95 protein-coding genes and 4 pseudogenes (1 of these 99 only partly in view) are annotated in these 115,343 nt (G+C 37.7%); 19 read left to right on the top strand and 80 right to left on the bottom strand.

Annotation, left to right across the window (positions count from 1 at the left end):
* Nucleotides 1–39: 39 nt before the first annotated feature.
* Together pdxT and pdxS are read right to left on the bottom strand one after the other, a co-directional pair.
* Entirely contained in the window at nucleotides 40–639 is a 600-nt protein-coding gene (gene pdxT, locus JFU24_RS28380) for a pyridoxal 5'-phosphate synthase glutaminase subunit PdxT (RefSeq protein WP_053346360.1), read from the bottom strand.
* A gap of 1 nt (nucleotide 640) precedes the next feature.
* Nucleotides 641–1,528, bottom strand: a complete 888-nt coding sequence (gene pdxS, locus JFU24_RS28375; protein ID WP_053346361.1) for a pyridoxal 5'-phosphate synthase lyase subunit PdxS — start codon at nucleotides 1,526–1,528, stop codon at nucleotides 641–643.
* A gap of 372 nt (nucleotides 1,529–1,900) precedes the next feature.
* Between pdxS and pdxR the strand changes: the two genes are divergently transcribed.
* Complete coding sequence (gene pdxR, locus JFU24_RS28370; protein ID WP_201185153.1) at nucleotides 1,901–3,298, top strand: MocR-like pyridoxine biosynthesis transcription factor PdxR; 1,398 nt, start codon at nucleotides 1,901–1,903, stop codon at nucleotides 3,296–3,298.
* 43 nt (nucleotides 3,299–3,341) lie between these two features.
* On the opposite strand, the pseudogene JFU24_RS28365 reads toward pdxR, so the two are convergent.
* The 9 genes and pseudogenes from JFU24_RS28365 to JFU24_RS28325 all read right to left on the bottom strand — a co-directional run.
* Nucleotides 3,342–4,108: pseudogene (locus tag JFU24_RS28365) on the bottom strand (D-serine ammonia-lyase); the annotation flags it as partial.
* Nucleotides 4,095–4,241 (bottom strand): hypothetical protein, encoded by a 147-nt coding sequence (locus tag JFU24_RS28360; RefSeq protein WP_201224211.1) that lies wholly within the window; start codon nucleotides 4,239–4,241, stop codon nucleotides 4,095–4,097. The gene JFU24_RS28360 and the pseudogene JFU24_RS28365, both read right to left, overlap by 14 nt.
* Nucleotides 4,242–4,343: 102 nt before the next feature.
* Nucleotides 4,344–6,089, bottom strand: coding sequence for an aminodeoxychorismate synthase component I (gene pabB, locus JFU24_RS28355; RefSeq protein WP_201224209.1), 1,746 nt, complete (start codon nucleotides 6,087–6,089; stop codon nucleotides 4,344–4,346).
* A gap of 105 nt (nucleotides 6,090–6,194) precedes the next feature.
* Nucleotides 6,195–7,217: an LLM class flavin-dependent oxidoreductase gene (locus JFU24_RS28350; RefSeq protein WP_201187887.1), complete on the bottom strand. Its 1,023-nt coding sequence runs from the start codon at nucleotides 7,215–7,217 to the stop codon at nucleotides 6,195–6,197.
* A gap of 89 nt (nucleotides 7,218–7,306) precedes the next feature.
* Complete coding sequence (locus tag JFU24_RS28345; protein WP_201250811.1) at nucleotides 7,307–8,305, bottom strand: LLM class flavin-dependent oxidoreductase; 999 nt, start codon at nucleotides 8,303–8,305, stop codon at nucleotides 7,307–7,309.
* A 308-nt stretch (nucleotides 8,306–8,613) separates the two neighbouring features.
* Nucleotides 8,614–10,860 (bottom strand): AAA domain-containing protein, encoded by a 2,247-nt coding sequence (locus tag JFU24_RS28340; protein ID WP_201250810.1) that lies wholly within the window; start codon nucleotides 10,858–10,860, stop codon nucleotides 8,614–8,616.
* Nucleotides 10,861–11,105: 245 nt separating this feature from the next.
* Entirely contained in the window at nucleotides 11,106–12,902 is a 1,797-nt protein-coding gene (pepF, locus tag JFU24_RS28335; protein WP_201224205.1) for an oligoendopeptidase F, read from the bottom strand.
* Between the two features lie 137 nt (nucleotides 12,903–13,039).
* Nucleotides 13,040–13,666: pseudogene (locus JFU24_RS28330) on the bottom strand (FMN-dependent NADH-azoreductase); the annotation flags it as partial.
* Nucleotides 13,667–13,965: 299 nt separating this feature from the next.
* Nucleotides 13,966–14,697 (bottom strand): YqcI/YcgG family protein, encoded by a 732-nt coding sequence (locus JFU24_RS28325; RefSeq protein ID WP_201224203.1) that lies wholly within the window; start codon nucleotides 14,695–14,697, stop codon nucleotides 13,966–13,968.
* Between the two features lie 354 nt (nucleotides 14,698–15,051).
* Between JFU24_RS28325 and JFU24_RS28320 the strand changes: the two genes are divergently transcribed.
* Entirely contained in the window at nucleotides 15,052–15,309 is a 258-nt protein-coding gene (locus JFU24_RS28320) for an alpha/beta-type small acid-soluble spore protein (protein ID WP_053346373.1), read from the top strand.
* Nucleotides 15,310–15,775: 466 nt separating this feature from the next.
* On the opposite strand, the gene JFU24_RS28315 is transcribed toward JFU24_RS28320, so the two are convergent.
* Nucleotides 15,776–16,663 carry a R2-like ligand-binding oxidase gene (locus tag JFU24_RS28315; protein WP_201250808.1) on the bottom strand — a complete coding sequence of 296 codons (888 nt, stop codon included), beginning with the start codon at nucleotides 16,661–16,663 and terminating at the stop codon, nucleotides 15,776–15,778.
* Nucleotides 16,664–16,805: 142 nt separating this feature from the next.
* Between JFU24_RS28315 and JFU24_RS28310 the strand changes: the two genes are divergently transcribed.
* The gene (locus JFU24_RS28310; RefSeq protein ID WP_201185167.1) at nucleotides 16,806–17,492 is read left to right on the top strand and encodes a response regulator transcription factor; all 687 of its coding nucleotides are present in this window, start codon (nucleotides 16,806–16,808) and stop codon (nucleotides 17,490–17,492) included.
* A gap of 51 nt (nucleotides 17,493–17,543) precedes the next feature.
* On the opposite strand, the gene JFU24_RS28305 is transcribed toward JFU24_RS28310, so the two are convergent.
* Nucleotides 17,544–18,632 (bottom strand): branched-chain amino acid aminotransferase, encoded by a 1,089-nt coding sequence (locus tag JFU24_RS28305; protein ID WP_057218925.1) that lies wholly within the window; start codon nucleotides 18,630–18,632, stop codon nucleotides 17,544–17,546.
* A gap of 758 nt (nucleotides 18,633–19,390) precedes the next feature.
* On the opposite strand from JFU24_RS28305, the gene JFU24_RS28300 reads away from it, so the two are divergent.
* The 3 genes from JFU24_RS28300 to JFU24_RS28290 all read left to right on the top strand — a co-directional run bounded on the left by JFU24_RS28300 (nucleotide 19,391) and on the right by JFU24_RS28290 (nucleotide 23,538).
* Entirely contained in the window at nucleotides 19,391–20,659 is a 1,269-nt protein-coding gene (locus tag JFU24_RS28300; protein WP_201224200.1) for an L-lactate MFS transporter, read from the top strand.
* A gap of 604 nt (nucleotides 20,660–21,263) precedes the next feature.
* Nucleotides 21,264–22,076, top strand: coding sequence for a formate/nitrite transporter family protein (locus JFU24_RS28295; RefSeq protein WP_201185168.1), 813 nt, complete (start codon nucleotides 21,264–21,266; stop codon nucleotides 22,074–22,076).
* Nucleotides 22,077–22,752: 676 nt separating this feature from the next.
* A complete protein-coding gene (locus JFU24_RS28290; RefSeq protein WP_242485408.1) occupies nucleotides 22,753–23,538 on the top strand; it encodes an AI-2E family transporter in 786 nt (261 codons plus the stop codon).
* 176 nt (nucleotides 23,539–23,714) lie between these two features.
* On the opposite strand, the gene JFU24_RS28285 is transcribed toward JFU24_RS28290, so the two are convergent.
* Nucleotides 23,715–24,167 carry a YueI family protein gene (locus tag JFU24_RS28285; RefSeq protein WP_082527393.1) on the bottom strand — a complete coding sequence of 151 codons (453 nt, stop codon included), beginning with the start codon at nucleotides 24,165–24,167 and terminating at the stop codon, nucleotides 23,715–23,717.
* A 224-nt stretch (nucleotides 24,168–24,391) separates the two neighbouring features.
* Here JFU24_RS28285 and JFU24_RS28280 point away from each other — a divergent pair, with 224 nt between their 5' ends.
* Nucleotides 24,392–25,138 carry a L,D-transpeptidase family protein gene (locus tag JFU24_RS28280; RefSeq protein WP_201185172.1) on the top strand — a complete coding sequence of 249 codons (747 nt, stop codon included), beginning with the start codon at nucleotides 24,392–24,394 and terminating at the stop codon, nucleotides 25,136–25,138.
* A gap of 418 nt (nucleotides 25,139–25,556) precedes the next feature.
* On the opposite strand, the gene JFU24_RS30905 is transcribed toward JFU24_RS28280, so the two are convergent.
* The 4 genes from JFU24_RS30905 to JFU24_RS28265 form a co-directional block, all read right to left on the bottom strand.
* Nucleotides 25,557–25,679, bottom strand: coding sequence for a hypothetical protein (locus JFU24_RS30905; protein ID WP_255264044.1), 123 nt, complete (start codon nucleotides 25,677–25,679; stop codon nucleotides 25,557–25,559).
* 117 nt (nucleotides 25,680–25,796) lie between these two features.
* Nucleotides 25,797–26,222: a nucleoside 2-deoxyribosyltransferase gene (locus JFU24_RS28275; RefSeq protein ID WP_201185174.1), complete on the bottom strand. Its 426-nt coding sequence runs from the start codon at nucleotides 26,220–26,222 to the stop codon at nucleotides 25,797–25,799.
* Nucleotides 26,223–26,707: 485 nt separating this feature from the next.
* Nucleotides 26,708–27,028 carry a type II toxin-antitoxin system HicB family antitoxin gene (locus tag JFU24_RS28270; RefSeq protein WP_201185176.1) on the bottom strand — a complete coding sequence of 107 codons (321 nt, stop codon included), beginning with the start codon at nucleotides 27,026–27,028 and terminating at the stop codon, nucleotides 26,708–26,710.
* A gap of 131 nt (nucleotides 27,029–27,159) precedes the next feature.
* Nucleotides 27,160–27,417, bottom strand: a complete 258-nt coding sequence (locus JFU24_RS28265; protein WP_201250807.1) for a DUF4190 domain-containing protein — start codon at nucleotides 27,415–27,417, stop codon at nucleotides 27,160–27,162.
* Between the two features lie 454 nt (nucleotides 27,418–27,871).
* Here JFU24_RS28265 and JFU24_RS28260 point away from each other — a divergent pair, with 454 nt between their 5' ends.
* Nucleotides 27,872–29,230 carry an IS1182 family transposase gene (locus JFU24_RS28260; protein WP_201180978.1) on the top strand — a complete coding sequence of 453 codons (1,359 nt, stop codon included), beginning with the start codon at nucleotides 27,872–27,874 and terminating at the stop codon, nucleotides 29,228–29,230.
* Between the two features lie 136 nt (nucleotides 29,231–29,366).
* On the opposite strand, the gene JFU24_RS28255 is transcribed toward JFU24_RS28260, so the two are convergent.
* The 7 genes from JFU24_RS28255 to JFU24_RS28225 all read right to left on the bottom strand — a co-directional run bounded on the left by JFU24_RS28255 (nucleotide 29,367) and on the right by JFU24_RS28225 (nucleotide 36,530).
* On the bottom strand, nucleotides 29,367–30,017 hold the full coding sequence (locus tag JFU24_RS28255) for an amino acid ABC transporter permease (protein WP_053346383.1): 651 nt from the start codon (nucleotides 30,015–30,017) through the stop codon (nucleotides 29,367–29,369).
* A gap of 14 nt (nucleotides 30,018–30,031) precedes the next feature.
* Nucleotides 30,032–30,670 carry an amino acid ABC transporter permease gene (locus JFU24_RS28250; RefSeq protein WP_201185179.1) on the bottom strand — a complete coding sequence of 213 codons (639 nt, stop codon included), beginning with the start codon at nucleotides 30,668–30,670 and terminating at the stop codon, nucleotides 30,032–30,034.
* 126 nt (nucleotides 30,671–30,796) lie between these two features.
* A complete protein-coding gene (locus JFU24_RS28245) occupies nucleotides 30,797–31,624 on the bottom strand; it encodes a transporter substrate-binding domain-containing protein (protein ID WP_201250806.1) in 828 nt (275 codons plus the stop codon).
* A 22-nt stretch (nucleotides 31,625–31,646) separates the two neighbouring features.
* Nucleotides 31,647–32,375: an amino acid ABC transporter ATP-binding protein gene (locus tag JFU24_RS28240; protein ID WP_053346386.1), complete on the bottom strand. Its 729-nt coding sequence runs from the start codon at nucleotides 32,373–32,375 to the stop codon at nucleotides 31,647–31,649.
* Nucleotides 32,376–32,881: 506 nt separating this feature from the next.
* Nucleotides 32,882–33,292 carry a hypothetical protein gene (locus JFU24_RS28235; protein ID WP_201185182.1) on the bottom strand — a complete coding sequence of 137 codons (411 nt, stop codon included), beginning with the start codon at nucleotides 33,290–33,292 and terminating at the stop codon, nucleotides 32,882–32,884.
* Between the two features lie 305 nt (nucleotides 33,293–33,597).
* A complete protein-coding gene (locus tag JFU24_RS28230) occupies nucleotides 33,598–34,260 on the bottom strand; it encodes a DUF421 domain-containing protein (RefSeq protein WP_201250805.1) in 663 nt (220 codons plus the stop codon).
* 1,367 nt (nucleotides 34,261–35,627) lie between these two features.
* On the bottom strand, nucleotides 35,628–36,530 hold the full coding sequence (locus JFU24_RS28225; RefSeq protein ID WP_056520588.1) for an AEC family transporter: 903 nt from the start codon (nucleotides 36,528–36,530) through the stop codon (nucleotides 35,628–35,630).
* Between the two features lie 265 nt (nucleotides 36,531–36,795).
* Between JFU24_RS28225 and JFU24_RS28220 the strand changes: the two genes are divergently transcribed.
* The 3 genes from JFU24_RS28220 to JFU24_RS28210 all read left to right on the top strand — a co-directional run bounded on the left by JFU24_RS28220 (nucleotide 36,796) and on the right by JFU24_RS28210 (nucleotide 40,242).
* Nucleotides 36,796–37,248, top strand: a complete 453-nt coding sequence (locus JFU24_RS28220) for a nucleoside deaminase (RefSeq protein WP_397443434.1) — start codon at nucleotides 36,796–36,798, stop codon at nucleotides 37,246–37,248.
* 27 nt (nucleotides 37,249–37,275) lie between these two features.
* On the top strand, nucleotides 37,276–39,045 hold the full coding sequence (gene ade / locus JFU24_RS28215; protein WP_201250804.1) for an adenine deaminase: 1,770 nt from the start codon (nucleotides 37,276–37,278) through the stop codon (nucleotides 39,043–39,045).
* 132 nt (nucleotides 39,046–39,177) lie between these two features.
* A complete protein-coding gene (locus tag JFU24_RS28210; protein ID WP_201185187.1) occupies nucleotides 39,178–40,242 on the top strand; it encodes a lactonase family protein in 1,065 nt (354 codons plus the stop codon).
* A gap of 176 nt (nucleotides 40,243–40,418) precedes the next feature.
* On the opposite strand, the gene JFU24_RS28205 is transcribed toward JFU24_RS28210, so the two are convergent.
* The 6 genes from JFU24_RS28205 to JFU24_RS28180 all read right to left on the bottom strand — a co-directional run bounded on the left by JFU24_RS28205 (nucleotide 40,419) and on the right by JFU24_RS28180 (nucleotide 48,513).
* A complete protein-coding gene (locus JFU24_RS28205; protein WP_201224184.1) occupies nucleotides 40,419–41,216 on the bottom strand; it encodes an endonuclease I family protein in 798 nt (265 codons plus the stop codon).
* 93 nt (nucleotides 41,217–41,309) lie between these two features.
* Entirely contained in the window at nucleotides 41,310–41,924 is a 615-nt protein-coding gene (locus tag JFU24_RS28200; RefSeq protein ID WP_201185190.1) for an NUDIX hydrolase, read from the bottom strand.
* A 280-nt stretch (nucleotides 41,925–42,204) separates the two neighbouring features.
* Nucleotides 42,205–44,217: a bifunctional metallophosphatase/5'-nucleotidase gene (locus JFU24_RS28195; RefSeq protein ID WP_201250803.1), complete on the bottom strand. Its 2,013-nt coding sequence runs from the start codon at nucleotides 44,215–44,217 to the stop codon at nucleotides 42,205–42,207.
* 505 nt (nucleotides 44,218–44,722) lie between these two features.
* Entirely contained in the window at nucleotides 44,723–46,063 is a 1,341-nt protein-coding gene (locus JFU24_RS28190; RefSeq protein ID WP_098176458.1) for an aspartate aminotransferase family protein, read from the bottom strand.
* Between the two features lie 68 nt (nucleotides 46,064–46,131).
* Entirely contained in the window at nucleotides 46,132–47,589 is a 1,458-nt protein-coding gene (locus JFU24_RS28185; RefSeq protein WP_201250802.1) for a CoA-acylating methylmalonate-semialdehyde dehydrogenase, read from the bottom strand.
* Between the two features lie 375 nt (nucleotides 47,590–47,964).
* Nucleotides 47,965–48,513, bottom strand: a complete 549-nt coding sequence (locus tag JFU24_RS28180; protein WP_201185196.1) for a GNAT family N-acetyltransferase — start codon at nucleotides 48,511–48,513, stop codon at nucleotides 47,965–47,967.
* 122 nt (nucleotides 48,514–48,635) lie between these two features.
* Between JFU24_RS28180 and JFU24_RS28175 the strand changes: the two genes are divergently transcribed.
* Both JFU24_RS28175 and JFU24_RS28170 read left to right on the top strand, forming a co-directional pair.
* On the top strand, nucleotides 48,636–49,598 hold the full coding sequence (locus JFU24_RS28175; RefSeq protein WP_201250801.1) for a D-2-hydroxyacid dehydrogenase: 963 nt from the start codon (nucleotides 48,636–48,638) through the stop codon (nucleotides 49,596–49,598).
* A gap of 185 nt (nucleotides 49,599–49,783) precedes the next feature.
* A complete protein-coding gene (locus tag JFU24_RS28170; RefSeq protein ID WP_029714163.1) occupies nucleotides 49,784–49,984 on the top strand; it encodes a cold-shock protein in 201 nt (66 codons plus the stop codon).
* Nucleotides 49,985–50,228: 244 nt separating this feature from the next.
* On the opposite strand, the gene JFU24_RS28165 is transcribed toward JFU24_RS28170, so the two are convergent.
* From JFU24_RS28165 to JFU24_RS28120, 10 genes and pseudogenes are all read right to left on the bottom strand, one after another.
* Nucleotides 50,229–51,083: a crotonase/enoyl-CoA hydratase family protein gene (locus JFU24_RS28165; protein ID WP_201224176.1), complete on the bottom strand. Its 855-nt coding sequence runs from the start codon at nucleotides 51,081–51,083 to the stop codon at nucleotides 50,229–50,231.
* 232 nt (nucleotides 51,084–51,315) lie between these two features.
* Entirely contained in the window at nucleotides 51,316–52,308 is a 993-nt protein-coding gene (locus tag JFU24_RS28160) for an ABC transporter ATP-binding protein (protein WP_201250800.1), read from the bottom strand.
* 13 nt (nucleotides 52,309–52,321) lie between these two features.
* Nucleotides 52,322–53,335, bottom strand: a complete 1,014-nt coding sequence (locus JFU24_RS28155) for an ABC transporter ATP-binding protein (RefSeq protein WP_053346401.1) — start codon at nucleotides 53,333–53,335, stop codon at nucleotides 52,322–52,324.
* A 50-nt stretch (nucleotides 53,336–53,385) separates the two neighbouring features.
* Entirely contained in the window at nucleotides 53,386–54,315 is a 930-nt protein-coding gene (locus JFU24_RS28150; RefSeq protein ID WP_053346402.1) for an ABC transporter permease, read from the bottom strand.
* Nucleotides 54,315–55,244 (bottom strand): ABC transporter permease, encoded by a 930-nt coding sequence (locus tag JFU24_RS28145; protein ID WP_053346403.1) that lies wholly within the window; start codon nucleotides 55,242–55,244, stop codon nucleotides 54,315–54,317. Before JFU24_RS28145 ends, JFU24_RS28150 begins: the two co-directional genes overlap by 1 nt.
* 128 nt (nucleotides 55,245–55,372) lie before the next feature.
* Nucleotides 55,373–57,007, bottom strand: coding sequence for a peptide ABC transporter substrate-binding protein (locus tag JFU24_RS28140; RefSeq protein WP_242485407.1), 1,635 nt, complete (start codon nucleotides 57,005–57,007; stop codon nucleotides 55,373–55,375).
* A gap of 842 nt (nucleotides 57,008–57,849) precedes the next feature.
* Nucleotides 57,850–58,034 (bottom strand): annotated as a pseudogene (locus JFU24_RS28135) (DUF1572 family protein); the annotation flags it as partial.
* A 218-nt stretch (nucleotides 58,035–58,252) separates the two neighbouring features.
* Complete coding sequence (locus JFU24_RS28130; RefSeq protein ID WP_201185202.1) at nucleotides 58,253–58,393, bottom strand: hypothetical protein; 141 nt, start codon at nucleotides 58,391–58,393, stop codon at nucleotides 58,253–58,255.
* Between the two features lie 53 nt (nucleotides 58,394–58,446).
* Nucleotides 58,447–58,881 (bottom strand): DMT family transporter, encoded by a 435-nt coding sequence (locus JFU24_RS28125; protein WP_053346404.1) that lies wholly within the window; start codon nucleotides 58,879–58,881, stop codon nucleotides 58,447–58,449.
* 245 nt (nucleotides 58,882–59,126) lie between these two features.
* Complete coding sequence (locus JFU24_RS28120; protein ID WP_201185204.1) at nucleotides 59,127–59,663, bottom strand: GNAT family N-acetyltransferase; 537 nt, start codon at nucleotides 59,661–59,663, stop codon at nucleotides 59,127–59,129.
* 367 nt (nucleotides 59,664–60,030) lie between these two features.
* On the opposite strand from JFU24_RS28120, the gene JFU24_RS28115 reads away from it, so the two are divergent.
* Both JFU24_RS28115 and JFU24_RS28110 read left to right on the top strand, forming a co-directional pair.
* On the top strand, nucleotides 60,031–60,924 hold the full coding sequence (locus tag JFU24_RS28115; RefSeq protein ID WP_201250799.1) for a helix-turn-helix domain-containing protein: 894 nt from the start codon (nucleotides 60,031–60,033) through the stop codon (nucleotides 60,922–60,924).
* Between the two features lie 389 nt (nucleotides 60,925–61,313).
* The gene (locus tag JFU24_RS28110; protein ID WP_053346408.1) at nucleotides 61,314–61,913 is read left to right on the top strand and encodes an exonuclease domain-containing protein; all 600 of its coding nucleotides are present in this window, start codon (nucleotides 61,314–61,316) and stop codon (nucleotides 61,911–61,913) included.
* Nucleotides 61,914–61,958: 45 nt separating this feature from the next.
* Here JFU24_RS28110 and JFU24_RS28105 read toward each other — a convergent pair whose 3' ends face one another.
* The 8 genes from JFU24_RS28105 to JFU24_RS28070 all read right to left on the bottom strand — a co-directional run bounded on the left by JFU24_RS28105 (nucleotide 61,959) and on the right by JFU24_RS28070 (nucleotide 75,742).
* Complete coding sequence (locus tag JFU24_RS28105; protein ID WP_342214730.1) at nucleotides 61,959–64,343, bottom strand: YhgE/Pip domain-containing protein; 2,385 nt, start codon at nucleotides 64,341–64,343, stop codon at nucleotides 61,959–61,961.
* Between the two features lie 419 nt (nucleotides 64,344–64,762).
* Entirely contained in the window at nucleotides 64,763–65,761 is a 999-nt protein-coding gene (locus tag JFU24_RS28100; RefSeq protein ID WP_201224165.1) for an NAD(P)H-dependent flavin oxidoreductase, read from the bottom strand.
* A gap of 171 nt (nucleotides 65,762–65,932) precedes the next feature.
* On the bottom strand, nucleotides 65,933–66,676 hold the full coding sequence (locus JFU24_RS28095) for a Cof-type HAD-IIB family hydrolase (RefSeq protein ID WP_201250798.1): 744 nt from the start codon (nucleotides 66,674–66,676) through the stop codon (nucleotides 65,933–65,935).
* A gap of 296 nt (nucleotides 66,677–66,972) precedes the next feature.
* Nucleotides 66,973–67,965, bottom strand: coding sequence for a cation diffusion facilitator family transporter (locus JFU24_RS28090; RefSeq protein WP_201250797.1), 993 nt, complete (start codon nucleotides 67,963–67,965; stop codon nucleotides 66,973–66,975).
* Between the two features lie 363 nt (nucleotides 67,966–68,328).
* On the bottom strand, nucleotides 68,329–69,087 hold the full coding sequence (locus JFU24_RS28085) for a hypothetical protein (RefSeq protein WP_201224159.1): 759 nt from the start codon (nucleotides 69,085–69,087) through the stop codon (nucleotides 68,329–68,331).
* A 454-nt stretch (nucleotides 69,088–69,541) separates the two neighbouring features.
* Nucleotides 69,542–70,957, bottom strand: a complete 1,416-nt coding sequence (locus JFU24_RS28080; RefSeq protein WP_201250796.1) for an amino acid permease — start codon at nucleotides 70,955–70,957, stop codon at nucleotides 69,542–69,544.
* A 1,418-nt stretch (nucleotides 70,958–72,375) separates the two neighbouring features.
* Complete coding sequence (locus JFU24_RS28075; protein ID WP_201250795.1) at nucleotides 72,376–73,500, bottom strand: histidine kinase N-terminal domain-containing protein; 1,125 nt, start codon at nucleotides 73,498–73,500, stop codon at nucleotides 72,376–72,378.
* A 391-nt stretch (nucleotides 73,501–73,891) separates the two neighbouring features.
* On the bottom strand, nucleotides 73,892–75,742 hold the full coding sequence (locus JFU24_RS28070) for a sigma-54-dependent Fis family transcriptional regulator (RefSeq protein WP_201250794.1): 1,851 nt from the start codon (nucleotides 75,740–75,742) through the stop codon (nucleotides 73,892–73,894).
* Between the two features lie 884 nt (nucleotides 75,743–76,626).
* Here JFU24_RS28070 and JFU24_RS28065 point away from each other — a divergent pair.
* Both JFU24_RS28065 and JFU24_RS28060 read left to right on the top strand, forming a co-directional pair.
* The gene (locus JFU24_RS28065; protein ID WP_201185217.1) at nucleotides 76,627–78,108 is read left to right on the top strand and encodes an aldehyde dehydrogenase family protein; all 1,482 of its coding nucleotides are present in this window, start codon (nucleotides 76,627–76,629) and stop codon (nucleotides 78,106–78,108) included.
* Nucleotides 78,109–78,311: 203 nt separating this feature from the next.
* Nucleotides 78,312–78,872 carry a cysteine hydrolase family protein gene (locus tag JFU24_RS28060; RefSeq protein WP_201224153.1) on the top strand — a complete coding sequence of 187 codons (561 nt, stop codon included), beginning with the start codon at nucleotides 78,312–78,314 and terminating at the stop codon, nucleotides 78,870–78,872.
* 328 nt (nucleotides 78,873–79,200) lie between these two features.
* On the opposite strand, the gene JFU24_RS31075 is transcribed toward JFU24_RS28060, so the two are convergent.
* The 5 genes from JFU24_RS31075 to JFU24_RS28035 form a co-directional block, all read right to left on the bottom strand.
* Entirely contained in the window at nucleotides 79,201–80,121 is a 921-nt protein-coding gene (locus tag JFU24_RS31075; RefSeq protein WP_201250793.1) for an SRPBCC family protein, read from the bottom strand.
* 394 nt (nucleotides 80,122–80,515) lie between these two features.
* The gene (locus JFU24_RS28050) at nucleotides 80,516–81,220 is read right to left on the bottom strand and encodes a TerC family protein (RefSeq protein WP_201185222.1); all 705 of its coding nucleotides are present in this window, start codon (nucleotides 81,218–81,220) and stop codon (nucleotides 80,516–80,518) included.
* Nucleotides 81,221–81,711: 491 nt separating this feature from the next.
* Nucleotides 81,712–83,208 (bottom strand): tagaturonate reductase, encoded by a 1,497-nt coding sequence (locus JFU24_RS28045; RefSeq protein ID WP_201224149.1) that lies wholly within the window; start codon nucleotides 83,206–83,208, stop codon nucleotides 81,712–81,714.
* 100 nt (nucleotides 83,209–83,308) lie between these two features.
* Entirely contained in the window at nucleotides 83,309–84,322 is a 1,014-nt protein-coding gene (locus JFU24_RS28040) for a zinc-binding alcohol dehydrogenase family protein (protein WP_201224147.1), read from the bottom strand.
* Between the two features lie 60 nt (nucleotides 84,323–84,382).
* Entirely contained in the window at nucleotides 84,383–85,888 is a 1,506-nt protein-coding gene (locus tag JFU24_RS28035; RefSeq protein ID WP_201224145.1) for a UxaA family hydrolase, read from the bottom strand.
* Between the two features lie 199 nt (nucleotides 85,889–86,087).
* Here JFU24_RS28035 and JFU24_RS28030 point away from each other — a divergent pair, with 199 nt between their 5' ends.
* Complete coding sequence (locus JFU24_RS28030; protein WP_201224143.1) at nucleotides 86,088–86,957, top strand: AraC family transcriptional regulator; 870 nt, start codon at nucleotides 86,088–86,090, stop codon at nucleotides 86,955–86,957.
* A gap of 204 nt (nucleotides 86,958–87,161) precedes the next feature.
* Here the strand turns inward: JFU24_RS28030 and JFU24_RS28025 are convergent, their stop codons facing one another.
* The 8 genes from JFU24_RS28025 to JFU24_RS27990 all read right to left on the bottom strand — a co-directional run bounded on the left by JFU24_RS28025 (nucleotide 87,162) and on the right by JFU24_RS27990 (nucleotide 95,463).
* The gene (locus JFU24_RS28025; RefSeq protein ID WP_201185232.1) at nucleotides 87,162–88,403 is read right to left on the bottom strand and encodes an MFS transporter; all 1,242 of its coding nucleotides are present in this window, start codon (nucleotides 88,401–88,403) and stop codon (nucleotides 87,162–87,164) included.
* Between the two features lie 172 nt (nucleotides 88,404–88,575).
* Entirely contained in the window at nucleotides 88,576–89,577 is a 1,002-nt protein-coding gene (locus tag JFU24_RS28020) for a LacI family DNA-binding transcriptional regulator (protein ID WP_201250792.1), read from the bottom strand.
* A 219-nt stretch (nucleotides 89,578–89,796) separates the two neighbouring features.
* Entirely contained in the window at nucleotides 89,797–90,633 is an 837-nt protein-coding gene (locus tag JFU24_RS28015) for an SDR family oxidoreductase (RefSeq protein ID WP_201185236.1), read from the bottom strand.
* Nucleotides 90,630–91,706, bottom strand: a complete 1,077-nt coding sequence (gene uxuA / locus JFU24_RS28010) for a mannonate dehydratase (RefSeq protein ID WP_201185238.1) — start codon at nucleotides 91,704–91,706, stop codon at nucleotides 90,630–90,632. The genes JFU24_RS28015 and uxuA overlap by 4 nt, the downstream gene beginning before the upstream one ends.
* Before the next feature lie 12 nt (nucleotides 91,707–91,718).
* Nucleotides 91,719–92,339 carry a bifunctional 2-keto-4-hydroxyglutarate aldolase/2-keto-3-deoxy-6-phosphogluconate aldolase gene (locus JFU24_RS28005; RefSeq protein WP_201250791.1) on the bottom strand — a complete coding sequence of 207 codons (621 nt, stop codon included), beginning with the start codon at nucleotides 92,337–92,339 and terminating at the stop codon, nucleotides 91,719–91,721.
* A 13-nt stretch (nucleotides 92,340–92,352) separates the two neighbouring features.
* Complete coding sequence (locus JFU24_RS28000; RefSeq protein WP_201185242.1) at nucleotides 92,353–93,372, bottom strand: zinc-binding alcohol dehydrogenase family protein; 1,020 nt, start codon at nucleotides 93,370–93,372, stop codon at nucleotides 92,353–92,355.
* An 8-nt stretch (nucleotides 93,373–93,380) separates the two neighbouring features.
* Nucleotides 93,381–94,391: an ureidoglycolate dehydrogenase gene (allD, locus tag JFU24_RS27995; RefSeq protein ID WP_201185244.1), complete on the bottom strand. Its 1,011-nt coding sequence runs from the start codon at nucleotides 94,389–94,391 to the stop codon at nucleotides 93,381–93,383.
* A gap of 115 nt (nucleotides 94,392–94,506) precedes the next feature.
* Nucleotides 94,507–95,463: a sugar kinase gene (locus JFU24_RS27990; RefSeq protein WP_201185245.1), complete on the bottom strand. Its 957-nt coding sequence runs from the start codon at nucleotides 95,461–95,463 to the stop codon at nucleotides 94,507–94,509.
* 569 nt (nucleotides 95,464–96,032) lie between these two features.
* Between JFU24_RS27990 and JFU24_RS27985 the strand changes: the two genes are divergently transcribed.
* A complete protein-coding gene (locus JFU24_RS27985; RefSeq protein WP_201185246.1) occupies nucleotides 96,033–96,950 on the top strand; it encodes a DMT family transporter in 918 nt (305 codons plus the stop codon).
* Nucleotides 96,951–97,411: 461 nt separating this feature from the next.
* Here JFU24_RS27985 and JFU24_RS27980 read toward each other — a convergent pair.
* From JFU24_RS27980 to JFU24_RS27895, 18 genes and pseudogenes are all read right to left on the bottom strand, one after another.
* A pseudogene (locus JFU24_RS27980) lies at nucleotides 97,412–98,172 on the bottom strand (SDR family oxidoreductase).
* 652 nt (nucleotides 98,173–98,824) lie between these two features.
* Nucleotides 98,825–99,301, bottom strand: a complete 477-nt coding sequence (gene larC / locus JFU24_RS30900; RefSeq protein ID WP_098176427.1) for a nickel insertion protein — start codon at nucleotides 99,299–99,301, stop codon at nucleotides 98,825–98,827.
* Nucleotides 99,298–100,179 (bottom strand): LarC family nickel insertion protein, encoded by an 882-nt coding sequence (locus JFU24_RS30895; RefSeq protein ID WP_201224141.1) that lies wholly within the window; start codon nucleotides 100,177–100,179, stop codon nucleotides 99,298–99,300. The genes larC and JFU24_RS30895 overlap by 4 nt, the downstream gene beginning before the upstream one ends.
* On the bottom strand, nucleotides 100,160–100,927 hold the full coding sequence (gene larB, locus JFU24_RS27965; RefSeq protein WP_056520512.1) for a nickel pincer cofactor biosynthesis protein LarB: 768 nt from the start codon (nucleotides 100,925–100,927) through the stop codon (nucleotides 100,160–100,162). The genes JFU24_RS30895 and larB overlap by 20 nt, the downstream gene beginning before the upstream one ends.
* Entirely contained in the window at nucleotides 100,924–101,739 is an 816-nt protein-coding gene (gene larE / locus JFU24_RS27960; protein ID WP_053346436.1) for an ATP-dependent sacrificial sulfur transferase LarE, read from the bottom strand. Before larE ends, larB begins: the two co-directional genes overlap by 4 nt.
* A gap of 224 nt (nucleotides 101,740–101,963) precedes the next feature.
* Nucleotides 101,964–102,596: a bifunctional 4-hydroxy-2-oxoglutarate aldolase/2-dehydro-3-deoxy-phosphogluconate aldolase gene (locus tag JFU24_RS27955; RefSeq protein ID WP_201224137.1), complete on the bottom strand. Its 633-nt coding sequence runs from the start codon at nucleotides 102,594–102,596 to the stop codon at nucleotides 101,964–101,966.
* 14 nt (nucleotides 102,597–102,610) lie between these two features.
* Nucleotides 102,611–103,567 (bottom strand): sugar kinase, encoded by a 957-nt coding sequence (locus JFU24_RS27950; protein ID WP_201224135.1) that lies wholly within the window; start codon nucleotides 103,565–103,567, stop codon nucleotides 102,611–102,613.
* A gap of 23 nt (nucleotides 103,568–103,590) precedes the next feature.
* A complete protein-coding gene (locus JFU24_RS27945; RefSeq protein WP_201185258.1) occupies nucleotides 103,591–104,454 on the bottom strand; it encodes a fumarylacetoacetate hydrolase family protein in 864 nt (287 codons plus the stop codon).
* 14 nt (nucleotides 104,455–104,468) lie between these two features.
* Nucleotides 104,469–105,428, bottom strand: coding sequence for a C-terminal binding protein (locus JFU24_RS27940; protein WP_201185259.1), 960 nt, complete (start codon nucleotides 105,426–105,428; stop codon nucleotides 104,469–104,471).
* A 75-nt stretch (nucleotides 105,429–105,503) separates the two neighbouring features.
* On the bottom strand, nucleotides 105,504–106,451 hold the full coding sequence (locus JFU24_RS27935; RefSeq protein WP_201224131.1) for a U32 family peptidase: 948 nt from the start codon (nucleotides 106,449–106,451) through the stop codon (nucleotides 105,504–105,506).
* Nucleotides 106,451–107,359, bottom strand: a complete 909-nt coding sequence (locus JFU24_RS27930; protein WP_201185261.1) for a dihydrodipicolinate synthase family protein — start codon at nucleotides 107,357–107,359, stop codon at nucleotides 106,451–106,453. The genes JFU24_RS27935 and JFU24_RS27930 overlap by 1 nt, the downstream gene beginning before the upstream one ends.
* Nucleotides 107,360–107,378: 19 nt before the next feature.
* Nucleotides 107,379–108,527, bottom strand: coding sequence for a galactonate dehydratase (dgoD, locus tag JFU24_RS27925; RefSeq protein WP_053346443.1), 1,149 nt, complete (start codon nucleotides 108,525–108,527; stop codon nucleotides 107,379–107,381).
* 67 nt (nucleotides 108,528–108,594) lie between these two features.
* Nucleotides 108,595–110,064 carry an alpha-ketoglutaric semialdehyde dehydrogenase GucD gene (gene gucD / locus JFU24_RS27920; RefSeq protein WP_201224129.1) on the bottom strand — a complete coding sequence of 490 codons (1,470 nt, stop codon included), beginning with the start codon at nucleotides 110,062–110,064 and terminating at the stop codon, nucleotides 108,595–108,597.
* 21 nt (nucleotides 110,065–110,085) lie between these two features.
* A complete protein-coding gene (locus tag JFU24_RS27915) occupies nucleotides 110,086–111,243 on the bottom strand; it encodes a UxaA family hydrolase (RefSeq protein ID WP_056520625.1) in 1,158 nt (385 codons plus the stop codon).
* A 4-nt stretch (nucleotides 111,244–111,247) separates the two neighbouring features.
* Nucleotides 111,248–111,553, bottom strand: coding sequence for a UxaA family hydrolase (locus tag JFU24_RS27910; protein WP_053346444.1), 306 nt, complete (start codon nucleotides 111,551–111,553; stop codon nucleotides 111,248–111,250).
* An 11-nt stretch (nucleotides 111,554–111,564) separates the two neighbouring features.
* Nucleotides 111,565–112,452, bottom strand: a complete 888-nt coding sequence (locus JFU24_RS27905; protein ID WP_201224127.1) for a fumarylacetoacetate hydrolase family protein — start codon at nucleotides 112,450–112,452, stop codon at nucleotides 111,565–111,567.
* Nucleotides 112,453–112,483: 31 nt separating this feature from the next.
* Nucleotides 112,484–113,251 carry an IclR family transcriptional regulator gene (locus tag JFU24_RS27900; RefSeq protein WP_057219004.1) on the bottom strand — a complete coding sequence of 256 codons (768 nt, stop codon included), beginning with the start codon at nucleotides 113,249–113,251 and terminating at the stop codon, nucleotides 112,484–112,486.
* Nucleotides 113,252–113,312: 61 nt separating this feature from the next.
* On the bottom strand, nucleotides 113,313–115,343 hold the 3' portion of the coding sequence (locus tag JFU24_RS27895; protein WP_201224119.1) for a dihydroxy-acid dehydratase domain-containing protein. It continues 174 nt past the right edge of the window; 2,031 of the gene's 2,205 nt are visible here — the last part of the coding sequence; its start codon lies beyond the right edge, outside the window — the gene reads right to left on this strand; the stop codon is at nucleotides 113,313–113,315.

Genomic DNA, 115,343 nt, shown 5'->3' with positions numbered 1-115,343 from the left:
AAAAAGCTGCCCTATTAAAATAGGACAGCTCATTAATATTTAGCACATTTTTACTTCAACTTTACTGATAGATTCTTTCACCATTTCGATGAAGAGTTGTATAAAACGATTATCCCCTGTTAATTCTGGATGAAAAGCACTAACCAGGACATGTTCTTGTCTCGCAGCAACAACATGATCTTCATAAAGAGCTAATACCTCTACGTCTTCACCAATTTCTTCCGCGAATGGTGCCCGGATGAAGACAGTTGTAAATGGTTCTTCCATTCCTTTGATCGAGAGTTGTGCTTCAAAACTATCCCGCTGACGTCCAAATCCGTTCCTTTTCACGGAAATGTCCATTAATCCAAGATAAGCCTCTTCATCCCCAGTCAATTTCTTTGCGGCCAATACCATTCCCGCACATGTACCGAAGACAGGTTTTTTTAGTTCAAAAAAGGTTTTGATGGGTTCCATAAATCCGTAACGATCCATGAGCTTTCTCATCGTAGTGCTTTCTCCGCCTGGAATAATTAAGCCATCAATTTCTTTTAACTGTTCAGGTTTTTTAACAATTATAGCTTGTTCACCTGCAGCTTTAATTTGATTTAAATGTTCTTCAACAGCACCCTGTAAACCCAAAACACCGATGGTTATCATATTACCAGCCACGTTCCTGCATCCGTTCTGATGGAGCAAGCTTAGAAATATCAATACCTTTCATTGCACTGCCTAACTCTTTTGACAGCCGGCCAATCAATTCATAATCAGTATAATATGTAGTCGCTTGAACGATTGCAGTTGCAAATTTTTCAGGATTCTCTGATTTAAATATACCTGAACCCACAAATACGCCATCTGCGCCCAGTTCCATCATCAGTGCTGCATCTGCTGGAGTAGCAATTCCACCTGCTGCAAAGTTAACTACAGGCAATTTACCTGTCCGCTTAATTTCTCTTAGAATCTCATAAGGAGCACCTAAGATTTTTGCTTCTGTCATTAATTCATCGTCACTCATTACGCTCACTTTACGAATTTGGGACAAAACCTTTCTCATATGTCGAACAGCTTCCACAATATTTCCTGTTCCAGGTTCTCCTTTTGTACGAAGCATCGATGCTCCTTCACCAATCCTGCGTGCAGCTTCGCCTAAGTCACGGCATCCACATACAAAAGGTACTGTGAAATCGCTTTTTAACAAATGATATTCTTCATCAGCAGGCGTCAGCACTTCGCTTTCGTCAATATAATCAACACCCATTGATTCCAGAATCCTTGCTTCAACAATGTGACCAATCCTTGCTTTAGCCATGACCGGAATAGAAACAGCATTCAATACTTCCTCAACGATACGAGGATCTGCCATTCTTGCTACACCACCAGCTGCACGAATATCAGAAGGTACCCTTTCTAAAGCCATGACAGCAACAGCACCCGCTGCTTCGGCGATTTTTGCTTGTTCAGCATTAATGACGTCCATAATTACGCCACCCTTTTGCATCTGTGCCATTCCTCTTTTTACTGTGTCAGTTCCTAATAATTTTTCCATTACTTTTCCTCCTAATATTTGCATTTTTTAGATTTGTTAATTAGTATAAAAAATAGATGACCGTATTGAAAGTGTCAGTTTTCAATAATTTAATGGGGTCAGTTCCTAATAATTTTCCCTCTACTTTCCCCCTAATATTTGCATTTTTTAGATTTGTTAATTAGTATAAAAAATAGATGACCGTATTGAAAGTATCAGTTTTCAATAATTTAATGGGGTCAGTTCCTAATAATTTTCCCTCTACTTCCCCCTAATATTTGCATTTTTTAGATTTGTTAATTAGTATAAAAAATAGATGACCGTATTGAAAGTATCAGTTTTCAATAATTTAATGGGGTCAGATACGAATTATTTAAAAAAGGCGGAAGCAAAATGAATATGTTAACCTGTAACTTAAATCGTATGAGTGAAGAACCATTATACGAACAATTATATTCGCATATTAAAAAAGAGATAATTGATGGACGTCTTCTCTTTGGAACGAAGCTGCCATCGAAGCGAAAATTAGCGGAGTTTCTGCAGATTAGTCAAAATACAGTCGAGACTGCCTATGAACAATTAACTGCTGAAGGATACGTTGAAGTTATTCCCAGAAAGGGATACTACATACAAACATTTGAGGATTTAGAGTATACTCAAACTGACAATGTTCCCTTAGAACAGAATGATAATAAAGTAAGGGAATTGCTCTATCATTTTCACCCAAGCCAAATTGATACTGAGAACTTTCCATTTGAAAAATGGCGAAAGTATATTAAAAATAAAATCGATGAATCTCATCAAGACCTTCTTTTACTGGGAGATTCTCAAGGTGAATATGAATTACGTTGTGAAATTGCCCACTATCTATATCATGCTCGTGGGGTCCAATGTGTCCCTGAACAGATTATCATTGGTGCGGGACTGGAAATTTTACTACAGCAGCTTGTTCTTCTTTTTGATAAAACCACCATATACGGAGTCGAAGATCCCGGTTATCACTTGATTTATCGTATTTTACGTAGCTATCCAAATGATGTATATCCATTAGAAGTTGATGAAGAAGGGGTGAAGGTCAACCCTATTGAGCAGTCTTCAATTGATGTAGTTTATGTAACCCCTTCCCATCACTTCCCCTATGGAACAATTCTGTCTGTTAACAGACGTACACGATTGTTGAATTGGGCCCAAGGGGCAGCAAATAGATATATTATCGAAGACGATTATGATAGTGAATTTCGTTATAGTGGAAAAACGATTCCTTCTTTACAAAGTATGGATGTTGGAGAAAAAGTGATTTACTTAGGATCGTTTTCCAAATCATTGATGCCTTCGATTCGTATCAGTTATATGGTTCTTCCAGCTCCGTTATTACAGAGGTATCAAGAGGAATTATCTTTCTACCATTCAACCGTATCAAGGATTGACCAACATGTTTTAACAGAGTTTATGAGGGAGGGAGATTTTGAAAAACATTTAAATCGTATGAGGAAAGTTTACCGCCGTAAATTAGAAAAAGTGATTGATTTGATTAAACCCTATCATCAACAAATATCAATCATTGGTGAACGATCAGGACTGCATATTGTTCTCACCGTGAAAAATGGGATGGATGAACAAACACTAATTCAAAAAGCGGCTGATGACGACATTAAAATATACGGACTTTCCACTTATTCCATTGAGAAAATAGATGAACATCCTCCTAAAATTATATTAGGCTTTGCAGGGATACCTGAAGCAGAATTAGAAAAAGCTATTCATCTTTTATTGAACTCCTGGGGGTTTTAAAAAGAAAAAGGAAGTTCACAAATGTAAACTTCCTTTTTCTTTTTTAACTTTTAGTTAAATATTCTTCCATCATGACCTTTGGTACCATACTGCCACCTGTAGCCCAAATAATATGTGTGGACTGTTTCATTTTTTCTTGAAGTTTTTGATCCTTGAGATATTGTTTTCCCTCTTCGCTACTGAACAATTGAACTGGTCCATATACTCCTGCGAGGGCAGACGGCTCTAAATAATATCCTTCTGTCTCAGCCAACTCTCGAAGCAAGTCAAATAATCTTTTGTCCTGTATTGTATAGCTGCCGCTTACTATTCAGATGACCTTCCGACCGCTAGTCCATCTGCTTCCGTTTTGTTATCAATTCCAAAATCCTGTACCGAGACTTTGTCATGAAGTTCCGTTGCCAATCCAAGCAACATACACGGCGAATGTGTTGGCTCTGCAAAAAAGCAATGGACATCGTCTTCGAAGGCCAATTTTAGCCCATATGTTATACCGCCGGGGCCACCACCTACTCCGCATGGTAAGTAAACAAATAAAGGATGATCTTCGTCAACCGGGATCGACATTCCTTTTAATTGATTTTTCAGACGTGTTGCAGCTGTCGCATAGCCTAGCAACAAATCTTTTGAATTTTCATCATCAATAAAATGGCAATTTGGGTCAAGAGATGCTTCTTTTCGCCCTTCTTCGACGGCTTTACTGTAATCGTCTTCATATTCCTTTACAATGACACCAAGGTTTCTTAGTTTATCTTTTTTCCACTGCTTGGCATCTGCCGACATATGTACAGTAACCTTAAATCCAAGCGATTGAAATGCCCTGATTGCTTCCATAATTGGGATTCAACCAAAAAACTTCATCTGTCTTTATAAGTTTTTTTATTAAAGGATATTTCTCTTTCCACTCTATCAAAGATAAACCTGCGATTTTTTGTTTCTCCATAGCATTTCCCTCCTAGTCATATGTAACAATATTTATCATCTACTATAACTTAGCAAATTGCTATGTACGAATACAGTACTCTTTTACTAGGACAATTTTGGTTTAAAATGTAAGATTCACTTTTAATCCCCTTCGCACACTATTAATAAACCAAACTTCCTCAGCATTATGAAGATCAGCCTTTGTTATTAATTTTTCTTTTATTTCTTTCTTCCTTAATAGCTCCTGACGGAAAGTCCCTGCAAGCAATCCTGATTCTACTGGAGGGGTGAACAGATCTCCATTTATCTTTACTACTACATTTCCGTTCGTGAACTCTGTAATATATCCTTGTTCATTCCAAAGTAAAACGTCATAGAACTCAGGGTGCCTAGTTTGAAATTTTTCATAAACTTCCCGGTTAGTCGTCTTATGATAGAGAAATGGATTTTCAGTTGATATTGGACTTTCGGCTATGATAGCTGAAATTTCTGCTTCCATTGTCTTGATTATTTGTCCTGAAACTTCAAAATCTCCATTTTCAAAAAGCAGAACCCGTACTTTTTGCATCGAATCATAATGTGAATCTGCATATTTTTGGAGCTTATTTCTAAGTTCTGTTTCAGAAAACGGATAGTCAAAGTATCCAGCTGACTGCATCATTCTATCAATATGCTCATCCAATAAAAAATACTGGCCATCTTCAAGCTTAATCGACTCTAACAGCTGATAGGTAGGTCTTTCCTCTGACAATAATTTAGCTTTTAAAAAGGCTTCGTCATACTCCTCAAGTAAGACAGAATCCCAGGTTATTCCCCCTCCTACCCCATATTCAGCTTTTCCTGTTTCCTTTTCGATAACAACCGTCCGAATAGGTACATTGAAAACTGCTTCACATTCCGGGGTAATAAAGCCGATTGCACCGCAATACACTTCACGTGGAGAATTCTCAAGTTCAGTGATAATTTTCATCGTTTTGATTTTCGGTGCTCCTGTTATCGATCCACAGGGAAAAAGCGCCTTGAATATATCAATAATCGTTGTTTTTGGTTTCGTTTTAGCTGTGATGGTTGATGTCATTTGCCACACAGTCGGGTACTTTTCAATTTCCTTAAGTTTCGGTACCTGAACGCTCCCTTGTTCAGCAATCATTCCTAGGTCATTCCTGAGCAAATCAACAATCATTAAATTCTCAGCCTGATTTTTTTCAGAACATGCTAACCAGTCCGCATTTGCCTGATCCGTTTTCACGGTAATCCCACGCTTGACTGTCCCTTTCATTGGACGAGTAATTAGCTGACCATCCACCCAGCGGAAAAATAACTCGGGAGAAGCCGACAGAATTCGATGTGTCCCGATATTCAAAAAAGCACTATAGTTCGATCGTTGTGCTCTCTTTAGCCGATCATAGAAAGCAAAGTCGTCCCCCTCGAACATAGATTGCAATCGCATCGTATAATTCACTTGATAGGTATTGCCTTTCTCGATTTCAGCTTTTATCGTTTGAAACCCAGAATGATATGTATGGGAATCCGTTTCTGATTCCCAATCATTTAATTGAAATGAACCAGTTATTTTTCCCGGGAACTCTTCCGGTTTCTCAAAGATACCGAACCACAATAACGGCATTTTTGCTCCTTCTTTTACTTTAAAAGACTTTTCAAAAGCAGGCGCCGCTTCATAAGATACATAGCCTGCTGCATAATATCCCTGCTCGATTGCTGCCTGGACCTTTTGGAATTGAGGGAGGACATCCTGTAAAGAATGGGCGATAAAAACTTCTTTCGGTTCCGTAAAATATAACGGTTTTTTAACATCTTGTTTATCTGTGAAGTGAAATAATAGTGATAAAGGTTCTTCCTGTTTCATGCTTCTCTCCTTACTTTATTTATAAGATTCTAAGTAATTAGATATGGTATGTAATTGAAAATGAGCTTGCAGACACATAATCTGCAAGCTCATTCACATTTACACTTATTTCATTCCAGTAACTTCTGCAATGATTTCATAGGAACGAAGGCGTGCGTTATGATCATAAATGGCAGAGTTAATAATCATTTCATCCGCCTGAGTCTCATCTAAAAAGGTCTGTAATTGTTCTTCAACTTCTTTCGGGTTTCCGACAATAGAAGCGTTCAGTTGTTTCATGACAATGGCTTTTTCATATTCTGTCCAAATACCTTCCATCGTATCAACTGGCGGAGCCATTTGTCCAGGTGTATTTCGAATCAAGTTTAAAAATTGCTGCTGATAAGAGGTAGCAATTCTTTGTGCTTCTTCAGTAGTATCCGCTGCAAATACATTGACACCGACCATCACATACGGCTTATCTAAAACTTCTGATGGCTGAAAATTATTACGATAACGTGCTAAAGCCGGTTGAGTATTTTCAGGTGAAAAATGGCTTGCAAATGAGAATGGTAATCCCAGCTGTGCTGATAGTGCCGCACTGAAGCCGCTTGAACCAAGCAGCCAAATCGGGATATCTTGCCCTTCACCAGGAATAGCACGGACTCGATTATGTTTTGAATCAGCATCTAAATAGCTGCGGAGTTGCGCTAACTGCTCAGGAAAATCTTGGCCATTATTACGGACATCGCCACGGAGAGCCATTGCAGTATATTGGTCACTTCCTGGAGCACGACCTAATCCTAAATCTATTCTACCAGGATACATAGCTTCTAACGTTCCAAATTGTTCTGCGATGACGAGTGGTGCATGATTTGGAAGCATTATGCCCCCAGAACCCACACGTATTTTTTCTGTCCTTCCAGCAACATAACCGATTAACACAGAAGTCGCAGAGCTAGCGATTCCAGGCATGCTATGGTGTTCTGCTACCCAGAAACGGTTATAATTCCATTTCTCCACATGCTGAGCTAAATCTACTGTATTTTTAAAGGCTGCTGATACTGTACCACCCTCGACAATAGAAGCTAGGTCCAGTACGGAAAAAGAAATGTCTCTAAGTTTTTTTGCAGGCTGATCAGCATTCATATCTTCAACTTCTTTCAATTATGATTAATTGGACGCAAAGTCATCATATAGAAAATGCAGATAAATTGCACACAAAATGCTCTACCTGATTATTTGAGCAGAAGTTCCTTAGCAATCAAACGATACGACTTCAGACGGTCCTCCAACTTATGAGTTATAGTAATAAGCATGATTTCATCTGCTTGATATTTCTCCTGTAACTCCAAGAGCTGGTGCTTTACTTTTGAAGGTGTGCCCATAATCATTTTTTTATCCATCTTTCCCTTCAGTTCTTTTTCTTTTGCATTCCATGCATACTCCCTCGCCTCTTCTATACTTGGGACCATTTTTCTTTCCCCAAAGCCACTTTGGATTTTCCAGAGTGTATTGCTTAGTGCTATCTCTTTCGCTTGTTCCTCGGTTTCGGCACAAAGGGCCGATACCGTTAATATTGTTTTAGGCGCATTCAGGATCCCTTTTGCTTGAAAATTTTCACGATAATACTGAAGACTCTTAATCCCATCATTGTCGCTCATGAATTCACCGAATGCGTAAGAAACCCCATTTTCCGCCGCGAGTTTTGCACTTTTTTCACTTGTTCCAAGTACCCATGGTACAGGTGGAATTTTTGGGATTGGTGCAGCAGAAGTATTTTCAAAAAGGTGATCTTTTGGAAATTTCTCTCGAAGAAAATACAATAGTTCCTTTACGAGGTCAGGCATTTTGTATACATTTTGCAGATAATTATCGGATAATGCCATAGTCGCTTCTGCCGATCCTCCTGGAGCACGTCCTATGCCGATATCAATTCGGCCCGGAAAAAGTGTTGCAAGCATATTATAGGTCTCTGCAACGCGATATGGCTTGTAATGCGGAAGCAACACAGCCCCTGCTCCAATTCGAATGTTTTTTGTTTGCGCACCAATATAGCTTATCAACACCTCCGGAGCTGAACAGGCTAATCCTGGTAAATCATGATGTTCCGTAAACCAAACCCTGCTATAGCCAAGTCTATCTCCCTCTTGTGCGAGTAAAAGTGAATCGTTCAATGCCTGCTGCGCGGTTTGACCGGATGCGATTGGTGATTGATCTAAAATGCTTAGCTTCATTAGGGTTCCCTTCTTCCCATTTCTCTCTTAGTTATATAATCGTAAAACATTGAATATAAAATGTCGCCTAATACGCTTGTTGTTAGTTTAGTTTGTAACTCTTAGCTGAAATAATAAGTGGATATTCTGGATTGGTAAATAGGAGTGAATTGTAAATTCTAACGAGGTTATTTTTAAAATATACATTTTTTATTACTCTTATAGATGGAACCCGATTTGTTTTTACCATATATTCTAAAGAGATGTTTTAAGGAATATTTATTGAATAAAAAAATAGAAAGACCCTAAAATTGGGCCTTTCCTTTAAATTATTCATTTTTTTTAAACTGAGATAAGATTTCTTCTGCAATAATAGGTGAATCCAAGCGAGCCGCTACAAAGGGAGGTTGCACTCGATTATTCGATTCTACAGGCAATCCTAACCAGACAACATGACCATCGATGATAATAAAAGAGAAGGAAACTGGCATACAAATGAAATAATCTGTAAAAATTTCCGGATTTCTATTCCCTGAAATGATAGTCAATTTGACTTCAGGGTCTCTTTTCATTAGAATCAGCTTCCATTCCTCTGACAAATTTTTAAAATCTGGCACGGCCACAATAATTTCTTGTTTAGAGGAATCTATATCTGCTAATAAGTTGTCCAACTTACGGGCATGCATCCATTGCAGTCGGGGATGCTGAAGTTTCACCCATTTTCCAATATCTTTCCTTGCGACCATCTGACCGTTTTGGATTTGATGATCAACAAGCTGACGAAGTGTTTTGCTACGATAAACATGCTTATTAACAAAAGAAGTATCACAAACATGTACGAACTTCCCTTTGGTCCTTGTTATCGCCACATTTATTAGCCTTTCACTTTCTCTTCCGGTCAGCAACATTCCTGCACGATTTTGCGGATAACTATCAACCGTGTCAAAAATCATGACATCCCTTTCACTGCCTTGGAAACGATGTACAGTTGCAGCTATGATGTCTGCTGTTTGCCTTTCTTGACTATACAAGTCATCCAAAAGTTTTTCCATCAAGTTAGCCTGGGCACGATATGGAGCAACATAACCAATGGATCGAGCCCCGCCAACATACGATTCATGAATCAGCTGAAAGGACAAAAGCAACTGCCATGGATTCATTCTCGAATGGGATGTGCGTTCCGTCATGCAATATTCACCTGAAAAGCTAGTATCGACAAGTGCAGCTGCCTGATTTGCAAACGGTTCCGCTGATCTTATGCTATCTCTACTTGTCAAAACACTTTCATGGTCTCCAACAAAATTGTTATAGACCACACGATTCGTAAATGCCGAAATTTCTGGATGCATACGGCGCTGTTCTTTTAAGAGAAATAAATGAGGATGAAGTTCCCCCTCTTCTACTGATTGTGCAACCCCCGCGCGATGAAAGATGTCTTCTTTCAGCCAAAGTTTCACTAGAGAATCACGTGCAGAAGCAATTGGTGGCAATTGTTTGAAATCACCGCAAACGATAATATGTTTGGATAAGGCTGCCGCAAAAGCTACTTGCGGTACGTAAGCCATGCTGGCTTCGTCCAAAATGATTAGATCATATTCTTTTTGGTATACCGTTTCATCGCTAGCAGCTTTAGCCAAGGTCATTCCAATAATTTTAGCCTCTTTCACAAGTAGCATCTCTTTTTGACGAATTTTCTCTAATACTTTAGCTAATTTTTTTTCTAATTCAATTAAATGATTGGTATCTCTTTTGCTAAATGAACCAGCTAAATCCTGCTTTAACAACCTCTTTTCTTCTGCAAGTTGCTCTTTTTCTTTCATCAAGTCCGGTTCATGCTTCCCTAATAGTTGACCTGTAACAATATCATCATGGATAGCTAGAGAATCACCTATTTGTGAACCATAGCGAAGCACATCCCCTTCATGGAAACGGTCTTTCTTTTTAATAAATGTAGAGATTTCAGCCATCAGTACATCGACAGCTTGATTGCTATGTGACAGCACCAGGATATTTTTATCTTGGAAATAATGATTTGCAACCGTACGTGCCAATGTATAAGTCTTTCCTGTTCCTGGAGGTCCCCAGACAAAAGTGACAGGATTAAATTTTGAACGTGCATATAATTCTTTTACACTGCTTTGTTTTTCATTTACCGGATGTTTTTGGGGCATAGATGGATCCATTAGACGCTTAATCCGTAGCCTTTTCTTTTTGCTTCTCTTGATTTCATCTAGACGGGTAATCAATTGTTCTAGTAATTCCCAGGGATCATGGTATAAAAAAGCTTCCCCGATTAAATCACCTAATGATCGTTCAAAAGCGATGATTATACTTTTCCCTTCAGATGATAAGACCCTCCCATCCTGTTTTATTCCTCCCCATTCCAATCGAATAATGGAACCTATAGGAATTTTTATCGAGGAGCTTGTTTCAAAATAGTAGGTGAAAGAACCATCACTTGTAAGTAAATGGCCATTCGAAACAAGGTATTTTGTGCTTCCGTATTTTTTCAAATGCAAAATTTCAAGTTGAAGTGCCTGTTGCCATTCTTTTATATAGTTAACCGTTGAATTCATTTTTCACTTTCCTCACAAAATATGCCTTTGGATGTATAAAGAACTGGCCCATTAGCTAGGCGCTATTGCGATGAATAACCAAGGCTCTAGGCTTTTTATGCAAAACCTGTCCCGTGACAATATCTCTTCTTTAACATATAAAATAAGGCCCAATCAAAAGATTGGGCCTCTCATTTGCCAATAGTCTTACTATAGCATTTTTTATTTCATCATACCATGGGCTCTTTTGGAAGAAATGGTTTACATTAGCCCTTTGACAGCTCTGTGAATTGTTCTACTAAATCACTGAAAATCCTCATAGCATTTTCAATAGGCTCAGGTTTAGTTAAATCTACGCCTGTTTTCTTGAGCAGGTCTAACGGGAATTCAGAACTGCCGCTTTTCAAGAAGGTCAAATAACTTTCGAGGGTTTTTTGATCTCCGGAAAGAATTTTATCTGCAATTGTAATAGCTGAAACGTAACCTGTAGCATATTTATACACATAAAATGGACGATAAAAATGCGGAATGCGTGACCAGCCATACTTCACTTCTTCATCGAAAACTATTTCATCACCATTATATGTTCGGAAAATTGTTTCATAAGCTGTGTTAAACACCTCGGCATTTAGTGGTTCATCATTTTCTGCCTTCTCGTGAACGATCTTTTCAAATTCTGCGAACATCACCTGTGTGAAGAAAGTTCCCTTAAAGCTATCGATAAAATGGTTAAGTAAGTGCTTTTTCTTTTGAACGTCTTTTGTTGTATTAATTAAATGGCGAATCAGCAGAATTTCATTCACCGTAGAAGCAACTTCCGCTACAAAAATGGAATAGCCTGCTGTTATTTGCGGTTGATATTTTGAGCTATAGTATGAATGCATCCCATGGCCAGATTCATGCGCAAGTGTAAATACGCTGTCAAGATCATCACGGTGATTTAGTAAGATAAATGGATGAACACCATAAAGTCCTAAGTTGTAAGCCCCAGACCGTTTTCCAGGTGTTTCTCTGACATCAATATAGCGTTTTTCTTTAAAGGTTTTTAAGATAGAAGTATATTCTTCACCCAGCGGTTTCAACGCCTCAATCATTAAAGCAAAACTGTCATCATATGATATTTCTTCTTTTGCACCTTCGACCAATGGCACACTTAAATCGTATGCACGCAATTCATTTACACCCAAAAGCTCTTTCCGCAGCTGGATGTATTTATGCATCGGTCCTATATTTTGTTTAGTAGACATAATTAAGTTATCATATACCTCTTTTGGAACTTGATCACCGAACAATGATTTTTCTAATGCAGAAGGGTAGTTCCTTAGTTTAGAGAGATTCACGTTATTCTTGATTGCTGTTGAAAGTGTTGAAGCAATCGTATTTTTCAGTTGTACATATGGCTGATAATACGCAATGTATGCCTCTTTTCGAATATCACGATTGTCATCTTCAATCAATTTTGAATATAATCCTCGGGTCAGCTCTACTTTTTCGCCGTCTCCATTTGTCACTTCACCAAACTTAATGTCAGCATTGTTGATCATCCCGAATGTTTTTTGTGGTGCTGAAAAGGCTTCACCTATTTGGGAAAGGACCTCTTCCTGTTCTTTCGTTAACACATGGGTTTTATATCGATAAGAATCTAGTAAATCTTCTTCAAAATATTTCAAACCCTCGATTTCTTTTATGTACCCTTTTAGCGTTTTTTCTTCTAGGCTTAAAAGAAATGGCATGAAGAATGAAGAAGCATTGCTAATTTTCTGACCTAACTGACTTGCCCGATCAAGCAAAGCCTGTGATGAAGTAACCCTTGTATCCAAATCTGTTTGCAGCATCGCAAATACATAGAGTTTATTATAAATGTAACCAAGTTCCTCACTTGACCGTAAATACTCAAACAAGTCTTGAGCTGTCTGAATTTGTCCATCATAGGTTTTTAATTTTTCTGTCATCTTAAGGACTTCTTGATAATCCTTTTCCCATTTATCCTTGTTATCGTAAATATCATTTAGATTCCAAGTTTCTTCCTCTTTGATTTCGTCACGTGTTTTGTACGTTTGCATTTTATTGGCACTTCCTTTCATACTTATAGGCTTACCCTCTATTATAAGCGACTTTCAGAAAAACCTGCATAAAAAAACCAGTATGCTAAAAATACATACTGGTTATTACATAAAATATAATTAGAATTTAGTCTGCAGACTTCTACAACTTTCGTCAATCCTTCAGCAATAATGTCTTGTGTGCGGTCTGGATATTGATTGTGCCCTTCGATAACAACTGTTTCTGGGTTCGTTATCCCCCATAGGTTTAGATTCATTGTTACAAATTTCACTGCCATTTCAGCAGCATCCATTCCTGGTAAAGCATAATCTGAACCACGAGCATTAAGTACAGCCACTTTTTTCTCTGGAATAAGACCAACTGGGCCTTCCGCAGTATATTTAAATGTTGTACCTGCTTGAGCAAGATAAGAAATATATGTTACAAGAGGAGCCGGTACCGTAGCGTTCCATAACGGGAATGCAAATACTACTTTATCAGCAGCAAGAAACTGGTTCAAGTATTGTTGCACGTTATCCGCTTCTTTTGATTCTTCTTCAGTCAATTCCATACCTTGGTTGCGTTTGAATATCGCTGTAATTGCTGTGTTTCCGTAATATGGTAAGTTGAGTTTGAATAAATCCAATTCAGTAATTTCATCGTTAGGATTTGCTTCTTTATATGTGCTTAAAAACGATTCATACATTTTCACGCTGATTGCTTGCTCTGCTGGACGGTCGTTTGCTTTGATTAATAATACTTTAGACATAGTTGGTTCCCCCAATTGTAATTAATATGTGTATGTGAATAGCACAGTTTAATCCGAAATATTTAATCAAGATATCTCGAAGTAACTGCAATTCCTACATACACATTATAATTGTGTTAATAAAATAAAACAAGATATATGTTTTTGGGGTTATATACTATATTTTGTGTTTTAGATACTTTTACAGACATATAAAGAAATAAATATCGGAGTTCTCGAGTTATGGTGAACTTTCTAAATCCCCTTTTTAACAGTTACAAGCATATAATATAGAAGAAAAGAGCAAATAAATAAACGAGAGCAAATACTCTCGTTTATAACTCTTTATGATTGAAAGGACATTTTCCTTTTATCGGTTCAATATCATCACCAATAAAAAATTGTTTCCATTCATTATGATTTACATCGCCAAAGTGGCTGATATCCGGATGTTTCGGGAGATTATCCCATTTTTCTACTCGTTCACGCACCTTTTCACGTGACATGATTCCGCCTTTTTCTGTACCTTCTAATCCTTCAAAGATCATTCGGGGTTGGAAGCCTAGTACAAGACTATTTCCTAAATCACGGGTTTTACGCTGTTTATATGCAGGTGCATTACCAAAGATAAAAATTGGTTCCCCTGCAAAATGGTAATCCCATAAATAATGATCCGGATCTTTTGGCTTTTCATTTGGCCAAGGTTTCTTATCATTTATATGAAGATACTGAAGGATTTCCCAAAATCGTTTTCGATATAATTCTAAATCTCCCTCTTGCTTTTCTGGCTCCATAAAAACAAACAAACCATGTCTGACATATGGAGGTTCCTGGAATAAGTCTAGAAAGCTTTCCACAGCTTTTGGGAGATTGGACCAATCTTTCTGTGTAATATATGCATAACGAAGCTCACCTTTTTTTTCCGCGTTCATACCAAAATAACAAGGAAATGTTTTATCCATCACTGTATTGTGGAAAGTTTGATATTCCTTGATTAACCATCGAGGTACTCGATCAGGATTTTTCATATCTTCTTTCGTTAACAAACATGAATTCGCAGTCAGCATCTCTTTTCTCCTTCAAATTGATATACTATCTTATACCCAGAATTTGATAAAGTAAACGTCCATAACAGCTAATTCTCTCGTCATATTAAAAGATGCTGCAATAGATTCAAATTTTTTTGATTTCATCTGTATCAGCCTGAGCTAGTCTGCAAAAAAAAGCAGAGTGAATCCAATCTCATGAATTATTATAATGGACTGGTCTGTGGCAAAAACTCCTAGAAATCAAACTAAAGCAAATCTCCCTATAATGTTAAGGTAAATACAAAGTAGAACCTAAATAAAAGATTAAAATAAAGAGGTTAATGATCATTTTCTATACTTTAGGATAACCTAAAAACTAAGGAGTGATTATATATGACAAGAAGAAATAAAATCCTAGTAGCGGGAGCTAGAAAAGGTCTTGATGATTTAAAAGCCAAAGTAGCTGGTACGAAGAATCATGAAGATGCAAAGTTTGAAGTTGCAAAAGAAGTTGGCGTACCACTGAAAAAAGACTATAACGGTCAACTGACATCAAAGCAAGCTGGAAAAATTGGTGGAAAGTTAGGAGGAGGTATGGTCAAGGAACTTATACAGATGGCTCAGGAAAACTTAGGAAAAAACAATAACTAATTCATTGAATCACGATTGCTTAACAAATATAAACTCAAATCTGTTTAACATATAGAAGGAGACGGACATTTCCTTATACCCGCCTCCTTTTTGCTCAAATTTCAAATATATAAATGATTTTCATAAATTTTAAGTTAAAAATTTATTCATTACATCTCGGTTTAGTTGATCATTAGTACCTGCAAAAACAACGGACCTTTTATCAAAATTGATCGACTAGAAGTATTGTCGTTCCTGCTCTGCCTTTAATTGTTTTATAATTTTAATGACTTATTGAACCATAATTGGAGACACCCTGTGGTTTATGTTAATAGATTAGACTTTAATGCTAAAAATAAAAAGCGACCAGGAATGTTAAGATTCCCAAACTGCTTGAAAAATTATTGCGCCGTATATCCACCACCTATTTAAATGAATAAATTTCTTTACATCATCACGTACAGTCATATCCTATTTTTCATTCTTTTTACAAAACTCCATATTCCTTTTCGTTACTTTGATAGATTTCTTCAATTTTCTTACCCTTGGCCCGTGCCAATACTTCCATCCGAACAGCTAATTGTTTCATGGTGAAATCTAAAACAGCTTGTTTATCATTATCAAATGGATTGCCAAACCGATCATATCCTTCCATATTTAACGCGATGGCAAGTGGGGCAAGTTCTGCCATTCTTTTTTCAACTTGTCTAAAAATATGTGGATGCTCACTGATAATCCTCTGGAGCAAAAAAGTGCCATATGCAATATGGCGCGATTCATCTTTTTTCAAAAGGCCAACCCCTTTTAATAAACCAGGCATCATATTATTGTTTTCGAGTGTCTGATAAAACCCAAAATACCCGGTTTCAGCAAGTACTCCCTCGGTAAACATATTATATACAGTGGCCGCTTCCGCCAATGCTTCAGGAGACTGATCGTGTATTAGTTTCTCCATCGCCTCAGGCAGTATTTCGTAAAAAATAGATTTGTATGTTTCTGAATGATAAACTGTTAGATCACCTGTTTCACCAATTTGATCTAAAGTATAACGGAAAAATTCCATATGCTTTGCTTCCTCGAATAAGAAAGTTGTTAAGTACATTTCCTCTTCAATTCTACCTTCCTTTGCTATAGCCATAATAAGCGGAAGTAAATCCAATGTTACGGCTCCTTCTCCGCCCTGGAAAAGCGAAATAATCCGTAATAAAACTTCTCTTTCAATACTAGTAAACGACTTCCAATCTTCTATATCCTGACTGAAATTAATGTCACGCGGATTCCATACACCGAATTTTTTTGCCTTTTGATAGAGTTTAAACGGAAGGGTATCTTCTCTAAAACTTCGGCTGCTGGTCGTCAAATTCGTTCTTTTCATTTTTTATCCTCCTTAAAATAGAGAATCGTAAACTTGTAAACACATAAGCATAGATAATCAAATTTGTAAGGCCCTACCTTATATTGTAAGATATTAGTAAGTTTTTACCTATCACTGAAAAAGTAGGGAGGAATAAAGTCGAATGCTTGAGGAAACCTTGTTGAATCATGTTAAAAATATTTCCATACAAAAAGATATGAGAAATAAATCCAAAATGATTGTAAAGGGCTGTGTAGATTTTTTTTCATTTCAACGTGCCTCTTTGTTCAGTTACTCTTGTTTAAGTGGTATGGGTGAAGGTATTTACTCATGCACAAGTAAAGAAACAATTTCGTTACATCATGTCAAAGAAAATATTCATGATATATACCCCATCCACCAAGCTCTCATAAATAACAAACCAGTATATTTAACAATTAAACATACGAAATCATCCATACCTGCAAAATACGTTAAAAGATTTGCAATCTCTTCATTAGCTGTAATTCCGGTTATGGTCAATGAAATGGTTATTGGTTTTGTTTTAGTTGACCCAATACAGACCAACGAACCTGTTACAAAGCATGATTTAATGAAGCTTTCCCATTATTTAGAACTGGCAGTCAGTACAACTTTAGAATCCTCCCCCCCCTCATACCTTCTTAGTAATCGTGAAGTCGAAGTCCTACAATATTTAGCTAATGGTCTAGGGTTAAAACAAATGGCACCAAAGATGAGGGTAAGTGAATACACTGTTAGGGATTATATTTCTTCTGCCATTAGGAAATTAGGAGTCAATCATCGTACAGAGGCTGTAGCTGTCGCTATCCGGCACAAGATAATTATTTAAAAGAATATAAAACAAAAAAACCTTCATAGAAGGTTTTTTTGTTTTAAAATATTATTGAGTGACTTTTTCTTCAACTTTCGTAGTCCAGTTTAATTCATCTTCAACCTTACCTGTTTGGATACCAGTTAATGTATCATAAAGTTTTTTAGATAATTCACCAGTCTCTCCGTTTTGAACTATCATTTCTTCACCATTCCACAAGAATTCACCAATTGGAGAAATCACAGCAGCTGTACCAGTACCGAATGCCTCTTCTAATTGTCCTGATTTAAAGGCTTCATAGACTTCCTCCATAGAAATACGCCGTTCTGTTACTGGAAGATTCCAATGCTTTAACAATTCAATAATAGAATCCCGAGTAATTCCTGAAAGGATGCTACCATTTAAAGCTGGAGTAATGATTTCACCATTGATTTTGAAGAAGACATTCATGCTTCCTACTTCTTCAATATATTTTTTTTCTACTCCGTCTAGCCAAAGCACTTGAGAATATCCCATCTTTTCAGATTCCTCTTGAGCTTTAAGGCTTGATGCATAATTACCACCTGTTTTAGCTTCTCCTGTACCACCATTTACGGCACGTGTAAAAGCTGATTCCACCGCAATTTTAACAGGGTGAATTCCCTCTTTATAATAAGAACCTACCGGTGACATAATGATGATAAATTGATAGCGATCTGATGGAGAAACTCCGAGATAAGGTTCAGTAGCTATAATGAAAGGTCGAATATATAAGGACGTCCCTTCTGCTCGAGGAATCCATTCTTTATCAACGCTAATTAAGGTTTTTAAGGCCTTTAACGCGAAATCCACATCAACATCTGGTATACATAGGCGACTATTTGAATTATTTAAGCGTTCAAAATTCTTTTTCGGGCGGAATAAAATAATTTCATCATCTGATGATACATATGCTTTTAATCCTTCAAAAACAGATTGGCCATAGTGAAAAATCATAGCTGACGGCTCTAATGCGAGCGGTTGATAAGGAACAATTCTTGGATCATGCCACCCTTGCCCTCGTGTGTAATCCATAATAAACATATGATCGGTAAATTTCTTACCGAACTCAAGCTGGTCCGCTTGTGGTTTTTCTTTCTTTGTTGTACTAAGCGTGATTTGCATGTCATGTTCCTTCATTACCAAAACCCCTTGTTGAATATTTTTACAAGATTTCACTTCCATAAAATCTATCTTAACTTAGTTTACTCCTATCAGGAATCATAGTTCAAGCCCTTATGACTAAATTTTCGGAATTTTTTCAAAATAATTTGATTTTTTTTGATTACTTTACGTATGATTCCTGAAAAAAGACTCTAATATTCCTTTTTTGTAAGAAAAAAACTTTTATTATCCCTATTAAAATCCTTTAATACTAATGGCTTGATTGGAATTCTGAAGATTCTTTTATAAAGTCTTAAGTTAATTTTAACAAATATCATTGAATAATGCCAATGTGCATCTTTTCCGTTTGCCGTTGAAGATTAGCATCTTGATTACATAAGACCTACAATAGCGAAGGAAAATCATTACCGATTCAAAATAGATAGAATGGAGCGAATTAAGGGCATTTGCCACATTCAAAATGCCAATCACAATCAAGATACAAGAGATTCTTATATAACATTCTACAGCTGCTAATTTATGCCTCTCATCTAAAATTGGCTTCCTATTCCCTATGTGAGTAAGATATAAAATAAAAATTTTCCCTAAGCCGATTCGGATTTGTACAAGAATGTTATAGCAACATTTTTTTTAGTAAAATTTAATTTAGTAGTTTACTACTAAATAATAATCTTATATACTTATCCCACGAGATAGATAAAATGCATGCAACTCATATTATTATAGATAAAACGCATGCCACTCTCTTATAATTCACGAAAAGGGGTAACAATATGACAAAAAACAGGTGGTTAATTGCTTTATCAGCTATTGCTATTCACCTTTCCATTGGTGGTGCATACGCATATAGCGTATACAAGAAACCTTTAGTTGAGACTATGGGGTGGTCAGAAACTGAAGTAACTTTAGCATTTACAATTATGATGGCGCTTGCAGGAACCTCTGCAGCTTTCTTTGGGAAATTTGTTGAAAAGAATGGTCCAAGAAAATCAGCCTTAGTTGCTGCTGTATTATTCGGTTTAGGACAAGCTGGTTCTGGTTTGGCTGTCATGATCGATTCACTTCCACTTTACTTACTAACATATGGAGTATTAAGTGGTCTTGGTATGGGTATTGGATACATTTCACCAGTATCTACTCTTGTCAAATGGTTCCCTGATAGAAGAGGACTAGCAACAGGAATGGCTGTACTCGGTTTTGGTGCTGGAGCTCTTATTACAGCCCCAGTTGCAGCAAGCCTTATGGAATCCGTTGGAATTTATTCTACTTATTACATTTTAGGAGCAGGCTATTTCATTCTTATGTTTTTAGGTGCTTCATACATTGCACCACCAAAAGCGAATTGGATTCCTGAAGGTATGAAAAAAGATATTGAGTCAGGAAAAAAAGAAATTAAGAAAGATCTAAGACAATTAACTGCAAAAGAAGCGGTTAAAACAAAACATTTCTGGATGCTTTGGTCGATGAAATTAATTAATACTAGTGCAGGGATTATGATGATTTCTGTGGCTTCTCCTATGGCTCAAGACGTAGTTGGATTGTCTGTAGCTGGCGCAGCAACTCTGGTTGGTATCATGGGAATCTTCAATGGTGGAGGCAGACTTGGTTGGGCAGCAGCCTCTGATTATATTGGTCGCCCAAATGTTTTCGTCATTTTCTTTATTATTCAAATCGGAGCGTTCCTCTTACTTCCAACTACTACAAATTCGTTATTGTTCCAAGGTCTTATATTGTTAGTTGTTAGTTGTTATGGTGGAGGTTTCTCAAATCTTCCTGCATTTGCTGGAGATTTATTTGGAACAAAAGAAATTGGTGCTATCCATGGTTATCTTTTAACAACATGGTCTCTTGGAGGAGTTTGTGGACCAATGCTGGTTACCGCAATTAGAGAAAGTACAAACAGTTATATTCCAGTGTTCTATGTTTTCGCTGCATTAATTGCAATTGCTTTCTTGATTTCCATCTGGTCGCGTTTAGATATCAAAAAAATGCAAAGAGAACAGAAACAAGGATTTACTAATAAATTAAGTAAAATATCATAAATTTAGAGAGTAGTTTTTCTGACTATTTTGTTCGATAAATATACTAGATCAAGGCATTATCAAGGTAACTTCCTTATTGGGAATTTTCTTGTGATAATGCCTTTTTCATTTTATATTTTACTCTTTATTATATTTCATCAGAATTTACATTTTATAAAAATTGAAAACAATTACTGAATGGCACTTTTCAGGAACTTCAATATAAAACTTCTAGAAACCTCAGTAAATTCATAATCCCTCCCTTCCCTTTCATACATATTACTATCTACCCTACTCCCCCTATTGCACTCAAACTCAAAAGTATAAAATCGTTTTATCATATTTAAAAGGCAGTCTATAATTTACACTTTTAAAAATTCAGGATTTATATTATTAGCATTTTCTTTTTGTATTATATATTTTTGAACCACCCTAAACTGGATAAAGGCTTAGTTTTTTCTATAAAAAAATCCTAAATTAGTTATTTCGTTATAGCATATTTTTAAAACTAATGTATAATAACTGTTGGTAATCTTTGTTTAGTAAGTATTTTCAAGGGTTTTTACTACTAAATAAGTAACACATTCTAACAAATTTTTTTGAAACATCAACTAGGGGGAGCAATATGAGTTATTATAACCCGCAACAAATGGCGAAAATTGCAATCAAAGCAGGAACTAAGAAAGCAACATTGCCGCTAACTAGTCTAATAATACTAGGTTTCCTAGGTGGGGCCTTTATCGCTTTGGGCTATTTATTTAACATAAGGGTCACCGCAGGCTTACCACATGAGTGGGGTACACTGAATAACTTAATAGGTGGTTTAGTATTCCCGTTAGGTTTAATACTTACTGTAATTGCCGGCGGAGAATTATTAACTGGAAATATGATGGCTGTATCGATGGCTGCGCTTGCTAAAAAAGTATCTGTTAAACAATTATCAATAAACTGGATCTTAATTGCTATAACCAACTTCGCAGGTGCCATTTTTGTTGCTTACTTTTTCGGACATCTACTTGGATTGACCGAAACTGACATCTTTTTGAATAAAACGATAGCTGCAGCACAATCAAAGGTTGATGCCAATTTTATCGAAGCATTCATTTCAGCTGTCGGCTGTAATTGGCTGGTAGCCCTGGCTATTTGGATTACATACAGCGCTGAAGATACTACAGGAAAAATCATTGGATTGTTCTTGCCGATTTGTGCTTTCATTACACTTGGATTCCAGCATATTGTTGCCAATATGTTTGTCATTCCAGCAGGAATTTTCGTTGGTGCCGTTACTTGGGGTGAGTATTTTATGAACTTTATCCCAGTCTTCCTTGGAAATGCTGTTGGTGGTGCCATTCTCGTAGGCGGTCTGTATTACGGAGCTTATGCACGTCAGGACAAAAAAGTTGTAGAAGAAATAAAGTATATAAAAAAATCATCATAATTTTTTTAATACAAGGCCTTCATTTTCCAATGGAGGTTTGTTTTTCATTTTAACCAAAGAATTTTGGTATTTTAATATGAGGTTTCAGTTGCCTCTTACTTGAAATATATTGGTTTATTAAAGAACTTCAATGATTCTGTGAAGTAAATGAGATGAATGCATCTGCCCTAAATTAGAAATTATTTTAGAATACACCCTTTTTTCCGAATTACGAAATATTTGAATTCTAATTAAAGGTAGAATCAACATCTCGCTTGAAAACAGTCTGTACTTGAACCATCTAATGTCAAATTACATCTATTTCCCCCTAATCATTTATTACTGTTGGTATTATTGTTTAACTCTAAGCCTAACAAGGGTAATAAGTAGCAGATGAGATTTAGGGGGATTGTCTTGTGGATAAACAAACCATTTTTTAAGTATGCATGTGGAATTATCTTAATAATTTTAATTATTTTTTTGCTAGGCAAGATTGATTATATTCTTTTGCCGATTCAAAAAATCATTACAGCAATGTTTTTCCCAATCATTGTGGCTGGACTCTTATACTATATATTACGACCTGTCGTTAACTTTTTAACTAAATTTATACCAAGGACAGTCAGCATTTTTATTGTCTTCTTGGTTATATTTGGAATAATCGGGACAGGCAGACTACTTTGGAAGTCCTGTAGTCATGGATCAATTCCAAAATTTATCTGCTAACCTTCCAAGCAAAGTCAAGGAATTCTCTAAGGATTCTGAAGACATGATAGAACAAAATGATTTTGGTATGGTTAATATAAAAGACTTGAAAGCAAATGGCATATCTCATTTTAAAAATTATTCTGAAAAACTTATAGAAAATGTTAATACCATATTCTCTGCGATTACAAGTGTTCTAACTGTACTGGTTATTACACCATTTATCTTATTTTATTTCTTGAAGGATGGAGATAAGCTAAGACCGTTTTTATTAAAGTATATACCGAATGAAGTTGAACCAGAAGGGAACGCGATTTTAAAAGATGTAGATAAAACCCTTTCAACTTATATCATCGGCCAATTCATCGTTTCAATCGTAATAGGGGCTTTTATGTATGTGGGGTACCTAATTATTGGACTCGATTATGCACTCGTATTAGCCCTTTTCGCAATGATTTTTACCGTTGTACCCTTTCTAGGTCCATTAATCAGCGTTATTCCAGCCCTTTTCATAGCCTTACAGCAAGATGTAGGGTTGGCTGTAAAAGTACTCATTGTCCTTACTGTCGTTCAACAAGCAGAAGGCCACCTCGTTACTCCGAATATTATGGGGAAACGACTTAATATTCACCCATTAACCATTATCTTATTGCTACTTGCTGCCGGTTCAATATACGGATTCATTGGAATTCTTATAGCCATCCCTGCTTATTCTGTGGTTAAAACGATTATAGGAAACTTCAGAAAGTTTTATAGGTTAAGGAAGATGAATACATAATTAACAGATTTGCTATCTGATCAACTTTTCCAACTGATAAAACAAAAAGTGGCCTATACATAAAGCAGATAGGCATCCTTTTTATTTTATTTAGGTAATTGAATATAACTTCATTAATCACTCATGAATTTCAACAACCCTATAGGAGTTTACTAAAAAAACGCTGATTGAATTTTTCAGCGTTTTTTTATAAATTTTCTAACCAATTGTTTGATAAATGCTTTGACACTGTTTTTCTTTTTAACTTGATTGAACTGCTTCTTCTTCTCAATATAAATCTCTTCTTTATTTATGGCATTTTTTTCTGCAAGTACTAGGCCTAATTCGGAGTTATGGTCTTTGTTTAGGACAATTTTGTAAGGTATATTATGTCGATTAGCTAATTTAATATATTTCCCTAGGTATTGATAGTCCATTTGACCATTTAAAAATAAATTTGACAGAGGAAATTGCTTCATCATTTCCTCGATCTCTGGATATACATTTAGTTCAAATACTTGAGGTTTTTTTAGGACGACAATAACGCGCTCTCGTAATGTGCCAAGGAATTCCCTTCGTTCACCAGGCTTTATTTCTTTTGGACCGTACATTCCTTGTTCAAGGTAGTCCTCTACTTTTAAGCGTGACAATCTTTTCCCACCTCCGGTTTCACTTCAATAATGTATGTAATGTGACCACAAACAGTGCCCTGCTTTCTTTTTAGTAATTTTGCAACGATAAAAATCCGATTTGAGTAAATCCTTCTTATTTTAAGTTTACCTTTCCTTTGAAAAAATGTCACTTTAGCTTCACTTCGTGCATAGGATAGTATATGCGTGAATATGCAGGTACTTAAATAAGGGACGGGGAAAACATGAAAAAATTTATCGTATTTGTATTAATGTTCTTTTTTTGTTTTGGTGGATACAGTAATTCTTCAAATGCAGCATCAAAACAGCTGATTATCATCAATAAGTCCAATAATCAGCTTGCCTACTATGAAAATAATAAATTAGTGAGAGTATTTATTGTAGCGACTGGAAAAAAATCCTCCTACACTCCTGAAGGAAAGTTTAAGGTAGTTACAAAGATTGTCAATCGCCCCTATTATAAAGGTAAAATTAGAGGAGGAGATCCTAAAAATCCTCTAGGCAATCGATGGTTGGGGATTAATGCACGAAATACACCAGGAAATACGTATGCAATACATGGAAATAATGATTCAAAGTCCATTGGAAAATATATAAGTGCCGGCTGTGTTCGTATGTATAATGAAGATGTAAAGTGGTTATATGGTAAGGTTAATATGAACACAACCGTCATAATTACCAGTTCCAGTAAATCATTTGCTTCCATAGCGGCTACAAATGGATATAAGGTTAACGGATCAGAGAGTATCCCAGTGGGGAACACAATTTCAATTTTAAAGAAAGGAAGCAACGGACCACAAGTACGTGAACTTCAAAAAAGATTAACAACTCTTGGATATAGTACAAAGGGAATAGATGGGGTATTTGGAAATAATACAGAAATAGCTGTAAAGAAATTCCAGAAGAATAACAAACTAACACCTGATGGGGTAGTTGGACCAAAAACGAAGAAAGCCCTAGGAATTAAATAATCGATCATTGATATCATCTGTTATTGATGATATCTTTTTTTTGGCTAGATTTTAGTCTAAAATGTAACAATTATTACATTATCATACATTTCGGTTCCTTTTTCCCACCTTCACTTGTAAAATTTATGTTATAATTTATACATAAACAGCTAATCATAACCGCATTGTCTTTCATTACATACAAGGAGGGAATACAAATGTACGATGAACTACTCATAAATATAATTAAAGTAACTTTTGTTGCCGGTACTATATCAATGTTTGTGATTTTAGGATTCGTTAAAGGGCGCCATTTTTAATTTTTTTCCCACTTCTTAATATGAACTTCATTGCCTGATTACTTTATATTTCTTTTTATAATGGTAATCAGGTTAATTTTCCCACAGAAAAGAAGCATATCCTCTAGGCATGCTTTACTTTACCAGTTATCCGTTTTATCTAATAATTGATCAATGTCAAATGTATAGAGATGGAATGGAACTGACTCTTCGGCAATCTCTTCTGTAGCTAGCAACAATTGGTCGATATCTATAATAGCCAAAACAGTCTGCCTCCCTTTTAGTTTAAGTAATTTTTACCCTCATGTTTAATATATTAAACATTACGTTCAAAAGATATTTTATTTGAGGGTATCTTTACCTATTTCTACATTTGAGATTTATTTAAGGTGCAGTGAACTTGTTTCATCTACTCCTTGTGAAGAAAGCGTATTTATCAATTTAACAAGCTTATATAACGTTCCACTACAGATAGTTACACCGGGTAGATTATGGAAAATTGATTTTTTATTAATGTGGTAATTGTCTTTCTCTGGAGAATATACAACAATTTTCTTATTTAAAGACAAAGCATATCCAAGCTCATAAAGATTTCCTTTACCTGCAGTAAGAAAAATTAGCATAAAATCTGCATCCTCAATTCCCTTTTTTTCGTACTCCCCTATACTATCTATAACTCCTTGTTTATCGTCGTTCTCGATTAAATTCCAGTCATTTACACATGTAAATCCCTTGGCATTCAATTTCTTTATCAACGATCTAACTTGCTTCAAATTTTTTTCGTCTGATGCTATATAATATTTCATTCATATACCTCCAAATCTTTAACTATTGATACTTTTTACCTAGATTACCTTTACTATACATATTCGTTATAGAGAACGCAATATCCTTTCCAAAAAAATATTAATTTTAATAAATAAGGATTATTTCTTTAAGTATTTGTTTTTCATGGTTTTATTTAATTTTAAAAAACAAAACCATCATTCCTCTATAGGTAATGATGGTTTTGTTTTCAATAGTCTCTTTCCCCTTTGCTCCCATACTATAACTCAATAATCGGATGGCTCTCCATGCCTTCAGGAAAAAAGGTCTCATCTTATATCTCTTCATTTGCTATCATTGTTTTCCTGGTTTTGCGAAACAAGTAAGCCTTTTTAGGCTCGAAAATACAAGACCCAATATCTTTGTAACGGTTTTTACATACCTTCCGTTTTTACAACTTCTAAAGGACTCATAGATGTTATTATTATCAAACAAAAAACCTTGTCTTCTACCAGGCAAGGTTTTTTTATTTCTCATATATGATATTTTCTATTTCAATGCGAAATGGAGCAGCCTCGCATATATTAATACCTCTATCTAAATTCACTTTTTCCATTTCACTGGCATCAGGGATTGTTTTTTTGTCGTGAATAAAATGTTCGACCATGGATTCTAACAGTTCTTGAGCACAAGCTAAAGCTTCGACCCGATTTCTGCCGCTAACGGTTGAGATAAATCCATTTCGCTTAAAATCTGGAAAACAAACTTGAACGGAAAATGAGTCTAATATTAAGGGGTGTTTTTCGTAATAAAAAACGGCTGGATACTCATAGATCTGAACGGTCAAAAATATCATCCCTCCTATGAATCTTTAGGTTTTTATGTTAATTATAGCACAAAATTCCACCTAAAATAGTTTCAACTTATTTTTCTTTGTCAAGTTTGCATTTGAAATTTAATAAACCATACTGTCCGTATTTACTGTGAAAAAAATAACACTAGAAAAATAAGAATCATAATCACATTTAGGATTATTCCGATAATACTACATATTTTACCAGCAGTCACCAAACCATTTCCAGATTCCCCCGATTGGGCCATTTCTTTTTTACTCTTTGAAGCAAAAATCAAACCTAGAATACCTAATATAATTCCGATGAATGGAATAAGAAGAGATAAAATCCCCATAATTAATGATACAATTGCTTTACTATTACTTTGTTTAATTTCAGACAATTATTCCACCTACTTTCTTTTTTACTTATATATACGGTTTATGTCAGTAAAAGATTCATTTATTGAGTAATTCATTACAAACTACTTTTTGATACAATGCCAATTGAGTGGATTGAATCCTCCAAATAAAACATGAATGTTAAAAAAACCGACTCAAATAATGAGTCGGACAGACTGTAGACAAACTCGATGAAAATCGAGTTTGTCTACAGTTTTTTTGAGGGGTTGTAAAAATTCGACGTTGATTTCCACTCCAGGCACTCGCTTTCCGCGGGCGGTCAGGGAGCCTCCTCGGCGCCTTTGCGCCTGTGGGGTCTCCCTTGGACACGCATTTCCCGCAGGAGTCTCGCACCTTCCGTTCCAATCAACTTTGTTTTAACAATTAGATATAACCACTTTTGCCTACAGTCCTTTTTGTTTTAATATAGAAGTATTAAAACTTGAGGTGATGACGATGCTTTCGAAACATAATTCTATTCAGCGAGATCAACTTGAAATGATTACTTTGGATCAACTGGTGCCAGCGAACCATTTGGTTCGTAAAATTGAGGGAGCCATTGACTTCACTTTCATTTATGACTTGGTGAAAGATATGTATTCAGAGATAGGGCGCCCAAGTATTGATCCAGTTATTTTAGTTAAATTGACATTCATTCAATATACCTTCGGTATTCGTTCGATGCGTAAAACGATTGAAGAAGTTGAAACGAATATGGCTTACCGTTGGTTTTTAGGTTACGGTTTCCATGATAAAGTACCTCACTTCTCAACGTTCGGGAAAAATTATGAGCGTCGCTTTAAAGATACAGACCTGTTTGAACGGATTTTTTATCGTATCTTAATGACAGCTTCAGAAAGAAAGTTAATAAGTGCAGAGCACGTATTCGTTGATTCAACACATGTGAAAGCCAGTGCGAATAAGCGAAAATTCGAAAAGAAAATCGTTCGTAAGGAAACACGAGCATATCAAGGACGCCTTCAAGAAGAAATAAATCAAGATCGTGAAAACAATGGAAAGAAGCCTTTTCCACCGGATAAATTTGATAAAGAAGAAACCAAAGAAATTAAAGAAAGTACAACTGACCCTGAGAGTGGCTACTATGTAAAAGATGAACGAACAAAACAGTTTGCCTATTCATTTCATGCGGCTGCGGACCGCAACGGTTTTGTGCTGGGGACGATTGTAACACCGGGAAATACGCATGATAGTCATATCTTAGAGCCTCTTGTTGAACAAGTGATTGAGAAAGTTGGAAAACCTGAAGCTGTTGCCGCAGATGCAGCTTACAAAACACCAGCCATTACAAGCTACCTTTTTGGGAAAGAAATCACACCAGCTTTACCCTATACACGTCCACGAACAAAAGAAGGGTTCTTTCGCAAGCATGACTATGTTTACGATGAACATTTTGATTGTTATCTCTGCCCATCGGGCGAGATTTTAAAGTACTCAACAACAAATAAAGAGGGCTATCGCGAGTACAAATCACCCAAACACACTTGTGCGACATGCTCATTTTTATCACAGTGTACAGTAAGCAAAGACCATCAAAAAGTGGTGACACGCCATATCTGGCAAAATTATATGGAAGAAGCAGATCATCTGCGTCATCACAAGGATGTAAAACCTATATATGCGAAACGTAAAGAAACAATAGAGCGTGTATTCGCAGATGCAAAAGAAAAGCATGGTATGCGTTGGACTACTTTAAGGGGACTTAAAAAATTGTCGATGCAGGCGATGCTTACTTTCGCTGCCATGAATTTAAAGAAGATAGCCAATTGGACATGGCAAGGTCCAAGAATGGCTTAATAAAGTGGGCTCGTAGAGGCCCAATCTCTTAATCATGAGCAAAATTCAAAGGGAATTTCAAAAGGGGTCCGGAATTAAAACATTCCGAACCCCTTTTGTCTACAAACTGACCGACTCAAATAATGAGTCGGATTTTTTAAGTTCGTTTCAATTCAAGTCTCTGTGCTACTATAGACAAACTATAATTAACGACGAAATACATGAGAGCAACGAGAATTAAAATTGGTATTAAAAATTTTTGACTTTGCCCATAAATAATTTGGCCATGATGAGTTAGCTCCGGTAATGATATAACAACCGCTAAAGAGGTATCCTTTAATAAAGATATAAATTGACTGACAATAGGAGGTACCATGCGGCGCAAAGCCTGAGGGAGGATGATATGTATCAATGCCTGTACATAGCTCAAACCTGATGAACGCGCAGCCTCCATTTGGCCTTTATCAACGGATTTTAATCCACTTCGAATTACCTCAGAAAGCATGGCTGACTCAAAAATTGTCAAGGCAACGATAGCAGCCGGAATGATCTCTAATTTTATTCGTACCTCTGGTAAAGCAAAATACGTAAAAAATATAATTAATAGCAATGGTAAATTACGTACTGTTTCCACAATCATTGCTAATATTTGTGATAACACTGGCACTTTTGCATACCGGATTATTCCCACAAGCCCACCAATAATGAAACTCAAAATAATAGATACAAAGGCCACCTGTATTGTTACCCAAAAACCTTCTAATAAAAATTTGATATTATCTGGTGTATAGGCACCTGCAAAATCCATGTCTTATACCTCCCTCAATTACTCTTAGCCAGACGTTTTTCTAAATAACCAACGCCAAGACTTAAAGGAATGGTAAGAATTAAGTAAAAAGCTGCGACGAAAATATAGACATCGAATACAATAAATGTCCTTGAAGAAATCAAATCACCATGGTACATAAGATCAAGCCCAGCAACCACGGCTAAAATGGAAGAATTTTTAACAAGATTGATAAATTGGTTTCCGAGCGGGGGAATAACTATTTTTACTGCTTGTGGCAGAATGACAAGTCTCATTGCCTGCCCATAAGTCAGTCCTGATGAACGCGCAGCTTCCATTTGGCCCTTTGGTACAGAAAGTATACCAGCTCGAATGGCTTCTGCTATAAAAGATGACGTATAAATAGTTAAGGCTAAGGTTCCTGCGTATATTCCACTTAATTTAAGACCTAAAAAGAAGAAAAATGTAATAATCAATAACGGAATATTTCGAATAATCTCGACATAGGCGGTTCCAAACCAGTTTAGTGGCTTTAGCGGGGCTATCCGCATAATAGCAACAAGCACACCAAGAATCAAACTCGCTACCAACGCTATCAAACTCGACATGATTGTATTTTTGAAGCCTACTAAATACATATCTAGATTCTCTGTTAAAATGGAGAAATCAAGCACGGCATACACTCCCCTAACTAATCAGGATGAGTAATTTGCTCATCCTGACAGATGACAATGTTTAAACTTCAGAATTATTATAAAAATCCAATTTAAACTTATTCACCTTTTTAAAAGGTAAATGTATTAATGTTTAATCCATTTATCATGGATTTCATCATACTTGCCTGAATCTTTAAGAGATTTAAGTGCCTTATTCAATTCAGCCACAAAGTTTTCATTTCCTTTTTTAACAGCAATTCCATAAGGTTCGTCTGTAAATGTACCACCAACAAGCTCATAATTCGGATCTTCATCTGCCATTCCATAAAGGATGGAATCATCTGTAGTTAAGGCTTCGCCTTGGCCAGACTTAAGTGCAGCAAATGCTTCAGAATAGTTTTCAAATTCCAGTACTTGTGCGTCAGGAGCTTTTTCACGGATATTTATGGCTGAAGTAGAACCTTTTACAGCCAATACCTTTTTACCTTTTAAACTATCAATACCTTTAATATCGCTTCCTTTTTTAACAAGTAAAGATTGTCCAGCATCAAAGTATACATCAGTGAAATCAACTTCTTTTTTTCGATCATCTGTGATTGTCATAGTAGCTACAATCGCATCGATATCTCCATTATTCAATAATGCCATTCTTGTTTTCGAAGTTACTTCTTTGAATTCAACTTTCTTTTCGTCACCAAGAATCTCAGCTGCAAGAGCTTTAGCAATATCAATATCAAAGCCTTCTACCTCACCTGTACTCGGGTTTTTCAAGCCGAATAACCGTGTATCATTTTTTACGCCGAAAACAATCTTATCATTATCCTTTACCTGTGTTAGAACGTCTTTATCTTTGTCTTTGCTTCCGCTTTCTTTATCATTATTGGACACTTTGTCCCCGCCACAGCCAGCTAATAAAATTACAGCCAGTACTGAAAGCAATGATAATTGCAACCACTTTTTTTTCTTCAACATGTTATTCACCCCTGTTTTTTATTTAATGATTTAATATACGGCTAAGAAATAATCGAGCCCTCTCTTCACGAGGATTTGCGTAAAACTCAGCCGGTATTGCCTCTTCTAAAACCTTGCCCTCGTCCATGAAAACGATTCGATCTGCGACTTCACGGGCAAATCCCATTTCGTGCGTTACTACGACCATCGTCATTCCTTCATGGGCAAGTGCCTTCATTACATCCAGTACCTCGCCAATCATTTCTGGATCCAAGGCTGAGGTTGGTTCATCAAACAACATGATTTCCGGTCCCATAGCCAAGCCTCTGGCAATGGCTACCCGCTGCTGCTGTCCACCTGAAAGCTGCGAAGGAAAAGAATTTGCTTTATCTGCAATTCCCACCTTTTCCAAATACTTTTGCGCGATTTTTTTCGCTTCAGCATCTGTTTGTCCTAAAACCTTCTTAGGAGCAAGCATGATATTCTCAAGCACGGTTTTATGAGGATAGAGATGAAAATGTTGAAAAACCATACCAATATTTCGGCGCAGCTTGTTTATATCTGTTTTTTTATCCGCTACATTCAAACCGTTAACCGAAAGTGAACCTTCTGATATCGTTTCTAAGCGATTAATACAACGAAGCAGTGTACTTTTTCCAGAACCGGATGGACCAATGACAACAACTACTTCCCCTTTGTTAATTGTAAGATTAATATTTTTCAAAACATGAAAATCACCATAATACTTATTAACTTGATCAAAAACAATCATAATTAACCTCCCTAAGCCTATAAGATATGTAAAAGTGATTAAAGTCCGAAAATTAATAATAATCAGAATTCTAAATATACAAAGTTGCAATCTGTTGGGTAAAAAATCTTCTTTTTAATATCTATCTGAAATCATAAGTTAAAACTTCATCTTCTATTATTTCCCTTGAAACGATGAAAATATATAAGACGATTATTAAAGCTATATTAAACTAGTAATTTAAATATCATATTCTATCATTACATTTTTATTATATCTAATACTTCTTAAAATTACCATATAAACTTAAAATTGTTAAAAACCTCATTGTGTTTCATGATATTATTGCTATATTTCATAAATTTCACCTAATTAGGTCCATTTTACCACTCGTTTTTTTCCTCCATAATCAAAAAAAGTATTTATTTCCCAAAATACCAGTCAGTGGTACGTACGTTTTAGCGGAAGACAGCAAATGTTAATAAAACAAGTAGACCAATAAAAAAGACAGCAATACGCCGTCTTTTTTATTCCTTTATAGCATCTTCAAACGGCGCTGAAAATAGACCTTTTGGTCCCAACATATCCGTTTCCGATTCACGACTTTCCCCATCCACAATATAATAACCTGCAGGAAAAAAATCAAACAAATTACTTTCCTTATGCAGCTTTAAGAAATACTCGTATAGATCATCCATAAGTTGTTGGTGTTCTTCTAACTTTATGATTTCACCACATTCATCAATTTCAAAATTTTCGTTAATCGCATCTTGAAGTTCTTCATGATTTGAAGCGGCGATATAAAGATCCACATCTCCACATTCCATACATAGCAGAAGTCTTTCTTCCCGCACCTCTTCATAGGAGTTTTGAACAATTTCTTTTAAAACGGAATCAATTTTGTCAGGATTAGCTAGTTGGATTTTAGTCTGAAACACAAAATCTCCTCCCCAGTTTTTTTAAAAATAATTGTATAGAAAATTATAAACTAGCTGCGCAGAAAATAAAAAAAGTAAGCTCAGCTTTAAGATTTTATGCTAAATTCCACATGCCAGACTGCCCGATTTTTCTTTAGTTGAATCATTCCAATACACTATAGCTACGCATCCTGTAACAAGATCCTGCATCATTCCAAACTTCTCCAGGAAGTTTTCTTTTTTTATTTTTGAAGTTAAATTAGCATATAGGATTTTATGAATCTTGTGGTGTTAAAATATCCTGAATGCCGCATAATTATCTCCTATCAATTCATTACATAAAAAACTCCATTCCTGCCGACGACTCCATATCGAACATCCTTAGCCGTTATTTTGCGATCTTTGCATTGTTTCATAACCCATTCTTTGTTGTAGACAGAGGTTAAATTTTTTGTAATAATTACACCATTAAATATGAGTTCAATGGGAATTTCGGAAGATAATAGATCTTTATCTTTCTTCAATAATGGTTGGTATTCTTCTTTTTGTTGAATCGAAAGTTTACCACTAACTTCGAGTATTGCTGTTTCAATTTGATCTATCTTAAATACCCCTTGTTCCCTGATTTGCTGTTTTAAATCATCGATAGAATATTTAGCTTTTCTCATGTTGAACTCATTGATTTCCCCTTTTTCAATAATAATAATAGGCTGTCCTGATAAGTATTTTCGAAAACCTCTTTGTTTGAAAGAAAAAATAGAAGATAGAAAAAAGATAAAAATCAGTGTTAGAAAAGAAGCGAGTGTTGGAAAAAATTTAAGGTTTGTATCAAATCCCATATTTGCAATATAGGAGCCAACTGTTACGGATAAAGCAAAACTATAATAATTTAGTTGGGAATTCATGCGTTTACCAAACAAGTATGTAAAAACAAGTAAGACTATATAGGAAATACCTGTACGAATAATTGGTTGCATTAAGTCTTCCATGAAAAGCTCCTTTTAGTATGTTTCAAATTTCATTGAGATTTCTTATTCCAATAAATACAACAGATCTAAATTAAACCCGTATACTTTTCGTGGTTTTCTCCTTCCATATATAAAAAAATCCCCTAACTTTATTTGCTCTATAAACCATCATAATTATTATGTCCATTTTTTTCAAAGCCTTATGATTGATAATAGCTGCATTTGTCATAGACAGCTTAATTCCTTAGTTTGAGTTGTTCTACTAATGCTATTTCTATTTACCCTTGCCGCTACTAAGTTCAGACAGAGTAATACCGTTACAATTATTAAGTAACTTTCCTAACTTAGGCCTTTTCTATTCTTTCCTACCCATAACTTTAAATCAGATCTCTTAGCTATTTTTCGTTCCCTATTATTGACTGATCTTTACGTCTTTATTCACCATCTATTATTTGGTTTTCGCAAAAATATTGTGAAATATGAAGAAGCATTTTCCATTGGCAATTACCCCATCCTTATTAAGCGTTATTCTCTTGAATCTTGCAGTTATGATTAATCCAGTCTTTATCGGAATCGCTGCAGGTCTTCTCCTAATTGCGCTAATTGGGGTACAGTTCTGAAAATGCGGTTTTACAACATTAAGTATATCTTTCTAACGATTCCCCACCTATACAAAGAAAAAAAATGTATCATTGATGAACAGGTTCAAAAGTAGTCATTGGGCAACCTTTTCTGAAATCCCTTTATAGTAAAATTAACATTTCGAAAGGATGGTTAACTTGATGCTAACTAAAGAGAAAAAACTGTACTCACCCACTTATCTAACATCTATTATCGTTCTTAATGTCTTTTTGATGGGTATTTATTTATTAGGGTTTTTGGTTTTTTTCCATCTACTTGGATGGATGCATTGCTTTTTAATCCACGTATCTCTTATTGCATAATAGTAATTATCCTTATACACTTTTGCAATGTAAAAAAACTTGTACAGTTTATTCATGTACAAGTTTTTCACACATCTTATTCATGGCCAAGAGATTTAATCAGATTTAATCTTGACGCCTTTTTCGACGATAAAATATCAAATACAATTCCTATTGCAGAGAAAAAGAAGCTCCAAGAATATTCTGCCACAAAATAAGAAATGGCTGTACTATATATATACGTATTCATAGCGAATAAAGCTTGAAGCTCACTTCTGAATTTGCTATTTTTTTCAACAGTCATTAATACTTCAAGAGTAATAAAAACCGATATAATTGGGGACAAAATCCCTGTAATAATCAAAGTAATATTTCGGTTTGTTTTTTTGTAGGTACGGAAAGATTTTAAGTTTCATAATAAACTAATGTTTCCCAATTAATTTTCATAAATATTAAAATATTAATCTATAATACAAAGAAAAAGACGATAGGAAGCGTAATCAAACTTAAGGATGTACTAATGAACGTGGCACTTGATACAAATTCAGGCTCCGTATTAAATTGGAGCGCGTACATCGTGGTGTTAGCTGCCGTCGGCATAGCAGCTACGATAATCATAATATGCCTGACCATATCATCTACCGGCAAAGCAAGTGATAATAGGAAAGCAATGGCTGGAGATATAGCAAGCTTTACCAGCAACGAGATAGAGAGCTTTTGTAGCGCGATTTTTTTTAGTGAGATGTTGGCAAGCTGCATTCCAAGTGTAATCATAATTGTCGGAATTGCCGCATTTGCAACAAGGTTGACGGCTTCCATAACCGAATTGCTTAAAGGAATGTTCACAAACTTAAAAACTACACCTGCAATTGCTCCGTACACAATCGGCATCCTACACACAGCTTTAAGTGCAGAATGTACTCCGTTACCTTCCGGACTTCCCTTTGCAGCAAAATATATACCTATTGTACACATGACTAACTGCTGGCCTACCATTAGAATGATGGCATAATCAAGTCCTGCTGCTCCAAATAGAAGGAAAATGACTGGTGTTCCGTAATTTCCATTATTCATGAATGCGGACGCTAAGATCATCCCACTCGTTTCCGTTACTGTATAATTACGAAAAAACGAAATGATATAGACAACTAAAATAAGAGAAAGACAGAGTACAATCGTGAATAAAAACAGATAAAAATAATTAACATTAAATTCAGCTGTATAAAACGTACGGAACACAAGAAAAGGTGACATTAAATATAATGCTGCCGTCGAAATGGATTTTGTATCAAGTTGAAACTTTTTTTGACCGACGAACCCTAAAACAAAAATACCGAATATCGGTAAAAGAACTCCCAAAAACCCCATACATTTCACCTTCATAATCTTAATGATTTTCTTCTAACAATATCAGTTTTAAAATAATTTGTAAAAATACTTCTCAATAATTTTAATATTATCGACGTTATATTTACTAACACAAAAGTATTTTTCATTATTTTCTGAAAATATTATTCAACTTTTATCCATATATGGTATATTATTTATTGTATTTACGTCATGAAATATCACACAAACTCTTTACTGTTTATCAAAAATATTTTAAGGGGTGTTTTAATTGGATGTAAAATTCATGGAGATGGCAGTTCAACTTGCATATGAAAATGTATTGGCAAAGAACGGAGGACCATTTGGGGCTATTATTGTAAAAGATGGCGTGATTGTTGGAAGAGGTTGTAATAATGTGACAACAGCCAATGATCCGACCGCTCATGCTGAAGTACAAGCGATTCGTGATGCTTGCAGAAATCTTAACAGTTACCAGCTTACTGATTGTGAAATATACACAAGCTGCGAACCGTGCCCAATGTGTATCGGTGCTCTTTATTGGGCCCGTCCAAAAGTGATTTATTACGCTTGTACAAAAGAGGATGCTGCCTGTATCGGCTTCGATGATCATTTTATATACCAAGAACTCGCCCTACCAATGGAGAACCGTTCTATTAAAATGCAGCAAATACCTTTCAATAACCATGATTTACCTTTCCGTACATGGGAGACATATTCGAAAAAAGTGAAATACTAATCGGAAAGTTTTTTTGAAAAGGAGGGTATGATAATGGAAAAAAGTTTGCTTCAAAGGAGAATCGACGTTGCGTCAGGAAGAAAGCCTGCTGATTGCATCATTAAAAATGGTCGGATTATTGATGTATTTAATGGTGATACCTATACTGGCGACATCGCAATCGTGGACGGTTTTTTTGCCGGTATTGGAAGTTACGAGGGCAAATCAGAAATTGAAGCCGCTGGTAAATATGTTTCACCCACCTTTATCGATGGTCATGTCCATATTGAATCCTCAATGGTTCGTCCTTCTGAACTAGCAAAAATACTGCTTTTACATGGAGTGACCTGTATTGTTGCAGATCCGCATGAAATTGCCAACGTTTCAGGAACAAAGGGCATTCAATACATGATCGAACAATCCAATGACCTTCCTTTTGACTTCTACTTTATGATGCCATCTTGTGTACCGGCGACAAAATTCGAACATTCAGGTGCTGTCTTAAATAACGAAGATCTAACTCCATTCTATCAAAATCCAAGGGTGCTTGGTTTAGCCGAAGTGATGAATTTTCCAGCCGTCTCCAATACAGAAGAGAATATGCTGCAAAAATTAAACGATGCAATAAAACATGGCAAAAACATTGATGGCCACGCCGCGGGCTTAACCGAACAACAGCTCAATGTTTATATGTCTGCAGGTATTAAAACCGATCATGAATGCACAACAGCAAAAGAGGCAAAAGAGAGACTTCGTAAAGGAATGTATCTTATGATCAGGGAGGGCACTGTTGCAAAAGACTTAATAAACCTGGTTCCAGCCATAAACGAGAGAAATTCCCGTCGTTGTTTATTTGTCACAGATGACCGACATCTGGATGATATTGTGTCAGAAGGAAGCATTGACCATAACGTTCGACTTTCCATAGAAAATGGCATTCCCCCTCTGACTGCAATTCAAATGGCGACCATTAACGCGGCCGAATGCTTTGGGTTAAAGGAACACGGGGCAATTGCACCTGGATATAGGGCAGACTTTCTTCTATTTGATGATCTTGTTTCTCTCCAAATTCACTCCGTATTTAAAGATGGAAATCTTATTGTACAAAATAATCAACTAATAAACTTTCCGGAAAGCAAGGAATGTATTATGGAAAATGATTTAAAACATTCTGTAAACCTTCATAATATAACAGAGAAAGATTTATCCATTCAGCTCAAAAATAAATTGGCTAATATTATTGAAATAACACCAAACAGCTTGATTACAAAGCACCTAATTGAACCGGTTTATCTAAATAATGGCCTATTCCAATTTTCTGAACGAAATGATCACATTAAGCTCGCAGTTATTGAACGGCATCATGTGACAAAACAAATAGGGCTCGGAATTGTCAAAGGACTTGGCTTGCAATCAGGTGCGATTGCCACGACAGTCGCCCATGATTCACATAATTTAATCATTGCGGGCACGAATGATCAGGATATGCTCATAGCAGCAACGGAAATTAAAAAGATGCAGGGTGGATTAGTCGTAATCCAAGATGGAAGAACACTTGCTTCCCTTCCTCTCCCTATTTCCGGATTAATGAGCACAGGTACTTATAATGAAGTTGTTGATTCCTTAAAAAGGATCGACGAGGCGTTATTAACACTCGGTGCTAATCGCCATTTCAATCCTTTCCTGACTCTCGCCTTTTTAGCACTTCCTGTTATCCCGGAAATTAAACTGACAGACCAAGGCTTATTTTCGGTCTCCTCTTTTATGCACATCTCTATCGATGCAGTTTTACCAGTCAATAGAATGGAAATTAATTAATTCCCTACAAGGGGGATTTTTATTCAAAACCTTTTACATAATAAAGATTCCAACCCCACTTAAACCGGGAAAAAGGTATATATGTGCTTTCTATGTTAAAATAAACTCAAATCTTTCTTGGAGGGGATAAATATGGTAAAACAGAATCAACAAACCATTATAGGATATATAGGAACATACACAAAAGGAAACAGTAAGGGCATTTATCGTTTTACTCTCGATACAGTTGAAGGAAAAATAAGTACACCTGTACTTGCAGCAGAATTAACCGATCCAACATATATCACAATTAGCGAAGACAATAAGCATCTATATGCCATATTAAAGGAAGCAGGAAGCGGCGGTGTTTCTGCCTACTCCATCAATGAAGATTCAAGCGATCTTACTTACCTAGGCAAACAACTTACACCTAATGGGTCTTCTTGCCATATCAGTATTGATAGCGAGAAACACATTTTAGTTACTTCCAATTACGGAGACGGCATTATTGAAGCTTATCAACTTCAGAAAGATGCGACCCCCCTACCTGTATCATCCACTATCCGCCATGAAGGAAAAGGACCGAATAAGGATCGTCAGGAAAAAGCACATTCACACTTTGCAGGATTCACACCGGATGAAAAGTTCATAGCGGTAGTCGATCTCGGAATTGATAAAGTCATCACCTATAAAATACATAATGGAGTCTTGGAAGAAGTAAATAGTCTATCAGTAGCTCCCGGCAGCGGCCCCCGGCATCTGACCTTCCACCCTAATGGAAAATTTGCATTTGTGATGGCAGAGCTAGTACCCGAAGTTATTGTGTTAAGCTACGACAGCTTAAACGGGCGCTTTTCTGAATTACAAACAGTACGGACTGTTCCAGAAGATTTTAGTGAAAATAATCAAGGCAGTGCCATTCATATTTCAGCGGATGGGCATTTCGTATATGCCGCAAACCGTGGACATGATAGTATTGCTGTTTTCCAAACTAATCATGCAACCGGTAATCTTACATTAGTTGAACTGGTATCAACCGAAGGCCACTGGCCACGGGACTTTGCAATAGATCCTAGCGGGAAATTCCTTGTTGCTTCTAATGAAGAATCAGGAAACTTGACACTATATTCTCGGAATGAAAGCACTGGAAAATTAACATTACTTCAAAAGGATGTTCAAGTTCCCTTCCCTGTATGTGTGAAATTTCTTCAAGGCTAATCTTATTGGTAATACCTAAAAAAAGGATTGGAGCTAAACTACAGCTTCAATCCTTTTCTTTTTCAATAAACAAATGCATTATTATCTAATATATCCATTTATAAAATTGATTTTTTTAATCTATTTTTACGACAGACTTTCAAATTTGATAATAATAAATGAATAAATTTATTTAACTACTTCCATACCTCCACCATTTCTGGGAAATCAATAAATGGATTTCGGTTACCCTGCACTTCAAATATAGCTTGGTTTCTATGCTTTTCATAAAGACTGACTGGGAAAAGCTGATGCCATTCTAACAATAGTTCCATGTTAACATTGGCGCTATCAATGATCCCCTCATATCGGAGTAAAAAATACAGAGTCGCCCTGGCCACAATACCTTTACCATATTCTGGCTCGAATTTTCCTTCCTCTGTCTTTCCGCAACCCTCTTTTATACCTCTAGATGATACCTCAGGCACATAATCCTTGAAGTCATGATATGGATAGTTCCCTCGGCTACTGTTACAAGTTGGTTCACAGGCAAATAAGTGATGCAAATCCCCCCTCATCGGTTCTTTTTTATTAAACCATGATTGAGGTACGACATGTTCGCAATTAACGATATTATTTTCAACATTTGATGTTTGAATGTCTTTTGTCAAGATTTCAAGGATACGAATATCTTCCTCAATGACCTGCACAGGGTCCATCCTTTTCCCGGAATACAAACTTTTCAGCTTGCCGTTTTCCTGTAAATCAACCCATGGATAAACATGACGATGTGGGGAGTAGTTCAGCTGGTTTTTGTGGGTGGTTACAAGCAGGTTGTTCAGTCTTTCTCTGTCCCAAGAGCCAGCCTGATAGTATTCTTCCTGAATTTTTCGATCTTTTTTTTCATCGTAGTATTCACGGTTTTCACTGAATTTCACAAGTTCAGCCAATGCCAATTCTCGTTCCCTTTCAAGTAATTCCAAACTATTCTTCATCCACTCATCCCCCCGCCTTTTATTAAACCTAACTTTTACCATATTTAAAGTTTAATAGATTTCTATTCAGAATAAAAGGTGCTTTAGAAGTGTCTAACGTAGAATTTCAATAAAATGGGTAAGAATTTTCGCCGTCATTCCCCAGATTACTCGGCCGTTATACAAGTAGAAATATTCTTCCATTTGTCTAGGCTGCCATTTATAATTTTCCCCGCCAACTACTAATTTGTGGGGGAAGTTTTCGGGTGGTTCGACTCTATAGTTCACATGATAGATCTCTGGCGGTTTTTCCATAAAAAAAGACAGGGGTACCGTAAAAATTGTTTCCACTTCAGAAGGGTTAGGTGTTATTTGATGATGGTTACGGACAAATCCTGCATAGGGATAAACAATCATCCCAAACGGAGAAACCAGATAATCAATCGGAAAGACATTATATATATCTTCCTTTTTCAAACCAAGTTCTTCATGTGTTTCCCTGAGAGCTGCTGCCTGCTCATTACTATCCTGTTTATCGATTCTTCCGCCTGGAAAACAAATATCCCCTGGCTGCCTTCTTAGTTTGTGTGATCTCTCTTCAAAAAGAACATGTATGCCATCTTCTTTTTCTAAGAGAGGTAAAAGCACTGCATACTTTGAGAAATTCCCACTCCCTAAAATTTCGGGGTTATGTAAAGTTAATTTTTTGGTTATGTCTTCATTTTTCATGTCCCACACCTCTTTTGACTGATAATAATAAAGATGAGATCTTTTGTTCTCCAATCATTTATTATAATTCTATTTTCAAACATCTTGTATAACTAAGCAAGGAAAACGATTCCATTGTATTATCTTTAATATGTACAATGTTTATCATTCATTTAAACAATAAGGTAGCTATTCTTTTTAGTTTTAGTTGTTTTTCAGCATCCTTATGCTAAACAATATTTTTGACTGCCTGTATTTACGACTCGACCAAACTAAGCTTCTAGTAAAAGCAACCTCCTCTTTATTTCAGCTTGTTATTGTTTCTGGTAGTGCGCTGATTAAATTGATAGCTGCTGAAATTGCCATATCCTTCAGATCCAAGACTTGAATTCATAATTGTGGAATCAATCAAATCATTTACATAAATATACGTTGATAATCCTTTAGATGAGAGAGCTATTGAATGTGGTCCTGATTTGATATGACCAATAGTCAAAATCCCTTTTTCATCTGTTTTCCCCTTAAATGCTTTCCCTTTATCAATCGTATACACCACTTCACTATTAGCGACAATCTCTCTGCCTTTTTTGATTGTAATAGCTGCAGTATAAGGATAGTACACATGAGAAGTAACTGCCCTTGACCTTCTTTTGCTTACCGGATAGTAAAAAACTCCATCCCCCGCTTTGGTCAACTTTGTAATGTACTCTTCAAATATTATATCCAATGAAGCACCTTCACCAATATTAGTTAGGCTTTTTAGCATTGTATAGCCATCTCCACCGGCTGTTTCAAAATTATTTGTAGCAAGTACGATTTTTGTCGTAGTGTCTGAACGATTTAATACTTCGCCATCTGACCCTTCTGCATCAAGTAAAATGATTTTAGTGACCCGTTCGCCTTTTGTAAACGGCTTTGTAGTGTCTTTCGTATTGGCAGCGGTTTTGGATGGATCAAATTCAAATCGCATTCCTGAAATTTGTGGATACCTTCCATCCACACCGGTAATAAACCCAGTTTTCGGATTAACGCTCTCTATTTTTGAAACACCATTTTCCAGTACATCATATAAAATAGCAGGACTAACTTCTTTGAGAAATAAAATATTACCAAAAGGGAGGATTGAAATGACTTGTCCTCGGTTAATAATACCCTCAGGTATCGAATCGCGTATGCCTCCCCCATTTATCAAGGAGACAATCGGCTGGTTTTCATAACTGGATTCTTTAACCTGTGACGCAGCAGACCAAACCATTGAATCCGCAATCAAATCTCCTAGGTTAGTTTCACTAATCCTGCCGATAGCAATCCCATTTACTGTCGCACCCCAAAGAGGGGTTTCAGTTCGGCCAACAACTTGATTAAAGCTCGTACCTTGTGATTCACTGATTTTTTTAGTGAAGTTAGCCACTTCGACTTCAGACTTGTAGGTCACAGATTCTGTTTTGGATATCAAGGTTTCTTTTGCTTCGACTATTTCATCATTTTTTAGAGTAATGTCCACTTTGCCTACATTTGCACTTGCACTGCCGGTTTGAGCAATCAACGTTCCATTCACATGCTCATTAATGAGAGTATGACTGTGACCATCTAATATAACATCAATTCCATCTACTTCAATTGCAATATCTTCACTTTTCAGTTTACTGGAAGTTTCATTGCCTAAATGAACAATACCGACAATAACATCTGCTCCTGCTTTTTCTAACTTGTCGACCTGATTTTGGGCAGTTTTTATAGGATTTTCAAATGTAACTCCCTTCACATTATTCGGGTTAGTTTTATACGCGGTTTCTTGAGTGGTAATTCCAAAGAACCCTACTTCTACACCATTAATTTCTTTAATGAAGAACTCCCCGTTATTTCCGTTTATACCTGCAAGAAGTGGTTTGCCCCTATATATCGTGTTGGCTGAGATAACAGGAAATTTAGCAAGTGCCACATTCTTTAACACTTGTTCCAAGCCAAAATCAAATTCATGATTCCCCAAAGTCATACCATCATAACCAGCTGCATTCATTAAGGTAATCACATCTTTACCTTTTCTTAAATTAGCAAAAGGAAGGCCTTGGGTTGCATCCCCAGCATCAATCAGCAGAGAATTCGACTCCATATTTTTCATACTTGTAATAATATCAATACCAATCTGATTCGAATTATTCAGCAAATGGCCATGCATGTCATTGGTGTGAAAAATCGTGATTTGCTTGTTTCCATTCTCTGCTGTTGCCACCAGCACATTATTTGGTAATAACGATAAAACGATTACCAATGAACTAAGCATAGATAAGGTGCACAAAATTGATAACTTCAACCCAGATCCTCCCCTTATTCACCATTACAGTTCATTAAAGAACAACCAACCATCTTAAATTAGGAATATTATTATTTATTGCCTTTAATTAAAAAAATAATAAGTTCTATAACAATAGGAAAATAATGTGAAACAGTGATGGTTTTCGTATTCTTGAAACATGCCTTGTTTGATTCCCTAAAGATAAGAGTTTCAAGGTCTAAGAACAATATCCGTCTAAAGATAGACAATAACAAAACCTGCAGTACATCAGAAATACTTTGGGATTTTTTCGTAATTTGCCAAGGTTTTAAGGAAAAAAAAGAATCTGTAAAATTAGAGCGCTGATTGCATCTGAATTTCCTATAAATTGGTGATATAAATCATATAACCCTACAATCTTTAGTGCATTCTAGTTTTTCAGCACTCCTCTAGTACTTTTCAAGGAACGGAGTTAACATACTTTTATATACAAAAAAGGAACAGAAGAAAAATAGATTCTGTTCCCACTGTTTATTAATATTTATTACAGTTCAGCTAATACTTGCTTTACCGTCATTACAATAAAAGAAAAATCCTCTTCAGTAATACTTAACGGAGGTGCGAGCGTCAGGACATTATTGAAACCAGCTACGGTATCACCATTCTTGCCGATGATGAGTCCTTTATTTTTGCACGATGCAATTACTTTATTGATTTTGGAAATATCAATCGGTTGTTTTGTTTGTTTATCTTCCACAAGTTCAATTCCAACCAACAAACCTTTGCCACGGACATCTCCAACATTTGGATGAGACTTAATTTCATCTAATTCTTGTAGAAAACGAAGACCTAAATCTTTGGACCGTTCAATTAGTTTCTCATTTTCATATATCTCCATATTTTTCAAAGCCAAGGCACAGGAAGCAGGATTGCCACCAAATGTATTTACGTGTCGGAAGCGGTCATATTCTTCGGAACCAGCGTACGCTTCATAAATTTCACGTTTTACAGCTGTAGCGGAAAGCGGCAGGTAAGCGCTAGTAATCCCTTTTGCCATTGTAATGATGTCTGGTTGAACATCATAATTCATAAATCCAAACTTCTTCCCAGTACGGCCAAAACCGCAAATAACCTCATCTGAAATAAGAAGAACTCCATTTTTCTCACAAATTTCTTTAACCCTTTTCATATATCCATCAGGAGGCATCAGAATCCCTCCGCCAGTAATAATCGGTTCCATAATAACTGCTGCTACCGTTTCACTTAATTCCCATGTTATGGCACGATCAATTTCCGCAGCACTTTTTTCACCGCTTTCGTCTTCTGGATTACGGTATAAATCAGGAGGTGAGACATGAAGAAACCCTGGCGCAAGCGGTTCGTATTTATACTTCCGTTGTGCCTGCCCAGTCGCTGCAAGCGCTCCCATTGAATTTCCATGATAAGCACGATAACGGGAAATGAATTTATAGCGTCCATGTTCACCCTTTTGCTGATGATACTGACGGGCAATTTTAAAAGCGGTTTCATTTGCTTCTGAACCACTGTTCGAGAAGAAAATCACATAATCTCCTCCCAGCCAATCATTTAACTTCTCTGCAAGCTTAATAGCGGGAATGTGACTGTTTGTTAAAGGAGAATAAGGAAGTTCCTTCAGCTGCTCATAAGCTGCTTCTGCTAGTTCTGTCCGTCCATAACCAACATTGACACACCATAACCCTGACATCCCGTCAAGATAACGATTTCCATCAACATCCGTGATCCATGCCCCTTCCCCTTTTTGAACGACCATTGTCCCAGGATTCGGTCCAGCTCCTTTCATATGATGCCAAACATATTTTTCATCTATTGTCTTAAGATCTTGACCTTGTTTTTCAACCTGCATAATCCCCACTCCTCTTATAATTTTATAAAGGAAGGCCGACCATAAATAGCGTCGACCTCCTTTCTATATCAGTATCTTGCTGTTAGCATTTTTTTCCTTGTGTAAAATTCTACGCCGTCTCTTCCATTTGCATGCAGGTCTCCATAAAATGAGCTTTTATAGCCGGAGAATGGAAAGAATGCCATCGGAGCAGGTACACCAAGATTCACCCCTAGCATTCCTGCATCAATTTCTTCACGGAATTCACGGACAGCTTTCGCGCTATCTGAATAGAGACAGGCACCATTAGCAAATTCGGATTGGTTAGTTAATTCAATTGCTTCCTCAAGTGTATTAACCCGCACTATTGATAAAACAGGAGCAAAAATTTCATCCTTCCAAATTTTCATATCTGTTTTAACATGATCAAATAATGTTGGTCCTACATAATAGCCGTTTTCCTGATCACCTTCATTTCGACCGTCACGAAGGAGAACAGCCCCTTCTTTTTCACCAATCTCAATATATTGTTCCGTCCTCTTTTTATGAGTATCACGAATGACTGGGCCAAGGAAAACTTCTTTATCCATTCCATTTCCAATCTTGATTTCATCAGCTGCTGCCTTTAATCTTTCTACAAGCTGATCTCCCACTTCTCCTACTGCAACAACTACTGAAGCGGCCATACAGCGCTCACCTGCAGATCCAAAAGCAGCGTTGGTAATGTTGGTTACTGCATTATCCAGATCTGCATCAGGCATTACAATTGAATGATTTTTTGCTCCTGATAAAGCCTGAACGCGTTTTTTATTAGCAGCTGCTGTTTTATATACATACTCTGCAACTGGCTGGGAGCCAACAAAAGATACTCCTTTAATGTCTTCATGCTCCAATATCCCATTCACCACATCGTGTGCCCCATGGACAATATTTACAACACCATCTGGAACACCTGCTTCTGTTAATAACTCAACAAGACGGTTGGCTAGAAGAGGCGTTCTTTCAGAAGGTTTTAGAATAAATGTGTTTCCACAGGCAATCGCAAGCGGGAACATCCAACATGGAACCATCATTGGGAAGTTAAATGGAGTAATGCCTGCTACTACTCCCATTGGATAACGGTACATGCCCGATTCAATACCCGGAGAAATATCCGGAAGCTGGCTGCCCATCATTAAGGTTGGCGCACCTGCAGCGAATTCCACACATTCTATGCCACGTTGAACTTCACCATATGCTTCTGTATAGCTTTTTCCATTTTCAATGGTGACGAGCTTCGCAAGCTCATCCCAGTGTTCAATCAACAATTGCTGGTAGCGGAATAAGAAGCGAGCTCTTTTAGGTACAGCTACCTTTTTCCATTCTTTATAAGCATTTTTTGCCACCCGAACTGCTTGATTGACATCTTCTTTTGTGGAAAGCGGTACAATCGCCAACACTTCTCCTGTTGCCGGATTAGGCACCTCTTCATGTTTTGACGTTGTGGATTCTACCCACTTGCCACCTATATAATTTTTCAACGTTTCTACATCATTAATAACTGCCATTAAGACACCCTCCATTTCAACCCGATTTCATAGTTTTATTATATTTTTTAAACGGACTTTTTACATTAGACGTTTTGTATAGTTTTTGAATGATTATTTGCACATTTTGTTTGTTTTAACTTTCAATCTTCATAGTGCCAGGGAATATTCCTCGTCAAAATTTGCGAGAGCTAAAAATGCAAATCGAAGGCTGTCAGTTTCCTTTCTATTATTCTTGATAAAATGGGAAATGAGTGTTTTCCAGAATTTTCACATAGACGGAAAAAGTGAGCTTAACTTAAGATTTGGTTTAACTTCTTCAACATTTATAAGTCCATCCCCTTAAAAGTACAGCAACCCTTATAGATTTTTCGTAATCCGTTCATTAATGTATGATCATTTGATAATTGAATATAATTTCAGGTCCTCATGCTTACCTTTAACAAACATACCTTTTCGCAAAATACCTTCAAAAGACATTCCAGACTTTTGCATGACCCGTTCTGAACCAAGATTATCCACAAAGCAGCGGGCCTGAATACGAACAAGATTCATATTTTCGAAACCAAACTCTATTACCTTTTTGGCAGCCTCCGTTATCATGCCATTTCCCCAATATTGTGGAGCAAGGACATACCCTATTTCAGCGATTTGATGATTCAAATGCCATGAAACAAAGTCGATAGTACCAATAAACTCACCATTGTCCTTGTATTCAATTCCCCATGGAGCAAGCTTATTATCTTCATAATTCTGTAACACGAATTGGATAAAATCTCTTGTATCAGATAGTGAACGATGCGGTTCCCACGTGACAAAACGAGATACTTCACTTTCGGAAGCATATGCATACATATCTTCAGCATCCTTCATAGTGATTTTCCTCATAATTAAACGTTCTGTTTCTAAAGTTGGTAGCTGCCCATATATATCCTTCACCTTCATGATTACACCCCATCCTTGTTAGATATTTGTATTATATCAAGATTGCTTAGTAATCACTGTTTCCAATTGAATTATTCTCAAAACTTACGTATAATTCAGAAAAATGATAGAGGATGATGATTATGCCAAATAAAAAACTCATTATTACCCAAAACCTGAATGAACATTTATTGCAGCAAGTTAAAGGAGTGATTCCCGATTGGACTGTGATTACTGGAAGAGCCCCTGCAATATGGCAGGATCATATAAACGATGCGGAAATAATCGTTGGCTGGAAATCAGAAATGTACGAATCTATTTTATATGAAGCAAGTGAATTGAAATGGATCCAGACATGGAGTGCTGGAGTGAATGCTTTGCCACTGGAAAAGTTAGAACAAAAGAATGTGCAGATTACGACTGCAAATGGTGTCCACGCATATCCCATTTCAGAGACCATTTTCGCCCTAATGCTCGCCTTTACAAGAAAAATAGATACCTATGTTAAGCAACAGCAGGAAAAGACTTGGCACCACGCTGATATGAAGCAGGAAATTCATGAAAAGACTATAGGCATCATTGGGGTTGGAAAAATCGGGAAGGAAACAGCTAAAATTGCCAAGGCTTTTGGAATGACCGTATTAGGGGTTCGTCATTCTGGTAAATCAGAAGAATATGTTGATAAGATGTTCACCCAGAAACAATTGAATGATCTTCTCCCTAAGTGTGATTATGTTGTCGTGACATTACCTTTGACTCCAGAAACACAGGATATGTTCGGCACAAACGAATTCAAGTTAATGAAGCCTTCCGCTTTTTTCATTAATATTGGAAGAGGATCTCTCGTTGTTCAAAATGAATTGATTCAAGCGCTTAAGGACCAGCAGATTGCAGGTGCAGGACTAGATGTGTTTGAAACTGAACCACTTCCGGAAAGTAGCCCTTTATGGGAAATGAACAATGTCATCATCACGCCACACACATCCGGAAACACTGAATATTACGACAAACGATTGATTGAAGATATTTTCATTCCCAATTTGAAGAACTATCTCAACGGTAAAAACCCTACAATAAATTTACTTAATTACAAGAAAGGATATTAACGAATCTTCATAGCAATTTCACAAAAAATAATCTTACTATGTTAGCTTGCAGATTCCGACATTATCTGTTATATTTAATAAGAATTATTTTTGTTCGGGAAGATTGATAAGTGAAACACTTTTCGTCTGAAGATTGAGCAAGGGTAGTAACACATTGTGTGGATTCACACTAGGAGGCAACAACAATGGAACAAGGTAAAGTGAAATGGTTTAACGCAGAAAAAGGATTTGGCTTCATCGAACGCGAAAACGGAGACGATGTATTCGTACATTTCTCAGCTATTCAAAGCGAAGGATTCAAATCATTAGACGAAGGTCAAGAAGTTACTTTTGAAGTTGAGCAAGGTCAACGTGGACCCCAAGCTACTAACGTTCAAAAAGCATAATTTTAAATACAATATATAACGGACTCTACTTGTAGAGTCTGTTTTTTTTGAATAAAAATATTCTTTATAGAATATCTTTTTTGAAAATAAAAAAACCCCTATTCACAAGGAATAGGGGAATATGAAACAAGTTTAGTAAATGGTAAACACAGTATAACACACTAAGAAAAGAAACCCTAATTTATCCGAAAAGTAAAAATTCTCACACAGTTCCTAAGAATGATTTCAATACAGAATTAATCATTTATTTTTTATCTGATTCGTATGTTCGATCCAGACCCCACGGGTAAAACGGCGGCATATCAGAGCTGCTCTTCATTGTAAATTCAGCTTTCCGTTTTTCTAAGAAAGCTTCGATTCCTTCTTGTGCATCAGCTTGCTTTCCGGTCCAATGAAGCATTTTCGATTCTATTTTATGTGATTCAACTGGATGATTTGCTCCAAGCATAGTCCACATTAGCTGCCGAGATAATGTCACAGATACGGAAGATGTATTTTCCGCTATTTCAGATGCGATTTCCATTGCAGTTGGCATCAATTCATCAGGCTCTACAATCTTGTTAACTAGTCTCCCCTCATAGGCCTCCTTAGCTGAAATCATTCTTCCAGTAAAAATCCATTCGGATGCCTTCCCCATTCCGACAAGTCTAGGCAGGAACCAACCACTGCAAGCCTCCATTGTAATTCCTCGCCTTGCAAAAACAAACCCCATTTTCGCATCAGTTGAAGCAATTCTAATATCCATAGGCAAAGTCATAGTTATACCAATACCAACCGCTGCTCCATTAATGGCTGCTATTATAGGTTTCTTCATCTCAAAAATCCTTAATGATAAAACACCACCTGCATCACGGTACTCAACTAAAGGAGTGTGATCCATAAAAGTTTCTGCACCTTTTTCCAAATCCATGCCAGCACAGAAAGCCTTCCCTGCCCCAGTTAAAATAATGGCTCGTACGTCATCATTTTCATCCGCTTCATCAAAAGCACGAATCATTTCCTCACACATTTTTTCATTAAAGGCATTCATTCTTTCAGGACGGTTAAGTGTAATAATCATGACATGATCGACAATTTCACTAGTTATTGTGGAATACAACATTATTCCTCCTTATCTCACAAAATGAAGCCATTTCTGGGTAATTTTAATTTTACATATAATTACATTTTATATGTTTTATTTTCAAATTCCTAGATTTAATTATTATAAATCTATAAAAAATATTTTCTAAAAACCTAGTGGCATCTTTCCTGAAAATAAAAAGTTTTTTTAATGTGTATTTTCAAAAAAAGACCAGCCGCAGATTTTGCAACTGGCCTCATTATTTTATTTACCAATATAAATGACAAGCAACGTAGTGCCCAGGTTTTTGTTCTTTCCATTCAGGCACAGCGCTAGAACATATCTCCATCGCTTTCGGACAACGAGTACGGAATACACAGCCGCTCGGCGGATTGATCGGACTTGGTACATCGCCTTTTAGTACGATCCTTTCCCGTTTAATAGTGGGGTCTGGTATCGGCACCGCAGAGAGCAAGGCTTGTGTGTATGGGTGAAGCGGATCCTTCGTTAAAGAATCACTATCTGAAAGTTCCATCATTCTCCCAAGATACATGACTAAAATACGATCTGAAATATACTTGACCATCGATAAATCATGGGCGATGAATAAATAAGTCAAGCCCATTTCTTTTTGTAACTCTTTTAATAAATTTACTACTTGAGCTTGGATTGAAACATCAAGTGCAGAAATTGGTTCATCACAAACAATGAATTTAGGATTCAAAGCCAGCGCCCTTGCAATTCCGATACGCTGACGTTGTCCGCCACTGAATTCATGCGGAAAACGAGTGATATGTTCCGGACTTAAACCAACCAGTTTTAACAGGTCTTCCACCCGTTTTCTTCTCTCTTTACCTTTTGAAATCCCATGAATGGCAAGTGGTTCACCAATTAATTCTTCTACCTTCATCCTTGGGTTTAAGGAAGCGTAAGGATCTTGGAAGATCATCTGGATTTCACGGCGAATTTGTGACATTTCACCAGGTTTGTAATCAAAAATATTTTTCCCTTGAAAAAGAACTTCTCCTTCTGTCGGTTCATAAAGGCGGGTTATCGTACGCCCAGCAGTAGATTTTCCACAACCGCTTTCCCCAACAAGTCCGACAGTTTCCCCTGCGTAGATTTTGAGATCCAAACCATCTACCGCTTTCAACGACTGTGAACCAACAGGGAAATATTTCTTAAGATTCTTTATTTCAACAAGAGGAGAATTTTCGTTGACTGTCTTTTCTTTTACTGACTTATTCTTTAGTGAAACCATTGGTTCTCCTCCTTTAAACATTAGTCGGTGCTTGAACGCGTGTTGCTTTTGCCATTGGATGGTGAAGCCAGCATGCAGCTGTCTGTCCCTCTTCTACTACCTCAAGTTCCGGGTCATGTTCTTTGCACACTTTCATTGCAGATTCACATCTTGGATAAAATGGGCATCCTTTAGGCGGATCTAACAAATCAGGTGGTGATCCGATAATGGGTACCAACGGAGCCGTTTTTTCCATATCCAGCCTTGGCACCGTTTTAAGCAATCCTCTTGTATATGGGTGTTGCGGGTTTGCAAATATTGCTTCAACTGTACCTGTTTCCACAACTTTACCTGCATACATGACTACTACCCTTTCGCAAGTTTCCGCAACCACACCTAGATCATGAGTGATTAAAATGATGGAAGTATCCATTCTACGTTGGATATCTTTCATCAGTTCTAAAATTTGCGCTTGTATCGTTACATCCAATGCCGTTGTAGGTTCATCCGCAATTAACAATTTCGGTTCACAGGCTAGAGCCATCGCTATCATCGCCCGCTGGCGCATGCCCCCTGAAAACTCATGTGGATATTGCTGCATCCTTTTTTCCGGCTGAGGAATACCTACCAGTTTAAGCGTTTCTAACGCTCGTTCATATGCATCTTTTCGAGAGATATTATTATTATGCTTTAAAATACCCTCCATAATTTGGCTGCCGATTTTAGTCGTTGGATTGAGCGAAGTCATTGGATCCTGGAAAATCATACTGATTTCATTTCCACGAATCTTCTGCATTTCCTTTTCACTCATTTTAATAAGGTCTTTACCACCAAATGATATTGACCCTGTTCCATACTCTGCTGGAGGTGTTTCCAATAATCGCATGATCGATTTTGCAGTAACGCTTTTTCCGCATCCGGACTCTCCTACGATGGCGACTGCTTCCCCTTTTTTCACTTCAAAGTTCACGCCGCGAACAGCTTGTACTTTTCCTGCATACGTATGGAAGGTGATGTGTAAATCGTTAACTTCTAATAGGTTCTCCATCATCGTCCCTCCTATTCTAGTATTATCAAAATCTTTATGTTATGACTCATTTATTTCCGTAGTTTTGGATCTAGGGCATCCTGTAGTCCATCACCAGCCACATTAAACGCGAACATGGTTAATGAGATCAATATCGCCGGGATTAAAAGTTGATAGAAATTCCCTACCAAAATGCTTCCCAGAGCATCACTGGTCAATGTTCCCCAACTTGCCTGAGGTGCTGGCACACCCAGTCCCAAAAAGCTTAGAGTAGCTTCGGCAAAAATCGCCGTAGGTACAGTCAACGTTAAATTGACAAGGATCGGCCCCATTGTATTTGGAATCATGTGTTTTCTTAAAGTCCAGCTCGTATTAGCACCAGAGATGGTTGCAGCATGAATATATTCATTCTCTTTTAATTGTAAAACCTGCCCTCTTACCAGTCGGGCCATAGGAATCCATCCTGTAATCGACATGGCTATGATTATCGGCAATATACCAGGTTTTAATACAACCATCATCAAGATAACCATCAATAGGTAAGGGATCGCATAGATCACTTCAGCAAACCTCATCATTATATTATCGGTGCGTCCGCCACGAATAGCTGAAATCCCGCCATATAGGACACCAATTAAAAAGTCTATTAGCGCCGCCATCAAGCCAATGAACAAGGATATCCTTGCACCATACCAAGCTCGCGTAAATAAATCCCTTCCTGATGAATCCGTCCCAAACCAATGCTCGGCATTGGGGCTAAGATTCTTTTTCTCGAAATCTTGACCATAATAAGTATATCCATTAATATACGGACCAAAAATAGCCAGCAAGACCAACAGGATAATTAGAACAAACCCCGTCATTGCTAGTTTATTTTCTTTAAAGCGACGCCAGACGTCAGACCAATATGAAACCGTTGGCCTAGCAATTTTTTCAGCTTCCTTAAAGTTTCCTTCAGCGGGTAGGAACATATCTTCGGTTAAATGCACTTTATCTGCCATTATTTTTTCTCCCCCGTCACTTTAATTCTAGGATCAATCAACGTATAGGCTATATCAACGATGAATATCAATAGGATAAGCACTGCACTATACACAATTGTGGAACCAAGAATGACCGGATAGTCTCGATTGGATATTCCCTTTACAAACATATCTCCCATGCCCGGAATACCAAAAATACGTTCAATAATGAAGCTTCCTGTCACGATATTAGCCGTTAGGATACCAAGAATCGTGATAATCGGCAATAACGCATTTCGGATCGCATGTTTGATTATGACACCGCTACGTTTTAGCCCTTTTGCCTTTGCGGTCAAAATGTAATCTTGTCCCATTACTTCAAGCATGCTTGTCCGCATCAATCTGGCAATGAAAGCAAGAGGCATCATCGACAGGGCAATGGATGGTAATATGGTATGCTGCCATGTCGCCCATGTAGCAACAGGGAAAATATGCCATTTTATTGCAAAATAATTGATTAAAATAGTCGCCAAAATAAAGTTCGGAACAGATATCCCGACGATAGCAATGACCATTGATAAATAGTCAGGCCATTTATTTCGTTTCAGTGATGCCACTACACCTAAAATGAGCCCAAAAAAGATGGCAATCACCAGTGCTTGCGCTCCTAAATGTAAGGACACTGGGAATCCCTTTAAAATGTAATCATTCACAGAAATGGATGAGGATTTCAAAGAGGGACCAAAATCAAATTGAACGACTTCCAACAAATAATTTCCATATTGGGTCAACAAAGGCTTGTCCAATCCATAGTGGACTTGAAGATTTTCATAAACAGCGGGAGGCATTGCTCCTTCTTTCGCAAATGGATTTCCCGGAATCGTATGCATTATGATGAACGTTAATGTAATAACCGCCCATAAAGTAATAATCGCCCATTTAAAACGATTTAATGTATATCTCAACATGGTAATCACCCCAATCATCGATTTTCTAAGGAGTTGAAAACGGAAATGAATTCATGAAATATTCAAATTCGCAATTGAAAAATGGGGTATGTCCATAATCGGACATACCTCCTATTTTCATCCTTCTTTTATTTTTTATCCGCGTAAATAAAGTTCGGATAAGCGTTTATTGGTGCATAAACCCCAGTAACATTCGATTTAACCATATATGGTTTTGTATAGAAGTAAACCGGGAGAATCGGCATTTCATCAATCAGAACTTCCTCTGCTTTATGCAAAGCAGCCATCCGTTCTTTTGGTTCCATTGTAGATTTCGCCTCTTTTAAATATTTATCATATTCTTTGTTGGACCAATCCGCATCATTATAGGCACCGTCTGTCTCCCAAAGCATGAATGTCATCGGATCTACATAGTCACCAACCCATCCTGCACGGGAAATCTCGAAGTCCCCAGCTTTTTCACGGTCAAGTTTAACTTGGAATTCAGCATTTTCAAGTGTAACTTCAACACCTAGGTTATCGCGCCACATTCCTTGAACGGCTTCAGCAATTTTTTTATGAGAATCTAATGTATTATATAAAATTGAAAAATCAGGAAGTTTTTTCATGCCTTCTTCAGCAAGCCCTTCTTTTAACAATTTCTTAGCTTCATCAACATTTTCCGCAAACAGATCTCCTGTATTTTCTTGGAAATCTCCAGTTGCATCAGGTATACCCGGCGGGATTACTCCAAATGCAGGCTTTTGACCACCTTGAGCAACATTATCCGTAATTTTTTTACGTTCGATAGCCATTGATAACGCTTTTCTTACTTTAGGATTATTGAAAGGTTTTACTTTAGTATTAAAGTTGTAATAGTAGACAGCAAGTTCTGCTCCATTTTTGAATTCTTTGTCGCCAGAATTAACCAATTGACCTTGTACATCTACTGGTAGTGGATAAGCGATGTCCAATTCGCCACTCTGATACATTTGCCATGCAGTATTTTCATCTTCAATTAGAGCAAAATTAACGGCATCCAATTTGATTTTGTCTTTATCATAGTAATTTTCATTCTTTTCGATTTTCAGACTTTCTTTATGTTTCCACTCCGTTAACTTGAATGGACCGTTTGATACATGTGTTTTGGCATCCAAAGCCCATTTCGGATTTTCTTCTTGTACCTTTTTATCGATCGGGTAGAAGGTATAGAAAGAAGTCAAATCAAGGAAATATGGTGTAGGCTGTTCCAATGTAACCTCTAACGTAAGGTCGTCTGTTGCTTTTACTCCTACATCCTCTTCCTTGCCTTTTTTACTGTTGTAAGCTTCCCCGCCTTTAAGATAATAAAGTTGGTAAGCATAATCAGCAGCTGTTTCTGGTTTCAGTGCGTATTTCCAAGCATATTCGAAATCATTCGCTGTAAGCGGATCTCCATTTGACCATTTTAATCCATCTTTCAATTTAAATGTCCATTTTAATCCATCTTCACTGATCTTCCATGATTCTGCAGCACCTGGTACGATTTTACCTTCTTCTGTTTTCTTGGTCAGTCCTTCAAACGTATGTTCAAGAATCCATGATTCATGAGTACCTTGCGCATTGGCAGGATGAAGCGAACCAGGTTCACTTGAGTTGTTTACGTTTAATACTTTTGATTTGGCTGAGTCACTCGAGCCACCTTCTTTTTCATTCGAAGTTTCCTTCGAACCGCTGTTACATGCTGCAAGCACAAGCATAATAGCCATTAGAAGCGCAAGCACTGAAAATTTAGACTTTTTCAAAAATATTCCCCCTCATCTTTAGTCTATCTTGGAGTATCCCTAGTTTAAGAGATTATCCTTCTGCCATCTATTAACTTCTGGTTTAGTACACTAAAATATTCTGCGAGGATAGTTAGAAGTATTCATAGCAGAAACTCACCAAAAATAACTAGCGAAGCGTTTGCATAAATTTACGTTTTTTCTCAAAAACCCAAAATCAGTAGTTTTATAGCTTAAAACCACCTTCCTTTCAACCTCGCAAAAGGGTACTATACTTTGAATTAAAGATGTTGAATATTAAGTATATTACGAATAAATTAAAAAATCAATAAACCAATGAGTACTTTTTCACAAGATAGGTATTAAACGCTAGTAATTTTGATTTATATAGTAGGTAAAAAGAATTGAAACATTAACTTATATCAATTTCAAACCCCTTCATTATGCGTTTCATTATAGACTCACAAGTACAAATCACTATATTTATATCAACTTGATTGGAAGCTATATTTGATCATCTTATTATACATATTTTTCTGATTATTCAGAAGAGGTTGAATTATTAAGTGACTCAACTTCCCAAGTTAACCACTTTTTATTAGATTCCATTTTTGAATAAGGGTCACAGAAGTGATCAAACTTTTTTCAAAACAAGCTCTTTCTATTTGTTATTTTTAAGGTCATTAGTATCATTTGAGCAAACTTTATTCTAAAACAACACCTGTGGTCTTTAGTACGTCTTAATGAACCAAGGTCGTTCACCCAAAAAAACACAATTCCTTGTAAAAGGATTGTGCCTGAATACTTAATTCACTTAATTCACTTAAAAAAGCCTCTATAAATGGTTAACTCAATAGCTGCTTTCACTTATGTTTTTTAAGCTTGTGTAGCAAGTATTCTTCCGATTTTCCTTTCTTGATAACTAAGGGGCTTCCCAATTCTCATCTTTTAATTGATTACCAATATAAAAAATTTGGCCTAATGTCTGTCTCTCTATTGCTCCAAGTACTGTATGACTTTCACCACGAATATAAATATTCTTTAATAAATCTAGTTCTCCTAAATTAGGGGGCGGACAATTTAGTTCACGGAATTATGTCCCACGCACCTGTACGTCGTCCTACCCTAGCTCCTGATATAATAGATTCTATTAAAAAAAGATCAACCAGTAAAAACCGGCTAATCATAAAATACGAACGCACCCGTTAGCTTAATAAACCAACTTGTACATAATAATGTCATCGACATATTCACTTTCATTACCCACTAGCTAATCAAATACAAAAATTGGATAATTAGAGAAATTATGATCGCACTGTTGATGTCAGTCACGCTGCCCCACAGGATCCATGTCCGAAGTTTAGTTGCTTTAATGACTAATCCGTGCTTCAAATGTCCAATATCCATTTTATGCCCTCATTAAAACATAATAATTCTAAGTATTTTATTTCTGTTCTACTTCACTTATGATTAAATAAATACAATGACACAAAGAGTAAACAAATACCTGCTATCTTTTTCGCATCCAATGGAATACGTACCCCACCCAATAAGCCAAAATGATCAATGACAGCTCCAATCAGTATTTGTCCTAAGATAACCCCAACTAAAGTAGGGGCCACTCCAATTTGAGGGACTACTAAGACGATGACTATGACATAAATAGCCCCTAAGAGACCACCTATCAGTTGCCATTTAGGTACAGAAGTGACAGCTGATATATTTCCATTTCCTGCAAACAAAACAATAAATAATAAAGCAAGTGTCCCGATTCCAAAAGAAATGAAAGAGGCTTCAATGACCCCTACTTTTTTTCCTAAACCGCCATTTATTTGTCCTTGAATTGCTATTGTAATGCCGCCTAGGACTGCAAGTAACGGAAATAAAATTTTCACAATAAATATGCTCCTTTTCATGTCCAATGGACGTGATGATGAATTCATTTAATTTTATCATGAAAAATATGTATAGATTCCCTTTTTTATCAAAACAAATAGTAATATGCAGATTCTTTCTTTATAAACAAAAAAAGGCCCAAATGGGCGACCCCGATATCCTTTTACATCTTTTTATTAAACTATTTATCAATGATTCTGCCTTATTTAATTGGGGAAACTGACTAAACTAGGTGATGTATAAGCTAAAACTCCGTATATAGCAAGGAAAATATCACGGCATCATGCGATTGATTACGAAGAAATATATAATTTCTAAGATTCCCCTCTTGCTTAAAACCAAATTTCTTTAAGAGGTTTGTTGATGCAATATTATCAGGGAAGGTTAATGCGGCGATTCGATGTAAGTTTAATTCTTCAAATGAATAACGTAATACTTCTCTGACAGCTTCCGATGTAAAGTGTTTCCTCCAATAATCCGGATGGATTTCATACCCGATTTCAGCACGTTTATTAGATATGCTCAAATGATTAAGGCCAACAGTACCAATAAATTTCCCGGAATCTTTCACCACTACTCCCCATCGAATCCCCCTTTTGTTTATATATGCACTTTTAAACGAGTCTATTAATCGACGAGCCTCTTCCACTCGAATTAAGCTTTCTATCCCATCATATTTGGTTACTTCATCTTTTGAGAGAATTTCAAACAGACTTTCCGTATGCTGGTGACCTATTTCGATTAAACGCAGCCTCTCTGTTTCTAACTCTTGAAATCTCATCCTACAATCCCCCCGTGGATTCACTATCTTCTTTATTCTATTTGTGAAAAAGAGATACCTGTATTAATGGACAAAACTTTTCAATAATTTCCTTTCCTTAAGGTATAATGCAGAATCGGGATGCCCGCCCTTAATAATCAAATCTCTAATAATTTGTGAGAGAATAACACTGTAAACCGTTCCGTTCCAACCATACCCGCCCGAGATGCGATAGTAAGCTTTCCCATTAAAAAGGAAGGATAGGGATTTCAAAGGATGCAGCAGTTTAAAAGTAGTTACATAATACTATCTTTTCAGTAATCATATTGAAAAAAAAAAATTATGTTACAATAGAAAATCTAGACATAGGTATAAAGGGGCAATTGCAATGAAAATAGAGGTTGGCTCTGTTATCAACGAATTAAGAATAAAACAAAATCTCACAAGAGAAGAATTAGCAAAAGATATTTGCGAGCCTATTACCTTGTTAGATTATGAAAGAAGCATCTCATCACCAACAATTGATGAGTTGGGACTATTAGCAGATAAACTTAAAGTTGATCTTTCGTATTTTTTCACTACCAAAAATGAACCGATTTATAATTACATAGAAACTATTAAATTATTAATAAACAGATATAAACGTACACGTAATTATGAAGCAATCTATGAAATTGTCCAAAAAGAAATGGCAACGGCACCGGAAAAATCCATATCATTTTATCAATTCTTAAAATGGCATGAGGGTATGTCTTTTTTTTATTTGTTCAAGAATAAACAAACTGCTATTGATCTATTAAATGAGGCCATTCAGATTACAATGGGCAAACGGGTAATTCTTCATCAACAGGAAATAGAAGTTTTAAATAGTATTGGAATTATTCACTTTAAAACAAAGGATTACGATGAGGCTATAATCATCTTCAATGAAGCATTGGAATTTATCGAGAATATTCCTCATGTGAATCAGGAAGGTACAATTTTAGTAAAAATCATTCATGGATTAGCTCAAACCTTAACCGAACTTCATTGCTATCAAGAGTCATTAAATTATACGCTAAAAGGCATTAATATTTGTAATTCTATCGAATCTTTATATTTATTTGCAGAACTTCATTTTCTTACCGGGAAAAATCTGATTCATCTTCAACAACAGAATGAAGGACTGCAATATTTAAATCACTCCAGAACCATATTCAGTATTCAAAAAAACGAAGAATATGTACAAATAATCGACCATGAATTAGAAAGAATCTTACAATCTATACTAGTCCTGAATTGAATTATACAAAGGTAGAGAGTGCTTTAAAAAGCATTTCTCTACCTTTTTTAGTTTCCTATTATTTCATATCAATAAGAAAGTGTTTGAAAGTGATCTTCTAATATTTAGTGATTAAGCATAGAAATTACACTAACAATCGTAGATCTAACTGAATTTTTTCGCATAAAAGTTAACCGATTACTCCGTCACCTCTATGCTTCCCATGAGCATCTTCAATAATTTTTCCTTTATTACTCAAATTCCTATGTACCTAACTATATTCTGTAAAATTTTAACAATAAATTAATTGAAATCTCAAAGGAACACTATCATTTAGAAATACGGCACTTTCAATAGGCAACCAAAATCAGATATAATAGATAAAAGTAGCCAAAATGGAGGAAAATTAATTGTCTAATAGATTAGGTTTAGTACTAGACGTAGAGACAACTGGATTGCGTCCTACTTCTGATGAAATTATCGAACTTGCCCTTATTCTTTTTACCTATAGCAGCGAAACCGGTGAAATTATTAACCTTGTTGATCAAGAATCGTTTTTAAGAGAGCCCCTCTCTTATCAAGCAAGAAGGAATTATGATCAGGCATACAGGGTTCATGGAATTCCATATAGCTCTGTCGAAGGAAAAAGCTTTCACGATGAAAAAATAAAATCTTTTATAGATCGTTCTGACTCAATTTTTGCCCATAATGCTTCATTCGACAGAAGTTTCCTCTACCATATGTATCCAGAAATCAATAACCATCAGTGGTTCTGTACAATGCGCAATGTCCCATGGAAACAATACGGTTTTGTAAATAGTAAACTCTTAACATTGCTGCGGGCTCATAACATCACAAATTTCCAAACACACCGGGCAATGGACGACATTTCTTATCTAATGGAGCTGCTGCGAAAACCTAGTCCTTCAGGCTATCCCTATTTAAAAGATGTTATTGCTAAAAATCCTATGAAAAAATATGCCCCTTCGTCTCAAAAATCTTGGGTATAATAGAAAAAAACAGCGAACCCTATTCGAGTCGCTGTTTTTTCATTATTATTTGCCTGCATCTTCCGTAAATACGTTTTTCATCTTTTTATATCTATAAATGAAGTATACGAAAGATAGTATTAATGCCACTACAAGGAAAATGGCAAGTATACTAAGGTTATGCCACATGAATCCAAAGTCTCCAGTTGAGATTACTGCTCTAAAAGCATTAATCGAATACGTCATCGGTAAGAATGGCGTGAACCCTTGCAGGAAGCTAGGAACTAATTCATTTGGGAAAGTTCCGCCGCTGCTGGTCAGCTGTAGAATTAATATGAGTAACGCTATAAAACGACCTGGATTATCAAAGGCTGAACCAAGAAATAGAATGATAGCCATAAATGTGCAGCTAGCAAGAATGCTTACTACAAAAAATAATGGCAGACTAGTGACTTCAATTCCAAGTCCTAATATTAATATCAAATCCACCAATATAGCCTGACATATTCCTATTATAGCCATGACCCCGTATTTACTAATAAACCAGCTGAATCCATTTGCAGGAATAACAGCAGGATCTCTTAATGGGAAAATGATTGTCAGAACGATTGCCCCAATAAATAAACTCAATGAAATTAAATACGGTGCAAAGCTAGTTCCATAGTTTGGCACATTATTAATAGGCAATTTATCAACCTTTACTGGACTTGCAAACATGTCATAAACATCTTCATCGGCTTTTATATTACCTGCTTCGCTTGCTCCGTCTTTCAATTCGTCATGTAATTCTTCCGAACCATCTGAAAGTTTGGCGATTCCATCTTGAAGCTTAATAGCTCCATTCGCTAACTCTCCCATGCCACTTGTAAGACTTGATGTACCTTCTTTTAACTTATCTGTTCCAGTAATCAGACTTTTCGAACCTTCTGATAGCTGAGAAGTTCCATTTGATAATTGCTTCGACCCATCTTCTAATTGATCAAGCCCACTGACCAAATTATTGCTGCCTTCCGTTAATTGTCCAAGTCCACTCTGTGCTGAATCTATACTTTCGCCAAATGTTGTCAATCCAGCTACTAATTGACCCTGTCCGCCTTGCAGATCATTCGCTCCATTGGCAAGTTTATCTTGAGCTTGTTTTAATTGAGTAAAACCACCGCTGAGCGCATTGGTACCATTTCCTAACTGATTTGCCCCTTCACTAAGACTAGTGCCTCCCTTAGCAATTTCAGAAGCACTTGCGGATAGTTTTCCTACTCCTTCAGCTACTCCTTTACTTCCTTCACTAATTCCAGATAGAGAAGCAATTAATCCTTCTAAACGAGCTTTCTCTGAAGGATCATCTGCAGTTTGAGATTGTTGTTTTAAACCGGAAATAACTTCTTCCAATCCGGCCGCAACGTTCGATGCTCCTGCTTTTGCTTCACTCGTAGCAGCACTCCAATCGGACAAAGAACCTGAGAGCTGGCTTGCACCAGAAGCTACACCATTTGCCCCCTCGGTCAGAGTAGGAAGCTTTTCTTCAATCTGATTGAACCCTTCTAAAGATTGTTGCAGTCCTGAAGCTAATTCCCCAGAACCTGCTTCAGATTTTTTGGCTCCTTCTAAAAGTTTTGATTGCCCATCTTTCATTTGTCCAATCCCAGAACTAAATCTTTGCAAGCCTTGATTAAGTTCTTTCGAGCCAGAAGCTGCTGAACCCACTCCATCCGAAAAGGTCAAGGACTTTTCAGCTAATGTTTCCAGGTTTTTATGGATTTCAACTGAACCTGAATGTAGAGAACCAATTCCTTCATCTACTTTTTGTGAACCTTCTTTAGCAGAGTTAATTCCCTCTCCTAGTTCGTTAGAACCGTCTTTCACCTTATCGGTCCCGTCTTTCAGTTCGCCTGCTCCATCACTGGCCGATCCAAGTCCATCAGCAACTTCTTTCAAATTATCAAACATTGACTCAGCATAGGTTTTTGTAACGGCCGCTGAAACCTCACCTTTAATTTTCTCGGAAGCTGCGTCACCTATCTTAGTAGAAATATAGTTATACCCTTCATTTGATGTATATATTAAATCAAGTTTTTCCGGATTTTCTTCTTGCAAGGTAGTTGCATTTTCCGAAAAGTTTTTCGGAATTTCAATCTTCATGTAATAGTCCTGGTTCGCCAGGCCTTCATTCGCTTCTTTTTGACTGACAAAATGCCAATCAAAGTCCTTTTTCTCCTTTAACTCTTTCACTAAGTCTTTCCCAATGGTAAGTTCTGATTCGTTAAGCTCGGCTCCTTCATCCATATTGACAATGGCAACCGGCAATTGATCGACCTTACCATACGGATCCCAAAATGCCCATAAAAATGTCCCGCTATAAAGTAAAGGAACACTAATAATTCCTAATATAGAAATGAGAATTATTGGTCTTTTTATAATAGCCAATAATTCTCCTTTCAGCGATTTTAACACACCTATCAAATCCTCCTATACGACAAACATGTCGTTTATTTACTCTACTTCGGTGTAAAGCGAATTGAAAATACATTCATGACTGTTTATCATCTAAAATATATATATTTTATTTCTTTATTATAAATATATATTTTCTTCTAGAAAAATTATGACTATATTGTTCATCCGGTCATTAACACGAAAAATAATATAACATTTCTACTGTTGGATATCAAATTTATTTACTTTATAAAATCACATAATTTTTCTTCTTATCTGTAGTATTTTTGAATGGTTATTTATACAAGATTATGTAATCCATTAAAATAATGTATTCTAAAATAGTATGTAGCACTAAAAAAAGGGTACCCATAATGGATACCCTCTTCAAACAAAAAAACAACAAATTTCGAACAACTTGATAAAGCGCTTTCAAATCACTTTGATATAATACCCTTTAATTTACCCGCCTGCTCGGTTAATCTCTCAAGGGATTCCTGATACTCTTTTTCTAGCTGTTTGATGATACCAGCAGTGGTATCTATTTGTTTTATCGCCCCTACTCCATGTCCCGCGGACCAAATATCACGCCATGCTTTAGAATCTGATGATTTAGACATGCTGTCAAAATCGACATTTTCTTTTTTTGCTAATTGATCTGGATCCATACCTGCCTTTTTAATACTTGGTTTCAACATATTACAATTAACCCCGGAAAATGCATCAGTCAAGATAATGTCATCATGATTCGACTCGACAAGCATTTCACGATATTCATCATTTGCCCTGCTCTCTTTTGCCACGATAAAACGTGTACCCATATAAGCAAGATCCGCTCCGGCAGCTTGAGCAGCTAAGATGCTGTGACCTGTACTAATGGATCCAGCAAGCAAAATGATTCCATCCCAGAACGTCCTTACACTGTCAACGAAAGCAAAACTATTTATCTCACCCGCATGTCCGCCAGCTCCTGAAGCAACTAAGATCAATCCATCCACACCTGACTCTGCAGCTTTTTTGGCAAATTCCACGCTGCTGACATCTGAAAAGACCAACCCACCATAGCTATGTACGACATCTACAACATGTTTTGGAGATCCAAGAGATGTAATAACGATGGGAGGTTGGTGCTTTTTGACTAATTCCAATTCTTCTTCAAGACGGCTATAAGTTCGGTGAACAACCATATTCATTGCCCATGGAGCAATTTTCTTGCTGGGTTCTTTATCTCTTGCTGCAATTAGTGTGTTTTTTATATCACCCATCCATTGATCCAGTACTTCTATCGGCCGAGCATTCGGTGCTGGAAAAGAGCCAATTACTCCATTCAAACAGCATTCTTTCACTAATTCAGGACCAGAAATTAAAAACATAGGCGCTGAGATAACTGGTAAAGATAATTGATTCCACCAGTGTTCAGGTACAGTTCTTCTCATCTATAAAACCTCCCATTTTTAATATATTACCAAAATATAACACTATAAGATTATCATACTTCTTAAAGACAAAATTTTCAAGAAATTATTTTCATCGGCAAAATACCACTCTTAACGAGTTAAATTTAAATAAAAAGCTGTATATGGATTAAATCCACATACAGCTTTCAATTAATTGGAGAGCACCCATTTTTGGATTGCTTTAGCCACTCCATCTTCTTGGTTAGTTGCAGTGACCCAATCTGCTTTTTCCTTAACTATCTTTTGAGCGTTACCCATCGCTACACCCATCTTTGCTTCTTGAATCATGGCAAGGTCATTTAGACTATCTCCTACTGCCATTACATTATCCATTGTAATATTGAGCAATGAACAAACAACGTCAATTGCTTTCGCTTTATTGACTCCAAGTGCATTCACTTCAATATTCGTTGGACTTGAATTGCTTATTTCAAGATTTCCTTTTGATTTAAGTTCGTCCATAATAGTTTGGCGAATGGCTTCATCTTTTGTATCAAAGCCGAATTTAAGCCATTGCGAGTCATGAATTCGTTGAGGCATTTCAGCCCTATATATACTATCAAAGCTAATTGCCCAAAAATGCGTACTATGCTTTTGGCTTAATTCCCACATCCACTGTATGGATTCACTATCGACTATATTTCTTTCCACCAATTTCCCTTGATTGTCGTAAATTTCACTACCATTAACCGTAATAAGATATGACTGCAGCTCCATTGACTTTGCAAAATCACTGCAAGTCGCATAGGATCTTCCAGTGCTTAGCACCACGAAAACCCCCTGATTTTCTGCTTCTTTAATTGCTTTCCGATTTTCCGCAGAAATCTCTCCCGCTTCATTTAGAAGTGTCCCATCCATGTCGAGCGCTACTAGTTTAATTTCTGGTTTATTCATTCTTATTCACCCTTTCTGAATTCTTCTCTATGTACATAATTCCATAATAGCGTATATTGCTTATCCAAGGAAAGAACGTGATTCAATGAACAGGTTTCAAGGTCACAAAAAATTTTGTGACCTTTTAGCATTTTATTTAGATTTATATTTTATTAATTTTAACTATTTTGCATAAATAAATGTTACTTTTTTATTTAATATTATCCTAAATCAAACCTAATTAAATTTTCTATTTTCAAAAGAAGCCCCTACACCAATTAGACAAGATTCACATTTTGGAGATATGACACTCCCTTCTATTTATCTTGTTTCCTTTCATTTAGTTCCTTATTAAGTCCACCTTCCCAATTAGCAACGCCGTCATTTTCATCAAATTCTATAATGACATCCGTTACCCCTCTTTCCTTGAAAATTTCATCAAAGAGCCGGTCTTTAATGTCATCAGCCTGGGCGATAGAAATGTGGGCATCAAGTTCTACCTCTAATTCCACATGAAAATCTTCTCCTTCTTTTAATACCGCCAGTTTTTGGATATCTCTCACATCCGGATCACTCATGACCATAGTTCCTATTTTCTGACGCATCTCAATATCAGCTTCACCAAGAGCTCCCGCTGCATTATCAAGAAAAACCCTTCCAACCACATAAAACATACCGAGACCAATCATGACAGAAGCAACACCTTCTGCTTGAATAAAGGGTGTGAAATTCGCCAACAATATGGCTACTAACGCCAGTATACCGCCACCTGTTGCGACCATATCTTCCATAAATACTAATTTCGTTGCTGGTTTTGCACGTTTTAAACCAGCGAAGCTTTTATAGATGACTGCAGTTCCTTTCGCCTCTATCCCCGCTTCATGTACTACTTCTTTCATCGCTTTAAATAATACATATGATTCCAACACAACCGCTAACGAGAGAACGGACAAATTAATTATCATCCCACTTGACTCTACTGGATGCAAGATGTGATGAAATCCTTCTTTTATCGTTTCATAAGACATGATCCCAACAACCAACACAGCCCCTAAAAGAACTAGGTTAACCAGTCGTCCGAATCCATCTGGAAAACGATTTGTTGGTGACTTTTTACTTAATGCGGAACCAATGAAAACGAAAAACTGGTTCGCAGCATCCCCCAAGGTATGCAATGTTTCCGCAAACATAGCCACATTCCCCGTCATGAAATAAGCTATCCCCTTTAACACAGCGATAATACTATTCACACAAGCGGCAATAAATGCCGATTTATTGCCTTGTTTTAATAACCGGAATAATTCTTTCATAATAGAGGCCCCCTTTACTTTTAATAAGCTTTTATAATATTGTATTATCCCCAACGCTGTATTATATGAAACCAAAAAAGGGAAAAAGCTCTATCTATTTCAATTGAGTTCAACATTCTCGTCATGAATGAATTGCCAACGTACATTTCAAAAGTGCCCCTTCATCCTTCAGATCACTGATGAGTTCAGCAGTTCTCCATATTCATGATTTTATTCCACTTCTAAACATCAATTACTAAGATAAAAATCGAACCCCTCTGTACATTTTTTGCTATAAATACCTGTCACTTGGAGCAAACAATCCATACAAAAAGGCAGTAAGCAATAGCCTACTACCTATTTTACTAAGGTATAAAGTTAGAATTAAGCTTCCGTTTTTTTTAACTTTGATGGATTGTTCACTTTATAACGAATTTCTTTATCGTATTTCTTGTCAACCACTTTTCCGTCAAATTCTATTTCGTCGCCTTCTTCAAGTTCTGCCTTTTTTAATGTTTTGCTATATCCACACCAGGCATCACCAATGGAGAGTTCTGGATCTGTGGTCACTTTGACATTCTCTAACAGGATTACCTCATCTTCTTCACCGGTGAAATGGTTCATTTTTGCAGTAAATTCCTTGACGGTTGCTGTGAAATGGACTTTGTCTGCTGGTAAGTCCAGTTTAGGTTTCGCTGGTGCCTTTTTACTCTTTGACTTTGCCTTTTTTGGTGCTTCACTTAGCTGCTCAGGACTTTCTGTCACTTGGACAACTGTTACTTGTTCACCTTCAGTTAAAGGTGCTGATGCTTCAGCAACTGGCCCACTCAATAGCTCTTTACCGAAATTCGAACTTTGCATTTCCTTTAAATATGAAGGGTGAATGCAACTTAGCTTACCATTTTCAAATTCAACAACAATCGTATCAAGACCGTTACCATATTGTTCATAACCAGCCAATTTCACTTTTCCTTGATAGCTTCCGCTTTTATATAGTAGTTCTCTTTTTACTGAACGAGCAGTGAATAATTTCCATTCTAAACCTTTAGCGATATAATCCGCCTCATCTGAAAAAGAGATAAACTCTCCCTTTGGTTCAATATAGTGAATTAAATCCTTTACTTCAGCTGGAGTTTCAGCCACAGTCACCACTCCTATTTTTTTCTTTATGCTTATATTCTAGCAAAGGAATGCAAAGTTGCAAATGAATGAGCATAATTAAGTTTAATTCAACTGACCACTCCTAACTAACTCCTGCTAATTCCTATAAAAAATAATTATTCAGTTTTTACGTAGAAATGTAAGTAGTCTGCCATGATAGTAGTTACTATACCAAAGGATTGTAAAGATGTAGTCATTGCGCACACTTTTATCTGAAAATATCAACTCTACATCCTCCCTTTATTTATGGATACAGAATAAAGACTACTCATCAAGAGTAGCCTTTTTACATTAATCAATTTAAAAGCAATGAATAGATCTAAACGGATTTAAATAAGAATAATTTGTAATTTCTCTATAAAAGCTGCACTAAGAGCTAGAAACTACTGTAAGTATTTATATAAATATGTTATAAGTCATTCAGAAAAAGACTTCTTTACACTTTTTTAAAGAATTTTTTTAGTTTTTCTTCTTGCTTTGGAGTTATTACCTCTTTCTTATGATAAAACAGAAAGTAGGAACCTATAACGAGAATCGTGAGAAGAGAGGTGAGAAAGAATTGCAAGCGCATGGAATCAATGAAAGCCTGGGCAACAAAAATAGCAAATAATACTGCAATAGTTGCGTAGGTTAAATAAGGGAATAACCACATTTTCACTTTGAGTGTCCCTGGATTTTCTTTTTCAATCTTATTTCTTAAAAACAGATGAGAAAAAGCGATAAAAATATACATAATCATCGTAACTCCACCCGAGCTATTAGCTAGAAAAGCAAATAATTTATCAGGAGACACAAATTTAAATGTCGTGCACACATAAGCAAAGAAAACACTTGCCATTAACGCCCAAATCGGGATGCCTCTCTTATTCACACGGGATAAAATTCTAGGGGCATCTCCCTTTTTTGATAGGGAGTAAAGCATGCGTGAACTTGTATATAGCCCTGAATTTAAAACAGAAAGCAATGATATGAATATTACAATATTCATTACTTGACCAGCACCAGGAAGTCCTGCCATGTTAAATACGCTAGCATAGGGAGTTTTAAGTAAACCTTCAGCCCCCTGCGGGATTAGTATAACTAACACAGCTACCGAACCAACAAAGAATAGAAGAAGACGCCACACTACAGCGTTTATTGCTCTTATAATATTTTTTTCGGGATTTTCAGACTCTCCTGCTGCAATAGCCGCTACCTCACTCCCAGATAATGAAAAGGTAATAAATATTACACTAAGGAGTACAGGTAGAAAACCATTCGGAAAGAATCCGTCATTTCCAGTAATATTAGAAAGACCTGGCGTTTCAAATCCAGGAACAAATCCAAAGATCATTGCTGCACCTAAGCATAGGAATATTACAATAGCAGCTACTTTAATAAAAGCTAACCAGTATTCAAATTCTCCATAAGCTTTGACAGAATAGATATTTGTAAGTGTCATCAAAATAGGGAAAGATAAACTTGCTATCCACATAGGTATAGCAGGAAACCAATCATGAATCATAGTACCCAATAAAGTGGTTTCAATCGCAATAATGATTACCCAGTTAAACCAGTATAACCAGCCAATCGTGTAACCGGCCCAAGGACCAATCGCTTGATGTGCGTAAGTTGAAAAGGACCCACTATCAGGATTCACAACAGCCATTTCACCAAGCATGCGCATAATAAGAACGATCATTAATCCTGCGATTATATAAGATAAGATTGCACCAGGTCCTGCTGAATCAATAATATTCCCGCTCCCTATAAATAAGCCTGCACCGATAACACCACCAATAGAAATCATTGTTACATGTCTAGTCTTGAGACCATGTTTCAGTTCATTTGGTTGATAAGCCACTATTGTCACCATCCCTTAAAATTGTCACTGTTTTTAATAGCAGTAAAAAACTCAATTGCTACATGTCCTTGTTCACGGGTAACAGAGCTTGACTCTTTCATTCCACCAAATATTTTTTCGGTTCATCCTCACCTGTTACTCCATTAATTTGAACAAGTCCAAATTCACTGTTATTGATAAAATGAAAAGCTTTATCTAGATTTGTTGCAAAAAGCGAAGCTCATAAACCATAAGTAGTATCATTCGCTTTTTCTAGTGCTTCTTCATAAACAGCCACCTTTTTATATCAGCAACTACTGATCCGGAAACCTACTCTTTAGTAATCATCATCAGGCCTTAAACGAACCGCACGAATAGCACTATAAATCAGCCTTCTCCTTGCACAGGTTCCATAATACGGCTCCTACTTCTTGGCGATGCCTTCCGTTATAAAGAAATCTCTTAATTTGTTAAGAATTTGATCATCTAATTGATCAATAATCATGCTACCTTCACTGCGGTATAATTGAATTTAACAGACGGCTACTACTTACAAAGCGACGGCTTTTGATGTATAAATCATTATATATCTGACTCTATCAATACTCTCTTTACCTCACCTTTTTTTATATAAAGCATCCTCTCTTAATGAAAATTTGTCATTATATATAAAAACAAAAGCAATATCCATGCCAAAAAAAGGATTGTTAGTATATAAGGATTTAAAGGTTTCATGACTTTTATTTGATTCAAAATTGAATCAAAAACTTAATTTTTGATTCATAAATTAATTATTAACACTTTTTGATTCATATCCGAATCACAAAATGACAATTTAATTGTTTTCTTTTAGAATTTCGACATAACTTTTATGGTGAACTTCTAAGGTATATTGCATCCGTTCATTTCGGGTGAAAATGAATTGATCGTCATACCAGGACAATTTATTGAAAATGTCTAAAAATCTGACACTTGTAGTAAATGCTTAAATCCGTAAATATTCAAACATGTCCGTATTGAAGAATATCTGACTAGAGGGTTAATAATTAAATGAAAAGAAGATGCCTAAATTTCCAATACTAATTTAGGCATCTTCTTTAAATATTTATTTTTAATTCTTAGGAAAGACGAAATCACCTTTATCCGATTATTCGCTTTCATCACTCCGCCGCCCTTAGAAATCATTCTTGCCCTGTAAACTCGTACACCTAAAACCTGTAAAAGTAAGAGAATCTTGATTTTCGGGGTATATTGGCCATACAGAATTTGGTCCTCTCCCTAAAATAACCGTAATTTTAGTGATGTGCTTCAACTATTTAGCTAAATACAACACTACATCGAGTTTCTGCTGTAAAATATGTGAATATGTATTAAGGAAATAATGGGTCTTTATATTCCTAAGATATGTATGAATCCCCATGAACTTGAACTTTTAGGTCACTAATAATTTAACTATTAGGGAAGTGTATACTGAATGTTGTTAAATTGTCATTAGACACACAATTCATATAACCATCATTACTTTCTATAATCTTCTTACATACGTAAAGTCCAATTCCTGTACCTAACTCTTTTGTTGTGAAAAACGGCTCAAAAATTGATTCTATCATTTCACTTGCAATAGCAGGTCCATTATTTGATATTCTAATAACCCGTTCATTTGGCTCAGTTATAGTATGTATTTTTAATGTTCTAGGCTGGTCTTTCCCCTTTAAAGCATCAATTGAATTTATAAAAAGGTTTAGAAATACCTGCTTTAGTCCATCCTTGCTCGCTGTTATGACAAAGTTCGGATAAATATCTATTTCTACATTAACGCTAGCATCGACAATACTCGCATATGTTAGTTGTTGGATTTCTTCAAGTAATTCCAACACAGAAATTTCCTCTCTTTGTTCCTCGTTAAAATCAGATTTAGAGGTGTGGAGGAATTGGGTTATTCTAAAATTCAGCTGATTTAGTTCATAATCTATTATATCTAAATATTTCAGATTGGGGTTCTCCCTTATTAGTAATTTATTAAACCCCATAATAGCTGTAAGAGGATTTCTGAACTCATGTACAAAGCTTGATGATATTTGTCCCAATACCGCTAATTTATCTTTGTGATTTTCACTTATAAAAGATTGTTTTTCCTCAATCACTTCATTTGTTAGATTTGTATACCTCGTTACGGCATGATAACTGAATGTATCGAAGTGTGTGTTGATTTCATCAATAAACTTCTGTATATATTTAATGGGGATATTTGCCCCAAAAACATTTCTGACAATGATATTTCTCCCTAAATTAATATTGTACAAAAAATCTCCAATATTAATATTTGCTTTAAGGCGTTCATTTGCTACCTGGTAAGCCAATTTTGTTAGCACGTCATTTGACAATGATCCCTTAAAAATATTAATGACTAAGGAGTACATCCCATATCCATTTTCTTTGATTTTTTCTTTGTAGGGGTCGATTTCATTTACTTTGATGGTCTCGTTCCATTCATTTAAAAACAGTGATTGATTTTCTTCTAAATATTGAATCAATACTTTTTTATACTTCTTTTGTTCTGATAACAATTCCATACTATTGACCACCACATTCTCTTTCGGAATTTTAGTTTATTATTATATTAATAACATTATTCTATATGATGTTTTAATTTCCTGCACTTCACACGACATATTTATATAAGTACGATAAGCCTATCATTGTTTTATTCAAGATCTGTTAATCTTCTTATGATACGATTTTAGAATAGAAAAAACAAACTCCAAAAGGAACAAACACATGAAAAAACAGCTCGTAAAGTAGATGAAATGTTGATAAGTGACAGGGAAAATAGTCTGGAGACCACAAGTATGGTTGGTGGATAACAAAGAAACCGACCAAAATAGGTCGGGGAAGTTGGTGATTGGTTAAAAAGTATCATCAGTTAAATACTTCAAAAACACTCTGAATCACCTACTTTTTGAGTTATCGCATGATTTTGTAGGTTCTCATCTTTCTATAAAGAGTATTACGGCCAATTTTAAGTTGTTTTGCTGCGTTGCTAATATTTCCATTTGTTCGTTCCAACGCTTTTTTAATAAGTTGGATTTCTTGATCTAGCATACTTGTAGGTTCTTTCTCCTTTGTTTCTTCTACATTTCTTGACGGAGATGAAACTGGACAAAGTGAAACGAGCAAAGCCTTTGTAATCGGATTCTGATTGGCTAGAAAAGCAGCCTGCCCTAGCACGTTTTGTAATTCGCGGAAGTTTCCTGGCCATTCATATTCGAAAATAAATGTTTTAGCATCTTCTGTTAACTCTGTACTTTCATTTCTATAGGGTAAATGCGATAAAACATGTTCAGCTAACATTAATAAATCTGTACGATTCTTTAATTTTGGAAGTTTTAAGGTTAAACCATTCAGACGAAAAAATAGATCCGCACGAAACTGTCCTGCTTCTATTTCTTTCTGTAAGTCTTTGTTAGTTGCTGCGATTATTCTCACATCGATGGGGCGCGAAGTATTACCGCCGACACGTGTCACACAACGTTCCTGAAGCACCCGAAGTAAAGTCGCTTGAGCAGTAAGCGGCATATCCCCGATTTCATCCAAAAACAAGGTTCCACCATTTGCCGCTTCAAACTTCCCCTTATGTCCACCGCTATTTGCACCAGTAAAGGCACCCTTTTCATACCCAAATAACTCACTTTCTAATAAATTTTCAGGTATTGCACTGCAATTAATCGCGATAAATGGATTATCTCTTCTTAGGCTGACACCATGGATAGATTGGGCAAACAGCTCTTTGCCTGTGCCGCTTTCACCAGTAATAAGAAGACTAATATCAAGTTTCGCAGCCCTTTTTGCTATGGATATCGTTTGTTTCATTTGAGAATCATTACTGATGATATCAGAAAAATGATAACGATTTGTTTGTTCATCTATCTGTTTTAGTTTCTCTAACCGAAGAGTCACATAGGACAGATGTTGAGTATCTTTAATAAGGGGCTGTGCTGTAAACTTCTGATTTTTTATTGCAACCTTTTGTTCTAGTCCTTTAATTAATGCAAGAGTATCTAGTCCTGATATTATACTCGATATCGGTTGCCCCGTTGTGGTTTGTTCTATACTGCCAATAGCACGGGATGCTGCGATATTAAGACTTGTAACGTTTCCTTCTTTATTAATTGTAAATAGAGGGTCAGGATGCTGATCATATATAAAATAAAGATTTTTCTCTCGTTTTTGTGTTTGGGCTAATAAGAGGGCTTGTTTAATACTATCTGCCACGCTTTGAACTAAACTAATAGAAAACGGATGATAATCCTGTTGATGACTGCTTAAGTTTAAAACACCAAGCAGATGACCATCAGGATGATAAATGGGAGTTGCGGTACAAGTAAGGAAATGGTTATCCTGATAAAAATGTTGGCTGCCGTGAATAAGTACTGTTTTTTTCTCTACTATAGCTGTACCTATTGCATTTGTCCCTTTTGATTCCTCCAGCCAATTTGCCCCTTTTCTAAGGGCAACATTGTCAGCATGCCGAATAAATGATGGATCTCCGACAGTTTCAATGATGTATCCTTCAGGTGCAGCAAGTAATAGAATAGATTCCATGCCATGAATAGAGCTATACACGTCTTCTAAAATGGGTGAAGAATAATAAAGGAGCTCTGCATATTGATCCTGGAATTCGGCCAGCTCAAATTCACCCAGCATATTTTCCTTGTCCATTATTCTAGGTTGAAGTCCTTTTGAATGGCAACGCTTCCAGGATTCTTGAATGAAAGTAGGAATGGTTTCTTTAGGCGCGCTAATATTGACCGACATAGAATAACTCCTCCCATTTGTAAAATACTCTTTATGTAATTTTGTTGATTCACTATCTTAACTTTGAACACATAGAACAACAAAATTTTTATAGGCTAAAAAGGGTTTGTCCATACAATTTCATTATAGCAGAAAATTCAGAAACTAAACCAACGGATTCTACGTTTCGTTCAATTTTGTTCTAATATGGAACATGTAATTGTTCCATATTAGAACAAAAACTATTTTTCTAAAAACTATCCAATCATTTTTTACGGTTTTCATAGGGTTTTTGTTATTGGCATGAGTCTTGCATTATAACCAGTTGAGTACCTTATTCCAATTTTTTAAAAAGGAGGCTTAAATAACCATTAGATAAATAGAAAGAATAAATGGCAGCACAAAACCGTTTTAAACATGAGTTGCATCCGAAAATTGGATAAAAAAACACAGATTCGTCACGAAGCATTGTGGTACTAACTGAACATCAACAGCTCATGAAGGTCTTAAAAATGCCCGATTCAGCACTAACTGCAGATGATTTGTCGTAGTGATTGCATGCAAGGATAAATATTTTTGTTGATTCGTTTTAAGTATCCCCTTTGTTATTGGACACAAATTTCGTGCAGTAATTGATGAAGTTGGTAGTCACGTGTTTATGAGTCATACTCTTAATCTCGCGAAGGAATTAGGTACTGCCGTTTCAATAAATGGTAAGGCTAAGAATTCTGAATAAAGGAAAGTTGAATTAACAAAAGTTCGCGCACATATATCGATTGATAATCTAGGTATAACATCTATATGCCAAAATTCTAATAGTAGTTTCATGGATAGACTTTCATATTATCTGAGCGAATTTGCAAGAATAAACATTTACTTATACCAAATGAAAAGGGGTTTTATAAATGGAACAAACAATTCGACTTAATCCACGTGTACAAGAATTCTTAAAAGGTACTAAAAAGCTTTTGATTAATGGGGAATTGGTAGAAGCTACTTCTGGTCAAACTTTTGAGACCCTTGATCCTTCCAACGGGAAAGTTTTAGCAATTGTGAGCGAAGCCGGACCAGAAGATGTTGATAAAGCAGTCAAAGCAGCCCGCCAAGCATTTGACAATGGTCCTTGGAAAAAAATGAGTGCTTCTGAACGCAGTCGCCTCATTTATAAATTAGCGGATTTAATGGAAGCCCACAAAGAAGAGTTAGCACAATTGGATACACTAGATAACGGGAAGCCTATTGGTGAAACAACTAATGCGGACGTCCCTCTTGCCATTGATCACTTCCGTTATTATGCTGGGTGGACTACTAAGATTGTCGGTCAAACGATTCCTGTTGCAGGGAATTACTTCAACTATACTCGCCATGAAGCAGTAGGTGTAGTTGGACAAATTATTCCTTGGAATTTCCCTCTTCTTATGGCAGCGTGGAAATTAGGTGCAGCCCTTGCAACCGGATGTACAATCGTTTTAAAACCAGCAGAGCAAACACCACTTTCAGCATTGTATTTAGGTCAACTCGCACTCGAAGCCGGGTTTCCTCCTGGTGTTCTTAATGTTATACCAGGATTTGGTGAAACAGCAGGCTCACCACTTGTAGACCATCCGGATGTGGATAAAATTGCTTTTACAGGTTCTACCTCAGTAGGTAAAATGATTATGCGCCAAGCTTCAGGTACAGTGAAAAAGATTTCACTAGAACTGGGTGGGAAATCACCAAATATCATTTTACCAGATGCTGATATGACTAAAGCGATTCCCGGTGCTTTATCGGGCATTATGTTTAATCAAGGACAAGTTTGTTGTGCTGGCTCTCGCCTTTATATTCAGAAGAAGTCCTATGATAATGTGGTAGCTGATTTAGTTTCCCACGCAAAAAACATTAAACAAGGGGCTGGCCTTGATCCATCTACACAGATAGGGCCATTGGTATCTAATGAGCAACTAGAACGTGTGGGTAGTTATATTGAACAAGGAAAATCAGAAGGTGCAGAAGTGGTTACAGGCGGTAGTTATGGACAAGGCGATGGCTATTTTGTAGCACCTACAATATTTGCTGGTGTCAATGATGAAATGACTATTGCTAAAGAAGAAATCTTCGGACCTGTTGTAGCTGCCATGCCGTTTGACGATTTAGACGATGTGATTCGCCGTGCAAATAACACCGAATATGGATTAGCAGCAGGTTTATGGACACAAGATGTAAAAAAAGCCCATTATGTAGCCAATGAATTAAAAGCAGGTACAGTTTGGGTAAACTGCTATAACGCTTTTGATGCCGCTTCTCCTTTTGGAGGGTACAAACAAAGTGGAATTGGTCGAGAAATGGGAAGCTATGCGTTAGATAACTATACTGAAGTTAAAAGTGTATGGATTAACTTAAACTAATAAAACTTTATAAACCACTTAAAACAGGGGCATCTTTGTCCCTGTTTGCTTATATATTTTATTTATGTTACACGCAAATAAACTTAATTTGTAATTTATCCCTTCTATATTATTAAGAGATAGGTAGGATTTGCAGAATCCCTAAAACCAACACTTAATACTAACAGATTTTATCTAAATGGAAGAATAAGGAGAGAGATTAAATGGAAAAGACAGCTTTAATTCTTGTTGACGTTCAGAATGATTATTTTCCAAATGGTCGGATGGAGCTATTTGAACCTAATAGAGCAGCAAATAACTCCCGAAAGTTGCTAAATTTTTTCCGCAACCAAAACATGCCAATATTTCATATTCAGCATATATTCAATGATCACAACGCTCCATTTTTTGCTCCAGGAACAGAAGGTATCACGATTAACGAGGCTGTTACACCACTTGAAGGAGAAACTATCATTCAGAAGAATTATCCGAATAGCTTCCGAGAGACTCCCCTCCTTAATCAACTTCGTCAAGCTGGCACCGAGCATGTTGTCATATGTGGCATGATGAGCCACATGTGTATCGACGCAACTGCCCGTGCCGCCGTAGACTATGGGTTCACGTGCACCGTCATTGAAGATGCCTGCACATCTCCTGACCTATCTTTTCGCGGACGCAACATACAAGCCACCGATGTCCATGACGTATTTATGGCAGCGCTTGGAAGCCTCTACGCTACAATTGAAACAGCAACTGCTTATTTAGAAAAAGCAAAAGTAAAGTAAAAATAAGAGTGATCTAGACTTGATTTAGGTTAGGCTTTAAAAATGCCTTTCCAGTATGGTTTAAAGTTTGTTGATTTATCTGGCATTTTTCCAAATCAACAAACTTTCCATTTCTCTCTTACACATTCCTATTGTAATAGCTCGATAAAAGATTACGGAACCAGAATACATCTTTTAATTTTCAGATTTTTTACTCCATCTTCATTCCAAATTGCCATCCCTTTTTTTGTGTGATCATTCATCGAAAACAAAAGCCGTTTTCTTAGACTGAAGAAGAGAGTATCGCTGCATTATTATGATATCTCCCTTTTACTAACGGGGCTATTCTTTATTCTTGGGTGGTACTTGCCCTCATTCGCTTGTCTAATTCTTCAAGCACAATCGGCCAAGCCTGTTCGTGCTGATTTCTCGACTCCTCATCTAGAAAGCCAGCATGAGTAAGACGCAAATGCGTACCGTTTGTGTAAGATTCTAGTTCAATCGTAACAACCGTTTCAGCTCCTCTTGTTCCCTCAGCCCCGGTAACCCACGTTAATTCGATGAGTCTATTGGGTTCAAGCCTAAGAAATCGGCCGTAATGGGGATGACGCTTTGCCTTTCTTTCGGTCTCGAATTCGTAGATTGTCTCAAAGAAGAAAACCGAGTTGACTTCTCCATTCATTAACACCGATCCTGGAGATGCAAACCAGAGGTCAAACTGTTTAGTCCACGCTAGGAAAAGAGCATCAGGCAATGAATCAATTATACGGTCCACCGTTAGAGAAAAAGGTCTTGATGAAAGGTCTGGTATTGAAATAGGCATTATCATCAATTTGTCTTTGATACCGGAGCGTAAATTGATACCAAATTCAAGAAAAGCCTTCATACATAAGATCATATCAACCCAGCCTTGCGTCTGTTGTCCGTAACATTTTATTCCTTGTTCATTTCCTTCCCAGCCATCCTCACTCACCTTTACCAAGGTTGAGGTTGCGTCTAACCACTCTAGCTTGAATTCTACATTAGTTTCTACTCCACTAGCCGACCACAGAAATGTTATATAGTGCTCTTCTTCGCTTACTTTCTTAACAGTAATAGGAAACTCTGCACCAACATCGTCCCATCTCCAAGTAATAGTTTTATTGCTTTCAATGCGACTAGTCCCGCTAGATATAAAGTATTGAGACATTATTTCAGGATCAACAATTGCTTCAAAAACCTTGTCAATTGACTTAGAGATTTTTCTTTCAATTTCAACTTTTAGTTTCATCTACTAATTCTCCTGTTATAACATGTATTTGAATCCCATTGGTAATATACCTTAACGCAGTTTTTTTCTTCTTATATAAAATATTTCTGTTTTTCTTATGATATCCCTTTAATTTTTTTCTTGTTTAGTTACGATGCAACCACTATAGTATGACTCCCGATTTGTTATTTTATAATGGGTTTTCTCCCCTTCATTATTAAAAGGGGGGCTAATTATTTTCCAACTAAGGACCATTATCCGTTAAAATAAAAAAATATATACTAGTATAGTACATCAGCTGACGACACACTCCATAAAGGTTTCAAATTAAAACTCTGAAAGAATTAACTAGTACTGGCCAAATAGACGAAAAAAAGAGACCTTTCTTTTACGAAAAGTCTCTTTGGATTACCGTTTAACCATTCTGTTCGATTTGGATTTTATTTCTGATAGCTTTTTCTTTTTCTACTTTTTGTTGTCTAAGGTTACCCGCCACTAAAATCCCAATCACGACTATTGCTTCAAATCCGTATTTTACGAAGGGATTAGCAAAGTAGTTGTGCATGAAAGGTTCAGCTACGATCATCTTAGCAGCTGTCCAGCCTAGTATCCCGGCTCCAATTACTATGATGAATGGGTAGCGTTCAATCAGTTTCAGGATCAAAGTGCTTCCATACATCACTACTGGAATCGACACAAGCAATCCAATCACAACTAATGTGAAATTTCCATGTGATGCGCCAGCTACAGCTAGAACATTATCCAATCCCATTAAAGCATCTGCAATAATAATAGTTTTAATGGCAGCCCACATTGAGTCAGCGGGTTTCACATCATGTTCTTCCTCATCAATAAGAAGCTTATAAGCAATCCATACCAGCAGTAATCCTCCAATTAAATGCAGGCCAGGCACCTCTAAGATTACAACAACCAATAGCGTTGCAATAATCCTGATAACAATTGCCCCGACTGCTCCCCAAATGATCACCTTTTTTTGCTGATCTTTTGGAAGCTTTCTTGCAGCCAATCCAATAAGGATCGCATTATCTCCAGCAAGAACCAAATCTATCATAATGATTGCTAAAAGACCTGAAATAAATTCACCTGTTAAAAAATCCAACACATCTTCCTCCTTTTAAACAAAAATAAAGAGACCTCTGCCATAAATGGCAAAGGTCTCGCTAAGCACTAATTGATTAGGCCAATAAAGCCGGTGGAGAAATTCCACGTAATGACGACTTTATTTCAGGTAACACCTGACGCTACTCCCCTTCACGGGATAAGTATTATGAAATTTTTCCCTAAAATCTAAGTATCTTGCATTATAGAAAACTTAAAGAAATCTTATTGCAATTCTATTATACCAAATATATGAATAAAATAAAGTAAAAAATAATGATTAATTTTCTGGACTTTCCTAGGAAATAATTGGTTTATCAGCTTATAGATAGAATATATTGTCTTGGTCTATCTTCTGGCTTGGTATATTCATCATATTTCCGCTTAGTTTTTCTTTGTAAAGAGCTATTAAAATTCTACATCATACAAATACGATAAGGAAACTATTAGAGAAAACTTGATATCTTGCAACTGAGCCTGGGTTACCTAACCTTATTGTTTCCTAAGCATCACTTCTAAGTGGTAGCATAATTCGTCAACAAGAGCAGTGAACTTGTTCAAATCCTTCCCCCATAAATGTTGATTACCTAGAAAGGTCTCAACCAATTGTTTAAGTGAAATTTCTTCTGCCTCATAACGAAGCCACTGTTCTCTAAAAAATTCAATTGTTTTTACATCATCTTTTACAACATACTCTTTACCACCAAAGCTTTCCCCTACATAATTCCCTTTCACTTTCTGTACCTTATAAAATCTGATCAGACCAGCAAATGCTCGTACAACGCAAACAGGCAACCTATCTTTCTTCTCAAAATAATCTTCTATAGTCGGCAGAAGACGAACCTTAAACTTCGATACACTATTCAATGAAATGTCGGCCAGACGATGATGAACAAAAGGATTCATAAAACGCTCCATAACGCTTTCTCCATATATTATCATCTCATTACGATCAAATGGTAATGAGGGAATTATTTCCTCATTAATTGCTTGTCGCAGAAATTGATTAAAATCAGGGTGATCGATTACCTGTTTCACTTCTTCCAATCCAGATAATATACCCAGAGGAGCCATTAACGTATGTGAGCCATTTAGAATACGTATCTTCCTCATTTGATAAGGAACTAAATCCTTTACCCAATGCACGTTTAAGCCTGATTGTTTCAAAGGAAGACGCTGGTCAAAAGAAGGGTCACCTTCTATAGCCCATAAATGATACGGCTCAGCTGTATTTAATAAAGAATCCTCATATTCCCACGATGCAAATAATTCATCCGCCTCTTTAGCAGGAAATCCTGTTACAATACGATCTACAAGGGAGTTAAGGAACAGATTATTTTGGTCTACCCAATCCATAAATGACTTCGGTAATTCCCAGTCCCTACTGTGCTGAAGGACACATTGCTTCAACATATCACCATTTCTCTCCAAAAGCTCACATGGTAACATAATGAGACCTTTTTCTGTTTCTCCGTTAAAATATAAATATCGCTGATATAAAAATGCTGTTAATCTCCCCGGAAAAGATTCAATCGGTACTCCCTCTTCCCAAGGAATATGCTGGTATTTTAGCCCAGCCTCTGTCGTATTAGAGACTATAAATTCCAATGTAGGGTTTTGGGACAACGCCAAAAACTCGTCCCATTCTTCATACGGATCAATTGCCTTCGAAAAAACGGAGATAATCTCTTTATTATCTACTTTCTCACCATTCTTAAATCCCCGTATCATCAACGTATATAATCCATCTTGTTGCTTCAATTTCTCTATTTTTCCTTTTCCAGTGGGGCGAGGCTGGGTAACGACAATACTTCCTTGGAAATGCCCTTGTTTATTACATTCAGAAATCATCCAATCAAAGAAGCCACGCAGAAAATTCCCCTCTCCAATTTGCAGCACTTTTACTGGGTAATCCTGCATCATATGTCCAATTTGCACAGCTCCTGTTTCTTTACTTAGGCTCTTCACATGACTTTGATTTTTATTCATGATTATTAATCTCCCTTTCATAACAGAAAATTTCTCTCTACAGAAGATGAACAAAGCAACCACATCACACGGTTGCTTTTATTAGACATGAAACCATCGTTTAAATTTCAACAATAGCCTTAATGACTTTAGCATCTGGAGTTAACCATCCTTCAAACTGTTGGATCATTTCATCCAAATGCGTACGGTGTGAAATATACAAACTTAAATCCACTCCACCATTTTTCACCGTATTCACTACATAATCAAAATCTTCTCGAGTAGCATTTCGGCTTCCCATTAGGGTAAGCTCTTTGCTATGGAAGTCAGGGTCATTAAAGGAAATATCAGACTTCACTAAGCCTACATAGATCAGTCTTCCTCCGTGAGCAGGGAATTTAAACGCCTCCATCATCGACTTCGCATTACCAGTTGCGTCAAATACAACGGTAGGCATTTCTCCATTTGTCAACTCGGCTAATTTCTCTAATGGTTGATCCAAAACGTTCAACGAATAATCTGCCTTGGCCCATTTACCAGCAAACGCAAGGCGCTCATTGTTTACATCCATTGCAATTACTTTCGCTCCTTGTTCTTTAGCAAATGCCATAACTCCTAATCCTATTGGACCTGCACCAATAACGAGTGCAAACTCCCCTTCTTGAATCGCAGCACGTCTAACCGCGTGAGCCCCTATACTTAAAGGCTCTATCATAGCTGATTGATCAAGGGTAAGCCCTTCAGTTTTCACTAAATGATCATAAGGAACCGTAATCCATTCACGCATTCCACCTTCCATATGTACACCCAACACTTTCATACTCGTACAGCAGTTCGTTTTTCTGTTTTTACAAGCAATACATTTTCCACACTCCATATATGGAATGATCGAGACTTGATCACCAACTTTTAGTCCCGATGCATTTTCAGGGATGGATTCAATATGCCCAGATAGTTCATGACCAAGTATCCGTGGATAGCTAAAAAATGGTTGATTACCTCCATAGGCATGAATGTCCGTTCCACATATTCCAATGCGCCTCACACGAATTAAAGCTTCTACTGAGTTTGGAACAGGTTGTTCAGCCTCTATCATTTTAAATTGATAAGGTTGCTCACAAACTATACTTTTCACAAAATAACACTCCTTTTTTTATACTTTTAATCTAATTAAAAGATGAGAAAATTACCTATTTTAAAGAATGACTCCCTCTTTAAAAATGCTTATCTCCCTATAGCCGAATTTTTCATTATTGGTTTTCTTTTCACCAGATGCAAGCTCAAGAATGTAACGGAATAAATCATGCTTTAATTCATCTATGTTTTGACCTTCAATTAACTGTCCCGCATTATAATCAATCCAATGCTTTTTGCGTTTGGCTAAATCTGAGTTTGTCGCTATTTTCACAGTTGGCACCGGGCCGCCAAATGGTGTTCCTCTTCCTGTGGTAAATAGAACGATATGAGCCCCTGATGCTGCCAAAGCCGTAACCGATATCAAGTCATTACCAGGAGCATTGACCAAATTCAGTCCATGTTTTACTACTCGTTTGCCATATGGATTGACATCTACAACCGTAGCATGACCGCCTTTTTGCGTACATCCAAGTGATTTTTCCTCCAGTGTACTAATACCACCTTCTTTATTTCCCGGTGAGGGATTTTCATAAATTTCCTGATCATGCCGAATGAAATATTGTTTAAAATCATTAATAAGATGAACGATTTTATTAAATGTTTCTTCATCTTTTGCCCGGTTCATTAATATAGTTTCCGCTCCAAACATCTCTGGAACCTCTGTCAAAATTGTTGTCCCACCATTTTCAACAATAAGATCGGATACCGCTCCAACTAATGGATTGGCGGTAATACCTGAAAAACCATCAGATCCTCCACACTTTAATCCTATTTTCAACTTTGAAACCGGTATCGGCTGACGTTCAAATTGTTCCGCGTATCCCACTAATTCTTCCAATAATCGTAAGCCGCACTCTAATTCGTCATTAACCTCTTGGGCTTTGAGAAATTTAATACGATTCGGGGGATACTCGCCAATGACTTCTTTAAATGCTTCAATTTGATTATTCTCACATCCTAATCCCACAACCAACACTCCGGCTGCATTCGGGTGTTGAGCCAAGGATGCTAATAGCTTCTGTGTATTAGTCAAGTCATCCCCTAATTGAGAACAACCGTAGGGATGAGGAAAGTGATGAATTCCATCAATTTGTCGCTCCTTAAACTGCTCATTGCCCATTTTAGCAAGCACTTCACATGTTTTATTGATACAACCAACCGTATTGATGATCCATATTTCATTACGGATGCCCACATCCCCGTTTTCACGAATATATCCTTGGAATGTATGTTTTGAGTCTTCGACTTCTGTATTTTGAATGCTTGGTTGATAGGAATATTCCAATATCCCCTGCAAACCGGATCCTAGGTTATGAGTATGAACCCACTCCCCAGCATCAAGATCTTTTTTGGCTTTCCCAATCGAGTAGCCAAACTTAAGAACATCTGCCCCCTGCTTTACCGGGTTTACTAATATCTTATGTCCTTTCGGAATATCATCACGAGCCTTTATATTGATAATTTCATTGTCTCCCGATTGAATTTGAAGGCTCTCCCCTTTTCGGATCACATGCAAGGAAATAACCACATCATCTTTTGAATGCAATTGAACAATCTTATTCATTTTGTCCCCTCCTATTTTGAGTGTTGGCGTACAACACCTAAACGGTAATTACTATTAGAAAACCCTTTCATTTTCAAGCATGAATTTACTTCCTTATGAATCTATTATCATTTTAACATCAAGAATTGAAATATAAATTGCATTTTTTGATATATATATACTCATTTTTGTTGTAATATACAATCAGGTGATGAGCGAAATGAAAAAATATCAAAAAGTGTCCAATCATGATTTACTGTTCCCTTTATCTTTTGTCTATCAAGATACTAAATGTCCTCAGAAAGAACTATCTGATCATATGCATGATTATTATGAAATTGTTTATGTTTATAGCGGTAATGGGACCTTTTTTGTCGGTGATGTGTTTTATGATATGCAACAAGGAGATGTATTCCTAATCCCTAACAATACGATTCATAGAGCAATGCCGAATAAGGACGACCCTGTTACTTCTACGATTATCTTTTTCAGCCCCACATTAATATATAAGGACATTGTTGATGATTCTTTTTCATATTTAAATTTGTTTGACCTGACAAAAAAGAGTAAGAATTATAAAATATCCTTACCACCAAAGAAACAGGTAAAAATGGAAGAACAGCTTCTACACATTTATCAAGAAACATCAGAAAATGCATTAGGCGCAAGGCATGCCACTTTGCTGATTGTTCACCAGATTATGCTTGATTTATGCCGTATACGAATAAATAACGAACAGGATATGTCGGAGACTAATACCTATAGTTCAGTATGGATTAAAGATATTTTGGCATATATTAATGACCATTTAAGTGAACCATTAACCTTGACGATACTTGCTAATAAATCCTTGGTCAGTCCCTCTCATTTCAGTAGAGTCTTTAAAGAAACAACTGGAATCGGGTTAATCGTGTATCTGAATACGAAAAGAGTCATTAAAGCAAAGGAACTGTTATTGGAAACGAATCACACAGTTTCGCATATTGCTGAAATGTGTGGTTTCGAAAGTATGCCCCATTTTCATCGTATCTTCAAAAAATACAATGATAGGACTCCAGCTAATTTTCGAAAAGCACACCATAAATCTTAGATTCAGAAAAATTGAGTAGGTGCATGATGATTCATACAGCTCCCTCGGACTCGTACAGATTACCGCATAATTCCTTATTTGGATAAAATATAAGCTAACTAAACTTTCGATATTGTGTAGTTGCAAAAATATGTATCCTATTAAAATAGAAGTGTCCCCCCATAGATAATTCCATTGGGGGGACACTTCTATTTTATTAATCTATTACGCGGGTTTAACTATCGGACGTACAAAGCGAATTACTGCAAGCGATGCAACAATAGCTAATCCACCTGCAAGCAAGAAAGCTACTGTGTATGTGCCTGATGTATCAACAATGTATCCTGTTAAAGTTGGTCCGATAATTCCTGCTGTATTTGCTAAGAAATGCATAAAACCACCAACTGATCCAACGTTATCTGGGTCTACGACATCATTAATAATCGCCCAGTATATTGCACCTGTTAAATATAGGAAGAACACAGAAAGTGCAACTAGAGTTACTGCACTTAATGTTGTCGATACAAGGCCGGCAAATCCGATACAAACAGCCGATAAGAACAAACAAGTAACAAGCACGAGCTTACGTGAGAATAAAACGCCTTTTTGTGCGAACTTTTTAAAGAAGAAATCCGACACGAAACCTCCCAAAGCAAGACCAATAAACCCAAATATCCACGGAATTACTGTGATGATACTCATATTTTCTACGCTTAGTCCGCGTGCATTTACCAAATAGCTTGGGAACCATGTTAAGAAAAAGAACAAGATATAGTTGTACGAAAAAAATGCAAGTGCTGTAAATAATACAGTTTTTTGTTTTAAATAGAAGGTGAATTTCAATTTTCCTTCCGATGCTGCTGCTACATATTCTTTTCCCATATTTTCCTGTTCAGTTGACTCTTCTGGTTTTTCTTTAGCAAATTTCCACCAGCAAACAGCCCATATAAGACCAATCACCATGATAGCAATAAATGAAACTCTCCAACCATATGAGATTGCTATAAAGCCAACAATCGGTCCTGCAATGGCTCCACCAAGTGGTGTCCCGCTATTAGTCAAACCAACAACAGATGCCCGTTGATTAGAAGGAAACCAGTTATTTACCATTTTATTAATTGTTGAGGAGAGTGGACCTTCACCCATCCCGAACAAAATACGAATAACAATCATACTGACAAACCCGACAGCCAGTACAAGTGCACCACTGAATATAGACCAAACAATCATAGCAACGAAAAGTGTCAGCTTCGCACCATATTTATCGGATGCCATTCCTCCAAGAAAGTTAAATATCGCATATCCTACAGAAAAACTACTAAAAATAATCCCCATCTGTGTCGCTGTTAACGATAAATCATCTTGAATAAACGGCGCTGCTATAGACAATGCAGAACGGTCTAAATAATTTATTACACCTGCTAAGAACAAGAAAAGAATGATCATTCCTCTACCTTTTGTAAACATAAAGAACCCCCCTAGATGTTTCAATAAATGTAAAAGTACCTTTGAAAACGTTTCCAATTTATAACCAAGAACCAAAACATATAAAATAAACCCCTAAAAAACATGAAAAAGTAAATCGGTTTAGTAAACTCTAGTAAAAAAAGCGCTTTCTTTTTTACTTAAAATCTTGCGTCTAGCAAGAATTTCTTGACAGCAAATTCGGTTTCAAACGATGCACGCTTGTGTCTTCTTTTCCAGTTTTATTTATCTGCCTAAGCAATAACTCTGCTGCCTGATTTGCCATTTCAATTGCTGGCTGATTAACCGTTGTTATAGTCGGTGTATAGAAGTTAGCGTACGGGACTTCATCAATTCCAATAACCGCAACATCCTCAGGAATATTCATATCGTGTTTTTTCATATATCGCAAAATTTCATTAAGTACGATATCATTTCCTGCTAATATGGCTTGAGGCGGTTTTTTTAATTCGAAAAATTCTGAAAGTGCATTCGGGATTTCTTCTGCATTCACTGTTTTAATATAATCTGCATTGAATTGTATTCCATGTGACGCGAGTGTATCTTTGTACCCTTGGATACGTTCAATTCGAGGACTGATATTATGGATTATAGAAGTGGTTATGATTGCAATTTTTTCATAACCTTTTTCTACAAACCGATCAACCGCTAACTTTGACGCAAGATGATTATCAAGCATAACAGTCGCAATATTTAATTCTTCTATCGTCCGATCCATAAATACAATTGGAAACTGATCACTCTTCATACATTTATATAAATCAAGATTGTCCCCTGTGGGGAAAATGATGATTCCATCAACTTGCTTTGCTCTTAGCATTTCAATATAATTCTTTTCCTTCTCAGGATTATCATCTGCATTACATACAATAATATGAAACCCTTGTTTATAAAAGTAGTTTTCTATTGCACGTATAATTTGTGTGGAAAACGTGTGAAGAATATTGGCAACCACTACTCCAACCGTAAAAGTCGATTTTTGTTTTAAACTGCGCGCTATAATATTAGGTTGATAGTTCAACTCTTCAATAGTCTCTTCAATTTTTTTTCTAGTTTTTTCACTCATGTACTCGTATCGCTTATTCAAGTATTGGGAAACAGTGCTTTTCGATACTTTCGCATGTTTGGCGACATCAGTAATTGTAATAGTTTTCATTTCATTCATTCCTGTCTCGTGTTTTCATTTCTGTGCTTATCACCATTTAACAAAGTGGTTTATGATATATAAGAAATATTCTATTATATTAAGAACAGCTTTACAATCACCTTCTGTTATACCGAAAATGCACATCCCAATACCATCCCATAATCAGTGAGCTATCATAAAAAGACCAGTCGCCTGCATGGCTTCTTTATTTTAAAAAAAGAAATTTGTTCACACTCCTGAGTAGGCCATGAAACCGCCATCAACTGGCACCGTAATTCCTGTGACAAAACCCGAATAGGATTCATCAACAAGCCAAAGCAATGTACCAAGCAAATCTTCAGGTTGCCCAAAGCGTTTCATAGGTGTTGCTGTAATAATTTTATTGGACCTTGCCGTAAGACTACCATCTTCATTAAGCAAAAGGTCTCGATTTTGCTTCGTCAGAAAGAAACCTGGTGCAATAGCATTCACACGTAAGCCCTCTTCAGCAAAATGAACAGCCATCCACATTGTAAAGTTATTTATCGAAGCTTTGGCAGCACTATATGCTGGTACTTTAGTCATTGGAGCGTAAGAGCTCATGGAAGAAATATTTAATATAACTGGTGCTTCCACTTGTAATAACGCTTTCCCAAAAACCTGACTCGCCAAAAATGTACCTGTGAAATTACTGGCAAAAACTTGAGAAAAACCATTTTCATCTAAATCGAAAAATGACTTTCCATCTACATCTTCCCCATATTTCTCTGGAGCTGTAATGGCATCAGGGTGATTGCCTCCAGCACCATTTATTAATAGGTCCACTCGTCCGAACTTTTCCAGTATTTTCTCTCTTGCATTCTCTAATGAGATTCTATCCAAAACGTCTGTCGCGATGGATATTGCAGTTCCGCCTGTTTGGCCAATGATATCGACTATCTGTTGTCCTTTTTCAGCCGTTCTGTTCAATATAGCTATTTTGACACCATGACGGGCTAACTCTACAGCCATTTTGGAACACAATACACCACTGCCGCCGGTGATTACTGCCACCCTATTTGTTAAGTTTTCGTGGATAGGCATCATGATTGCTTACCAACTTTGGAGGCTTCATATGCATCCCACAATCCAAGTAAATACATAATACCTAATGCCCTGTCGTATAATCCGTAACCTGGGCGACAAACCTCTCCCCAAATGTGACGGCCGTGGTCAGGTCTTACATAGCCAGTATAATTTTGCTTGTTCAATTCTTCTACAACACCCTGCACATTAATGGATCCATCCTGTGTATAATGCGATGTTTCCACAAAGTCACCGTTTTCATAAATTTTCACATTACGGATATGCGAGAAAGGAGCACGGTAAGCATACTTTTTAGCTACTTGTACCATATCATTTTCAGGGTTCGCACCCATCGAGCCTGTACACATCGTAAACGCATTCGATGTCGAATCCGAAATGGCGATTAGTTTTTCATAACTTGATTCTCCCGTGATGATTCGTGGCAAGCCAAAAATGGACCATGGTGGATCATCCGGATGTATCGCCATTTTAATGCCGCATGCCTCGGCAACAGGTAATATTTCCTTAAGGAAAATTTCTAAATTCGCCCATAGCTGATCTTCATCTATACTTTTATATGCTTCGAATAATTCAGAAATCTGCTCCATCTTTTCTGGTTCCCAACCAGGCAATGTTAAATCTGAAGCTTCTGCTACCGTACGAATTAACTCTTGTGGATCTAACGTATCTACTTTTGCTTTTTCATAAAATAATGCAGTTGAACCATCTTCTAATGGATGGAACATTTCTGTTCGAGTCCAATCAAAAATCGGCATAAAATTATAACAAATGACTTTTACGCCAGCCTCTGAAAGGTTACGGATCGTCTCTTTGTATTTCTCGATATACATCATACGATCTTCATTTCCTAATTTAATCGATTCATGAACATTTACACTTTCAACAACATCTGTGTGAAAACCAAATGATTGGATATACTCAATTTCTTTTTTAATTTCTTCTTTTCCCCATACCTCACCAACAGGTTTTTGGTGCAATGCCCAGACAATCCCCTTAACTCCAGGGATTTGTTTAACCTGCTCCAATGTAACGGTATCATTGTCTTTCCCATACCATCTAAATGTAATATTCATTGTGCACCCCCATTATTCTGCAATTTTCTGCATGTATTCTCTACTTAATTCAACTACGGCTTCATAGCCACCGCTTCTATAGGCTTTGTTTAAGTCACTACCAATTCCTGCAGCTACTGCACCTGCATTCAGCCAGTCCTTCATATTGTCCAAATTAATTCCCCCGGTAGGCATAATCCTTACATTAGGTAGCGGACCATTAACGGACTTGATGAAAGAAGGTTCAAAGTGGTTTGCCGGAAATAGTTTCAGAACATCACAACCTGCTTCAAGTGCTGTAGCCATTTCTCGAATTGTCATACAACCAGGCATATATGGAATGCCATATCGATTACAAAGGATAGCAACTTCTTCAACAAAATAGGGACTTACAATAAAACTGGCACCAGCTAAAATGGCATGGCGAGCTGTTTCAGAATCCAATACCGAACCTGCTCCTATAAGTGCATCTGTATTTTGCAGTTCCTTGAAAGCTTCTTCAATTCGTGGTGTTGTATAAGTCAATTCGATTGACCGTATACCACCTTCAACAGCTGCTGTAGACAGTTGTGCCGCTTCCTCTGCATCCTGTCCCCGGATAACAGCTACAACTTTCGTTTCTGTTATTTGGTGAATTATTGAATGTTTATCCATTACGTCAACCCCCTTAATTAAATACGATGATCGCTTTTCGAACCTGTTCTGGATGGTTTTCAACAAAATTAAATGCCTCTTGGACATCATCAAGGGAAAATGTATGTGTAACTAAACCTTCATGTCGTAGATTACCTTCATTTAACAGTTTCACTACTTTTGGGAACTGGTTGGTTTGCAATCTAGAACCTTTCACCGAAACTTCCTTTTTAGTGATTGGAAGCTGGGAAACCGCTGCAGTTCGCTCATCAAAACCTAGCACGACTATCCGTCCTGCAGTAGAAACTACTTCAAAGGACAATTCAAAAGTCATGGGCAAACATACGGCATCAATGACAACATTGGCACCTTCGCCATTCGTCCATTCCTGTACACGCTTTTGAACATCTTCACTGCCCGCATGAACAGTAATATCAGCGCCATTTACTTTAGCAAAAGCCAAGCGCTCATCACTTAAATCCGTGATCATTACCGATGCCCCTTGAAGCTTGGCCATCTTTAATATACAAATCCCAATAGGACCTGCTCCTTGGATAAGTACTGTGTCCCCTTTCTCTACTTCTCCTCTCCAAACCGCTTGTGCACCGATTGTATAAGGTTCAGCTAATACTATTTCTTCCCAAGCTAAAGCGGAATCCACAACATGTAGTTGTTTTTCGGGAAGAACACACCATTCCCTCATCCCACCATCTTCATGTACACCAAAAACAGACAATGTTTCGCATACATTTTGGCGACCTTTACGGCAAGCATAACACTCTCCACAATAACTGATAGGCTCAATAACCACGTGGTCTCCCACTTTAATACCTGTGACATCTTGACCAATCTCCACAACTTCTCCAGCTACCTCATGCCCTACAACTCGGGGCAATGTAGCAAGAGGATTTGTACCATGGTAGATATGCATATCTGATCCACAAATCCCGACTCTTTTAACTTTAACAAGGACATCTGTTGAGTTCGAAATCTCGGGTTTTTCTACTTCTTGAATAACAAGTTCATGTGCTTTTCGTACTTGAACCGCTTTCATTTCTCCACCTACTTTGTAAGAAATTCATACACACTCGACGCTATCGTAATACCTTGTACTAGGTTTCTTTCTTCATGAAGCTGTTCTATTTCACCCGGTACATATACTCGGTCGAACCCTGGAGCTGGTTGAACCTGTTGAAGCTCTTCTATCATCCGATCCATCTGCTCCAAAAACAGGTCAGAATCAGTGAAGAACGAAGGATTAATTACACAGAAATAGTGACCAAGCTTTCTTTTCTTTTCAAGATCATCATACATTTTTCCAATGTGTGGACCAAATGCCGCACCTGCTAATAATCCAGAAAACACATCCACTATGACAGATAACCCATAGCCTTTTGGACCTCCAAAAGTGGAAAGGGAAACGACTTTGTTTGGATCTGTGACAGTAGCTCCATTTTCATCGACTCCCCAGCCTTCAGGGATTGCCTTTCCTTCTTCTCGTGCTTGAAGGATTTTGCCCAATGCTACATTGGATGTCGCCATGTCTAGGATAAAGGGTTTCTTTGTCTTTGTAGGTACTCCATAAGCAATAGGGTTTGTTCCAAGAAACGATGTCTTACCTCCAAAAGGAACCACGATTTTATCTGTATGTGACATCGCAATCCCGATTAGTTTTGCATCCGTAGCTTTTTGAACGAAATAGCTTAATGCTCCGCAATGGCTACTATTTACAACAGTCACCATACCCACTCCATTGTTACGAGCCATTTCGATTGCATGATCCATAGCTACTTCCCCGATAACATGCCCAAATCCATCATCCCCATCAACTACTCCCGTTACAGGTCCGCTCGATTGAAAGGAAATCTGCGCATCAGGGTTAATTCCTCCTGCCTGTAAACGGTTTATATAATGCTCTGTCCGCAATACCCCATGGGAATTCACATTTCTAAGGTCAGCATGGACCAATACCTCTGCGATTTTCCCTGCATGCCCTTCACCTAAACCCGCTTCTGTTAACTTCTTAATAACTAGTTGTTTAGCTTCCTCTGCTTGTATTGTTACTGTTGTCATTTTCTCCCCCCTACTCTACATTTGTATGTTTCGCTCTTAATGTATCGTTTGTTTGACCCTCTGATAAACTATCTTTAATTGCATTGATTGACGGTAGACATGCTCCTTCTCCACCTTATCTTTCAATAACAGCTTCATTCTGTATGAAAGGCCATACCTCTTCCAAATAGGGTAACCCCTCATTATCTCCCGAAACAGTCGTTACAAGAGCTCCAACGCCATTTGCGAATTCCAATCGTTCTTCGATAGATAAACCATGAAGATATCCGTATATATAGCCGGCATCAAAGCCATCTCCCGCACCAACAGTGTCTATCGGGGTAACAGGGAATGCTTCTTTTTTATGCCAAACACTATTTGTATATAGTTTTGAGCCATGTTCCCCGTCCTTGATGACAAGCTGATCTATATTATTTACATTTGCGAATTCCGCCAATGATTCTTCAGAGTCAATCCCGATAATCAATCGTATTTCGTCTAGACCTGTTAGCAAAATATCAACAGATGGAAAAACTTCTAAATAAACAGATCTCGCTTCTTCGATAGACCATAGCTTTAGGCGGATATTCGGATCAAATGAGACAGGGATATCTTTTTGTTTAGCGATTTCTATAACCCTCTTAGCAATATCTACATTTTTAGGATCTATAGCCAAAAAAACACCAGTAAGATGGACAAGGTCAATATCTTCAAACATCCGATCTGTGATATCTTCCGGTTTTAGAGTTAATATGGGTGACTGATAGCGATAATAAAAAGTCTTTCCGGAACCATCCTCTCGAATTTCTTTGAAATTTAGGGATGTTGGATAACCATTTACAAAGGCAACATCACTCATATCCACCCCTTCCCCACGTGCGAAATTATAAATAACACGACCAAACTCATCCTTACCCAAACGGCTTAACCACTTTGCCCTCATACCAAGCCGAGCACAACCAATGGCAAAATTCAGTTCAGCCCCTCCTACTTTTCGCTCAAATCTGTTCACGAATCTTAAAGGCCCAGTTTCTTCTGGGTTTAACGTAATCATGGCGTCACCCAGTGTTAAAACACCAAATTTTGATGACAATACAGTACCTCCTTTTTTCGAACATTCACAAATAAAAGGTAATATATTTGATCATATCCAACATTTCCTTTTAAGGTAAATCGATTTAGTAATTTACTAAACCGGTTTGGTAAATCATAAGGAAATTGTAATTGAAAACCCTACCAAAAACAATAGAAAAATTTAATAATTTGTAATTTTATTTCTATTCGTGAATTTTCCACACCATTAAACCCTACATATTACCAAATAAACCTACATATCCCTAAGAATCTCTACATAAAAAGTTTAGTTCAATACTTTTCACTCCTCTTGGTAACTCTGCCAGAGGATCCATATGGATTTATTTTGGGATAATCTGAACAGGACAACTTAAGTTAGTATGTTTTAACACACTATCATTTCCATAATCTATAATCTTTTAACCATTCTCCCTTCACCACACATGTACTACATAGGTTCTAATTGATTAGCAGTTTCGATTTTCCCCTTCCCCCTTTTAGTATTATCAAAATTTACTTTTTTGCAGTTAATTTGGGGATAGTTGTATAATATATCAATTGTTAAATTTGTTTGAAAGGTTGTTTTGAATGAGCTATTTAAAAATCTACATCTTACTTATCGGAATCATGATTACTTGGGGGTTAAACGTTTCTGTTATTAAAATTTTAGTTGAACATACCCAACCTGTGACAATTACCTCTTTAAGAATTTTTGCGGCTTCTTTAATAGTTTCCCTTATCCTCTACTTTCTTGGTCTAATACGTCTCCCTAAAAAAAACGAACTTTTTTACGTTTTCGGAGGCGCCCTTTTAAGTGTGGTTTTTCATCATTATTTTTTAGCGGAAGGGTTAACAAAAACGTCAGCTACAAATGCTGGATTGATTTTGGGAATGGGGCCAATTTTGACAGTCATATTATCAATGATATTTTTCCGTAAAAAGCCGACCATTATCCGATTTCTTGGTTTTGTTTGTGGTGCTCTTGGTGTGAGTTTTACCGTTTTGGCAGGAAGTGGTGGTATTCATTCTATTAATCTGGGAGATGTGGATATCTTACTCTCCATTCTTTCACAAGCGTTAAGTTTTATTTTAATTAATCAAGCTTCAAAAACAATGGATCCACGCTTATTAACCGGCTATATGATGTTAATAGGATCTTTTATTCTTTTCGCCATCAGCTTATGGAAGGAACCAGATGGCTTAGCATTACTCGCTTCTGCTCCACCTTCCATATGGGTAGCTTTCATTTTCTCAGCAGTGATTGCCACGGCACTTGGGCATCTGGGCTATAATTACGCCATTGGTAAGGTTGGTGCGGCCGAATCCTCTATATTTCTTAATTTAAACACCTTATTTTCTTTAGTCGGGGCAGCCATTTTTCTTAATGAAGCCATTGTTCCTGCACATTTCTTGGGTCTTATCTTCATTATTTCAGGAGTCCTGCTTGGATCGGGGGCATTAGAAATATGGATTCTTCAGAGAAAAAATAAAGGTATATCTGCATAGTTGCAATCAACTTAGATTGAAGATGTTGCTAGTCTATAATCCTTGAACAGACTTCGAACTTATACAAGAGGGGTCTGGGGGCTAACCTTATATATTGAGAGACCATTAACCTTCCAAAATAGTACAATAATAAAGTACATATATTGAAAGTTAATGGTCTCAAAATGTTTAATTCACCTTTACGTATTTTGTCCCCTCGACACTTAATATTTATTGCGGATTCATTCAGCAGGTAATTTCAATAATTTTTAATCTGAGGAAAATATACTGATTTTTGAGCCATCCTTCATTTACAAACCTTCTGGAAATATAACTTCATTTCAATAATATCCGTATTTTTTTGTTTTTGTAATTTAATTTCAACATCATAATTTTATTAGGATTCTAAAACGGGTTAAGCAAATACATAACTGTCTTTCTACTAAAATATAAATATTCGCCAGATATAACACATTTGAAGATTATCTGCCTAACCATCCACCATCAATAGATAATAAATGACCATGAACATAACCTGCTGCCTCCGAAGCTAAGAATACAACAGCCCCCTTAAAATCTTCCGAGTTTCCCCAGCGCCCCGCTGGAATTCGTTCAAGTATTTGCCTGTTTCTTGCAGCATCATTGATTAGAGCCTCATTCATATCTGTAGCTATATAACCTGGAACAATGGCATTTACATTCACATTGTATTGTGCCCATTCATTAGACAACGCTTTTGTTAGCTGTGCTACTCCGCCTTTTGCTGCTGCATACGCTGGGACGGTTAATCCCCCTTGAAAAGAGAGCAGAGAGGCCATATTAATAATCTTCCCTTTTCTTTGTGGTACCATATACCGACCTGCATCTGACATAAAAGCCAAACTGTTTTTAAATTCACCTGGATCACATCATCCCAATCGGATTCTGGAAAATCGACTGAAGGTGAGCGGCGCTGAATACCAGCATTATTAACTAAAATATCAATCTTTCCAAAATGCGCGACGACACTAGGAATTGCTTCCTTTACTTGATTTAAATCTTCTAAATCACAGGGAATAATCAAGCATTTTCTTCCTAATTTTTCAATTTCGTACTTTACATCAACTTGTTCAACCGAACGCTGAAGTAGTGCAATGTTTGCACCCGCTTCTGCTAATGCTATAGCCATAGAACGTCCTATTCCTCTAGTAGCCCCTGTCACCGCTGCAACTTTTCCCTCTAATCCAAATAAATTAACTACCATATCTTCACCTCTTTCGTTTAATCCGGCCAAATAATATCTTTAAAGATACATCCGGGATCTCCATTAATCCAAAATCCTGCACAATTTCTTCAAGCGGCAATTTCACTGAACTGAATGGCCTCAATCATTCCTTTTCCTATTAAGGGAATAGGCTTTTCAAAGTCCCCCCGACTGTAGCATCTTGTCGTCGTTCTGAACTCATGGCACATAGCACGAGGGGCTTTTGCTATTGGGGGCTTTCCAAAATAAATCACCGACGAGAAAACATCTTTACCTTGATGAGGGCTTCCCAGTAATGTTGTGTACTTATCGACAATCTTAATAAATAAATATAAAAAGAGACTGCCTGGACGTTACCGACAGTCTGTACTACCCTGGTTTCCTTTTTAAAGAGAAAACATGTTACTCATGCTCATGATCGTGCCTGATATTCTGACGGTATGTAAAAAAACAGCTTAGTCCAAATATTACTAGCCTAATACAAGGCAGGAACAGAGTACAAGTATGGCCGAATCCCCAATACACGCCCGTAAGTGTGGACCGCAATATTTTTTTCTTATTGCCTGCTGTAGTTGCCTCTGCAATAACATTCTCCGGTACTAACGCATGTTTTTTCCCTAATAAGAATCCAATGTAAGAATCGACACAAGACTCAATTTTCTTTCTCCTCCCCAAGACACTTCCATACTTCTTCATACACTTGTTTAAGTGGTATATTGTTCTCAACAGCAATTTTCCGACAGTCCTCAAATTCAGGTGCTTGTTGCACGAGCTGCCCGCCATATACCCCTTTCTTTACCGTTACCGCGCCCCATAGTGAATGTACTTTGGAAAATGAGCGTTCAAGCCTGTGCACCGTAAGCGGATAGTAGCGGATACCAAGAGTCGTTGTTTCAGCAAATAATATCTTTTTCATTTCGGGAATCATCTGTTGTGAACAGAGAAGCTGCAACAATACTCCCGGTCGATTTTTTTTCATAAAAATCGGCGTATAAAAAACATCATTTGCCCCTGATTCAAACAGCAAATCCATTACATAGCCTAGCCATTCACCGGAAATATCATCTAGATTAACTTCCATTTTGATCATTTGGTCATCGATATGCTCGTGATCAGGTGGGTGGTTCATTGCATCTCTCCTATGATAATGCGAAGGACGTTCGGGTGATTTTTAAATGTTTTTGTTCCCGCACCATAGCCGATTGATTTGACAGTCATGGTCGGGAGCGGACAAAATGATTCTGCTAAAACAGCTGCGATTGCAGCCCCTGTGGGCGTAGCCAATTCCGATCGAATATCGCTTGCGGCAATCGGTACACCTTTTAATATTTCCAGTGTAGCAGGTGCAGGAACCGGGTATATACCGTGATCAATATGAATATGTCCAGACCCCGTTGGGATGGCTGATGAAAGTACCGATTGAATACCGAGTTGATTGATTAAAATTGCTGTTCCAATTATATCTATAATCGAATCAACCGCTCCTACTTCGTGAAAGTGAACTTTCTCGAGGGGAAGCCCGTGGATGTGCCCTTCAGCTTCACCAATCTTCTTAAAAATAGCAAGTGACATGTTCTTAACCGATGCATTAAAGTTAGCCTCATTGATTATCTCGACAATTTGTTTGTACGTGCGGTGATCATGATGATGATGGTGTTCATGGCTATTACTGTTGGAGTGACTATGTTCATTGTGATCAAGAATTTGACTTTGCTCGTGATCATGGCTATGGTCGTTGGAGTGACTATGTTCGTGATGGTGATGGTGTTCATGACTATGGATGTGTTCATGAAGGCGCTCCGGTTTTCTGGAAAGAATGACATCAAATTTTGTACTGGCAATACCATTTTTAACAACTTTTTCCCAGGACAGAGTATATTCTTCTTCAATATTTAGCTTTTTTAACTCTTCTTCCATTTGAAAAGGATCGGCACCTGCATCAATCAAAGCACCAATTACCATGTCGCCGCTTATGCCAGAAAAACAGTCAAAATATAATGTCCTCATCATTGACCTCCTTTTTATGTACGAGTTTGTAAATGAGCGCTGCGTTGTATGCCGCACCAAATCCATTATCAATGTTGACAACGCTTACACCTGATGCGCATGAATTGAGCATCGATAAAAGTGCCGATAATCCGTTGAAATTCGCACCATAGCCAACACTTGTTGGCACAGCAATAATCGGATTCATGACAAGGCCTCCTAGCACGCTCGGAAGCGCTCCCTCCATTCCCGCGACGCATACCGAAACAGTCGCATTTCGTATTTCGTCTATATTATCAAGAAGTCGGTGCAGCCCTGCGACACCCACATCGTAAATACGCCTGACTGGAATACCTAAAGTTTCGGCCGTGACGGCTGCTTCTTCCGCAACGGGCAAGTCCGATGTCCCAGCACACACAATCGCGATATATGAACCATTAGTTTTCTTCTTTTCTTTAACCCATGCGAGTGTCCGTGCAATCTCGTTGTACTCAAATTCCCCACATTCTTTTTGTACAAATAACGCTTTTTCTCGAGAAATACGTGTCACTAGTACAGAATCATTCCTAGCCCGTAACGATTGAACAATCGTTAAAATTTGTTCTGCTGTTTTCCCTTCTCCAAATACAATTTCGGGAAAGCCTTGTCTTTTTTTACGATGATGATCAATTTTTACAAACCCTAAATTTTCATAGGATGCAAGTTTTGTTTTTGCTTCCGCTGCTGTCAATGTACCATTTTGTACCTGCTCTAGAATATCGTCAATCATACCATTTCTTCCTTTTTAAGCGCTAAATTCATACTCCCGCTTGTATAGCCCGTGAGATCCAAAGAGACATATTTATAACCAAATTGCTTCAGACGTTTCGTAATTAAAACGTGATATTCAAGCACAAGTGGCATATCAGCAGGATCTACTTCTATACGGGCGGTATCCTCATGGGTCCGAACACGCACCTGGTGAATATCTAATGATTTTAAATAAGCCTCTGACTTATCTACTTTCGTCAATTTTTCTTTCGTAATGATTTCGCCGTAGGCTATACGTGATGATAGGCAGGCAAATGATGGTTTATCCCAAGTTGGTAAACCTACTTCTTTAGACAACACTCTTATTTCTTCTTTGAATAAATTCGCTTCTTGAAGAGGTCCCCGGATGCCTTTTTCTTTTGCTGCTTTCATGCCTGGACGAAATTCATTCGCATCATCGGCAATAACCCCATAAATAATATTATTAAATTCATAATCTTCAAGAATAGGAAGCAAGTGGTCAAATAAACTACTTTTACAAAAGTAACAGCGATTTTGGTTATTTTCTGTATATCCTGGAATGGCTAACTCTGATGTTTGAATGACACGATGGCTGGCACCGATCCATTTTGAGAGCATAATGGCTTCTTCCAGCTCGCTCGACGGATAAGTTTCCGAATCCGCTGTAATGGCTAACACGTTGTCATATCCCAAAGTATCAATTGCAACTTTAAGCAAAAATGTGCTGTCTACCCCTCCTGAAAATGCGACCACAACAGTCTCCATCTTTACAAGAATATCCTGAAGTTTTTTGTATTTTTCTTGTATCATGCCAAATTGTTCTCCTTTCTTGATAAAATAATACTAATTTTATCCTCCTGTACTGCTAACAGGAACACCTGTAAGTGCCACATAAAGATTGAACAGAGGCTCTACAGGGATTTTTTTAAGTTGCCAATGACAAAATGGAGAAGGTGGAAATGGCTCCAGTTTTTTTTACGTTTTATTTCATCCCTATTTCCCTATAAAGCCCCGCGTATTAGCTTCGGTTTACTCTAATTATTTTGTACAATAGCAGAGAATTTTTTGGCCGTTTCTTCCAGTTCAGTGTAATCTTCCTCTGAAAGCAATTTCTTTGGGTTGATTAAAGAACTGCCGATTCCCGCTGCGACGGCACCTGCCTTTAAAAAGGAAGCGAGGTTATCCAAATTAACACCGCCAGTCGGCATTAGAGGGATGTGAGGCAGCGGACCTTTAAGATTTTTAAAGTAACCAACCCCAAGTGCATCTGCCGGAAATACTTTAATAACGTCGGCTCCATGCTCGTAAGCTGTCAAAATTTCAGTTGGTGTAAGCGCACCGGGGATGCTAATAATGCCATAGCGCTTTGCCATTTTAATCGTTTCAATATTGACGGTTGGCGAAAAGATAAATTCCGCTCCAGCCATGATGACCGAACGAGCCGTTTCTGGATCCAATACTGTACCGGCACCCACTATGATATCATCGCCGAACTCCTCTTTTACTTTATCAATTAACTCGCAAACTTTGGGTGTTTCTACTGTTATTTCGAGTGTTCGGATTCCACCTTTATTCAGGGCTCTGGCGATTGGTACAATTTGATCGGGACGTGCACCACGAATAACGGCGACTAACTTCCCTTGTTTCAGCTCTACTAGTTTAGTCATTCTTTTCCACCTTTCTACCTAGTCACATCTTCTGCTCCGCCACTCATAAATAAATCGAGGTCGTCACGTATCGGCAAACCCTCTACATCGCCATTTACCATCGTTACCATTGCTCCCATGGCATTTCCGCGCCGTGCAGCTTCTTCTAACGCCAGTCCATCAAGAAGGCCGGAGAGTACACCAGATGCAAAAGCGTCCCCAGCACCGATTGGGTCTACGACACGATCTACAAAAAATCCTGGTACGTGTGTTTTCGGTACAGACGGGGATGAAATTAGAGAACCTTCTTTGCCCAATTTCAGCAAAACTGTTTCGACTCCAAGTTCATGAAAATGATCGATAAACTGCTCCGGTGTGTAGGAACCGAATAAAAATTCAGCTTCTGCCACACCCGGCATGACGATATCACTTTCCGATGCGTATTTTGTAATGAAGTGACGTGCTTCATTTTCATCCGCCCATATTTTCAACCGAATATTCGGATCGAAGACGATTTTTGTTCCGGTTTCCTTGGCAATGCGGATCGCTTTGTCTATGAGCAACTGGCACGACTCACCAAGTGCAGGAGTAATACCGGTAATGTGTAAGTAAACGGCGTCTTGAATCACATGTTCCGCCAGTAATTCTGCTGTCATTTTGCTAGCCGCCGAATCTTTACGGTAGTAATAGACTCGCGTATCATTTAGCCGCCTGAATTCTTTGAAAAAGACTCCGGTCGGCGCATTAGCATCTCGTGTTACATATGAGACATCGACACCTTCACCGCGAATAAACGAGTGCATCGCATCGCCAAATTCATCCTCACCGAGACGGCTTATCCAGCGTGACCTGTGACCGAGACGGCTTAACCCGATCGCGACATTGGATTCCGCACCGCCGAACTTCATTGAAAAAGAGCGGGCGTGGCGAAGGGGTCCTTCTTCATTCGGGGTAAATACTGTCATCGTTTCTCCGATTGTTACAACATCCATATCATCAACTTCTTTCTCTCATGTTAGGCTTTAACGTGATTAGAAAGCGTACCGATTCTTTCAATACTGACGTTCATCCGGTCACCGTTTTTCAACCAGACTTTCGGATTACGTCCCATTCCAACGCCAGGTGGTGTACCAGTTGCAATCAAATCACCTGGCTTTAGCGTCATGGACTGTGATAAAAATGAGATGATTTGCGGAACGGTAAAAATTAAGTTACTTGTATTGGAATCCTGCATCATTTCTCCGTTTAATTCAAGGGAAATCGCCAGCTCATGGGGATCACCCACTTCATCATGTGTAACGACAACAGGACCTATTGGCGCAAATGTGTCCGCCGTTTTGCCGCGTGACCACTGGCCATCCTGAAATTGCAAATCCCGCGCGCTAATGTCATTCATAATTGTATAGCCAAAGACGTAGTCATTCGCCTCTTCTTCTGACACATTTTTCGCTTTTTTTCCAATGACAATCGCAAGCTCTGCTTCAAAATCGACTTCTTTTGAATTAATTGGGATTTCAATAACATCATTTTGACCGACAATCGCATTCGCATATTTTGAAAAAATGACCGGTGAAGCCGGCGGCTCCATCCCAGTTTCCGTGCAATGATCTATATAGTTCAGCCCGACGCAAATGATTTTTTCCGGCTGTGCGATCGGTGGGAGGAATTTTACTTCTGATAGTGAGAATTTTGCATCGTCATTACCCCGTTGCTCGATTAACTGTTCAGCACGTTTACGCAACTCGCTTCCTCGTTCTATAAACGTTTTCATACAAGCAGGAAAATCATCTGGACCGAGTGCCGTTAAACTTATGATTTGATCATCTTGTACGATGCCGATATGATGGTCGGATTTTACCGAAAAAGATGCTATTTTCATATTTTTATCCTTTCTTACGTCAACGCGTATGGTGTTTTTTCGCCGTTTAAGACCTGAACGATATTTTTCGCTGCTTTTTGACGAAGTTCAATCATCGCTTCCTCAGAATACCAGGCGCTGTGCGGTGTGATGATGACATTGTCCATTTTGAGAAGCGGGCTATCGATGCTGACCGGCTCATCTTCTGTAACATCAAGTGCGGCACCTGCAATTATCCCTTTTTCAAGTGCTTCAGCGAGTGCTTTTTCATCGATTATCGGCCCACGAGCTGTGTTAATGATGACCGCGTTTCTTTTCATTTGTTTTAAGCGCTCCTCATTGATCAGATGAAACGTATCATCAATTAGCGGTACATGTACTGACAAATAATCAGCTTCACTAATAATTTCTTCGAGATTCATTTTTTGAACGCCGACGGCTGCCATATCTTCTGCCGATACGAATGGATCGTATGCAGCCGTTTTAAAGCCGAGCGGTTTCACCTTTTCCACGAAACGACGCGGAATACGACCAAAACCAAGAACCCCAACCGTTTGCTCGTTAAAACGATGAATCGGCACACAAGCTTTAAAGTCCCAGTTACCTTTTTTTACCTCATTGTTTAACAGCGTCACTTTGCGCGCCCATGAAAGCAAAAGCGCCAATGCATGGTTCGAAACTTCTTCCATACCATAATCAGGTACATTGGCAACAGTAATCCCCTTTTCTTTCGCCGCATCGAGATCAATTGTATTGACCCCGACACCGTAGCGGGATATGATTTTCGTGTTTTCAAGTGATCCAATGACACGGCGTGAGACAGGAGCATATTGATTTAAAATCGCATCCACTTCTTTTGCCAACTCAATAACTTCTTCTTCTGTTTTGCATTGCGCTTTTATGAAATCAATGTCCAATCCGCTTTCTTTAAAAACGTCTTCTTCATATTGCAAATGCTCAAATTCATAATCCGTTAATAATATTTTAAAGGCCATTTAGACTCCACTCCCACATATGGTATTAAACCCCTTTAGGTCAGGGGGATTCCTCCCGTTTCAGGTGAAAATCATTTATTTCGCAGCTGCTTTTTCGACTTTCGCAATTCCGAGGCCTTCCGCACCAAGTTTCGATGTTTTCGCTTCTGGATAATATCGTTCAATCATTTGAATTCCAATTGCGGCACGGCGTACACGTTCATGTGCAAGTGAGATGTTCGTACTCTCCCATTGTTTCCCAGATGGGTATACATCAGGGTGATTACGAAGACCAAATTTGATGTAAACTGGCGCCAATACACGGATAATTTCCGGTATTTCATAATAGCGCAAAAAGCCGCCAAATGTATCCGGTACCTCGACATACAAATCAATTGGAATGTCTATTGCTTGACGAATCGCTGCAAGTTTAGAAAGCGTCAATGCAGGTGGCACGTTGTACGTATTCGCTCCGATGTCTTCCATTAATTTAACGGATACTGGATTGGCTGACCCCATTTGGACCGAAACTTTTACAACAAAATCTTCCGGCAACTGTCGGTGCTTTTTCATTTCTTTCGTTATAAGAAGAAGTCCTTCATCTGCAACTAACGCACCCCGTAGACCAAGAGCTGCTCCTCTTTTCAAATCTTCCATTGCATAAACAAGCTGGTCAGCACCTTCATGGCGTATCCCCTGTGATTTGCCCCCAGGTGTAAGCGGTCCCGCACTGACATCCCATGAACCTCGGGGACCGACAAACAAACTAAGCTCCATTCCACGTTCTGCTGTCATTTCACACATTTCTTTAATTTCTTCATCCGTTTGTAGCATGATGCCGCTTCCTTGAGATATTCTGTGAATCGTTAAGCCTAAGCGGTCAATTTCTTTCAATGTTTCTTTTAGTGCAACTGGACCTTCTACACTTGGAAGCTCAATGCGGTATTGCGCCCCGTCTGGAAATGTTTTCGTTGATGTCGGAAGTTCTTTAAGATCAGTTGATGGGTAGCCTAATTGCTCGAGCAAGTCGCGTGATTCTTTCATTATTGGACACCTTCTTTCATATCAATATTTTTTAAAAGAGCCGTTACTTTGTCACGCAAATCAGCCGGGAATACATCACACGGAGCACGGTGTCCAGCGGATACGTCAAACCAGCGCTGATGAACGGCTTCTTTCATGGCAGTAAAAAATGTCGGTCCGTACGTGTAGATATCCATCAGCTTTGAAATCATTTGATGATTTTTCTGTGCTTTTTCCAGATCACCTTTTTGATATGAATTATATAAATCAACGGATATTTCAGGTGCAAAAACAGCGCTTCCGTTAATGCTACCCGCTGCACCAATCATTTGAGCTGGAAGTAAATGCTCATCAAATGCAGAAAAGACACGGAAATCACTGCGAACTTTTTTCACTTCGGTCAGGACTTGCCGCAGGTGGCCGAAATCACTGACTGTTTCTTTAATACCGGCAATATTTGAATGATCTACTACTAATCTTTTAATCAATTCTACCGATATATTTTGTCCTGTTAAAAGTGGAATGTTATAAATGAACACTTGTAGATTTGTGTGATCAGCTACGCTGGAATAATAACGGTATAATTGTTCGTCAGACAGTTTCCAGTAATATGGGTTGACTACAAGAACCCCATCAGCTCCATGCTCTTCTGCATAAGAAGTTAATTCATGTACCTCTTTTAATGCGGTATGTCCAACGCCAACCATAACCGGCACTCGACCGTTAATGTGCTTAATCATTTCGCGTACGTATAGCTTTCGTTCTTCTGTTGTAAGTGATGAGAACTCACCTGAACTTCCCATCAATAAAATACCGTCAATATTCCGTGAAATTATTTGATCCATATAGCTTCTGTTCAGCTCTATATCTAAATTTCCCGCTTCGTCAAAAAGAGTGACTACCGGCGGAATGATTCCATGAAAATTCATTGTTTTGACCTCCTCTTTTTTACCATTCAGCGATACTTCCGTCTTCATGACGCCAAATTGGGTTTTTCCAATCATGTCCTATTTCTGCTGCCTGCTTCACTTTTTCTTCGTCAATTTCTAACCCAAGACCCGGTTTATCCGGAATGTTCACATAACCATTTTCATAGTCAAATATTTCAGAATTTTTAACATAATCGAGAATATCCATCCCTTTGTTGTAATGAATACCAAGGCTTTGCTCCTGAATAATGAAATTCGGCGTCGTAGCATCCAGATGAATCGATGAAGCGAGTGTCATTGGGCCGAGCGGACAGTGCGGCGCAATGGCTACATCATACGCTTCTGCCATCGCGGCAATTTTTTTCCCTTCTAAAATACCACCTGTGTGAGACAGATCCGGCTGAATAATATCGACATAGCCATCTTGAAGAAGCTGCTTAAAGCCCCAGCGAGTATACATCCTTTCACCCGTCGCAATCGGGCACGTCGTGTGCCAGGCAATCTCACGAAGTGCTTCATTATTTTCTGGCAGCACCGGCTCTTCAATGAACATTGGGCGGTATGGTTCGAGTTCTTTCACGATCGTTTTTGACATCGTTTTATGAATCCTCCCGTGAAAATCTACACCAATGCCAAAGTCTTTCCCTACCGCTTCCCGAATTGACGCTACGCGTTCAATGACCGCTTCTACTTTCGAAAAGCTGTCTATGTAGTTCATTTCTTCTGATGCGTTCATTTTGACAGCGAGAAAGCCCTCGTTCTGTTTTTCTTTTGCGGCAGCAACGACATCCACTGGACGATCGCCGCCGACCCACGAGTACACTTTAATTTTTTCACGTGCTTTGCCCCCGAGCATTTGGTATACAGGAATATTAAAGTATTTTCCTTTAATGTCCCATAATGCCTGCTCAATGCCAGAAATGGCACTCATTAAAATAGGGCCTCCTCGGTAAAATCCCCCTCGATAAAGCGTTTGCCAAATGTCTTCAATGTCGTTCGGGTTTCTCCCGATTAAATAATCGGTCAGTTCGTTAACTGCTGCTTTTACCGTTTCAGCACGGCCTTCAACGACAGGCTCCCCCCAGCCAGAAATGCCTTCATCCGTATCGATTTTTAAAAATAGCCAGCGGGGTGGAACTTTGAATAGAGAAATTTTTGTGATTTTCATTTGGCACCTCGCAATGTTTTTTTGGAAGTAGAGAGATCTTCAAATATGAAAACCTCTCTTTCTTTTGTTAAGAACCTTTAATAAAAACCGTTTTTAATGCTGTATAAAATTCTTTCGCCGCTTCACCTTGCTCTCGAGAACCTGTGCTTGATGCCTTCATGCCGCCGAAGGGTGCTTGCAACTCAACGCCTGCGCTTTCTGCGTTAATGCGGACAAGCCCTACTTCGATTTCATCGATGAATTCTAAAATTGAGCTAATATTTGAAGTAAAGATCGATGCACTCAATCCGTATTTCGTATTATTTGCCATGTCAATTGCTTCGACAAGATCGGTTGCTTTTATAAGTGCAATAACTGGTCCAAAAATTTCTTCCTGTGCAATCACCATATCCGTCGTGACGTCTTCAAAAATCGCTGGAGTAATGAAAAAGCCCCTATCGTAATCTCCGCCAGTTAATATCTCTCCGCCATGTATGAGTTTTGCGCCTTCCTGCTTGCCTTTTTCAATGTATTCTTTCACCGTATTAAACTGGCTTTCGCTTGCACACGGACCCATCCAAATACCCTCTTGTAGACCATTGCCAACGGTAATTTTTGCAGTTGCGTCTACAAGTTTTTGTTTAAATTCATCATAGACTTTTGATTCAACGACCACACGACTTGAAGCTGTACATTTTTGGCCAGAAGAACGAAATCCACCGCTGATGACTGCTTCGACTGCTTGATCGATGTTCGCATCTTTCGTCACGATAACTGGATTCTTGCCACCCATTTCAAGCTGATATTTAATGCCACGCGCGGAAGCTGACTTCGCTACACCTTGCCCGACACTTTCAGAACCGGTAAATGTGATTGCATTTAAAAGCGGATGATCGATGAGTCCTTGGCCGATGATAGATCCTGTACCGGTAATGAAGTTCACAACACCCTCTGGGAAGCCGGCTTTTGTGAAGCATTCCATCACTTTTGCTGCTGTAACAGCTCCCTCCGTAGCAGGTTTCCACACGATGGAATTGCCATATACAAGGGCCGGAGCCATTTTCCATATGGGAATCGCAACTGGGAAGTTCCATGGCGTGATAACGCCGACAACACCAAGTGGTGTACGTTTTGTAAACATAAGGGCATCTTTATCAGATGATGGAATAACATCGCCATCTTTGCGCATTCCTTCCCCTGCATAGTAACGTAAGATCGCAACACCTCGTGCCGTTTCGCCTTTTGCTTCGGGTAATGTTTTACCCATTTCGCGGGTCATTGTTTCAGCAATTTCATCGAGGTTTTCTTCTAAGATATTGGCCGTTTTGAAAAGAAGTTGGCTACGTGCAGACTGTCCAAGCTTACGCCAAGCTTTCTTCGCCTTATCCGCAGATACTACCGCTTTGTTCAAGTCATCTTCCGTTGAGCTCTGAACGTAGCCAACCGGTTCTTTATCCGCCGGATTAATGCTTTTAATCGTCTCCATAGAAGATGCGTTTACCCACTCATTGTTAATAAAATTTTTATATGTTTTCGTTGCAAATGTAGTTGATATCATTGTTTTTGGCTCCTTTTTATATTAAAATGTTGGTCCAATTCTCCAAATCCCAAAGTCATGCTGCTTTAATATTTCCGCTTTTGTGAGTTTTCCGTTTGAAACGTGTTGAATTTCATCCATAATGCGCCGGCCCACTTCATCAACGGTTTCTATACCATCGACAATCGTACCTGCATTTAAATCCATATTTTCATTCATCCGCTCAAACATTGGTGTATTCGTTGAAATTTTAATAACAGGTGCAATCGGAGAACCAGTTGGCGTGCCTCGTCCACTTGTAAAGAGAACGATTTGGGCACCGCCTGCGACCATGCCCGTCAATTGCTCAATGTCGTGGCCAGGCGTATCCATCCATACGAGCCCTTTTTTCGTCGGTACCTGTGCATAATCAATGACTTCCTCCAGCCGGGTTGTACCTGATTTTGTCGCAGCCCCTAGTGATTTTTCTTCGAGTGAGCTGAGACCTCCCTCAATGTTGCCCGGACTTGGATTTCCGGTGCGAATGTCTACGCCCATTTGAATCGAGCGGTTTTCCATCATTTTAATAACCGCATAAGCTTTTTTAGCTACCTGGTCGTTTGCTGCCCGGTTAGCTATCAAATGCTCTGCTCCGATGAGTTCAGTCGTTTCTGCTAAAATAGCCGTTCCCCCCTGTTGGACAACCAAATCGCTCGTACGCCCGACTGCTGGGTTCGCCGATAATCCAGAGCATGCATCCGACCCACCGCATTCTGTGCCGACAATCAGCTCGCTAAAATCACATAATTCTCGTTGTACCATCGAGGCATCCTGTACCATTTTGACTGCAATTTTAGCTACTTCTGCAATGGTTTGAAGTGTGCCGCCATGATCCTGTATCGACACCGTTTCGACTGGTTTGCCGCATTTGGCAATCTCATCTCCAATTCGATGCGCCTGATGTGTTTCACAGCCAAGGCCAAGTACAATGACACCGTATACATTTGGATTCATACCCATTCCCGCATAGGTTCTGGCCGTTTGATCATAATCAGTGCCTACTTGCGCACAGCCATGCTGGTGAATAAATGTGACTGTTCCGCTTACCAGCTCTGTTACGCGCTGAGCTGTTTGCGTTGCGCAAGTAATCGTCGGTAAAATCAGAACATGATTCCGGACACCTACGCGTCCATCCTGACGGCGGTAGCCCCAAAACTGCATTTTTTCATTCAGCAATCTTGTCACCCCTTCCTCTTTTGCCTTCTAAATTGTGTACATGAACGTGTGCTCCAGCAGGAATAAAAGCGGAGGCTGCACCGATGACTTCACCGTATTTAATGATGTCTGCTCCATGTTCGATCGCTTTAACTGCGAACTTATGGCCAAAGCGAATCGGTTCAAGAATGGTTACGGTTACAGCGAGGTCATCTTGACCTACTTTCACAACCACTGATGTCTTTTCAGGAATTTCGGATAAGGCAACAGCTACACTATCTTCCTTACTTAAATACAGGGTTTTATATTCGCTCATTTTGTCACTCCTTAAATTGTTTGTACGGCATTACTTTGGATGACGGGGTTATTCAAAATTCCAATGCCTGGAATTTCAATTTCAATCCGATCGTTGTCATACAATGTAAATTCATTCGGTGGAACCACGCATGTACCTGTGAGCAGAACTGTTCCGTCAAAAATAATGTTATCTAACACTAAATACTCTACAAGCTCTTCCAGTTTACGTTTCAGTTGGTTTACTTTTGCTTCTCCGTCAAATACCTTTTCTTCATTTCGATAGATACGGCACATTATTTTAAGGTCATATGGATCCGAAACAGCCTCTTTTAATAAGATGGCCGGTCCGATAGAGCAAGAATTTTTCCATACTTTTGCCTGTGGAAGATAAAGTGGATTCTCACCTTCAATGTCCCTGCAGCTCATATCATTACCTGCGATGTATCCGAGTATCGTCCCTTCTTTGTCGATGACAAGACCAAGCTCTGGCTCCGGGATTTGCCAGTGTGAATCTGAACGTAAGTAAACTGGATCATTCGGTCCTACGGTTCTTGCTGCAGTCGATTTAAAGAAAATCTCGGGACGCACTGCATCATAAACTTTGTCATAGAACGTTTGGCGGTCAAGCTTTCCTTGCGTTGCTTCGTAATTACGTGCTTCCTTGCTTTTTTTATACGTTACACCAGATGCCCATACTTCTGGTGCGTCGATGGGCGTTGTTAATTTAAGACCTTCTAATGGCTGTTTTTCTTCTTCGGCAACTATTTGTTTTACAATATCAAACGCAGTTTTGTTTTTCTGACGTGCCGTTTCAATCAACGACATAAAATCTATAAACGGAAGATCCACCACCTTGTTTTCGTTTGTCACGGCAGCAAGTTGTTTCTCGTTTTCTTTTACATAGCGAATAATTCTCATTTGCTAGTCCCTCCTAAATGGCAGTCACGTTTTATATTTTTTGATATTCATATCCAAGCTCCTGCGAAATTTTACTGCTGCATTCCTTTAATATACGTACATAATACTCGTGTGTTTCTTCATTTACTTTCGATGAAGGCATCGATACGCTCATAGCGGCTATTACTTTGCCTGAATAATCTTTTATTGGCACAGCCAGACAGAAAATTCCTGGTTCGTTTTCTTCATTATCCATTGAATACCCAGCAATACGTGCTTTTTCGATTTCAGCTAAGAACTGTTCTTTTGACCTTATTGATCTTTCGGTTGGTCCTGTATATACATAGCCGTCCAAGAGCAAATCTAGTTCACTATCGGTTTTAGTTGCCACTAGTGATTTACCTACTGCACTTGTATGTATCGGGACACGGCGGCCAATACGAGAATACAAAACCGTAACCCCTCTGCCTTCCACTTTATCGATATATACACCTTCCTGCCCGTCTAATATGACGAGGTGGAGCGTTAAGTTTGTGGTCTCGGAAAGCCATTCAAGATGTTTTCTTGCGACATTACGCAAATCGAGATGGGTCACCACCACGCTCCCCCTCTCTAATAGCTTTAAACCTAGAGAGTATTTGCCATTTTCTTCACCTTGTGAAATATATTGATGCAACTGTAAGGTTTTTAAAAGCGAATGAACCGTGCTTTTATGCAAATTCATTCGTTTGCTTATTTCTGTGATAGTTAATTCCCTGTCACGCTCGTCAAATAAATCCAATATTTTCAATGCGCGCTCCACTGATTGGATGATAGGCATTGTTCTTCACTCCTTCATTTTCTGTCTATCTTTATTTTATCGGATTTATGACGAGCGTTCCTTACTTTATTACTATGTTTTTTTCCAGAAGCAAAATATCCTGTTCATAATCAAGTGTAGCATCTTCTACGACGGCGATTGGTACAACCCCATTTGCCGCATCTGTATGTCCATACATCCGGTTGCTGGCCGCAACCATTTTTTGACGATCTTTCATTCGTTGCTTACGTTCCGTGACCAATGATTGTCTTTCTTCTTTTATATAATCCTCAAACTCATGCACAACCTTTCCGGTAAGAAGTTGAGCGGCATTGACAAAATCAATGCGGCCCTCGCGAAGCTGAAGATGAACAACATCACCCGTTTGGAGGAAACCAATGCCTCCATCTTCATATGCTTCTGGTGTCATATGACCAATAGCGGCGCCGTAAGTGACACCCGAATAGCGGCCGTCGCTAATGATTGTTGCGAGTTTTTTCATAACACGGTTAGCATTAATATGTTGCATCGGTGTAAACATTTCTGGCATACCGAAAGCAATGGGACCCTGCCCTGCGATAATGACGGCAATTTTCAAAGTACCTTGATCAGCCATCTCGTCAAATAATTCCTCGTAAGGTGCATCTTTTATTCGTGACCATTCAGGCTCATTATTGTATTTAAGTGATGCAAGAAGATGATCATGCTCGAACAGCTTTTGCTCTTTTATTTTCGAGAGCAGGCTTGAATCAAGCAGGCCTCTATTGGCATCATCTTCATTTTCGTAATAAAGAACGAATGCTAGCTTATCATCGAACTGATTAAGCTGCGGTGTCGGCATCCCGCTAATTTTCACAACAGCACTTTCAAAAAAGTTTCCTTTTAATACATCTACACCGCTGAATCCACGGCGTGGAGTGGATAAAATAACTTGATTATTCTTTACATTTACTGCCTGAAGGCTGCGTGTAATCGCAAGACGTTCTTTCCACGTTTTTGCGGCGACTGTTGGAACATCCTGATCCATTGGTACACCATTTTCAATAAGTTCGTAAACAAGCGTTTCCATCCCACGGCTTGTGCCACTGCAACACTGCATTGCAAGTGAATAAATGTCACGTCCTTCAGTCAAGCTGTAATCAAATAAATCAGGAATCGGATGTAAATGGTGAATGCGGTCAAGATCCCATAAGCTGAATTTGTATCCTGCATATAGCATGGCAGCTACGATATGCATCATTAAGTTCGTAGAACCACCCGAAGCGCTGTGAATGCGTATTGCATTTTTTATATTCGATGCGACAATGTTGGCCACTCCGTATCGCTCGTCGTTAATCATTACAGAAAAGCTATCAAGCACGGCGTTAATCTGGCGCTGTGATGGTGGATCTGTTAATAGCTCAACTGCTGGATGAACGAGTCCCATGCCTGCAACTAGATGACGTGAACTATTGCCTGTTCCGTTAAAGGCACACACGCCTCCCTGGCCATCACAAGTAGCCACAGCAAGCCTCATTTCAAAATATTTATGCTGTTCTTTCGTCAAGATGCCACGTTCATATGCACGTTCGAATACACCCTGAAATGCAGTATTCGATGAACATTGCAAGATATACGCCATCGTATCACGTAAATCAACCGCTACATCAGCTACACCTTCACTTTCCGCTTTTTTCGCCAGTGCTTCCAATTCTTCTATCACGTCGGCAGGAATTGAACCACCTTCTAATACGTGAGCAGGTGCGAATGTCGCGAAAAAGGGCGCTTCACCGCGGTTGCGACGCACACGGTCGACATGCGCGAGCGCGCTTACAACACCAAGAGGCTGTTTATCACACCCTTGAATAACGAATGCACCATGATAACTGTGAGCTTCAAGCTGATTGACAACCATTTGTGCAACCGCATTTCTGCTTTGAAGTGAGTAACTCATCCCTTGATTGCTTTGTGCAGTTCCATCACACATTACCGGTGTCGAGAAGTGAAACGGCACACCGCCATTTTGCCAGATGCGGATTGCTGCCCGTGCGGACGTTTGGTAATCCATAATGTGCGCCGGGTGATCGGATGAACCGCCGATAATCGCAATACGCGGCGCATTTCTTTCAAGCCG

It is taken from the genome of Peribacillus sp. TH27 (genome assembly GCF_016650915.1).
Lineage (GTDB): Bacteria > Bacillota > Bacilli > Bacillales > DSM-1321 > Peribacillus > Peribacillus butanolivorans.
The sequence above is the reverse complement of the archived record's forward strand: the minus strand, read 5'-3'. Positions and strand labels throughout refer to the sequence as shown.

Excerpts from the sequence above, each read along its gene's own strand:
- pdxT (WP_053346360.1), bottom strand. The coding sequence starts at position 639 with ATGATAACCATCGGTGTTTTGGGTTTACAGGGTGCTGTTGAAGAACAT.
- pdxS (WP_053346361.1), bottom strand. The coding sequence starts at position 1,528 with ATGGAAAAATTATTAGGAACTGACACAGTAAAAAGAGGAATGGCACAG.
- pdxR (WP_201185153.1), top strand. The coding sequence starts at position 1,901 with ATGAATATGTTAACCTGTAACTTAAATCGTATGAGTGAAGAACCATTA.
- JFU24_RS28360 (WP_201224211.1), bottom strand. The coding sequence starts at position 4,241 with ATGGAGAAACAAAAAATCGCAGGTTTATCTTTGATAGAGTGGAAAGAG.
- pabB (WP_201224209.1), bottom strand. The coding sequence starts at position 6,089 with ATGAAACAGGAAGAACCTTTATCACTATTATTTCACTTCACAGATAAA.
- JFU24_RS28350 (WP_201187887.1), bottom strand. The coding sequence starts at position 7,217 with ATGAATGCTGATCAGCCTGCAAAAAAACTTAGAGACATTTCTTTTTCC.
- JFU24_RS28345 (WP_201250811.1), bottom strand. The coding sequence starts at position 8,305 with ATGAAGCTAAGCATTTTAGATCAATCACCAATCGCATCCGGTCAAACC.
- JFU24_RS28340 (WP_201250810.1), bottom strand. The coding sequence starts at position 10,860 with ATGAATTCAACGGTTAACTATATAAAAGAATGGCAACAGGCACTTCAA.
- pepF (WP_201224205.1), bottom strand. The coding sequence starts at position 12,902 with ATGCAAACGTACAAAACACGTGACGAAATCAAAGAGGAAGAAACTTGG.
- JFU24_RS28325 (WP_201224203.1), bottom strand. The coding sequence starts at position 14,697 with ATGCTGACTGCGAATTCATGTTTGTTAACGAAAGAAGATATGAAAAAT.
- JFU24_RS28320 (WP_053346373.1), top strand. The coding sequence starts at position 15,052 with ATGACAAGAAGAAATAAAATCCTAGTAGCGGGAGCTAGAAAAGGTCTT.
- JFU24_RS28315 (WP_201250808.1), bottom strand. The coding sequence starts at position 16,663 with ATGAAAAGAACGAATTTGACGACCAGCAGCCGAAGTTTTAGAGAAGAT.
- JFU24_RS28310 (WP_201185167.1), top strand. The coding sequence starts at position 16,806 with ATGCTTGAGGAAACCTTGTTGAATCATGTTAAAAATATTTCCATACAA.
- JFU24_RS28305 (WP_057218925.1), bottom strand. The coding sequence starts at position 18,632 with ATGAAGGAACATGACATGCAAATCACGCTTAGTACAACAAAGAAAGAA.
- JFU24_RS28300 (WP_201224200.1), top strand. The coding sequence starts at position 19,391 with ATGACAAAAAACAGGTGGTTAATTGCTTTATCAGCTATTGCTATTCAC.
- JFU24_RS28295 (WP_201185168.1), top strand. The coding sequence starts at position 21,264 with ATGAGTTATTATAACCCGCAACAAATGGCGAAAATTGCAATCAAAGCA.
- JFU24_RS28290 (WP_242485408.1), top strand. The coding sequence starts at position 22,753 with ATGGATCAATTCCAAAATTTATCTGCTAACCTTCCAAGCAAAGTCAAG.
- JFU24_RS28280 (WP_201185172.1), top strand. The coding sequence starts at position 24,392 with ATGAAAAAATTTATCGTATTTGTATTAATGTTCTTTTTTTGTTTTGGT.
- JFU24_RS28275 (WP_201185174.1), bottom strand. The coding sequence starts at position 26,222 with ATGAAATATTATATAGCATCAGACGAAAAAAATTTGAAGCAAGTTAGA.
- JFU24_RS28260 (WP_201180978.1), top strand. The coding sequence starts at position 27,872 with ATGCTTTCGAAACATAATTCTATTCAGCGAGATCAACTTGAAATGATT.
- JFU24_RS28255 (WP_053346383.1), bottom strand. The coding sequence starts at position 30,017 with ATGGATTTTGCAGGTGCCTATACACCAGATAATATCAAATTTTTATTA.
- JFU24_RS28245 (WP_201250806.1), bottom strand. The coding sequence starts at position 31,624 with ATGTTGAAGAAAAAAAAGTGGTTGCAATTATCATTGCTTTCAGTACTG.
- JFU24_RS28240 (WP_053346386.1), bottom strand. The coding sequence starts at position 32,375 with ATGATTGTTTTTGATCAAGTTAATAAGTATTATGGTGATTTTCATGTT.
- JFU24_RS28230 (WP_201250805.1), bottom strand. The coding sequence starts at position 34,260 with ATGGAAGACTTAATGCAACCAATTATTCGTACAGGTATTTCCTATATA.
- JFU24_RS28225 (WP_056520588.1), bottom strand. The coding sequence starts at position 36,530 with ATGGGGTTTTTGGGAGTTCTTTTACCGATATTCGGTATTTTTGTTTTA.
- JFU24_RS28220 (WP_397443434.1), top strand. The coding sequence starts at position 36,796 with ATGGAGATGGCAGTTCAACTTGCATATGAAAATGTATTGGCAAAGAAC.
- ade (WP_201250804.1), top strand. The coding sequence starts at position 37,276 with ATGATAATGGAAAAAAGTTTGCTTCAAAGGAGAATCGACGTTGCGTCA.
- JFU24_RS28210 (WP_201185187.1), top strand. The coding sequence starts at position 39,178 with ATGGTAAAACAGAATCAACAAACCATTATAGGATATATAGGAACATAC.
- JFU24_RS28205 (WP_201224184.1), bottom strand. The coding sequence starts at position 41,216 with ATGAAGAATAGTTTGGAATTACTTGAAAGGGAACGAGAATTGGCATTG.
- JFU24_RS28200 (WP_201185190.1), bottom strand. The coding sequence starts at position 41,924 with ATGAAAAATGAAGACATAACCAAAAAATTAACTTTACATAACCCCGAA.
- JFU24_RS28190 (WP_098176458.1), bottom strand. The coding sequence starts at position 46,063 with ATGCAGGTTGAAAAACAAGGTCAAGATCTTAAGACAATAGATGAAAAA.
- JFU24_RS28185 (WP_201250802.1), bottom strand. The coding sequence starts at position 47,589 with ATGGCAGTTATTAATGATGTAGAAACGTTGAAAAATTATATAGGTGGC.
- JFU24_RS28180 (WP_201185196.1), bottom strand. The coding sequence starts at position 48,513 with ATGAAGGTGAAGGATATATATGGGCAGCTACCAACTTTAGAAACAGAA.
- JFU24_RS28175 (WP_201250801.1), top strand. The coding sequence starts at position 48,636 with ATGCCAAATAAAAAACTCATTATTACCCAAAACCTGAATGAACATTTA.
- JFU24_RS28170 (WP_029714163.1), top strand. The coding sequence starts at position 49,784 with ATGGAACAAGGTAAAGTGAAATGGTTTAACGCAGAAAAAGGATTTGGC.
- JFU24_RS28160 (WP_201250800.1), bottom strand. The coding sequence starts at position 52,308 with ATGGTTTCACTAAAGAATAAGTCAGTAAAAGAAAAGACAGTCAACGAA.
- JFU24_RS28155 (WP_053346401.1), bottom strand. The coding sequence starts at position 53,335 with ATGGAGAACCTATTAGAAGTTAACGATTTACACATCACCTTCCATACG.
- JFU24_RS28150 (WP_053346402.1), bottom strand. The coding sequence starts at position 54,315 with ATGGCAGATAAAGTGCATTTAACCGAAGATATGTTCCTACCCGCTGAA.
- JFU24_RS28145 (WP_053346403.1), bottom strand. The coding sequence starts at position 55,244 with ATGTTGAGATATACATTAAATCGTTTTAAATGGGCGATTATTACTTTA.
- JFU24_RS28130 (WP_201185202.1), bottom strand. The coding sequence starts at position 58,393 with ATGGATATTGGACATTTGAAGCACGGATTAGTCATTAAAGCAACTAAA.
- JFU24_RS28120 (WP_201185204.1), bottom strand. The coding sequence starts at position 59,663 with ATGAGATTTCAAGAGTTAGAAACAGAGAGGCTGCGTTTAATCGAAATA.
- JFU24_RS28115 (WP_201250799.1), top strand. The coding sequence starts at position 60,031 with ATGAAAATAGAGGTTGGCTCTGTTATCAACGAATTAAGAATAAAACAA.
- JFU24_RS28100 (WP_201224165.1), bottom strand. The coding sequence starts at position 65,761 with ATGAGAAGAACTGTACCTGAACACTGGTGGAATCAATTATCTTTACCA.
- JFU24_RS28095 (WP_201250798.1), bottom strand. The coding sequence starts at position 66,676 with ATGAATAAACCAGAAATTAAACTAGTAGCGCTCGACATGGATGGGACA.
- JFU24_RS28090 (WP_201250797.1), bottom strand. The coding sequence starts at position 67,965 with ATGAAAGAATTATTCCGGTTATTAAAACAAGGCAATAAATCGGCATTT.
- JFU24_RS28075 (WP_201250795.1), bottom strand. The coding sequence starts at position 73,500 with ATGGAATTGTTATCAGAACAAAAGAAGTATAAAAAAGTATTGATTCAA.
- JFU24_RS28070 (WP_201250794.1), bottom strand. The coding sequence starts at position 75,742 with ATGTCGGTCAATATTAGCGCGCCTAAAGAAACCATTCCTACTTTCATT.
- JFU24_RS28065 (WP_201185217.1), top strand. The coding sequence starts at position 76,627 with ATGGAACAAACAATTCGACTTAATCCACGTGTACAAGAATTCTTAAAA.
- JFU24_RS28060 (WP_201224153.1), top strand. The coding sequence starts at position 78,312 with ATGGAAAAGACAGCTTTAATTCTTGTTGACGTTCAGAATGATTATTTT.
- JFU24_RS31075 (WP_201250793.1), bottom strand. The coding sequence starts at position 80,121 with ATGAAACTAAAAGTTGAAATTGAAAGAAAAATCTCTAAGTCAATTGAC.
- JFU24_RS28045 (WP_201224149.1), bottom strand. The coding sequence starts at position 83,208 with ATGAATAAAAATCAAAGTCATGTGAAGAGCCTAAGTAAAGAAACAGGA.
- JFU24_RS28035 (WP_201224145.1), bottom strand. The coding sequence starts at position 85,888 with ATGAATAAGATTGTTCAATTGCATTCAAAAGATGATGTGGTTATTTCC.
- JFU24_RS28030 (WP_201224143.1), top strand. The coding sequence starts at position 86,088 with ATGAAAAAATATCAAAAAGTGTCCAATCATGATTTACTGTTCCCTTTA.
- JFU24_RS28025 (WP_201185232.1), bottom strand. The coding sequence starts at position 88,403 with ATGTTTACAAAAGGTAGAGGAATGATCATTCTTTTCTTGTTCTTAGCA.
- JFU24_RS28020 (WP_201250792.1), bottom strand. The coding sequence starts at position 89,577 with ATGAAAACTATTACAATTACTGATGTCGCCAAACATGCGAAAGTATCG.
- JFU24_RS28015 (WP_201185236.1), bottom strand. The coding sequence starts at position 90,633 with ATGATGCCTATCCACGAAAACTTAACAAATAGGGTGGCAGTAATCACC.
- uxuA (WP_201185238.1), bottom strand. The coding sequence starts at position 91,706 with ATGAATATTACATTTAGATGGTATGGGAAAGACAATGATACCGTTACA.
- JFU24_RS28005 (WP_201250791.1), bottom strand. The coding sequence starts at position 92,339 with ATGGATAAACATTCAATAATTCACCAAATAACAGAAACGAAAGTTGTA.
- JFU24_RS28000 (WP_201185242.1), bottom strand. The coding sequence starts at position 93,372 with ATGAAAGCGGTTCAAGTACGAAAAGCACATGAACTTGTTATTCAAGAA.
- allD (WP_201185244.1), bottom strand. The coding sequence starts at position 94,391 with ATGACAACAGTAACAATACAAGCAGAGGAAGCTAAACAACTAGTTATT.
- JFU24_RS27985 (WP_201185246.1), top strand. The coding sequence starts at position 96,033 with ATGAGCTATTTAAAAATCTACATCTTACTTATCGGAATCATGATTACT.
- larC (WP_098176427.1), bottom strand. The coding sequence starts at position 99,301 with ATGAACCACCCACCTGATCACGAGCATATCGATGACCAAATGATCAAA.
- JFU24_RS30895 (WP_201224141.1), bottom strand. The coding sequence starts at position 100,179 with ATGAGGACATTATATTTTGACTGTTTTTCTGGCATAAGCGGCGACATG.
- larB (WP_056520512.1), bottom strand. The coding sequence starts at position 100,927 with ATGATTGACGATATTCTAGAGCAGGTACAAAATGGTACATTGACAGCA.
- larE (WP_053346436.1), bottom strand. The coding sequence starts at position 101,739 with ATGATACAAGAAAAATACAAAAAACTTCAGGATATTCTTGTAAAGATG.
- JFU24_RS27955 (WP_201224137.1), bottom strand. The coding sequence starts at position 102,596 with ATGACTAAACTAGTAGAGCTGAAACAAGGGAAGTTAGTCGCCGTTATT.
- JFU24_RS27950 (WP_201224135.1), bottom strand. The coding sequence starts at position 103,567 with ATGGATGTTGTAACAATCGGAGAAACGATGACAGTATTTACCCCGAAT.
- JFU24_RS27945 (WP_201185258.1), bottom strand. The coding sequence starts at position 104,454 with ATGAAAATAGCATCTTTTTCGGTAAAATCCGACCATCATATCGGCATC.
- JFU24_RS27940 (WP_201185259.1), bottom strand. The coding sequence starts at position 105,428 with ATGGCCTTTAAAATATTATTAACGGATTATGAATTTGAGCATTTGCAA.
- JFU24_RS27935 (WP_201224131.1), bottom strand. The coding sequence starts at position 106,451 with ATGAAAGAATCACGCGACTTGCTCGAGCAATTAGGCTACCCATCAACT.
- JFU24_RS27930 (WP_201185261.1), bottom strand. The coding sequence starts at position 107,359 with ATGAATTTTCATGGAATCATTCCGCCGGTAGTCACTCTTTTTGACGAA.
- dgoD (WP_053346443.1), bottom strand. The coding sequence starts at position 108,527 with ATGAAAATCACAAAAATTTCTCTATTCAAAGTTCCACCCCGCTGGCTA.
- gucD (WP_201224129.1), bottom strand. The coding sequence starts at position 110,064 with ATGATATCAACTACATTTGCAACGAAAACATATAAAAATTTTATTAAC.
- JFU24_RS27915 (WP_056520625.1), bottom strand. The coding sequence starts at position 111,243 with ATGCAGTTTTGGGGCTACCGCCGTCAGGATGGACGCGTAGGTGTCCGG.
- JFU24_RS27910 (WP_053346444.1), bottom strand. The coding sequence starts at position 111,553 with ATGAGCGAATATAAAACCCTGTATTTAAGTAAGGAAGATAGTGTAGCT.
- JFU24_RS27905 (WP_201224127.1), bottom strand. The coding sequence starts at position 112,452 with ATGAGAATTATTCGCTATGTAAAAGAAAACGAGAAACAACTTGCTGCC.
- JFU24_RS27900 (WP_057219004.1), bottom strand. The coding sequence starts at position 113,251 with ATGCCTATCATCCAATCAGTGGAGCGCGCATTGAAAATATTGGATTTA.